The sequence below is a fragment of the Glycomyces sp. NRRL B-16210 genome, from assembly GCF_000719515.1.
Taxonomy (GTDB): Bacteria; Actinomycetota; Actinomycetes; order Mycobacteriales; family Micromonosporaceae; genus Glycomyces.
The window spans coordinates 1-113,289 of record NZ_JOGR01000007.1 but is presented as its reverse complement, the minus strand read 5'-3'; the positions used below and the strand labels follow the sequence as shown (position 1 = coordinate 113,289).

The window sequence follows — 113,289 nt, the reverse complement described above, 5'->3', positions numbered from 1 at the left end:
TCGAGACCTTCAGTCGGTTGTAGCGGACGATCAAGTCGGCGTGGTGGTTGCGGCGCTCGTTGAGGAGCCCGACGCCGGTGGCGGCGGCGAGGGCCGGGAGGTGGCCGTCGAAGGTCCACTCCCGCTCCAGGCGGTCGTCGGCGTGGGTCCAGCCGGGGAGTTCCGAGAGCGCGAGTTCGATCTCGGCGTCGGTCAAGGGTCGGTCGCTCATGGCTCGATTCTCGCAGCCGCCGGCGCGGGCGTCTCGGCCTTGGTCGGGGTCGGGGTTCGCCCTAGTGCTCGTCGACGAGGGTGACCTGGCCGGTGTCGAGGTCGTAGACTGCGCCGACGATGAGGACCCCGTCGAGCGAGGCGCGGCGGTCGAGGTCGGCGACGGTGCGGCGCACCTGGAGGCGCATCGCGCGCGAGGCGGCCGCGTCGGGCTCGGCGGTCTCGGCCAGCGCCTGGGAGGCGGGCTGCCACAACTGCTCGACCAGGTAGCCCGAGCGGGGGTCGTGGGTGTCGGCCCGGACGGCGTTGAGCGCCGCGTCGACCGCGCCGCACCGTTCGTGGCCGAGCACGACCACCAGGGAGACGCCCATCTCCGCCGCGGCGAACTCCAGGGAGCCGACGGCGGCGCGGTCGGGCACGTGCCCGGCGGTGCGCACGACCAGCAGTTGGCCGAAGTCGCAGTCGAACACGCTCTCGGCGGTGACGCGCGAGTCGATGCAGGTGAAGACGACGGCGCCGGGCATCTGCTCGGGTGCGGCCCCGCGGGCGGCGACGATGTCGCGCCTGTAGCGGGGCGCTCCGGCGACGAAGCGGCCGTTGCCTTCGAGCAGGCCGGCGAGCGTGGCGGCGGCTTGATGGTGGTCCATCAGCGAGGAGGCGGTCAATTCTGGCACGCACTGAATGGTGCCGCATGTTCGGCGCCGGTGCAAGGACGACGGGCGTAGCGTCATCCACGTTTTACAGAGCTTTCGTTACCGCTTCGCGATCTTGAGGTCATTAAAGAGGACTGGATGATCGCCTGCGGGGACCTTATGATGAAGACCGACAACCGCAACGGTACTCACCAGCGGATTCACCTTTCTCGATTTGGAGGACCGGTGCGAACCTACGGCGACGGCTGCCCGGCCGCTCACGCGCTCGACCTCGTCGGCGAGCGGTGGTCGCTGCTCATCGTCCGCGAGCTGCTCCTGGGCCCGAAGCGGTTCACCGACCTGCGCGGCGGGCTCCACGGGGCGAGCGCGAACGTGCTCTCGCAGCGGCTGCGGGAGCTGGAGGCGCACGGCGTGGTCTCCAAGCGCCGGCTCCCGCCGCCGGCCGCCTCGAAGGTGTACGAGCTGACCGAGTGGGGCCGCGAGCTCGAAGGCGCGATCGTGCTGCTGCTGCGCTGGGGCGCGCGTTCGGCGGCGATCCCGCTCGACGCGCCGATGGGCGCCGACGCGCTCATCCTGGCGATGCGCAGCCTGTTCATCCCGGCCACGGCCCGGGGTTTCGACGCGGCCTTCGAGCTGTGGGTCGGCGACCGGCCGTTCATCGCCGAGATCATCGACGCCCAGCTGATCCTGGCCCCGGGCCGGCCCGAGCACCCGCACGCGGTCATCCGCACCGACGCCGAGACGCTCAAGCGGCTCACCTTGGGCGGGCGCAGCCTCGACGTGTCGCTGCACGCCGGCCGCGTCACCGTCCAGGGCGACCAGGCGATGGCCGAGCGGTTCCTGGGCATGTTCCGCCTGCCCGAGCCGGCCGCGGCCTCCGCCGGAGCGGTCGGCGCCGGCTAGGAAGTGCTCGCGAGCCTCGCGGTTGGGCCTTCGCATACCGGTGCGGTCTGCGAAGGCCCGACGGCGAAGCGGGCGGACAACGGCCGTAAGGGGTTCCTTCGGAACCCCTTAGGGTGTGCTCGCGAGCCCGGGGCGGTAGACCGGGATCTCGCCGCTGCCGCGGACGCGGCGGTCGGTGATGAGCATGTGCCCGGGCGCGTGCGTGATCGCGAACGGCAGCCGCGCCTTCGCCACCGCCTCCACGATCGTCACCCCGCAGGCCCAGAACACCGGGACGTCGCCGGGGGCGAACACCACCGGGTCGCCGAAGTCGGGGCGGGCGAGGTCGCGCACGCCGATCTCGCGGGGGTCGCCCACGTGGACCGGTTCGCCGTGCGCGTACGGCAGGTCGGCGGTGACCCTCGCGGCGCGCTCGGCCGCCTCGGCGGGCATCGGCCGCATCGAGACCACCTGCGGGCCGCGGAACCGCCCGGTGCGCAGGCACTGGAGGCGGCTGCGGTACATCGGCACGTTGCGGTCCTGCTCCAGGTGGCGCAGCGGCACGCCGGCCCGCTCCAGCAGCGGCTCGAACGTGAAGCTGCACCCGATGAGCAGCGTGACCAGGTCGCGGCTCCACAGGTCGACGACCTCGGTGCGGCGCGCGATGACCTTCCCCTTGCGCCACACCAGGTACGAGGGCAGGTCGCGGCGCAGGTCCGCGCCGGGGGCCAGGTCGGTGGTGTGGCGCCCGGCCCCCACGGTCCCCAGCAGCGGGCAGGGCCTGGGGTTGCGGACGGTGAACCGGCGCAGGTCGTCGCCGTACTCGCGGGGCACCGTGACGAGGTTGGCCTGCACGAAACCGTGCGACCATCCGCTGGTGGTGGTGACCAGCCCCTCCCGGAATCGGGCTCGGGCCTCGCGGGGAAGGGCCGTCGCCTCGGGGCACTGTTTCGTGAACATCTCTCCTCCTCGGTTCGTCGCTCTTGCGACCGAGTTTGGTCACGAATGCGACAAGACCTTCACGAGTCCTTCACGAGCCGCGGGATCGCATTCACTCGATCACTGAGTGAAAGCCCTTGCAAGCGTTCCCAAATGAGCAGGAATTGCCCATAGACTGGAAACGTCCCCGCATACGTACGGCTGCACCTCAACCCCGGGAGGTGGCCCTTGGACTTCGGCATCCTCGGACCTCTGCAGTTGGCAAGGGAAGGCCTGCCCGTGCCGCTGCCCGGCCGCACCCTGCCCCGACTCTTCGCCGTCCTGCTCCTGGAGGCGGGCAACGTGGTCACGCTGCCGCGCCTGATCGACGCCATCTGGGAGGACGCCCCGCCCGCCACCGCCCGCCGCCAGATCCAGAACACCGTCGCGACCGCCCGCGGCCTCCTGCTGGAGGCCGGCACCTCCGAACTGGAGACCGTCGGCGACGGCTACCGGCTGCGGGTGCGCGCCGAGAAGCTCGACTCGCTGCGGTTCCAGCGCGCCGCCCGCATCGCCCGCGAGCAGGTCGACGCCTCCGAACCCGAAGCGGCCCTGGCGACCCTGCGCGAGGCCCTCGCGCTGTGGCGGGGCCCGGCGCTCGCCGGCCTCGGCGGGCGCTTCATCGAATCGGGGGCGCTGCGCTGGAACGAGGAGCGCGCCGCCGCCGAAGAGGACCGCGCCGCGCTCGAACTCGCGCTCGCCACCGGCGCCGCCGTCGTCGCCGACCTGCGCCGCGTCCTCGAACAGCACCCCTACCGCCAGCGGGCCGCCGAACTGCTCATGACCGCCCTCTACCGGGAGGAGCGCACCGCCGAGGCCCTCGACGTGTACGCCTCGATCCGCCGCCAGCTCGCCGACGAGCTCGGCATCGACCCCGGACGGCGCCTCAAGGACCACCACACCGCGATCCTCCGCGAGGACCCCGCGCTGCGCGCGGCCCCCGCGCCCGCGCCGTACACGCTGCCCGCGCCCGCGCAACTGCCCGCCGACTCGATCCACTTCACCGGCCGCGCCGGCGAGCTCGCCGAACTCGACACGCTCCTGGAACCGGGCCCGCGGACCGCGGTGCTCTCGGGGATCGGCGGCGCCGGCAAGACCACCCTCGCCCTGCACTGGGCCCACCGCGTGCGCGAGCGGTTCCCCGACGGGCAGCTGTACGTGAACCTCCGCGGCTTCGACCGCGCCGCCCCGCTCACCCCGCTCGACGCGATCGCCGGATTCCTGCGGGCCCTCGGCGTCGACACCGGCGCCATCCCGTCGGACCCCGACGAGGCCGCCGCACTGCTGCGCTCGCGCCTGGCCGACACCCGCACGCTCCTGATCCTCGACAACGCCCGCAACTCCGCGCAGGTCGTGCCGCTGCTGCCGGCCACCGCCGGGAGCGTCGCGGTCGTCACCAGCCGCTCGCGCCTGCCCGATCTGGCCGCGCTGCACGACATCCGCCAGATCACCGTCGGCGCGCTCGGCCCCGACGAAACCGTCCGAATGCTCGCGAGCCTCATCGGCGAAGCACGCGTCGGACGCGAACCCGAAGCGGCCGAGCACATCGCCGGACTGTGCGGCGGCCTGCCGCTGGCGCTGCGCATCGTCGGCACCAACCTCGGCGGGCAGCCCGGCACCACGCTCGCCGAGACCGCCGCGGCCCTCGCCGGGCACGACCGGCTCGCCCACCTCGCCGTCGAAGGCGACCCCACGACCACCGTGGCCGCCGCGTTCGACCTGTCGTTCCAGGCGCTCGAACCCGAAGAGGAACTGCTGTACCTCAACCTCGCGTACCTGCCGGGGGCCGACTTCTCCAAGGGCCTGGCGGTGGCGCTCGCCGCGTGGGCGCCCGAAGCGGCCGAACGGCTCCTCGCGAGACTCGTCGCGGCCCACCGCATCGACGAGTACCGGCCCGGCCGGTACCGGTTCCACGACCTCGTCCGCGAATACGCCAGGCGCAAAGCCGTGTCCGGGTTCGACGAGGCCGCGCTGCAACGGCTCCGGGAGCAGACCGTCGCCTGGTACGCGAAGGGCTCGACCAGGCTGCCGGTCGAGGAGTACCGCAACATCGTCGCCACGTTCCTCGAATGGAACGGCCGCCCCACGGTCTCGCGGCTGCTGGCGCGCCTCATCGCCTTCGCCGACGCCGGTTACCGCGACGAGACCGCCCTCGCCGACTCCCTCTACGAACTGCCCGAACTCGCCCACGTGGCCGAACGCGGCATCGAGACCGGCGTGCGCTCGGCGGAGCCGATGGACGCGGTGCGCGCCTACGCCCTCGCCGACGCGGTCGCCTACGCCTCCGGCGAGCTGCACCAGTCCAAGGCCTTCGCCGAGAAGACCCTCGAATACCTCAAACGCACCCCGCACGGCGACGCCACCGGCAAGGCCCGCAACGACCTCGGGACCACCCTCACGCAACTGGGCCGCTACCGCGAGGCCGTGTCGCTCCTGCGGGAGGCGGTGCTCGCCGCCGAGCGCTCGGGCAAACGGCACGTGCTCGTCGAAGTGCTCACCTCACTGGGGACCGTGCTGCGGCGCATGGGGATCTTCGCCGAGGCCGAGACGCTGCTGCTGCGCGCCCGCGACCTCGACGCGGCCGGAGCGGAAGGACCCACGACGGTCTACCCGCTGCTGTCGCTCTCGGAGCTGTACGTCGACCAGGGCCGCATCTCCGCGGCCGAGGAGCAGTGCCGCGAGATCGCCGAGATGCTCCGCGACCACCCGTCGAAGTACTACCGGGCCCGGCTGTACTTCCGGCAGTCGGCCGTGCACCGCGCCGACCAGGACTACCCGCGCGCCGAGGCCGCGCTCCTGCACGGACTCGACCTGGTCGAGCAGGTCCACGGATGGCGCCACCAGCTCGTCTACTCCTATTCGCTGGCGGAGCTGTACGTCGACACCGAGCAGATCGACCTCGCCGCCGACGCGGTCGAACGGGTCGCGGGGCTCGACCGCTACGAGACCTCCGAGACCCTCGCGGTCAAGGCGCGGGTGCTGTGCAAGCTCCATGCGGCCGGAGGCGACCTGCGGCGGGCGGTGCGGATGGGACGCCAGGCGTGCGACGTGTTCGCGGCGATGCCCGACCCGCTGCGGGAGGCGCGCAGCCTGGTCGCGCTGGCGCAGGCCCACGCGAAGGCCGGGCAGGCGAAGGAGGCGGCGCAGTGCCGGGCGAGGGCCCGGATCCTGTTCGCAAGACTGGGCCTCGACCCCGAGACCTGAGGAGCCCGTGTCGGTAGACGCTCAGTCGCCGCCGCTTCCGCTGTCCGAGCCGCCGTCGGTGCTTCCGCCGCTGTCGGAGTGGCCTCCATGGTCGTTGCCGTGGTCGCGGGCGTGGTCGCGGTCGTGCCAGTCGGCGCCGCCGTCATGGTGGTGGTGCGTCGGTCCGGGCGGCGGCGGGTACCACTGTCCGGCCGGCGGATAGGTCGGACCCTGCGCCCGGTTGCCGGGCCGCATCACCACCCAGACCACCAGGCTCACCACGGCGCTCACCGCCAGCAGGCAGCAGAGCAGGGCCAGAACGTGCCAAGGCTGCAACGCGCCCAACGCGGGTCTCCGTTCCATGGGGGACCGCAATGGTCGCACGGCCTCCGGTCGGGCGGGGTCCAGTCGGTCGACGGATGCGGTCCCAGTCGGCGGTTCCCTACCGTTGGGGCACACCCACCGACATTGGAAAGCAGGTCGACATGCACGCCATCCGACAGCACGAGTTCGGCGGCCCCGAAGTCCTCGTCTACGAGGAGGTCCCCGACCCGGTGCCCGGCCCCGGCCAGGTCCGCATCGAGGCCCGCGCCGCCGGGGTGCACCTCCTCGACGCCACCTTCCGCTCCGGCGACCCGAACGGGCCCTACCCGCTGCCGGACCTGCCGATGATCCCCGGCCGCGAGAGCGCCGGGATCGTCGACGCCGTCGGCGAGGGCGTCGACGAGTCGTGGATCGGCAAGCGCGTGGTCGCGCACCTCGGCTTCGCGTCCGGCGGCTACGCCGAGAAGACCGTCCGCGAGGTCGAGTCCGTGCACGAACTGCCCGACGGCGCGGACTTCGCCGAGGCGGTCGCGATGATCGGCACCGGCCGCACCGCGCTCATGGTCCTCGGGGTCGGCCCGGTGAGCGGTGAGGACGTCGTGATCGTCCCGGCCGCCGCCGGCGGCCTCGGCACGCTCCTGGTGCAGGCCGCCAAGAACGCCGGAGCCTACGTCGTCGGCCTCGCCGGCGGGCCCGCCAAGGTGGCGCAGGTGGCCGCCAACGGGGCCGACGCCGCCGTCGACTACAGGGCCGAGGGCTGGACGGCCGTCCTGGACGCGGCGCTCGAAGGCCGCGAGGCCACGCTGCTGTTCGACTCGGTGGGCGGCGAGGTCGGCCGGGCCGCCTTCGACCGGCTCGGCTTCGGCGCCCGGATGGTCGTCTTCGGCTGGTCCGCGGGCAAGGCGACCGAGGCCACGGTGGAGGACATCGTCGGGCGCGGCCTGACCGTCTCAGGCGCGCTCGGCCCGAAGCTCCTCGCGAAGCTCGGGGGCCTCAGGGCGCTCGAAGAGCGCTCGCTCGCCGAACTCGCCGCCGGGCGGCTGCGCCCGGCCGTGCACACCTTCGGGCTCGCCGAGGCCGCCGAAGCCCATCGCGCCCTGGAGCACCGGGGCACGACGGGCAAGGTGGTGCTGGTGCCTTAAGAAGCGGTGACCAGCTCGGCGGGCTCCACGTTCGGCACGGCCGACTCGGCGTGCGCGCGGGCCAGCGGGACCGACAGGGCCAGCCCCGCCAGCGCCAGGACCACGCCGACGAGGATCGGCGCGGTCAGGCTCATCCCGAGCGAGAGCGCGAGCCCGCCGAGCCAGGCGCCGTTGGCGTTCGCGAGGTTGAACGCGGCGTGGTGCAGCGAGGACGCCAGTGACGGCGCCGCGTGCGCCCCGTCGAGCAGCAGCCGCTGCATGATGGGGCCGACCAGCGAGGAGGAGGTCGCCATGAGGAAGACCCCGCCGATCGCCAGGACCGGGTTCGACATCGAGAAGAACATCATGAGCAGCACCGCCGCGATGAGGGTGAACGCGCCGAACAGGCCCTGGATCGGGGCGCGGTCGGCGATCTGGCCGCCGACGACGTTGCCGAGGGTCAGGCCGATGCCGAAGACCGCGAGGGTGATCGCGATGGCGAGCGCGTTCAGGCCGGTGACCTCTTCGAGGATCGGCGTCAGGTAGGTGTAGGCGGCGAACATGCCGCCGAAGCCGACCGCGCCGGTCACCAGCGGGAGCAGGACCTTCCTGGAGCGGATCGCGCGGATCTCGTCGGCGGCCCTGGTCGCGACGACGACGCCGCGGGTGTCGGGCACGGTGGCCCAGATCGCGGCGGCGGCCAGGACGGCCAGGGCCGCGACGGCGGCGAAGATCCAGCGCCAGGAGATGTGGCCGACGAGCAGGGTGCTCACCGGGACGCCGACGATGGTGGCGACGGTCAGGCCGGACATGATGCCAGCGATCGCGCGGGCGCGGCGCTCGAAGGGGACCAGGCTCGCGCCGACCACCGCGGCGGCGCCGAAGAACGCGCCGTGCGGCAGGCCCGCGATGAACCGGGTGGCGAGCAGGAAACCGAAGTCGGGGGCCAGTGCGGTGGCGAGGTTGGCGAGCGCGAACCAGCCCATCAGGCCGATGAGCAGGGGCTTGCGCGGGATGCGGGTGGTGGCGACGGTGAGCAGCGGGGCGCCGAGGACGACGCCGATGGCGTAGGCGGAGACGGCGAGGCCGGCCTGGGCGAGCGAGACGCCCTGCGCGGCGGCGAGCTGGGGCAGGATCCCCATGATGACGAACTCGGCGGCGCCGATGCCGAACGCGCCGATGGACATGGCGAACAGAGGCATGCGCATGGAAAGCAGCTCCGGTGGAAGAGGAGGGAGGGTGGGACGCTGAGGCTGTCACCGGCTGCGTCCTTGCCGTACCGGTCGCTGTTCAAGAAGGGCTTGGTGCCTTCCGGGCAATCATAAGAACACTCGCCGGGCGAGTAAAAGGCTTGAGGGCCGATTCCCGGCGTGATGTCCGTCGCCGGGCGCCCGCAGGCGGCGCACGGGGGCCGCGATCGTGACCGGCGTCGCCTCCCGGAGCGAGGCGAAGGCGGCCGCTGTGGGCGAGTCCGGTTGCGGCACATAGACGATCAAGCGCACCGCGCTGCCGGGCACGTCGAGGACCTGGCAGTCGAACTCCAGGGGCCCGAAGTCGTGGTGGTGCACGCGCTTGGTCTGGACCTTGCGAACGGCGACCCGGTGGTCGGCCCACATCTGCCCGAACTCGGGGCTGGCGCGCAGCAGCTCCTCGACCAGGCCGCGGAGTTTCGCGTCCCCAGGGCTGCGGGCCAGCGAGGCGCGCAGGTCGGCGACGCAGTCCTGGAGGAACGCGGAGGTGTGCGGATCGGCCAGGACCGCCGAGGCGTGCGGGCCGGTGAAGTTGGTGCGCAGGATGTTCCGCTGCTCGCGGGTCAGGCGGGAGAGGTAGCCCATGAAGCGGTCGGCGAGGCCGTTCCAGGCGAGGATGTCGTAGCAGGCGTCGATGGCGTACGCCGGGAAGTCGTCGAGGCCGGCCAGGAGGTTCCGGACCGTCGGCGAGACCTCGCGGCTCGACTCGGACTCGGGCAGCTCGTCGACGAGGTGGAACAGGTGGGCGCGCTGGTCGCGGTCGAGGACCAGGGCGCGGGCGAGCGCGCCGAGGACCTGCCGGGAGGGCTTGGGGCCGCGGGCCTGCTCGAGGCGGATGTAGTACTCCACGGAGATCCCGGCGAGCTGGGCGACCTCCTGGCGGCGCAGGCCGGGGGTGCGGCGGCGCGGTCCTTCGGGCAGGCCGACGTCGCCGGGGCGGATGGCGGCGCGGCGCACCCGGAGGAAGTCGGCGAGCTGTCTGCGGTCCATGCGCCAATCCTGCCCCTTCGCGGGGCCGCGAACCAGGTACCGGGTGTACCACCATAAAGAGGTCTCTTTCCGGCCGGCCGAATCGGGCGCAGTCTCGGTGGCATGACCAAGAAGATCGCACTAGTGACCGGCGCCAACAAAGGCATCGGCATCGAAATCGCCCGCGGACTCGGCGAGGAGGGCCTGACGGTCCTGGTCGGGGCCCGCTCGCAGGAGCGCGGCGAGGCCGCCGCCGCGACGCTCAGAGAGGAGGGCCTGGACGCGCGGTTCCTGCGGGTCGACGTGACCGACGAGGACACCGTAGCCGCCGCGGCCAAGAGCGTCGAGGCCGAGCACGGACGCCTCGACGTCCTGGTGAACAACGCGGGGATCGCGCTGATCGAAGGCGAGGACTGGAACACCAGCGCGCAGACGGTGGCCACCGCGAAGAAGAACTTCGACGTGAACGTCTTCGGCGTGATCGCGGTGACGAACGCGTTCCTGCCGCTGGTCCGCAAGGCCGAGGCGGGCCGGATCGTGAACGTCTCCAGCGAGGTCGGCTCGATCGGGACGATGACGCGCACCGACTTCCCGTTCGCGGGGTTGCAGCCGGGCTCCTACGGCGCCTCGAAGTCGGCGCTGAACATGCTCACCGTCTCCTGGGCGCTGGAGCTCAAGCCCACCCCGATCAAGGTCAACGCGATGACTCCGGGATACACGAAGACCGACCTCAACGCGAACCAGGGCACCCGCGACCCGAAGGACGCCGCCAAGGAAGCGGTGCGACTGGCCCTATTGGACGATGGCGGGCCGACGGGAGGCTTCTTCCAGGAGGGGATCGACTACTTCGAGACTCGGGAAGTTCCCTGGTAGTGAGAGGAAAAGGCCGCTTTCAGCGGCGGCCGTGAGCACCGCGTACACGTCGAAGGCCCCGCAGCGCGGGGCCTTCGCTGTAGGGCAGGCAGGACTTGAACCCGCGACCCAGGGATTATGAGTCCCCTGCTCTAACCAGCTGAGCTACTGCCCCGAGCGGGAAGTATCCTCTCACACCCCGTCGCCGGACGGTGGCCCCAGGGGACTCGCGGGCCGGGGCCGCCCCGCCGAGCCGTTTCGGTAAGTTCACAGGGGTCGCATGATCCGGAAACGGACGAGTGGAATGCCGGCTCGGCCCGCGAGGGCCCGCCGGTAACATCTGAGCCACATTTGCAACGGTTCTATAACGAGGACTGCTCTTGTAAGTCAGGTCTCCCTAAGATGCGACTCACTCCCGCCGTTTCGTGTTTCTCGAACATTGCACGAGGCGGGTTCCAATGCCCGAAACCTCCCGAGGGGGCCCATTGAGACGAACAGTGTTGTTGTTGTCGGCTGCATTCGCCGGCCTGTTGCTGTGTCTGGGGGTGAGCAGCAGCGCTGTCGCCCAAGAGGCGCTCGGCGTCCACGGCCTGTTGAAGGACCAGCAGGACCGCCCGATATCGGGGGTCACGATCACCGTGACCGACGACGCCGGCAACGAGGTCGGCACCGTCGAGAGCGGTGAGGACGGCACCTGGTCCGTCGAACTCGAGTCCGAGGGCGCCTACGTGGTCACCCTCGACGAGTCGACACTGCCCGACGGCCTGCTGGTCCGCAGCGGCAGACCGCAACTCGAAATCGATGTCAGCTCCGACCGGACCGTTCTGTTCCCGCTCGACACCCAGCTGGCCGACGGGGTCGAACCCCAGGCGCCCGGCGACGACCCCTCCGAGGGCGAGTCGGACGGCGACGACCCCGGCGACGAGGGCACCAGTGCCGACGTTGCGGAGGACGGCGAGCAACTGGGCGAGCTCGAGAACGAGGCCGGCGCCACCCGCGCCGTCAGCCTCCTGTTCTCCGGGCTCCACTTCGGCCTCATGATCGCCCTCGCGGCGGTCGGCCTGTCCATGGTGTTCGGCACGACCGGGCTCACCAACTTCTCCCACGGCGACCTCGTCACCTTCGGCGGGATGATGGCCCTGCTGTTCAACATCAGCTTCGGCGTCCCGGTGTGGGTCGCCGCGATCGCCGCGGTCCTGCTGGGCGCGGCCTTCGGCTGGGTCCAGGACTGGGGGCTGTGGTCGCGACTGCGCCGCCGCGGCACCGGCCTGGTCTCGATGATGATCATCTCGATCGGCGTGGCCCTGCTGCTGCGCTTCGCCACCCTCTTCTTCGTGGGCGGCGAGCGCCAGCGCTACAACGAGTACGTCGGCCAGAAGCCCTGGGACTTCGGCTGGCTCATCATCACCCCGAAGGAGGTCGTGACCGGCGTGGTCGCGCTGGTCGTGTGCATCGCGGTCGGTCTGGCCCTGGTCTACACCAGGCTCGGCAAGGCCACCCGCGCGGTGGCCGACAACCCCTCGCTGGCCGCGTCCACGGGCATCAACGTGAACCAGGTCGTGCGCCTGGTGTGGACGATCGGCGGCGGCCTCGCGGCCATGGCCGGGGTGTTCCTGTCGATCAACGACGGCGTCAAGTTCGACATGGGCCAGCACCTGCTGCTGCTCATCTTCGCCGCCGTGGTCCTCGGCGGGCTCGGCACCGCGTTCGGCGCGTTCCTCGGGTCCATGATCATCGGCGTGTTCGTGCAGATGTCGACCCTCGTGGTCGCGCCCGAGCTGAAGTACGTCGGCGCTCTGGCGGTCCTCATCATCATCATGCTCACCCGTCCCCAGGGCATCCTGGGCCGTCGCGAGCGAATCGGCTAGGAGACCGGAATGGATTGGCAATTCGTCTTCAGCCAGGCGCTCACACAGGCCATCGGGCCGACCATGCTCGTGTACGCGCTCGGCGCCATCGGCCTGAACCTCCAGTTCGGATACACGGGCCTGCTCAACTTCGGTCAGGCCGCGTTCGTCGCCATGGGCGCGTACGGCCTGGCGATGACCGTGGTCGTCTTCGGCCTGCCGTTCTGGTGGGGCATCGTCGTCGGTCTCCTCGCCGCGGTGGTCATGGCCCTGCTGCTGGGCATACCGACACTGCGGCTCAGAGCCGACTACCTGGCGATCGTCACGATCGCCGCGGCCGAGATCGTGCGGCGGCTCGCGCGGGCGACCGTGTGGTCGGAGCACACCGGCGGCTCTGACGGCATGAGGGGCTTCTCGGAGCCGTTCTTCGCGATGAACCCGTACCCGCCGGACGGCAACTGGTCGTTCCTGATCTTCTCGATGGAGAACGGGCGCCTGTTCGTCGACTTCGGCGTGGCGACCCTCCAGTACTCGAGCCGGGACCTGTGGATCATGACCGTGGGCTGGGGCCTCGTGGCCTTCTTCCTCGTGGTCCTGGGCCTGCTCGTCCACAGCCCGTGGGGCCGGGTCCTCAAGGGCATCCGCGAGGACGAGGAGGCCGTGCGGAGCCTGGGCAAGAACGTGTTCGCCTACAAGATGCAGGCGCTGGTCATCGGCGGTCTCATCGGTGCGGTGGCCGGGTTCATCTTCGCGCTCAGCCGCGCGAACGTCCAGCCCGACACGTTCACCACCGACCTCACGTTCTACCTGTACGTGGTGCTCATCCTCGGCGGCGCGGCCCGGCTGTTCGGGCCCGTGCTCGGGGCGGCGCTGTTCTGGTTCCTGTACAACATCTTCTCGCAGGGGCTCAGCCAGGCGATCCGCGCCGACGTGATCCCCTCCAGCGTGATGCACCACACGCAGGTGGGGCCGCTGGTGTTCTTCCTGCTGGGCCTCGGCATGGTCCTGCTGCTGATCTTCCGGCCGCAGGGCATCCTCGGCAACCGAAGGGAGCTGATGCTCGATGTCAGATAAGCCGACGCCCGAAGAAGCGCAGTCCGAGGAGTCGCCGCCTGAGGCGGTGTCGTCCGAGGCTGCGTCGTCTGACGAAGTGCTGTCTGAGGACGGCTTCCTCGACGACGAGGTCGCCGCCCGCGAAGCCGCGGAGTCCGAAGCAACAGGGTCCGAAGAGGCCGAGTCCGAAGCGGACCTTCCCGCGGACGCGGTGAAGGCCGGGATCGCCGCCGCGCGCGCGGCCCTGGCCGACGTGCCGCCCGAACCGGGCGCGCCGAAGCTCGACCCGATCCTCAAGGCGGTCGGCGTCAAACGCGCGTTCGGCGGCCTCGTGGCCGTGGACGTCGAGCACCTGGAGATCCAGCGGGGCGCCATCACCGCGCTCATCGGACCGAACGGCGCGGGCAAGACCACGTTCTTCAACCTGCTCACCGGTTTCGACCGGCCGAGCCGGGGCGAATGGGTCTTCGACGGTCGCAGGGCCGACCGGATGCGCTCCTACCAGGTGGCGCGGGCGGGCATGGTCCGCACGTTCCAGCTGACGAAGGCGCTCACCCGCATGACGGTCATGGACAACATGCTCATCGGCGCGGCGAACCAGGTCGGCGAGAACTTCTGGGCCGGCCTGATCCCGCCGCTGTGGAAGGCCCAGGAGGCGGCCAACCGCCGCAAGGCCCTGGAGCTTTTGGAGCGGTTCAAGCTCATCGACAAGCGCGAGGACTACGCCGGCGAGCTCTCGGGCGGCCAGCGCAAGCTCCTGGAGATGGCGCGGGCGCTCATGCTCAATCCGAAGATGGTCATGCTCGACGAGCCGATGGCCGGGGTGAACCCGGCGCTGAAGCAGTCGCTGCTGGAGCACATCAAGGGCCTCCGCGAGGAGGGCATGACGGTGCTGTTCGTCGAGCACGACATGGACATGGTCCACGAGATCGCCGACTGGGTCGCGGTGATGGCGGCCGGGAAGCTCATCACGGAGGGCACGCCGGACTCGATCTCGGCGGACCGGCGGGTCATCGACGCGTACCTGGGCGCGCACCACGACGCGGCCCAGCGTTAGGAGTCATCGTGTCTGACAACGAAACGAGTGCAGGGATCGGGCCCACGGGGGTGCCGATCGAGGAGACGCCGGACTCGGACACCGAGGTGTGCAGCCGCGAGGGGCACCTGGGGGCCTCCGGGAACGCGCTCCTGCGGGCCGACGAGGTCACCGCCGGGTACCTGCCGGGCGTGTCGATCCTCAACGGCACGGATCTGTACGCGAACGAGGGCGAGCTGGTCGGCATCATCGGTCCGAACGGGGCCGGGAAGTCGACGCTGCTCAAGGCCATGTTCGGGCTGGTCAAGATCACCTCGGGATCGGTGGTGCTGCGCGGGGAGGAGATCACGAACCGCAAGGCCCACGAGCTGGTGCCGCTGGGCGTGGGCTTCGTGCCGCAGACGAACAACGTGTTCGCCGCCCTGACCGTGGAGGAGAACCTCGAGATGGGGGTCTTCCTGCGGCCGCGCGCGTTCAAGGAGCGGTTCTCGTTCGTGACCGACCTGTTCCCGGTGCTGGGCGACCGGCGCGCGCAGCGGGCCGGGTCGCTCTCGGGCGGCGAGCGGCAGATGGTGGCGATGGGCCGGGCGCTCATGATGGAGCCGTCGGTGCTGCTGCTGGACGAGCCGTCGGCGGGGCTGTCCCCGGCGATGCAGGACGAGGTCTTCTTCAACACGAAGCAGATCAACCAGACCGGGGTGACGGTGGTGATGGTGGAGCAGAACGCCCGCCGCTGCCTCCAGATCTGCGACCGGGGCTACGTGCTCGACCAGGGCCGCAGCGCCTACACCGGTCCGGGTGCGGGCTTGATCGACGACCCGAAGGTCGTGGAGCTGTACCTCGGCACGCTCGGACGGGCAAGCCTCTAGCAGCGCAAAGCGACGCCCCCCAGGTCCTGTGGTCCTGGGGGGCGTCGCCTTTGACAGGTGTTTCCTACTCGAGGGACTGGAAGTTGTAGTCCACGTTCGTGTAGGTGTTGTCGCCGGCGTACTCGTAGATGCCGATGGTGGCGGCGGTGACGTCACCGACGTCGGAGAACTCGATCGGGCCGGAGTAGCCCTCGTAGTCGATGTCGGTCTCGCCGTCGGCGAGCAGTTCGGCGCACTCGGTGAAACCGGTGCACTTGGTGCCGCCGCGGCTGACGTCCACCAGGTTGTCCTTGATGGTCTCGGAGTCGAACGAGCCGCCGGCGATCGCCGCGAGGGCGATGAGCGCGGTGGCGTCGTAGGACTCGGGGCCGTAGGTGTAGTCCTTCAGGTTCGGGTCGACCTCGAGCATCCGCTCGCGGATCGGCTCGGGGTCGGCGCCGGGGAAGGTGCCTCGGGCGCCTTCCATGAAGCCCTCGGGCAGGTCCGCGCTGTAGTCGGAGAGGTTGCCGTCGACGAGGTACCAGCCGAGGTCCTGCGCGCTCAGGCCGCCTTCGGCGAGCGCCGGGCCGAGGTTGAGCAGCTCGTTGAAGGTGATGAGGACGACCGCGTCGGCGTCGGAGGACGCGACCTGGCTGACCTCGGCGTTGAACTCGGTGGCGTTGGGGTCGTAGATGGTCTTCAGGACCACTTCGCCGCCGAACGCGGTGAAGTTCTCCTCGACCGAGTCGGCCAGGCCGGTGCCGTAGGAGTCCTGGAGGGCCAGGATCGCGATCTTCTCGTAGCCGTCGGCGATGATCTGGTCGGCGAGCACGCGGCCCTGGAGGATGTCCGAGGGCGCGGTGCGGAAGTAGTAGTCGCCGCGCTCGTAGTCCGTGAAGTCCGGCGAGGTGTTCGCCGGGGAGACCTGGACGATGCCCTCTTCGTAGAGCTTGTCGATGAACTGGAAGGACACGCCGGAGGAGGCGGCGCCGACGATGGCGTGCACCCCCTGCGCGATGAGCGCGTCGGCGGCCTGGCTGGCGATGTCCGTGGTCGTGTCGCCGGAGTCCTCGTGGAGGACCTCGACGCAGGTGTCGAGCACGCCGCCGGCCTCGTTGATCTCTTCGATGGCGAGGTTGACGCCGGCGAACTCGGGCGGGCCGAGGAACGCGAGCGAGCCGGTCTCGGGAAGGATCGTGCCGATCTTCAGGCCGTCGCCTTCGGTGCAGTCACCGCCGGCGGACGATCCGGTGTCCTCATCGTCGCCGCACGCGACGAGTGCGAACGCGGTGACACCCGCTGTTGCGACAGCAAGCAGCGCTCGTGGAAAGCGAGCCATGGTTTCTCCTAGTTTCTGTTCGAGATGGATCCGCAGGTAACGGTGGAGGTTGACGTGATCCGAGTTACACCCTATGGCAGGGCGGGTACCGGCGCCAGACGCCGTGACCACACCCGATCCTGTTTGTGATGGGCCCGTGACCTTTTCGAGCGCGTATTGCAATTGCCTTTCATATCGGAGAAGCGTGCGTTTTCGAAGCGTTTCGCGGAGGCTTCGCAGGCCGCGGCGCCGCCGCCCGGAAGCGTCCGCTGAGGATCGAGTGCCGGAAGTGGCGTCAGGGGCATCCTAGGGCGCGGGGCGGCGCCGGGCCCGGATTGGCGGCGGACCGGCTCCCCCGGGGCCTTCCCCCGGCCGGGGGAGCCGCTTCGCCCGCTCGCGGGAGGGGCCGGAGCCGGCGATTCGCGAACCTGAAGGCATGACACAGCAACTCACCGGCGACCGCGCCCACGACGCCCGCCGCGGCCGGGTCGGGCGCTTCGCCGTCATCGCCGCGTTCCTCTGGTCGCTCACCGCGATCCCCATCGGACTCTGGCAGCTCCTCGACTCCGAGGGCGGCCCGTTCACCCACTACCTCTACGAGCCGCTCTTCACCCTCCCCGACCGCGTGCCCGCCGCCGTCGCGCCCGCCTCGCTCATCGGCGCGGGGGTCCTCGGGATGCTGATCGCCCGCGCCAGGCCCCGGCTGTGGCCGCTCACCGCGCTGTACGCGGTCGTCTTCGGGATGCTCATGAGCACCACGACGCCCATGTCGCTGGCCGGGTACCTGTGCGCGTTCCTCATCCCGGCCGTGATCGTGGCCGGACCGACCCTGCTGGCGCGGGGCCGGACCGGGAGGGCGGTCGCGGCGGGCGCCACGGCCGCGCTCCTCATCGGGCTCGGCGTCATCGGCGTCATCGATTACGGCGCCGTCGGCGAGTTCCTCGCCACGCTCGGGAGCGCCCTCGCCGAGATGCGCGGCTACGCGACCGTCCAGATCTGGATGGTCCTCGGCGGCGGCATCTGGGCCGCGCTCACCCTCCACCTGCTGCTGCTCGGCCGCGACGGCGAGCCGACGCCGAAGTGGCTGACCCGCGAGAGCGCCGCGAAGTGGGGCCGGGTCGCGAGCTGGACCGCGTTCGCCTGCGCGCTCCCCTACGGGCTCGTCAGGCTGACGTGGCTCACCCCGTGGACGGGCGTGACCGGCCCGGTCGGCGACGACTTCGAGCTGTCCGTCCGCGTGTGGGGCCTGATGCTCGGCTTCGCGGCGCTCGCCGGCGGCGTCCTGTGCCTGGGCATGACGCAGCGGTGGGGCACGCGCTGGCCGTTCTGGATGCCGGTGGTCAAGGGCCGCCCGGTGCCGCCGATGATCGCGATCATCCCCGCCTCGGTCATGTCGGTGATGTTCACCTTCATGGCGATCCCGTTCATAGCCCTGGCGATCCGCCAGGACGCGCTGGAGATGATCTGGTCCTTCCCGTTCTTCGTGTGGGGCCCCGCGCTCGGCGCGGCGACCCTCGCCTACGCGATCCGGCGCGGGGTGGTCACACCGCGAGCGCGGTGACGAAGACGCCCGCGCGGGCGGCGGTCGCGGTCGCGGCCGCCGCCCGCTTCGCCGCGGCCTCGTCGAGCGGGTCACCGCTGACGAGGAGCCGGTAGTACAGGGGCGCGGAGAGGAAGCGGATCGCCTCCGCCGGATCGGTCCCCTCGGGCGCCTCGCCGCGTTCGACCGCCAGGGCCACACAGGGGGCCCACTCGTCGATCCTGGTGCGGTAGAAGCGGTGCAGGGACGCGGCGGTGGCCGCATCGGTCGTGGCGGTGGCGATGACGGCCTTGAACAGCGGCCCCTGGCGCTCGTGGAGGAGCGTCTCGCGGATGAGCGAGGCGAGGGCCGCGAGGTCGCCTTCGAGGGAGCCGGTGTCGGCGCGCGGTTGCGAGGACTCGGCCATCTCGGCGAGCATGTCGGCCACGAGTCCGGGGACGGTGCCCCAGCGGCGGTAGACGGTGGTCTTGCCGACCTCGGCGCGCCGCGCGACCTCGGCGAGGTCCACGCCGCCGAATCCGCGTTCGATCAGGGCGTCCCCGGCGGCGCGGAGCACGGCCTCGCGGACTCGGGCGGTGCGCCCGCCGGGGCGGACGGTGCCGGGTTCGGCGCGGTCGCGGGGGGCATGGTCGTGGAGGGCACTGTCGTGGACCGCGCCGTCGTAGACGGCGTGGTGGTGGGCGACGCCGTCCTGAAAGGCACTGTCGTGGACGGCACTGTCCTGAAAGGCACTGTCGTGGACGGCGCCGCCTTGAACAGCACCGTCTTGAACTGCGCTGTCTTGACGAGCGCTGTCTTGACGAGCGCTGTCTTGACGAGCGCTGTCGGGTCGCGCGCCTTCGCGATCCGGTTCCGACCCGGAAGCGGCCTCGATCATAACGGGACTCCAGTTGCATTAACGGCTTCTCCGAGCTAGCTTAGACCTAGCCTTAACAGAACCGCAGTTCCCTTTAGAAAGGCGCAGTCATGGAGTTCAACCGCCTCGGCCGCTCCGGCCTCCACGTACCCGCCCTCGCCTTCGGCGCCGGGACCTTCGGCGGCTCCGGCCCGCTGTTCGGCGCCTGGGGCGACACCGGCGCCGATCAGGCCCGCCGCATGGTCGACATCGCCCTCGACGCCGGGGTGACCCTGTTCGACACCGCCGACGTCTACTCGGACGGCGCCTCGGAGGAGGTCCTCGGCGCGGCCCTCAAAGGCCGCCGCGACCGGGCGCTCGTCTCCACCAAGGCCGGGCTGCCTTCGGGCGAGGGCGCCAACGACGCCGGGGCCTCGCGATTCCATCTCGTCCGCGCCGTCGAAGCGGCCCTGCGCCGTCTCGGGACCGACTACCTCGACCTGTTCCAGCTGCACGCCTTCGACGCGCGGACACCGGTCGAGGAGACGCTGTCGGCCCTCGACGACCTGGTGCGCGACGGGAAGGTCCGCTACGTCGGCGCCTCGAACTTCGCCGGATGGCAGCTCCAGAAGACCCTCGACGCCGCCGACCGGGACGGCCGTCCGCGCTTCGTCGCCCACCAGGTCTACTACTCGCTCGTCGGCCGCGACTACGAGTGGGACCTCATGCCGCTGGGCCTGGACCAGGGCGTCGGCGCCCTCGTGTGGAGCCCGCTCGGATGGGGCCGCCTGACCGGGCGGATCAGGCGCGGGCAGCCGATCCCGGCGGGCAGCCGCCTGCACGAGACCGCGCGGTTCGGACCGCCGGTGGAGGACGAGGCGCTGTACGACGTGGTCGACGCGCTCGACGCGATCAGCGTCGAGACCGGCCGGACCGTGCCGCAGATCGCCATCAACTGGCTGCTGCGCCGCCCCACCGTCGCCTCGGTGATCATCGGCGCGAGGAATGAGGAGCAGTTGACGCAGAATCTCGGGGCGATCGGATGGGAACTCGAACCCGAACAGGTCGCACGGCTCGACGAGGCGAGCGCGCGGACGCCGCCGTATCCGCACTACCCGTATGTGCGACAGGAAGGTTTCCACCGGCTGAGCCCGCCAGTGGTGGCGGGCGCGGGATTCTGAGCGAGCGCGCGCCGTACCGGCACTACCGGTAGGTGCCGCAGGAAGGCTTCCACCGGCTGAGCCCACCGGCGGTGGCGGGCGCGGAGTTCTGAGAGGCGATCGAGGACCGGAGCTTTCGCTCCAGCCCTCGCTCGTTCCTCGAAAGCCGCTCAGCCGCCGCTGAGGCGTCCGGCGACCGCCACGACCCGCTTGGTCTGGATCGCCACCGCGACGCGGTTCTTCTCCCCCACCGGGCCCTTGCCGCCGATGTGGCTGGCGCCGTAGGGGTTGCCGATGTCGAGGTCGAACTGGAGGGGGTCGGTGTAGCCGGGGCTGACGATGATCGCGCCCCAGTGGTAGAAGGTGTTGTTCAGCGCCAGGATGGTCGACTCCTGGCCGCCGTGGCTCGTCTGCGTCGAGGTGAAGGTGGACATGACCTTGTCGATCAGCTTGCCCTGCTGCCACAGCGGTCCGGTGGTGTCGATGAACTGCTTGATCTGCGCGGTCGGCAGCCCGTACCGGGTCGGGGTCCCCCACAGCACCGCGTCGGCCCATTCGAGGTCGTCGAGCGTGGCCTCTTCGAGGTCGGCGCTGGCCTCGTGGTGGTTCGCCCAGGCCTCGTTCGAGGCGATCGCCTCCGGCGGCGCGAGTTCCTTGACCTTGCGCAGGCGCACCTCGGCTCCGGCGTCGCGGCCCTCCCGCTCGGCCGTCCGCGCCATCTCGTAGACGTTCCCCGTCTGCGAGTAGTGGATGATCGCCAGGTTCACCATGTCGGTCCCTCTCCCGTGGTTCAACGGTGGAAAGTGGTCGAGAATCGGTCTTGACCCTCGCACAGTCGCGGGCATAGTGTTGCCCGCGCAAGACATTCCAACCATCGGCAACACCTCGGCAAGGGGAGCAAGTTCATGCTCGACATCCTGGTGGTCGGCGGCGTCGGCGTCGACACGATCGTGCGCGTGCCCGAGATCGCGATCGGCGAGGGCGACTCGCTCGGCGTGGAGCCGATCCGCGACTACGTGGCGCACACCGGCAACGGCGTCGCGCTCGGCTGCCTCCACCTGGGGATGGCGACCCGCTTCATCGACTTCATCGGCGAGGACGAGCAGGGCGCGCTCATCAAGCGCCACTACGAGTCCCACGGGCTCGACTTCCGGTACCTCGTCTCGCCGGACGGCACGCCGCGGTCGGTGAACCTCGTCGACGCCGAGGGCCGCCGGTACTCCTTCTACGACGGTCGCCACCCCGCCGACCTGCGGCTGCCCGTCGAGTTCGCCGGCCCGCACCTGGCCGAGGCGAGGCGCGTGCACGTCTCGATCACCAACACCAACCGGGACCTGCTCGACGCGATCCCCGAGGGCGTCCCGGTCTCGACCGACCTGCACGCCTGGGACGGCGAGGCCGAGCACCACAAGGCGTACGCGACGCGGGCCGACATCGTGACGCTCTCGGCCGCCCGGCTCGGCGACCCCGAGAAGACGATGCGCTGGATCCTCGACCACGGCCGGGCCGAAGTGGTCGTCGCGACCGACGGCGAGCGCGGCGGCTACGTGATGGAGCGCGGCGGCGCCGTGGAGCGGTACGCGCCGGTCGACCCGGTGGCGCAGCTCGCCGAGGTCGCTCCGGCGTGGGCCGCGTGGCGGCCGGTGGACTCCAACGGCGCGGGCGACGCGTTCGTCGCGGGCTTCCTGTGGGCGCGGAGCAGGGGCGAGGGCCTCGACACCGCGATCGACGCGGGCCGCGTCTCGGGCGCTTATGCGTGCGCAGAGAAGGGCACCAGCACGGCCTTGATCACCGAGGCGCTGCTGGCCGCGAGCGTCGCCGCGCTGCGCGCCTGAGCTACTGCCCCTCGCCCTCCTGGCCGGCGGTCATGGCCTTCGCGCGGGCGATGACGTCGTCGAACGGGGAGGGCTCGGAGGGGATCGTGCGGATCTCGCGGCGCTGCTCGGGCTGGATCACCAGCATGAACAGGGCCCCGACGAGGCCTGCGACGACCGGCGTGCCGATGCCGATCTCGGTGGCGGGCCACTGCCCGGTGGAGGAGCCGGTGGTGATCAGGTAGGCGGCCCACACCGGGATCGACCAGGCGCCGGCGAGGATGATGAGGTCGCGGCGGCGGCGCAGTTCGGGGCGGATGAGCCAGACCAGGAAGTCGAGCCACGCGCCGGAGACCACGAAGATCCACACGTACTCGCCGTTGGCGAAGCCCGTCAGGGCGCCGGCCATGACGGCCGGGTAGGCGAAGGCGACGGTGAAGAAGCCCATGGGCAGCTTGAAGCGGCCGCTGGCCAGGACCACGACGGCGAGGACGAACACGGTCGTCGCGACCATGGCGGCGACCGGGGCGGCGTCGAAGTGGTGCGGGCCCGCGAGCGCGTCGGCCACGTCGGCGGGGATCTTCGTGAAGGGCACCAGGTAGTTGAGGAACAGCACGATCGCCGAGAGGGCGTAGCCGAGCGCGAGCGCCGGCGCGGCCATGCGGACTTCGAGCGGCACCGGCTCGGGGTCGACCGCGAGCGCCTCGCGCTTCCAGGCGGCGAGCCACGGCGCGGCGGCGATGAGGACCCCGCCGATGGCCAGGCCCAGGTGCGAGGGGCTGAAGAAGATCGCGAGGTCGACTTCGACGCCGTGCACCTGGTGCCAGATGAGGTCGGCGACGCCGGCGACGAGGAACAGCGGGGCGCCGACGATCGCGGGCCCGTAGCCGTACGGCACGGCGGACCTGCCGGTGCGCCCGTCGGCGCGGTGGGCGCGCACGAGGATCCAGGCGATCCAGGCGGCGGTGGCGGCGAACCCGGAGTAGAACACCAGGTGCCACCAGGTGAAGAAGGATTCGTTCCAGCCTCGCGCGTGGGCGTTGACGTCCAGGATAAGGCCGCCGAAGAACCAGGCCGAGAACGCGGCCGTGATCAGGTCCTGCCACCAGGTGGCGAAGATTCGGGGCTGCCGGGAGTCCGTCAAGAGGTGCATCTTGTACTCCAGCAATCGGTCCAGGGGGGTGATGGCCATGGACTCATCATGGCCCACCCGGACCAGCCGCGCAATTCCCGCTCCGTCACCGGACCGGCACGCTGAACAGCGGCGGCGTCCGCTCGACGGCGCTGCCGCGGGACTACGCCTGGGACGCTTCGGCTTCGGGGCGCTTGAGGGTGAGGACGCGGGTGACGGGCCCGTCCTCGTTGGGCTCATCGCGCACGTGGACGAAACCGAGCTTGGCGAGCAGGGCGAGCGAGACGGTGTTGGGCGCGGCCACGGTGGCGTGCACCTCGGTCAGGCCCAGTTCCCCGAAGCCGTAGTCGACGATCGCCTGCGCCAGTTCGGTGCCGAGCCCGCGACCCCAAGCGGAGACGGCCAGGGCGTAGATCAGCTCGTGGCCGCCGGAGACCTCGGTGGGCTTGATCTCGGCGTGGCCGATCAGGCGGCCCTGCTCCCGCACGGCCCACACGTCGAAGGCGTGCTTCTCGTAGACGTTGGGGAAGACCCGCCAGAACAGCGCCCGGTTCGCCTCCTCGGGCTCGGGGCCGTCGCCCATCCACTGCGCGACGCGCTCGTCGCCGAAGAGCGCGACGAAGTCCTCCTCGTCGGCGGGCACGTACGGTTCGAGCACCAGGCGCTCGGTGCGGATCACGGGAGTCACGCGAAGCGATGTTGCCACGGGCCGGAGCCCGTGGCAACGCGTTTTCAAAGCTCCGGGCTAGGGCACGAAGCGCACCAGGAACAGCTTCGGCCATTCCTTCCCGGTGATGTAGAACTCGCCTTCCTCTTCGGCGGCGGCGATGCCGTTGAGCACGTCGGCGCCCGCGGCCTCCTCGGGCGTGAGCAGCCCGGCCGCGTCCACGACCGCGCCGACCTCGCCGGTGGCCGGGTCGATGCGCACGATCCGGTCGGTGAGCCACAGGTTGGCCCAGACCTGGCCGTCGACGCATTCGAGCTCGTTGATCTGGAAGACCGGGACGTCGTCGAGGGTGACCTCCACCGAGCCGGTCTCCTCGAAGGTGACCGGGTCGCGGAAGGTGAGGGTCGCGGAGCCGTCGCTCATGACCAGGCGCTCGCCGTCATAGCAGATCCCCCAGCCCTCGCCTTCGTACTCGACGGTCTCCTTGACGTCGAGCGAGACCGGGTCGCGGCGGTGGGCGACGCCCTCCTTCCAGGTGATCTGCCACAGGTCGTCCTCGGTGAGGGTCAGGCCCTCGGCGAACTGGGTCGCGGGGAGGTCCTGGGAGAGGAGCACGTCGCCGGTGCCGGGGTCGGCGATGCGCACGTCCGAGGAGCCGTAGAGGCCGGCGCTCTCGTAGAGGACCGTGCCGAACTCGGGGTGCTCGGCCAGTTCGAGGCCCTGCGTGAACGAGGTCCCGTCGTGGTCGAAGGCCTCGATGACCTCGACGGTCAGCTCCTCCACGGCCTCGTCTTCGGGCGGGCTGGTGTGGCCGGCGGCCTCGGCGTCGGGCGTGGCGCAGCCTGCGAGCGCCAGGAGCCCGACCGCGCCCAACGCGGCGGCCCGGCGGGTCGTGTGCTTCTCATCGAACACTGAACTCATCTCCAGGTGGTACGGGGGTGATGCTTCGTACCGTACTGGTCAGGCCAAAAGAGGACAAGTGCTCGCAACAAGCCGATCGCGGCGCGGGGCGTTCAGGCCTTGGCGCGCCAGCGGGTCACGGTCGCCGAGACGGTGACGGTGACCGGTTCGGGCAGCGCGGCCACGGCCGCGGCCAGGGCGCCGGGGTCGAGGTGGCGGGCGCTGGGGCCCATGCCGACGAGCCGGTGGACGTCGGTGCGGGCCAGTTCGATCGGGTAACGGAGCTCGTCGGTCCGCTCGGCCTCGAAGGAGGCGCCGAGCTGGTCGGCGGTCCGCTGCGGTTTCGCGGGGTCGACGCTCAGCAAGTCCAAGGCGTCGACGAGTTCGCGCAGGTGGTCCTGACGGGGGGTCAGGACGACCAGCACGCCTCCGGGATGGAGGACGCGCGCGATCTCGTCGGCGTTGCGGGGGGCGAAGACGTTGAGGACCGCGGCGGCGGCGCCGTCGCGCATCGGCAGTCGCTGCCACGCGTCGGCGAGCACCGCGGCGAGTCGCCCCGGGGAACCGGGGTCTCGCCGCGGTGCGTCCGGGATCTCGCGGCGGGCGCAGCGGCGGAGCGCGTACTTGGAGGTGTCGAGGCCGACGCCGTACCGGTCGGGGTCGGCCGCGAGCGCGGCGGCGAGGTAGTGGCCGGTGCCGCAGCCGGGTTCGGCGAGGACGCCGGGAGCGTCGGTGCGCGCGGCGGCGGCCACGGCGGCCATGAGCGGGTCGTAGACGCCCGATTCGAGGAAGTCCTCGCGGGCGGCGACCTGGTCGGCGGTGTCGCCGGTGGTGGCGTTGGAGCCGGGGGCGAGCAGGGGCGCGTAGCCCTGCTTGGCGAGGTCGAAGGAGTGGCCTTCGGGGCACGAGAGGCGCCGGCCGTCCTGGGCGAGGGCGCCGCCGCAGTTGGGGCAGGCGAGCGCGTCGAGCGCGGGCAGTGGACCGTGGGTCAAGGTGCCGCTTTCGGATCGAGGAGGCGCACGAACGCGCGGAAGGCCGCGGGCATGTCGAACGTCTCGGGCTCGTGGAGCCACTGGAACTGGAGACCGTCCATGATCGCGATGACGAGCGGCGCGGCCTCCTCCGGGGTGAGCCCGGACGGGAGCCGGTCACCCCATTCCTGGCGCAGGGTCGCGGTGTGGGCGACGCGGATGCGGCGGTAGCGCAGCCGGAAGTACTCGGCGGCGGGGTGCTGCTCGGTGACCGACTCGCCGAGGAGCGCCGAGAAGGTGCGGACGATGGCCTCGCGGTGCGCGTTGGCGTCCACGACGCCCATGGTCGCGGCGATGGTCATCGGCTCGGCGATGGTGTCCCTCCCGCCGGTGTCGGTGCGCTCGCGGAACTGGAGGACGCCGATGAGGAGGTCCTCCTTGCTCGGGAAGTAGTGCAGGAGGCCCTGCTGGGTGAGGCCGACCTTCTCGGCCACGGCCGCGAGGCTCGCGCCCCGGTAGCCGCGTTCGGCTATGACCTCGATGGCGGCCCTTACGATCTCGTCGCGCCGGGCCTCGCCTCGGACGCTGTGTCGGGTGCCGCGCTGACTGGGCATGGGGGCCTCTCGTTCCGGACGGACGTCCTCGGTGCTCAAGCATAGAGTGTCACAATTCGGCAACGGAATCTACCTGTTGGTCGGTAACCGTGGCACACTCCAAGGCGTGACCCCCGCCGCGCCGGAGCGGAGCGGACCGCAAGCGGTGGATCGGCCGCCGCTCCGGCGCGGCGGGGGCTCCTGCGCGACACGGCGCCGCGAGGCGGCGCCCGAGCGCCGGAACCACCGACCCCCCAAGCGAAAGGAAGTGCCCGGCCATGAGCGATTGGACCGTCCCGGCCGACCGACCCGAGTACGCGAGCGCCGTCGAGGCGGCACTGGAGCGGCTCGACCTGGAGACGAAGGCCGAACTGCTCGCCGGCCGCGACATGTGGCGGACCGTCGCCGTCCCCGAGGCGGGCCTGCGCTCGATGACCGTCTCGGACGGCCCCATCGGCGTGCGCGGTCGCTTCTGGACCGTCGCCGACCCGTCGCTGGCGCTGCCGAGCCCGACCGCGCAGGCCGCGTCCTGGGACCCCGAGCTCGTGCGGCGCATCGGGCACCTGCTCGCGGCCGAGGCCCGCCGCAAGGACGTGGACGTGCTGCTCGCGCCCACCGTGAACCTCCACCGCTCGCCGCTGGGCGGGCGCCACTTCGAGACCTTCAGCGAGGACCCGTACCTGACCGGGCGCATCGGACAGGCCTATGTGGCCGGGCTCCAGGAGCGCGGCGTGGGCACGACCATGAAGCACTACGTGGCCAACGACGCCGAGACCGACCGGTTCACCGTCGACAACGTCATCGACGAGCGGACGCTGCGGGAGCTGTACCTGCTGCCGTTCGAGATGATCACCGAGGCCGTGCGCCCGTGGGGCGTCATGACCGCCTACAACTCCGTGAACGGCACGACGATGACCGCGCACAGCGCCCTCATGTCGGTCCTGCGCGACGAGTTCGGCTTCGACGGGTTCAACGTCTCCGACTGGGGCGCCGCGCGCCACACCGTCGAGGACGTCCGGGCCGGGCTCGACCTGGCGATGCCGGGGCCGTTCACGATCTACGGCGAGCACCTGGTCGAGGCGGTCTGGGACGGCCGCGCCAGTGAAGCGGACGTCGACGCCGCGGTGCGCCGGCTGCTCACGCTCGCCGCCCGCGTCGGCGCCCTCGAAGGCGTCAAACCCGCCGTCGAAGGCACCCCCGAGATGCCCGACCGGCCCGAGGAGCTGCTCCGCGAGATCGCCCGCCGGTCCTTCGTGCTCGCCAAGAACGACGCTCCCGCGGGCGGCGCCGCGGCGCTGCCGCTGCGCGCCGACGTCCGGTCCCTCGCGCTCATCGGCCCGGCCGCGCACGAGGCCCGCATCCTCGGCGGCGGCTCGGCGACGGTCTTCCCCGAGACCGTGGCCTCCCCGCTCGACGGGCTGCGCGGCGCGCTGGGCGACCGCGTCGTCTACGCCCAGGGCGTGGACCTGTTCGAGCAGATCACGGCCGCGAACCGCGGCTTCTCGTTGAAGGTCAGGCCCGTGAAGGAGGACGGGACCGAGCTGGAGGCCCAGCCGCTCGCGAACGGCGACGTCAAGTGGATGGGCTACGTGCCGGGCATGGAACCCGACGAGCTGCACCACGCGATCGTCGAGGGCGAGTACACCGTCCAGGTGACGGGCGAGCACGTCTTCGGCACCAGGGGCGCGGGCCGCCACAAACTGGTCCTCGACGGCGAGGTGCTCTTCGACGGCGCCCACGTCTTCGCCGGCGACGACCCGTTCGAGGCGTTCTTCGGACCCGGCGTCGAGCGGGCCGCGGTGCACCTCGAAGCGGGGCAGACAGTGACGGTGCGCCTGGAGTACACGCCGGACGCGTTCCCTCCCGGCTTCCCGCCGTCAGTCCTGTTCGGACTCATGCACGCCGAGCCGCGGCCCGACGAGGAGCGGCTCATCACCCAGGCCGTCGAAGCGGCCCGAGACGCCGAAGTGGCCGTGGTCGTGGTCTCCACGACCGCGCTGACCGAGTCCGAGGGCTCCGACCGGCGCGACCTGCGCCTGCCGGGACGCCAGGACGAACTCGTCGCGGCCGTCGCGCGGGCGAACCCGAACACGATCGTGGTCGTCAACACCGGCTCGCCGGTCGAGATGCCCTGGGCCGAGGACGTGGCGGCGATCCTGCTCACGTGGTTCCCGGGCCAGGAGGGCGGCAACGCGCTCGCCGAGGTCCTGCTCGGCGCCGAACCGGGCGGGCGACTGACGACGACCTGGCCGAAGACCCTCGCGGACGCGCCGGTCACGCAGGTCGCGCCGAACGAGGCGGGCGAGCTGCACTACGAGGAGGGCGTCTTCATCGGCTACCGCGCCTGGGAGCGGCGCGGCGGCGCGGCCCCGGCCTACTGGTTCGGGCACGGCCTGTCGTACACCGACTGGGCGTACGAGGAGCTCACCGTCGAGAACGACCGGGTCAAGGTCCGGGTGCGCAACACCGGGGACCGGGCCGGACGCGAAGTGGTGCAGGTCTACCTGGCGCCCGAGGAGGGCGTCGAGGTCGAGGGCGGCATCGAGGCCCACCGCCTGGCGGGCTTCGCGGCGATCAGCGCGGAGCCCGGTGAGGCGGTCGAGGTGACGGTGCCGCTGGAGGAGCGCTCGTTCCAGGTCTGGGACCACGGCTGGACCACGGTGCCCGGCGAGTGGACCGCGAAGGCGGGCCGCAGCGTCGCCGACCTGCGCCTCGAAGGCGTCGTCAAGCGCGCATGAGCAAAGGCGGGCGAGGACCGAAGTCCTCGCCCGCCTTCACGTCAAGGTATTCAGAAACCGGCGGAGTCCTCTCGGAGCGCGCGGTCGCTGCGGACCGGGGTGGCGACCCCGGCCGAGTCCCACGGCTCGGCCTTCGGAGGCTCATCGGCGCTGGCCGTGAACTTTTCGATGATGTCCCCGAACTTGGTGCCCTTGATCTTGTCCTGGGCCACGTTCGCGGCCTTCTCGCCCTGCGTGCGCACCGACGAGGCCACTTGCTGGACCCTGTCGTTGCCGGTCACGCGCCTGGCGTAGTCGGCGATCTGGTCGTAGCGTTCACGCCCGGCCTTCGCCCCCAGGACGTAGCCGATCGCGAGCCCGGCTACGAGATACCACTTCCGCATACTTGCCTCCCCCGGCCGACCCTTGGGCCGGACGCTGCCTCGGTTTACCTGTGCAGTTCACTGTGCGTTGCCGCATACAGCGGCCATTCTGCCCCATGAGGGGGTTCCCCCGGGGCCCATGCGTGAAACGCGTCGCGAGCCACCGAATCCCGGGGCGCGATCGGACCCGGACCACACCCACCCCGGTGGCGCGCGCCCGCGCCGGTCCTGTACTGTCGTATCCGGTTCGCAAGGCGGAAGCCGAGCTAGGACCCCTTCCCCAATAGCTCAATTGGCAGAGCAGCCGACTGTTAATCGGCAGGTTCTTGGTTCGAGTCCAAGTTGGGGAGCCACACCAGAGATATCCGAACCCCGGGCACGCGAAACCGCCCCGGGGTTCTTCTCGTCTCACCGGTCGGCGCGGAAGCGGGCGAGTTGGCGCGAGCGCCGGTAGCGGTCGATTGCAAGGGCTACGGCCGGTGGGCGGGGCGGGGTGTCCTTGCCGCTTCCCATCGATTGGAGCCTTCCGGTGATCGCGGCCTGCACTGCTGCGGCCCGGATCGGCTTGGAGCGGATCAGCGAGCGCGGCGGCCGGACCGGCGCGTCGTCACCGGCGAGCCACCGTTTCGGGGCCTCGGGTTGTTGTGCGAGGGCCGTCGCGGCGCCGGCGAGGGCGAAGCCGCGCTTGACGACGCGTTCGGCGGCCTCGCGGCGGCGGATGCCGCCGGTGAGCATGAGCGGCACGGGCGTCGCATCGACCAGTCGGCCGGCGAGGTCGATGAGGTAGGCCTCGCGGGCCAGCGTGCTGTGGTCGGGGGTCCGTTCTGAAGAGGTCAGCGACTCGATGTTGCCGCCGGAGAGCTCCACGAAGTCGACGGTGTCGCCGAGCCATTCGACGACGTGGCGCGCGTCGTCGATCGCGAAGCCGCCGCGCTGGAAGTCCGCGGAGTTGAGCTTGACCGCGATGCCGAAGCCGGGTGCGGTGCGGTCGCGGACGGCGTCGATGATCGCCAGCAGCAGGCGCGCCCGGTTCCGCAGCGACCCGCCCCATTCGTCGTCGCGGCGGTTGACGAGGGGCGAGAGGAACTGCGAGACGAGGTAGCCGTGGGCGGCGTGGATCTCGACGCCGGGGAATCCGGCCCGCTGGGCGAGTCGGGCGGTGGTCGCGAACCGGTCGATGACCGCATGGATGTCGCCGGTCGTCATCGGCGTCGGCGCGGGGTAGAGGCGCGAGAGCGAGCCGATGGCGACCGGCACGGCCGAGGGCGCCAGCGCGAGGGCGCCGGTGTCGCGCAGGACCAGGCGGCCGGGGTGGTTGATCTGCATCCACACCGGCGTGGTGCCCGCGGCCGCGGCCCATCGCCGGAACGGTTCGAGGTCGCTGGCCTCGTCGAGCACGACATCGCCTGGCTGGGCGACGGCCCGGCGGTCGACCATGACGTGTCCGGTGAGCAGGAGTCCTGCTCCTCCCCTGCCCCACCGCCGGTAGAGCCGCTCCAGGCGCTCATCGGGTTGCTGCCCGGGTCCCGCGAGCTGTTCTTCCATGGCGGCCTTGACGATGCGGTTTCGAATCGAGCTCCCGCTCCGCAGCGGCAGCGGGTTGTCGAGTGCGGACATGCAAACTCCTTCAAGCCTTGAACTACTTGAAAGAGTACTACAAGTCTTGAACTAAACCTGTGCCCGCCTGTCGAGCTCGGCGACCTCGTCGACCTTCGCCAGGACCTCGGAAAGAGCCCGCAGCTGCGCAGGCGCCAACGCGGCGAACGGCGTGATCGCCAGCGCGGCCTCGATGACCTCGCCGCGGACCCGCTCGCCTTCGGCGGTCAGCGCGAGCACGCTCGACCGGCCGTCCTGCGGGTCGCGCCGCCGCTCGACGTAGCCGCGGTCTTCGAGCTGCTTGGCGATGAACGTCAGGTTGGAGGCGTTGCAGTGCAGACGCTGCGCCATCACCCGCATGGGCGGCGCGGGCGATTCGGGATCGATGGCCCAGAGCGCCTGAGCGGTCTGGTACGTGAGCCGCAGCCGGCTGAGCACCGGCTCCAGTCGCGTGCTCGTGATCATCGAGATCTCATGAACGGCACGCACCACACCCAACAGATCATCCATGCCCCCATTGTGAACCAGGGCGATTTCAGGCGACCGGACTCAGCCCCATCCGCACCTTCGAACACGATTCGAACCTCAGCATACCTGGCTGTTCCTGCGAGGCTGCTCATGTTCCCCGACCTTCGACGGTCCTATCTCGGCGCTCACTCCTCGGGCTGTCGACGGGCTCGTTCCCAGGCCAGAGGCTCGGTTCCGAGGACCTCACGGGCGAGGCCCCGCGCGGTGTCGGTCTTCAGCGCGGCGAGACTGCTGTCGATCCAGCGCCCGACTGTGATGACGCCCTGATGGCCGTACTCCACCGCCTGGATCAGGCATTCCAGCTTGTCGGCGTCTTTGGCGCAGATCGCCTCTGGAGTCTTCCCCGACTCGAACTCGGCGATGGCGTCGCGAACCGTCGCGCTAAGGGACTCAAGGCATTCCGCGGTCTGATCGGCTACGACATCCAGCGCATCGGCGGCGGTGAGGTAGTCGCGCCCGATCTTCGGAATGTCGCCGATGCGGGTCTCGGGGGTGTCATGGAGGACGCACAGCATCGCGGTCCGGGCCGGATCTGCGCCTTCGAGACTGGCGATGACCATGCCGGTGACCGCGGCCCGCCAACTGTGCTCGGCGATGCTCTCGGGATCGCGGACGCCGGCGATCCACCACCCCGAACGCCGAGCCCGCTTCAGCATCCCCGCCTCGAACAAGTACCCGGCAACCCCGGCGAGCTCGGTCATGTCATGCCCCTTCGCTAGCGAATTCCGAGAGCGGAAAGCCCATCGGCGATCGAGCGTAGTTCCGACCGAGAGCGCTCGGAAACCCGCCCGCTGTCGGCCAACGCTTCGATACGCCCCGATAGAAGCGCCGAGGTCGCCGGATCATCGATGACGAGGCCGCGCTGCGATCGAAGCAGCAACCAGAGGTTGTGGATGTTGAGGTCGACGAGCGGATGCTCTGCCGCGAGACGCTCGACCAGATGCGGATACATCCGGGCCCCGCGCCACCGCAAGCCCCGACGGACCATGAAACCGTCATCGCCTTCCCTGTCGGCCAGGTCGCCGACCCAGTAAGCGGTGTAGTTGAGCGCGGCCGTCTCGCAGTCCTCGCTCGAATGAGTGTTGGCGATGAAAGTTCGAAGCGGCTCGGGGTCGCCTCGGTAGGCGCGGGAGACCGCGTAGGACCGGGCATCGGCCCATGAAGGGCTCCAGGATTCGCTGCGGACGAGATATCGAGAGGCCTGGGCCGAGAGTTTGGCGGGCGCGTCGAGCCCGGCGAGGCCCGCGGGAAAGCACGCCTGCCTGCGCAGCAGGACGCTCGCCTCCGTCCTGGGCCGGTATTCGCTCAACTCGAGCAGGTTCGATTGCAGGCGGCGGCGGTCGGCCGTGCCGAGTTCCGGCTTGTCGGGACTCGGTCCACGCCGCTTCGCCGGTTGCAACCGCTCAACGAAGCGAGGAGCGGTGCCGGTGAGCGCCCAAGCCACCAGCTCTGTGACCCGAAGATCAATGACAGTGCCGCTGAGCGGATGATGTTCGATCTTCGCTGCCAGCGGCGCTGACGCGCCGCTCACGATGAGATCGGCCTCGACGGCGACCGCGAGCAAAGCCACCAGTTCGGCGTCTGCGCCGAGTCGGAGCAGTGACCGACTGATGCGCCGAAATTGGGCCAGGGTCGCGACCGACAGTTGCCGACGGCCGATCACCCATCAGACCGACTTTCGGGTCCTCGGCGAGTGGGAGACCGTCAGCGGGAACCGGCTCATGCTCAAGACGCGCCTCAAGACCGGGTCCGCTTCGATCTGGCTGGACTACAACGGCAAACCGATCCGGATCGGCTATGCGCTTCATGCGGGCGGCGTCCTTCGCCAAGTCCGCTGGGAGGCGCCTTGGCGGGATCAAACCCGAGCATGGAAGACGCAGCAACGCAACCACATCGCCGCGCTCATCGCCGCCTGGCACGCCGAGAGCGCACAGCCGCCCCGTCCGGCCGTGCTGCCGCCCAGCGTCGTCGGCACCTTCGACCTCGACGGCTTTCGGTTCGCGGTCGAAGGCGCTTCGGCGCAAGAGCACTCGGTCCTCAGCGTGGTCAACGCCCAAGGATGCCTGACCCCGATCGCGGACCTCCTCCATGACAACGGCCGAGTCTGCGCCATGGTCACCCGGCCCGGCTGGTCTAGGGCGTGTTTGGGATTCCCCGGTGAGTCGGTATCCGAGTCCATTTGTTCGCTCGCAGTGCACATTTACGGCTCGCAAGCGTCGCCGAGTCCGCGGAAGGCCTTCCCGATACCGGTGTTGTATCGGGAAGGCCGACAACGAAGCGAGCGGGCAAATGGGCCGGATAACGGCCGCCTGGGATTCCCAAACACGCCCTAGCACCCCCGGCGAGCGCAAACGGCACTGGCGCCTCCAAGCCGAGGCGATTCTCGCTCGAGCGGCCGATGAAGGCCGTCTCTGAACCTTCCCCTTCAGCGGGGCCGCCGAGGTGGGCGGCGGCCCCGCCCCCACAACCGGGCTCCCGGCGCTGCGGACACGCGCCTCCGAGCCGCTACTTGTCGGGCGGCTAGGTGGGGGTTTAGGGTTCGGGGCACCGCTTTCGGAAGGGAACTCATGGGCGATCCTCAGTTGGCTGCGTTGGCGCAGCGGTATTTCGATCTTCACCTGGCCGACAATCCGGTCTCGGCGACCTTTTATGGGATTCCCGGGTACGACCACCTGCTGCCCGATCCCAGTCGGGACGGGGATGCGGTGCGGCTCGGGCACCTCTCGGAGGTTCGGGACGGGCTTGACGGCATCGATGTCTCTGCGCTCGTCGGGCAGGATCGGATCACGTTCTCGATGCTCGGGCGGCTTGTGGAGGACCAGTCCGCGAGCATCACGGCGGCGCTCGGGGAGGTCGGGCTCTCCAACACCATCAGCGGGCCGGTCTCCTCGATGCTCTCCGCGCTGCCTCGGGTCACGCTCGACTCCGAGCAGCGCAGCCGGGACTACCTCGTGCGGCTCGGTTCGCTCGGAGGCTATTTCGAGACGGTCCTGGAGCGGTACCGGCAGGCCGGTGCCGAAGGGCGCCACCAGACCCGGCACGGGGTCCTCGCCGTCATCGAGCAGATCGACGACTACCTGGCGACCGAGGTCGACTCCGACCCGCTCGTCGCGCTCGAGCCGACCGGCGTCGACGCCGCGGACTGGAAGGCCCAGGCGACTGCGTTCGTCGCCGAGCGGGTCCGGCCCGCGCTCGCGCTCTGGCGGGCCGCTCTGGAGACCGAGTTCCTGCCCGTGGCCCGCGATGACGAGCACGTCGGGGTGTGCCACGTGCCCGGCGGCGTTGAGGGTTATGCGGCCCTCTCTCGGCAGTTCACCACCACGGACCTGAGTCCTGAAGCGGTGCATCGGATCGGGCTCGACGCGGTCGAGCGGCTTCGCGGGGAGTTCTCCTCGATCGGGTTGCGGGCCTTGGGGACTTCTGAGGTTTCGGAGGTCATCGATCGGCTTCGCAACGACCTTTCGCTTCGGTACGAGAGCGCGGACGAGATCCTCGCCGATGTCACCTCGGCGCTCAAGCGGGCCGAGGCCGCTCTGCCTTCGGCGTTCCTCCCCTACGACATCGCCCCCTGCGACGTCCAGGTCATCCCCGAGGCCGCGGCCAAGGGTTCCACGCTCGCGTATTACACCGTCCCCGCCTCCGACGGGTCGCGGCCCGGCACGCACTGGGTCAACACGTACGAGCCCGAGACTCGGGCCCGGTACGAGTACGAGGCGCTCGCCTTCCACGAGAGCGTTCCCGGGCACCACCTCCAGTTCGCCCTCGGCCAGACCCTCGAAGACCTGCCGCAGTTCCGGCGGTTCGGCTACGTCACCGCGTTCGGCGAGGGCTGGGGCCTGTACACCGAGCGGCTCTGCGACGAGATCGGGCTCTACAGCGGCGATCTGGCGCGGCTCGGCATGGTCTCCTTCGACGCCTGGCGGGCCTGCCGCCTCGTGGTCGACACCGGGATGCACGCCTTCGGCTGGTCGCGGCAGCGCGCCATCGACTACATGCGCGACAACACCGCTCTGTCGGAAGTGAACATCGCCAACGAGGTCGACCGGTACATCGCGTGGCCGGGCCAGGCCTTGGCGTACATGATCGGGCGCAGGCACATCGGGGAGCTGCGCACGCGCGCCGAGCGGGAGCTCGGGGACGCGTTCGACCTGCGGCACTTCCACGACCGCATCCTCTCGAGCGGCTCGATTCCGCTGGCGACCATGACCGAGATCGTGGAGGCGTGGATAGCCGAGGCCTCGTTACCCGATCGGGGAGCGAAACCGCACCGGCGCCGGATTCCAGATCCGGCGCCGGTCTTTTTGCGCTGCAAGGTGATCGCATTGATCGCGGCGGCTTGAGCCGGCGTGACCACCGTGCGTTGTCAGATTGGCGACAGACAGTGCCGCAACAGTCCTGCACGATATGAACGCGGCGGTGGCTCCCCCCGGGCGCCGCCGCAACCTTCTTCCCGGCCGCCGGTCACGGCAGCGCCGGATGCGCCGACTGCCTGCGGCGCGGCGTCCCCTGAGGACTCGGTGACGCCGACAATCCATGGCAAATGCCGATTCAGTGCCTTCAGCGCAAGTATTCGTGGAGAACATCACCATTTGGGACGAGCCCTATTGCCTTCGGGTCACTTAGGTTAGGCTAACCTACACGTTCCCCGGCCCTCACGACAGTCCCTCCGCGAAAGGACCCCCCGTGCTGACCAGCGCCGATCTTCGTCCGACTCCCGTGCCTCCCAACCGGTCAGAGCCCTCCGCTCTACTGGGGCGCGACTCGGCGGCCGCGTACCGCGGCCTCATCGCCGACGTCGCCGGACGACTCGCCGAACGGTTCGCCGCCGTCGAACGACCCTGGACCGGCGCCGCCCCGGCGGACCTGGGACCGGCCGTCGCCGCCGTGGACCTCGACCGGCCCCTGGAGTCCTTCGAGGACGCGTTCGACGAGGTCGGCGAGCTGTACCTCAACGACGCCGTCTGGTTCCACCACCCGCGCTACCTCGCGCACCTCAACTGCCCCGTCGCGCTCCCGGCCGTCGCCGCCGAGACGGTGCTCGCCGCCGTCAACACCTCGGTCGACACCTGGGACCAGAGCGCCGGCGGCACCTTCATCGAGCAGCACCTCATCGAGTGGACGGCCGCGCGCATCGGGCTCGGCGCCGACGCCGACGGGGTGTTCACCTCCGGTGGGACGCAGTCGAACCTGCACGCGCTCCTGCTGGCGAGGGAGGAGGCGGTCGAAGGCGTCCTGCTCAAGCACCGCGTCGAGACCGGCACGCCGCTGCGCGGGGTCGAAGTGCTGCCGCGGCTGCGGATCTTCGCTTCCCCGCACTCGCACTTCTCGGTCGTCAAGGCCGCCAGGCTCCTCGGCCTCGGCGAGGACGCCGTGGTCACCGTGCCCTCCGACGACTGGTTCCGGATGAACCCGGCCGCGTTGGACGCCGCGATCGAGTCCTGCCGCGAGCAGGGCCTCGTGGCCGCCGCGGTGGTCGCCACCGCCGGGACCACCGACTTCGGATCGATCGACCCGCTCGGCCCGATCGCCGAAGTCGCCGCCGCGCACGGGGTCTGGCTCCACGTCGACGCCGCCTACGGCTGCGGCCTGCTCGTCTCGCCCGAGAACCGGGGCCTGCTCAACGGGATCGAGGCGGCGAACTCGGTCACCGTGGACTACCACAAGTCCTTCTTCCAGCCCGTCAGCTCCTCGGCGCTCCTCGTGCGCGACCGCGCCTCGCTGCGGCACGTCACCCACCACGCCGACTACCTCAACCCGGCCGAGGCCGCCACGCCGAACCAGGTCGACAAGAGCCTCCAGACCACACGGCGCTTCGACGCGCTGAAACTCTGGATGACCTTGCGCACCTTGGGACCCGAAGCGGTCGGCGCCATGTTCGACCGCGTCTGCGACCTCGCCGACCGCACCTGGGACTGGATCGCCTCCGACCCGCGCTTCGAGGTCGCCGCACCGCCCTCGCAACTGTCCACAGTGCTGTTCCGCCTCGCCGGAGCCGACGACGACACCCACCGCCGCGCCCGCGAGGCCCTCGCGGCCTCCGGCGAGGGCATGGTCGCCGCGACCCGCGTCGAAGGGCGCATCGCGCTCAAACTGACGCTGCTCAACCCCGAGACGGGGCTCTCGGACATCGTGCCGGTGCTCGAAGCGCTGGCCCGCCACGGCAAGAGCGTCCAGGAGGCCGCGTGAGCGTGCACGACTTCATCGGGATCGGCCTGGGGCCGTTCAACCTCGGCCTCGCCGCGCTCACCGCCCCGATCGAGGACCTCGACGGGATCTTCCTGGAGCGCAAGGCGGACGTCGACTGGCACCCGGGGATGCTCATCGAGGGCACCACCATGCAGGTGCCGTTCATGGCCGACCTCGCGACCCTCGCCGACCCGACCTCCGAGTTCTCGTTCCTCAACTACCTCAAGGCGAACGGCCGGATCTACCCGTTCTACATCCGCGAGTCGTTCTTCCAGCTCCGCGCCGAGTTCCAGGACTACCTCCGGTGGGCCGCCGGACGCATGACGAACCTGCGCTTCGAACGCGAGGTCACCGCCGTCGAATGGGAGGACGGCGCCTACGCCGTGCGCTCGGAGGGACCGGGCGGCGAACGCGTCGACCGCGCCCGCCGGATCGTCCTGGGCACCGGCACGCCCCCGTGGATCCCCCCGGCCTGCCGCGACCTCGAATCCGACACCGTCTGCCACGCCTCCTCGTACCTGGAGCACCGCGACCGCCTGAAGGCCTGCGGGTCGATCACCGTGGTCGGCAGCGGCCAGAGCGCCGCCGAGATCTACCGGGACCTCCTCGGCGACATCGACGCCGGCGGGTACGAGCTCAACTGGGTCACCCGCTCCCCCAGGTTCTTCCCGCTGGAGTACACCAAGCTCACCCTGGAGATGACCAGCCCGGAGTACGTGGACTACTTCCACGGCCTGCCGCGCGAGCGCCGCGACGAGCTCAACGCGGCGCACAAGGGCCTGTACAAGGGCATCAACGCCGAGCTCATCAACGAGATCTACGACGTGCTCTACGAGAAGCGGTTCCGCCTCGGCACCGTCCCGACCAGGCTGTTCACCAACAGCACGGTCGAGAAGGCCGCCGGATGCGGCAGCGTGCGCCTCGGGATCAGGCAGCACGAGCAGGACCGCAGCTTCGACCTGCTCACCGAGGGACTGGTGCTGGCGACCGGCTACAGTTACCGTGTCCCCCGCTTCCTCGATCCCGTGCGCGACCGCCTCCGCTTCGACCCGACCGGCCGCCTGGAGGCCCGCCGCGACTACAGTGTGGACGCCGCCGGCGCCGGCGAGGTCTTCGTCCAGAACGCCGAACTCGCCACCCACGGCTTCACCGCCCCCGACCTCGGCATGGCCGCCCACCGCAACTCCTGGATCATCCGGTCGATGACCGGCCGGGAGGTCTACCCGGTCGAGGAGCGTATCGGTTTCCAGGAGTTCGGAGCACCACCGTCGTGAGAAGGGCACAGGCATGACCGCCGCCATGAAGGCACCCGCCACGTTCTACCACCTGCACGACCGGCTCGGCGATTTCGGCCTGCGCCTGGTCGACCCGCCCACCGACTCGCCGCTGCTGCACGAGTGGGTGACGCACCCGAAGGCCAAGTACTGGATGATGCAGGACGCCTCGGTCGCCGACGTGCTCGCCGAGCACGAGGCCATCGAGATGAACCCCGGCCACTTCGCCTATATGGGCCTGTACCACTACCGCGCCCGGTTCCTCGTGGAGATCTACGACCCGGCCGGCTCCGAGCTCGCCGAGGTCTACAGCCCCGCCGAGGGCGACGTGGGTATGCACGTGCTCACCGCCCCCAGCGACCAGCCGATCCCCGGGTTCACCAAGGGCGTCATGGAGACGGTCATGCGGCTGCTGTTCGACGGCTTCGGCGCCAACCGCGTCGTGGTCGAACCCGATATCGGCAACGAGGCCATCCACCGCCTCAACGAGTTCGTCGGCTTCCGCCCCGAGCGGGCCGTGCGCCTCAAGGACAAGCAGGCGCTCCTGAGCTTCTGCACCCGAATCGATTTCGAGCGGTCCGCCGCGAGAGGAGTCCCCGCGTGAGCGCCATCGACCACCTGACCCCCGAACGGTGGCACCAGGCCACCAGGGCCCTGCTGGCCAAGGCGATCGGTGAATTCGCGCACGAGCGGCTGCTGGTGCCCGTCAAGGACGGCGAAGCCTACGCGCTCACCGCGCGAGGGGAGCGGTACCGCTTCGCGGCGGTGCGGCTCAAGCTCGACCACTGGGCCGTCGACCCCGCCTCGATCGTCCGCGAGGACGCGGACGGCGCCGAGCGCGAACTCGACGCGGCCGCGTTCTTCCTGGCGTTCAAGGGCGAACTGGGTCTGAGCGACGCGGTGCTGCCGGTGTACCTCGAAGAGGTCGCCGCCACCGTCAACCGCGGCGCCTACCAGGCCGGGGACGACCAGCCGAGCGCCGCCGAACTCGTCGACGCCGGCTTCCAGGCGATCGAGGCGGCCATGACCGGGGGGCACCCGTGCTTCGTCGCCGGATCGGGGCGGCTCGGCTTCACCGCCGAGGACTACCGGGCCTACGCGCCCGAGACCGGCTCGGGCGTGCGCCTGATGTGGCTGGCGGCCAAGCGCGAGCACGCGATGTTCGCCGCCTCGCCCGAACTCGACTTCACCTGGCTCCTGGAGACCCAGCTCGACGCCGACTCGCGCGAGTACTTCGCCTCCATGCTCACCGACCAGGGACTCTCCTATGAGGATGTCTACCTGATCCCGGTGCACCCGTGGCAGTGGCGCAACAAGATCGCGGTGACCTTCGCGCCCGAGATCGCCGCCGGAAGGCTCGTGCCCCTCGGCGAGGGCGACCACGAATTCCAAGCGCAGCAGTCGATCCGGACCTTCTTCAACCGCAGCGACCCGGCCGCCGACTACGTCAAGACCTCCCTGTCGGTGCTCAACATGGGCTTCATGCGGGGCCTGTCCACCGAGTACATGGAGGTCACCCCCGCCATCAGCGACTACGTGGCCGACCTCGTCCACGGCGACCCGACCCTCAAGCGCCACGGCGTCACCGTGCTGCGCGAGCGGGCCGCCGTCGGCTACCGCCACCCCGCCTACACCACCGGCGCGCCGAAGGGCTCCCCGTACAAGAAGATGCTCGCGGCCCTGTGGCGCGAGAGCCCCGTCCCGCGCCTGGCGAAGGGCGAGCACGCCGCGACCATGGCCTCGCTCCTGCACGTCGACGCCGACGGGACGCCGTTCGCCTCGGCGCTCATCCGCCGCTCCGGCATGCCCGCCGAGGACTGGCTCCGGCGCTACCTCGACGCCTACCTGGTGCCGCTCGCGCACTGCCTGTACCGCTACGGGCTCGCGTTCATGCCGCACGGCGAGAACGTGATCCTCGTCCTCAAGGACGGCGCGGTGGAACGGGTCTTCCTCAAGGACATCGGCGAGGAGTGCGCCATCATGGACACGGCCGTGCAGCTCCCCGAGGCGGTCAAGCGCATCCAGGGCCCGGTGCCCGACGAGGTGCGGGCGCTGGCGATCCTCGTGGACGTCGTGGACTGCTTCCTGCGGTTCCTCGCAGCGAACCTGCACCTCGACGGGATGCTCGACGAGGACGAGTTCTGGCGCGTGACCGCCGAGTCCCTGAAGGACTATCAGGCGGCGCACCCGGAGCTGGCCGAGGAGTTCGCGCGCTTCCCGATGTTCGAGGACGGCTTCAAACTCTCGTGTCTGAACCGCTTGCAGCTCAAGAACAACCAGCAGATGGTGGACATCGAGAACCAGGAGGAGAGCCTCATCTACGCCGGTGAGCTGGACAATCCGCTCGCGCCCTGGCGCTGAGCCGACCGGAGCCCGCGGGGCCGGTCGGCACGGGCCGGCCCCGCGACCGGACCCGGGTACGACTGCGGCGCAAGGGCTCTCGTACCGCCGCGTCTTCCGATCGCCTTCGCGTCGCTCGCCTTCGGGCCCGACGGGCCTGGCGGGGCGAGACGCGACAGGCCATCATGAAGCATGCCTTTGAACAGCCCTGTCCTCATCACCGGTGCCAGCCACGGCCTGGGTATGGCCACCGCCGCCGTCCTCGCCGCCGAGGGCGTCCCCTTGGCGCTGTGCGCCCGCGGCGCCGCGCCCTTGAACGAGTTCGCCGAGAAGCTCCGCGCCGAATATGAGGTCGCCGTCGTCACCCGGGTCCTGGATGTCAACGACGCCGAGGTGCTCGTCGAGTTCGTGCACGAGGCCGGGCGGCGCCTGGGCGACCTCGGGGGCCTGGTCGCCAACGTCGGCGGCGCCCGCGGCCGGAGCCTGGCCGACACCGAGGCCGACGACTGGGTCTACACGCTGGGCGTCAACGTGACCAGCGCGATGACCGCCCTGAAGTCGGCGCTGCCGCAACTGCGGCGCACCGGCGGCGCGGCGGTCCTGGTCTCCTCGATCTCGGGCACCAAGCCCTCCCCCGGGCTCGCGTACGGCTCGACGAAGGCCGCGCTCAACCACGCCGCGACGATCCTCGGGCGCGAGCTGGGCCCCAGCGGCGTGCGCGTCAACGCCGTCGCTCCCGGTTCGATGCTCATCCCCGACCGCAACTGGGACCGGCTGCGCGTGGCCGACCCGGGGCGCTACGAGACGTTCCTGGAGGAGTTCCCGAACCGGGCGCTGCTCGACCCGAAGGACGTGGCAGAGGTGATCGCCTTCCTCTTGTCGGACAAGGCGAAGGCGATCAACGGCGCGGTAGTCCCGGTCGACGGCGGCCAGAACGCCCCGAGCGCCTACGGGTACTAGGAAGCCTTGCGGCCCATGAGGGACGGGAAGACCAGGAGCGCCACGACCGCGCAGCACACGCACAGCATCCCGTAGCTCGCGTACTCGACGATGGGGCCCGAGGCGATCCCCGCGCCCATGGCGGACAGGCCCATCACGAGGTCGGAGAAGCCCTGCGTGGACGGCCGGTTCGCCGGGGTGACCGCGCCGGTGACGAGCGCGGCCGAGCCGACGGTCATCGCCGACCAGCCGAGGCCGAGCAGGACCAGGCCCAGGGAGACCCGCACGTGGTCGTCGGCCGGGGCCGACCCCGAGACGACGCAGGCGGCGACGAGGGTCGCGGTGCCCGCCATGAGGACCGGGCGGGCGCCGTATCGGTCGATGAGGCGCCCGAAGACCGGCGCGAAGGCGTACATCGCGCCGATGTGGAGCCCGAGGATGAGGCCGACGACGGTGAGCGCCCGCTCCGGATCGGCCATGCCGTGTCTGATGTGGAGGGCCGTCATCGCCATGACGCCGACCATGACGAAGTGGCCGAGCGCGGCGGCGATGACGCCGGTGCGCACGGCCGCGTTGGTCTTGGCGGTGCGGTAGCCGTCGGCGATCGAGCGGCGGGGCGCGTCGGTCTCGCCGCTGATCTCGCGGGCGGTCAGGAGCGGGTCGGGGCGCAGCACGAGCCCGATGATCGCGGCGGTGAGCAGGCACAGCAGTCCGATGGCGGCCATGGACCCGACGTAGGCCGGACCGCCGAACCAGCCGGTCCAGGCCCGCTCGGCGAGCGCGGCCGTCGACGGGCCCACGACCGAGCCGATCGTGGTGGCCCACACGACGATCGCCAGGTGCGAGCCGCGCCGCGCCGCCGGCGCGAGGTCGGCCGCGGCGTAGCGGGACTGGAGCCCGGCGAAGGAGGCCGAGCCGAGCAGGAAGTAGCCGACGACGGCGACCAGGGGGTTGTCGAGGTGGACCGCGGCGATGACGACGAGCGTGCCGAGGACGGCGCAGCCGTAGCCGAACGCGAGGCCGCCGCGGCGCCCGTAGCGCTCGGTGATGCGCACGGCGGGCACGACGACGAGCGCCGAGCCGCCGACGAAGAGGCTCTGCGCGAGCCCGGCGTAGGTGCTGGAGCCGGTCATGTCCTCGATGAGGAGGGCGCCCACGGCGATCCCGATGCCGACGGCGAGGCCGCCGAGGATCTGGGTGCAGAACAGGGTCCGCAGCACGCGCCGCTGGAGGGCGGTCGTGTCGAGCGGCAGCGTCGGCGGTGTGCGCGGTTCGGCGCCAGGGGGTTCGGTCTCGGTCACGGGGGTCCTTTCTGGAGTTGTCGGCCGGATCGGGTGCGGTCCGGCCGTGCGAGCGCCCCGGGGTGCGGGGGCGCCGCGGCGTCAGACCGGCGGTGCGGCCGGTCCTGAAGCGCGGGCGACGGCCTCGGCGACCGCGGGGGCGTGCGCGGGGTCGAGCCGGGCGGTGCTGATCCGGATGCCCTGGTCGCCGTGGAAGGAGAACGCGCGGCCGGGGGCGACGGCGTAGCCGGCGTCGCGCAGCGACACGACCGCGGCGGTCTCGTCGGCGACCGGGATCCACAGGTTCAGGCCCGAGCGCCCCCACACGTCGACCCCGCGCTCGGCCAGGGCTTCGCGAAGGGCCCCTTGGCGTTCGGCGTAGACGCGTCCGGCGTGCCCGATGCGCGCGGCGACGGTCTCGTCGGTCCAGGCGGCGATCACGAAGTGCTGGAGGATGCACGAGACCCAGCCGTGCCCCATGGCCATGCGGCCCTGGACGCGGGCCTTCGTGTCCGCGTCGGCGGCCACGAGCGCGCAGCGCAGGATCGGCCCGTAGGGCTTGGAGACCGAGCGGACGAACATCCAGTGCTCGGCCGCGTCGGCGACCGGGTGCAGCGGGATCTGCGACAGCTCGCCCCAGTGGTCGTCCTCGATGACGAGCACGCCCGGGTGCTTCGCCACGACCGCGCGGAGGGCGGCCGCGCGCTCGGCCGACACCGCCGCGCCCGTGGGGTTCTGGCCGCGCGAGGTGAGGATGAACGCGCGGGCCCCGGCGGCCAGGGCGGCGTCCAGTTCGGACGGCAGCGGGCCCTCGCCGTCGATGGCGACCGGGGTGACCTGGTAGCCCGCCGAGAGCAGCAGGTCGCGCCCGTTCGACCAGGTGGGCTCCTCGACCGCGACGGTGTCGCCGGGTTCGATCCGGGCGGCGAGGCCGCGCTCGAAGGCGTCGAGCGCGCCGGAGGTGACGGTGAGCTCGCCGCGCACGCCGTCGGCGGCGAAGCGGTCGCGGGCGAGGTCGAGCAGGTGCGGGCAGGGGCCGCCGTCGCGGTAGTTGCCGTGGGAGGTGTCGACGCGGGGCTTGAGGGCGTCGAGGTCGGGCAGGAGCGCGACGTCGGGCTCGCCCGAGACGAGGTCGACCATGCCGTCGGGCACGGTGAGCTCCCCGGCGGGCGTGAAGGCCGAGCGCTGGCGCACGAAGGTCCCGGCGCGGCCGCCGGTCTCGACGACGCCGCGTTCGCGCAGGCGGCGGTAGGCGGCGGCGACGGTGCCCGGGGCGACGCCGAGATCGGCGGCGAGCCTGCGGACGGGGGGCAGGGTGCGGCCGGGGGCGAGGTGTCCGGCGCGCACGCCGGACTCGACGCTGGCGGCGATCTCGTTTGCCGCCGAACCGGTGATCTGATACTGTACCGACATAACGAGCCGATTGTACCAGTACAAAATCAGGCGATGGGAGCCCCCCGATGACGACCCTCGACAGCCCCTCCGGCGGCCGGTTCGCCCCGACCGAGCGCACCACCCCCAACCGCTCCCGCGAGCGCGTCACCTACGAGAAGGCCGACGCGTACCGGATCCTCGACGAGGCGCTGCACTGCGACGTGGCCTTCGTCGGCCCCGACGGCGCGCCGCGGGTCCTGCCGACGTTCCATGTGCGCGTGGGCGACACGCTCTTCCTGCACGGCTCAACCGGGTCGAGCATGGGCCTGGGCGGGCGCGAGGGCTTCCCGGTGAGCGTCACGGCGACCATCGTGGACGGACTCGTGTTCTCGAAGTCGTGGTTCCACCACTCGATGAACTACCGCAGCGTCGTGGTCCACGCGAACGCGACGCTGGTGGAGGACACCGACGAGCGCTGGTCGGTGTTCAAGGCGCTCATCGACCGCATGGCCGAGGGCCGCTCCGACCGGTCGAGGGCCGCCAACCCCAAGGAGAACGCCATGTCGGCGCTGCTGGCGATCCCGCTCGAGGAGGTCTCGGTCAAGCAGCGCCAGGGGCCGCCGGTGGAGGAGCCCGAGGACGAGGACCTGCCGTACGTCAACGGCGTCGCCGAGGTGGCCACCTCGATCACCGGGCGGCTGTAGACCGCGGTCCGTCCCTCGCCCCGCGCCGCCGCGACAGGACCGCGGCGAGCGGGACGCGAGCGTCCCACGGGGCGGCACAAGTCCAAGGGGCGGAACGTGAAAGGACCGGGCGGGCCATACGGCCCGCCCGGTCTTCGCTCGCTCTGGTTCAGGCCGGGGCGTTCGCGGCCTTGGCGGCCTCGGCCCGGTCCAAGCGCCACACCGCGATCGAGCCGCCGCCGGCGACCGCGACGACGAACAGCACGAACGTCAGCGTGTAGGGCCACGACGGGGCCGCGTCCTCGGTGTTCTGGACCAGCGCGCCCCGCTCCCCCGCGGCCCACCAGATGCCCTGGCGCATGAGCTGGAGGAAGTCCCGGTCGCCCCAGGTGTCGCCCTCGCCGCCCGGCGAGGCGTAGAAGACCGCGTGCTCGTCGCTGCTCCAGGCGACCGGGTCCTCCGATTCGAGCCGCGCGAGGACGGTGAAGCCCTCCTCGTCGGGCTCGGGGTCGAAGTAGTACCAGCGCTCGGTCACTTCGAGGTCGTCGAGGCCGTCGGTGATCGGCGAGCCGGATTCGAAACCCACCGTCTGCTCGGTGCGCGGCTCGCTCGGCGGCGTGACCACGGTGGCGCCGAGCATCTCCTGGTAGAAGTCCCAGTCCGGTTCGCTCGCGGCCGCGGCGTTGGTGGCGACGAAACCGCCGCCGCCTTCGACGAACGCCCGCAGCGAGGCGCGCTGGGCCTCGTCGAGCAGGCCCTCGCCGGTGTTGAGGAAGACCACCGCGTCGTAGCCGGCGAGGTCGGCCAGGTCCTCGGGGTCGCCTTCGACGAGGGTGAAGTTCCAGCGGCGCGCCTCCATCTGGAGGCGCTCCACCGCGAAGTCCGCCACGTCCTGGCGCTCGTTCCCGGTCGTGAGGACCAGGACCTGAGGCCCCCCGGCGGCCAGGGCCGCCGAGGGGGCGAAGGCGGGCGCGCAGGCCAGCGCGACGATCATGCACAGTCGCAGCACGGTTCTCACGCGCCCAGCCTAACGGTTGGGCGATTCGGATCGGCTAGCCGCAGTGGCTCCAGCCGCTCGTCCAGGAGGTCGATCCGACCTTGCCGCCCCATTTGACGCATTGGCCGGCGGCGGCCTTCTTGACCGGCCCGGCGTAGTAGGAGAAGTTGCCCGAGTCGGTGGTGACCGCGCCGCCTTCGACCTGGAGGGTCGAGGCGACCGCGCTGGGCGTGCCGACGCTCGTGTGCTTCAGCGTGACGACGCAGTTCTGGCCGTTGGAGCTGTTGTACATCAGGACGATCGTGCCCGCCGTGCCGAGCGCGTGCTGGTTGATCTGGGTGAAGCCCGAGCCGCAGACCTGCCCGGCGGTGTAGGGGTTACCTCCGCCGCCGCCGCACCCGTTGGAGGAGGTGATGGCCTTCTTGGTGCCCAAGGGGACCGCGGTGCCCTCGACGGTGGGGCTGACGACGGTGCCGGAGGCGTTGCGCTGCTCGTAGTGCAGGTGCGGGCCGGTGGAGCCGCCAGTGGAGCCGACGGTGCCGATGACGGTCCCCTGGGAGACGGTCCGGGAGGAGCCGACGGCGCCGACCATGCTCGCCAAGTGGGCGTAGCGGGTGCGGGTGCCGTCGGAGTGGACGATCTGGACCCACTTGCCGTAGCTGGTGCTGCCTTCGTCGTAGAAGGTGGCGGTGCCGGCGGCGGTGGCGCGCACGTTCTCGCCGTTGATGGCGTCCGAGCCGTAGGTCTGCCAGTCGATGGAGTTGCTGGGGTTGTGGCCGCCGGTCCAGTTGTTGGCGTAGAAGGTCTTGTTGCAGTTGAAGGGGCTCTTGTGGTTCAGGGCCTGAATGGAGGCGTCCTCGGCGTTGGCGATCACGGTGGGGACCGCCGCGCCGGTGAGGGCGAGTGCGAGGGCGCTGATGAGGATGACGAGTCGGCGCGTGCGCCGGGAGATCGCGGGCCGGTGGGCCCGTCCTGTGTTCCGCATGAGGAACCTCCTTATAGCGAGTCGGGGTCGCGCTGGGGTGCGGAGCGCTGGCCTTCATGCGTAAACAGGACGATATCGGAGTTTTTCTTCATTAGATAGGTCAAGTTTGAAGAATTTCTTCTTACGGGGAGAAGACGGCCGCGCCGCCGGATCGGCTGGTGTTCAACCGGATCGGCGGCGCGGCCCGCTGCTTGACCTTCCTATTACTTGTACAAGGCCTTCGCCAGTCGGCGCTGGGCGATCCACATGCCGGCGACCGCGAGGGCGAGGAGGTAGGCGATGTTGAGGAGCATCATCGGGCCCGGCTGGCCGAGGCTGAGGCCGCGCACGAGCTCGATGCCGTGGTAGAGCGGCATGGCGTAGACGATCGGCTGCGCGAAGGCCGGGTAGGCCTCGACGGGCGTGAAAGTGCCGCCGAACAGGAACATGACGAAGACGACGGCCATCATCCAGTCGAAGTCGGGCCAGTCGCGAAAGAGCGTGGCGAGGGTCAGGCCGATCCCGGCGAAGGCGAGCGAGATGAACACGCACGCGGGGACGGCCAGGAGCGACCACCAGGAGTCGAGGAGTCCGAACAGGCCCATGACGACGACGAACGCGCCGATGTAGGTGCCGCCGCGGATGAGGGCCCACCAGACCTCGCCGAGGGCCACGTCCCAGGGCCGCAAGGGGGTGTTGAGGATGCCGTCGTAGACCTTCATCCACTTGAACTTGGCGAAGACGTTGATGGAGGTCTCCGAGAGCACGCCCATCATGGCGGCGTTGGCGAGGATCGCGGGGGCGACGTAGGCGGTGTAGCCGACGGTGGTGCCGTCGGGGAGCGTGATGTCGCCGACGAGGGCGCCGACGCCGAACCCGAAGGCGAACAGGAAGAGCAGGGATTCGACGGCGCCGGAGGCGACGAGGATCCAGGCGCGGCGCATGGCGACCCAGTTGCGGTTGAGCATGGCGCCGGAGGAGCGGAGATTCGCGCGGGCGGCGCTGTAGGCGATGACGGACACGCGGTCTCCTAGAAGTTCAGGCGGCGCTGGATGACGCGGCGGGCGGCGAACCACCCGGCGACGGCCAGCAGCACCAGGTAGGCGATGTGGGCGAGGGGAGGCAGCGCGGGCGCGACGTCGGCGGTGGCGGCGCGGGCGAGTTCGGTGCCGTGCCACAGCGGCGAGATCCACACCAGCGGTTGCAGGAAGCCGGGCATCTGGTCGGCGGGGAAGAACACCCCGGAGAACAGCGAGATGGGCATGACGGCGAACCGGAAGATCATGTTGAGGTTCGCGTCGTTCTTGATGCTGGAGGCCCAGAAGTGGAGCCAGGGCGCGAGAGCGGCGGAGGTGAGCACGGCGGCGACGATCGCCAGGGCGGCCCACGCAGAGCTGTAGACGCCGAAGAAGGCCAGGACGATGACGACGATGGTGCAGTTGGTGAGGGGCCGGAAGAGCACCGCGTAGGCGAGGTGTCCGTTGAGGATGTCGAGCGGGCGCAGCGGGGTGGCCCGCTGGGCGAGGTAGGCCCCGCCCCAGTCCTGGTAGCCGCCGAAGACGGGGAAGACCATGTCGTTGCCGAGCATCATGACCGCGACCGAGCAGATGAGGCCGGGGGCGATGAACGCGGCGTATTCGAGGCCGCCGAGGGAGGCGGGGTCGATGTAGGAGCCGACGCCGATGCCGACCGAGACCATGTAGAGGATCGGCAGGAGCATGGAGGTGAAGGCGGTGCCGTGCCAGACGTGCCGGTAGAGGGCGAGCTGGAGGTTGAAGGCCCGCCAGGCGCCGACGGTCGCGCTCGGGGCGGTGCGGTCGACGGTTGTGGTCGCGGTGACGGTCACGCTTCGTCCTCCACGAGGGCGCGGCCGGTCAGGCGCAGGAAGACGTCTTCGAGGGAGGCGCGGCGCGCGAGGGTGGAGGTGGGGCGGATCTCGCGGGCTTCGAGGGCGGCGGCGGTGTCGTCGGCGTCGTCGGTGTAGACGAGGATCTTGTCGGGCAGCGGCTCGATCTGGGCGCCGACGCCTTTGAGGGTGAGGGCGAGTTCGGCGAGCTCGGCGGTGTGGGCGGTGCCGAAGCGCAGTTCGACGACCTCTTTGGTGACGTGGGTGTCGATGAGTTCGCGCGGGGAGCCCGCGGCGATGACGCGGCCCTCGTCCATGACCACGAGCCGGTCGCAGAGCTGCTCGGCCTCGTCCATGTAGTGGGTGGTGAGCAGGATCGACACGCCGCGGTGCTTGAGCTGGAACAGCCGCTCCCACACCAGGTGCCGGGCCTGGGGGTCGAGTCCGGTGGTGGGTTCGTCGAGGATGACCAGGTCGGGGTCGTTGATGAGGGACCTGGCGATGGCCAGTCGCCGCTGCATCCCGCCGGAGAGCTCGTTGACCTGGTCTTTGGCGCGGGCGGTGAGCTGCACGAAGTCGAGGAGCTCGGCGGCCTTGGCGCGGGCCTCGCGCTTCCTGATGCCGAAGTAGCCGGCGTAGACGACGAGGTTCTCGAAGACGGTGAGCATCCCGTCGAGGGTGTTGTCCTGGGGGACGACGCCCAGGCGCGCGCGGATCGCGGCGCCTTCGGTGCGGGGGTCGCGTCCGAAGACCTCCAGGGTGCCTTCGGTGGGTTGTGAGACGCAGCCGATCATCCGCATGGTGGTGGATTTTCCCGCCCCGTTCGCGCCGAGGAAGCCGAAGGCCTCGCCGCGCAGGATCTCGAAGTCGACGCCGCGGACGGCCTCGTGCTCGCCGTAGCTCTTCCGCAGGTCACTGGCGCGAACCAGCATCTCGTTGTCATGTGGCATGGGTTCACCCTAGGCCGGGCGTCCGACATCCGACCAGTGATTTTTGAAAGGTTCGTTTCACACTATTGCCGAAAAGGTAGGGCAAGCACTACCCCCATTGAGGGGCCAGCAGTAGCGACAGCGGCCCCGAAAGGCGGGAGGCTAGAGGTGATCCAGATGAACGTCTAAAGATCGGAACAGCAGATGACGCTCCTCGCCGAGACACCCGCGACACCCCAGCCCAAGGAACGGGCGGGGAGCGACTTCGCGCAGTTGAGCCGACGGATCAACGACGCCGGGCTCATGAACCGCCGCCCGGCGTACTACGTGATCCGCTTCGCCCTCGTGACCGCGGTGTTCATCGGCGGCTGGGTGGCGTTCGCCTTCATCGGCAACTCCTGGTTCCAGATGATCACGGCCGTGTTCATGGCCCTGCTCAGCACCCAGGTCGCGTTCCTCGGCCACGACCTCGCGCACCGCCAGGTCATCCGCAGCCGCTCGACCTCCGAGAAGCTCGGCTGGTTCACCGGCAACCTCGCCAACGGCATGGGCTACGGCTGGTGGAACGACAAGCACAACCGCCACCACGCCAACCCCAACCACGAGGAGCACGACCCCGACGTCTCCCCGGGCCTGTTCGTGTGGTCCAAGCGCCAGGCGGGCTTCGCGCAGGGCATCTCGACCTGGTTCGGCAAGTACCAGGCGCAGTTGTTCTTCCCGATCCTCACCCTCGAGGGCCTCAACCTCAACGTCTCGGGCATCAAGTCGGTCGCCAAGCCCGGCCTGAAGCACCGCGGCTGGGAGGCCCTGTTCCTGGCCGTCCACTGGGCCGCCTACCTCGGCGCGCTGTTCATCGTCCTCTCCCCGGGCAAGGCCGTCGTGTTCCTCCTGGTGCACAAGGCCGTGTGGGGCGTGTACATGGGCTCGGTCTTCGCGCCCAACCACAAGGGCATGCCGACCCTCGTCGGCGAGACCGAACTGGACTTCCTGCGCAAGCAGGTGCTGACCTCCCGCAACGTCAAGGGCGGCTGGTTCACCAACTTCGCCCTCGGCGGCCTGAACTACCAGATCGAGCACCACCTCTTCCCGGCCATGCCCTCGGTGAACCTGAACCGGGCGCAGCCGATCGTGGAGCAGTTCTGCAAGGAGAAGGGCATCGACTACCACGCGACGGGCCTGATCCAGTCCTGGCGCGAGGTGCTCGCCGGACTCCACGCCCACGGCGAGCCGCTGCGCAACCCCGAGCCCGCCAAGGCCTGACACCCGCAAGCTCTGAAGCCGCCCGCGCCAGCGCGGGCGGCTTTCGCGCGCCCGAGGGATAGAGTCGGTCCATGCCCCGAACCGGACGCGGCCGCTCCCCCGCCGAGTCGCCCTGCCGCGCAAGCGCAATGGACACCCCATGACGCGGCTGCTGGACGTCGACCGCCGCGCGGTGGCGGCCCTGGTCGCCCTCTCGATCGCCGCGTTCTGCTACGTGACCGTCGAGACGCTGCCGATCGGACTGCTCGCCGAGATCGCCGAGGACCTCGGCGTCTCGCAGTCGCGGGTCGGCCTCCTCGTCACCGGGTACAGCGTCATCGTCGTGGTGACCACGCTGCCGCTGGTGCGCGTGGTCGCGCGGATGCCGCGCCGGCCGCTGCTGCTCGCGCTCCTGGCGGTCATGGTGGTCGCGACCGCGCTCTCGGCCGCGGCGACGAGCTACGGCCTGCTGCTGGCCGCCCGCGCCGCGATCGCGCTGAGCCAGGCGGTCTTCTGGGCGATCGTCGCGCCGCTGGCGGCCGGGATGTTCCCGATCGAGGTGCGCGGACGGGCGATGGCGGTGGTCTTCACCGGCGGGTCCATCGGCCCGATGCTCGGCGTCCCCGCCGGGACCTGGCTCGGGCAGCAGGCCGGCTGGCACGTCGCGTTCCTGGCCGTCGCGGGCCTCGGGCTGCTCGCGTTCCTCACGCTGGCCGCGGCGCTGCCGTCGGAGCCGACGCGCAACGCGCACGCCGGGCAGGGCACCTCGCCGGACGTGCGCCGGTACGTGCTGCTGCTCGCCACCTCCGTGTTCGCCGTCGGCGGGTTCTTCGCCGTGTTCACCTACACCGCGAGCTTCGTGACCATGGTCGCCGGGATGTCCGCGGCGCTGCTGGGGCCGCTGCTGCTGGCCCGCGGCGTGGCCGACTTCGGCGGGATCGCGGCGGGCGGGGTCCTGTCCGACCGGAACCAGCGCCTCTCGGTCATCCTGCCGATCGGGCTGCTCACGGCCGTCCTCGTCGTCATGTTCGCCCTCGGCACAAACCCGTGGGCGGCCTCGGCGGCCATCGTGGTCACCGGATTCGCCATGGGGGCGCTGATCCCGGCGTTGCAGAACCGCGTCATGGAGTTCGCTCCGGGAAGCACCGACACCGCCTCGGCGGGGAACTCGATCGCCTTCAACGTCGGCATCGCCCTGGGCTCCTCGCTGGGGAGCCTCACGCTGAGCCAAATCGGGCCCCGCTCGGTCGCGCTGACCGGTGCCGCACTGGCGGCGGTGGCCCTCGTGGTCGCGCTGGCGACCACGGCGACGGCCGGGGAGAAGGCCGGGAAGACGCTGTTACGGTGGGGCCGATCGCATCCGAGGTGAGACGAATGAGCGCGAAGGATCGCAGCACGTACCCGCTGGCAGTGCACCTGCTGCTCTACCGGGGCGGCGAACTCCTGTTCCTGCAACGGGCGAACACCGGGTACGCCGACGGCCAGTGGAGCGTCCCGGCGGGCCATGTGGAGTCGGGCGAGAGCGCGGTGGCGGCCGCGGTCCGCGAAGGCGCCGAGGAGGTGGGGGTCGCGGTCGAACCGGAGGATCTCGCCTTGGCCCTGGTCCAGCACAAGAGGGACCCGATCGACGGCGACGAACGAGTGGACCTGTTCTTCCGGACGGCGAAGTTCACCGGCGAGCCGAAGAACCGCGAACCGCACAAATGCGCGCAGCTCCAATGGGCGGCCCCAGGCGAGCTGACGCAGGTGATCGGCTACGTGGCGAACGCCCTGGAACGAATCGAAAAAGGTGCGGTGTACGCCGAATACGGCTGGTAACAACGCCACCGCACCGGCGGCCGACCCGGATCAGTCCTTGCGGGCCTCGAAGACGTCGGCGGCGGTCGTGGCGTAGGACGCCCGGTGAAGCCAGGTGCTGAGCAGCAGCTCGTCCTGGCACGCCTCGATCCGCGTACGCTCCTCAGAGGAGAGCGCCACGTTGTGATCGGTGAGGACCATCAGCAACGCCTGGGCAAGCCCCTCTGCACGGCCTTCGACACGGCCCTTCTGCATGAGCTCTTCACGAAGTTTCGAGGCGAACGGGTAGGTCATGGTCATGATTATGCCTTTCCAGTGGTCATACGCGCCACCTTCGCCGAGGCCGACTACGACGTACTCGGCGAAGAACTTGGCGGATTCGATGTCGATGGAGTGGAGCGCGCCCGCAAGTGCGTCGAGCGCGGTGTTGATGGCGGGGTTCAGCCGATGCGCGAGCGCCGCCAGGACCGCCAGCATCACGTCTTCCCCCGCGACGATCGAGTCGGTGATGAACGGTGCGTTGTCCGGGCCGATGATCAACGGGTGCACCGTGGCCGAGGGCCGACGTTCGGGGCCGAGCGTGATGGGCCTGCGGCAGGCCGCGGCGGCGGCCCGGTCCGCGGTAAGGATGATCAGCGTCGCGGGAGCCTTGTAGTACGCCTCCAGATAGGACAGGTACCAGTGCCACGCGCGCTTCTTATCCTGCGTGGGCGGCTTCGACTGCGGCTCGATGACGAGTATCTCGGGACCGAGATCGGTTTCGACCAGGAGCGCGGTATCCACCTCGCGGGTGATCGTCTTGATCTCGGTCAGGTCGGAGTCGATGACGACGACGCTGTTGAACTGCGGGAAGTCCTCGTCGAGGCAGACCTTGAGCGCACGGCGGACAAGGTCGGGGTCGTCGCGGAACAGATGATGCATGGCCTCATGGGGCGTTTTCGGCATAAAATGAGGCTATGCGCTGATTCGTACGAGTCCTCGGATTTCGGGTGCGTGTCGGATATGGCCGAGGCCACTCGGCTGCGTGTTACTCGACTGCGTTGGCGGCCTGGTCTCGTAGGGACCTGACGTGTTGTTCCAGGCCCATGAGTTGGCCGAAGAGGGTCATGTACTCGTCTTTGTCGGTGCTCGGGTTCACCCGCTGCAACCGGCGTTTGAGGTCGGCGACCTCGGTCTCGACCACGGGTCTTTGGATGCGCGCCAGGATCGTCCGCACATAGAGCGCGTCCGGTTCGCCCGCGATGCGCAGCTCCTCCACGGCCAGTTCGTTCACCAGGGCCCCCGCGGCGAGTTCGGTGCAGGCGCCTTGGACGGCGGCGATCCAGTTCGGGCCCGCCGCGGCCTTCGCGGCCCCTCCGGCGGCCTCGATGGCCTCGCGGACGGCGCGGTAGTTCGGGTCGGTGTACGGGGTGGCGTCCACCGCGTCGAAGTAGGGGCCGGCGACCTGGGGCTGCTGGAGCGCGACCTTGAGGACCTCCCGCTGGGCCCGCGACTGGGTCGAGTCGGCCCTGGCCTCGCGCTTGGGCCCCGCGGGGGCCTCGGGCGCCTGCCCGGTGGCCGCGCCCTGGACGGCGCGGCGCAGTTCGGCCTTGTCCTTGCCGAGGCGCCCGGCGTAGACGCCGAGGTACTCCTCGACCAGCCCGCGGTCCTTGACGCGGGCCAGCAGCGGCGCGATCGCGCGCGTGGCGTGCAGGCGGCCCTCGGCGGTGTCCAAGTCGTGCTTGGCGATCGCGCGTTCGAGCGCGAACTGGACCAGCGGCGTGTGCCGCTCGATGAGCTCGCGCACCGCCGTGTCCCCCTCGCTCTGGCGCAGCTCGCACGGGTCCTGGCCGCCGGGGGTGACGGCGATGTACGTCTGGGAGACGAAGCGCTGCTCCTCGTCGAAGGCCTTGAGCGCGGCCCGCTGGCCCGCCTCGTCGCCGTCGAAGGTGAAGATGATGCGCCCGTCCGCGGACTCGGAGTCGAACAGGAACCGCCGCAGGATGCGGATGTGCTCGGGCCCGAACGCGGTGCCGCAGGTCGCGACCGCCATCGGCACGCCGGCGAGGTGGCAGGCCATGACGTCGGTGTAGCCCTCGACGATCACGACCCGGCCGCTGCGCGCGATGTCCTTGCGGGCCAGGTCGATCCCGTAGAGCACCTGCGACTTCTTGTACAGGGGAGTCTCGGGGGTGTTCAGGTACTTGGGGCCCTGGTCGTCCTCGAAGAGCTTGCGGGCGCCGAAGCCGATCACCGAACCGGAGGAGTCGCGGATGGGCCAGACCAGGCGGCGGCGGAACCGGTCGATGAGGTTCCCGGTGCGCGAGGGCTTCGCGAGCCCGGCCTGGGTCAGCTCCTCGGCGGTGAAACCCTTGGCGCGCAGGTGCTTCGCGAGGGCGTCCCACGAGTCGGGGGCGTAGCCGCAGCCGAAGGTAGCGGCCGCGTCACGGTCGAAGCCGCGGGTGGTGAGGAACTGGCGGGCCGTCGCCGCATCGGGCGACAGGAGCTTGCCGGTGTAGAACTCGGCGGCGGCGGTGTGGGCGTCGAGCAGGCGCTGCTTGAGGCCCGGCTGGCCGGAGGGCCCGCGCTGGACGCGGCCGTCGACGTCCTCGTAGGTGAGCTTGAGACCGGCGCGGACGGCGAGGCGCTCGACCGCCTCCACGAAGGTGAGGCCGTCGAGTTCGGTGATGAAGGTGATGGCGTCGCCGCCGACGCCGCAGCCGAAGCAGTGGTAGACCCCGCGCGCGGGGGTGACGTTGAAGCTCGGGGAGCGCTCGTCGTGGAACGGGCACAGGCCCTTGAGGTTGCCGCCGCCGGCGTTGCGCAGGGTGACGCGCTCGCCGATGACATCGGCGATGTCCACGCGCTCGCGCACCAGCTGGATATCGGCGTCCCGGATTCGCCCTGCCACTGTTCACCTCTTCTCACTGCCGCACCCATTCTGCCCGGTGGGTCCGACGGCCCGGGACCGGACGCCGCCGGGTGTGAGCGGAGGAGTGGGCGGCGGCACGCCGAAGGCGGTCGCCGACTCGCCCCGGGCCCTATTACCATCCCTAACCCCCACCCTCCCTGGGGAAAGGTAGGTCCCACTCTCCCGCGCGGGTACGACAAGAACCGGGCCCGGCGGCCGTCGTGTCACCCGAAAGAGTGCGAGACGTGTGCGGCGTTCGCAGCACTCCAACTCGCCGAAGCCCTCCACGAGGAGCAGCGTCCGTGGCGGCACCGCGGCCGCGGCACTCCGACTCGCCGAAGCCCTCCACGTGGAGCGGCGCCGCGGCCGCACGGTCGGTGCGCGGGCTCCGCGACCGGCTCGGGGTAAGTCGGACATCGTGGACGGGTCGGCGCCGTCACGTCCGAAAATCGCTCACCGAACGTGTTGGCGCCGAAGAAGGTCCAGCGTGCGGGCGCGCTGTACCATGATCCTCGACGCCACCTTTCCCGACCACGCCTCATGGTTGCGCGGTCCGATCCGCTAGAGTCGCCTATCATGCCGGACCCAACGCCCGAGCAGCCGCCCTCCTGGCCTCCCACCAGCGAACCCGCGGCCACACCCACCAATCCGCCCCGCATCACAGCGCGCGGGGTGGGTCACATGCCTTCCGCGGTGCCGGAGGACGATTCGGCGTCCGACCAGCTCCCGCCCCCGCCGGCCCCCGCCGGTCCCTCCCTGTACGGCGAGACCGCGCAGGCCCCCGGACCGTACACGGAGCTCGACCCCGAGGCGCGCCGCGACGAGTGGGCCGCCGACCTCGGCGGGCCCTCCCCCGAGGTCCCGCGCCAGCAGGCCGGATCCCAAGAACCCCCGGGCCCGCAGGACCAAGGCCCGCAAGGCGAATGGGGCGAGTCCCCCGACTGGCCGCCGAAGTCGAGCCAGGACTGGATGAGCCAGCAGTCCCAGACCGGCTGGGGCCTGGCGAACGGCGGCGCCACCTGGCCCGTCCCGAGCCCGATGCCGACCCAGCCCGGCCCCGAAGCGAGCCCCGCGGCGGCCCCCGCCCCGCAACCCAACGTCGAACCCTCACCCGCCGAGGGCGGCCCCTTCGCCGCTCCCCCCGAGGGCGGCGCCCCCAACCGGCCGGCCCCGGAGCAGCAGGGCGGCCTGGAGTTCCCCGAACTACGAGCCGACCCGTACGAGGCCGACCTCTACGGGCAGGCCCAGTACCGCGGCGACTCCGGCGGCCAGGACCTCTACCAGTCCGACCCCTACCAGGCCGAACGGCTCCAAGCCGAGACGCAGCAGGCCGCCCAGGCGCCCCAGGCCCCGCCGTTCCCCCCGGCGCCCCAGCCGGGCTCCTATGGGGAGCAGCCCTCCGGGCAGTTCGACGCCGACCCCTTCGGCGGCGCGCTCCAAGAGGCACCGCCGCAGGCCCGCCCGCCCCAGCCCGAACCCCGAGTCCAGGACCAGCAGTCCTATGGGGACCAGCCGTTCGACGGGCGCCCCGGAGGCATCGAGACGCCCGCGACCGAAGCCGTCCCGGCGCAGCGCCGCCCCGAAGAGGCCCCCGCGCCCGAGGCCCCGGCCGAAACCTCCCCGCGCGAGACCCGCGTCTCCCCCCCGACCCACCGCGGCGTCCGCTACGCCTTCTACGGCATCGGCGGCCTCATCACCCTCGGCCTGATCATCGGCATCGTCCTCATGCTCGGCGCCTCGCCCCCGAGCGAACCGAGCCAGCAGGGCGGCGACACCGACAACGACGGACCGAACGAGGACCCCGCCGTCGATGGCGCCCTCACCGCCGAGCAGTACAGCGAACTGGCCGCGGCCGCCGGCTCCGACGCGTGGTTCGCGTGGCGCTACGGCGACGCGAGCGGCGGCAGCGACGCCGGCGAACTCCCGCAGGTCGAAGGCGACGCCCTCGCGACCGCACCGCTCCTCGGCGAGGCCGACCGGAGCATCCAGGGCCAGGTCGGCTACCTCACCGAGGAGTCGGGCCTGTCCGGGATCGACCACGTCACCGTCGTCGAGAGCACCGACGACCGCATCGGCCTCGACCCGCGCGCGGGCGGCCGGTTCTCCGAGCAGGGCGCGCCCGAACTCGAACTCGAAGAGGGCGCGACCGCCGACTGCGTCGCGGGCCTCGGCGGCGACCTCGGGCGGCCGGTGGCGCTGGCCCGGCCCGAGCAGAGCGCCGAGATCGACGCCCACTCGGTGATTGCCTTCTCCTCGGGGATCGTCGCGACCACCGGCATCAGCGGCGCCCAGGGCGGCACCTGCCTGCAACTGCCCGACGGCCAGGTCCCGACCGACGTGGCCCTCACCGACGGCAACGAGCTGGCGCTGGTGACCACCTGGAGCCCCGACACGCAGACCGGTTCGCTGGTCGTCATCGCCTTGGCCGACACGAGCGGCTCGTACCAGTCGAGCTGGTCGGAGTCCTACCCCGGCCTGCCGAACCCCGGCCACTTCGCGACCGCGTTGATCGTCGGGACGGTCGAGCTGCCGTTCGGCTCGCCGACCTCGGTCGACGCGTGGTCGAACTCCGGCGGCTCGCTCGGCCTGGGCCGCGGCGTCATCGAGGGCGACGCGCACCGCGACACCGTCGCGACCGCCGCCTACGCGATCGTCGGCGACCTGAGCTCGAGCCAGGTCGCGGTCGTGGACCTCGCCTCGACGCTGGCCGGCCTGGCCGAGCAGCACTACGACGGCGTGCAGTTCACCTTCGACGCGACCGCGGGCGAGGCGATGGTCCTCCCCGGCGGCGTCGCCGACGTGGCCGCCACCGAGGGCTCCTCGGCCGTGGCGACCCGCGACGGCGTGGTGCACGAACTCGACGGCGACCTGAACGAGACCGCCGCGACCGACGTCGGCGCGAACCCGACCTGCCTCGTGGTGGGCGCCCAGAGCGGCGCGTACATCGCCACGAGCCGGTCCGAGGCGACCATCAGCTGGGTATCGGGCGGGACGGTCGCCAAGGAGCTGGCCGACGCCCGCTTGAGCGACCCGCTGTGCGCCTCCGAGGCGCCCGCGCTGGACGTGAAGGGCTACTCGGGGACCGCCGCGGTGGTCCTGGTCTCGGACTTCGAGGGCGGGAAGCTGCACGCCTACCTGGACGGGCAGGCCACGATCCCCGGCGGCGCGACCGTCGGCGGCGAGGGCTTCTCCTACGGCGGCGCGTACGAGGTGGCCGGGAAGCCTTGGGACGCTTCGGTGACCGTGGACCTCGACTGAACGAACGACCTTCAAGCGGCGCGGGCCCTGCGGCCCGCGCCGCTTCGTCTTCCAGCGGTCCCCTGTGGATGAGAAGCCTTCGGGGCCAGACGGGTCGGCGGCCGTGCAAGTGACCGAGGCACCGGCCGGGCCGATAGGTTGTGCGGAACCGATCACGATGCCGGAGGCACTCGCAACATGGATGGTTACGGTCTCAATCTCGCACTCGTCGGCGTGCTGGTGCTGATGAACGCCCTGTTCGCGGGCAGCGAGATGGCGCTGGTGTCGCTGCGCGAGGGCCAGTTGCGGGCGCTGGAGCGCGAACCGGGCAAGGGCGCGCGGACGCTGGTGCGGCTCGCGCGGGACCCGAACCGGTTCCTCGCCACGATCCAGATCGGCATCACCCTCGCCGGGTTCCTGGCCTCGGCCACGGCCGCGGTCTCGCTCGCGGCGCCGCTGGTGCCGGCGCTGGAGTTCCTCGGCGGCGCGGCCGATGCGGTGGCGGTCGGGCTGGTCACCGTCGTGCTGACGTTCTTCACGCTCGTGCTCGGCGAGCTCGCGCCGAAGCGGATCGCGATGCAGAACGCGCTGCGGTGGGCGCTCATCGCCGCGAAACCGCTGAACTTCCTGTCGACGGTCTCGCGGCCGGTGGTGCTGGCGCTGAGCGCCTCGACGAACGTGGTGGTGCGGATCTTCGGCGGGAGCACCGAGCCCGACTCGGACCAGATGGACCCCGCCGAGCTGCGGGAACTGGTCTCGGGGCAGCGGACGCTGAACCCCGAGCAGCGCCAGATCATCGTGGGCGCCTTGGAGATCCACGCGCGCCGCCTGCGGGAGGTGCTGGTGCCGCGCCGCTCGGTGTTCACGCTCCCGGCGGACACGGACGTGCGCGAGGCGCGAATGCTGCTGGCGGCCTCGGGCCACTCGCGGGCGCCGGTGACGGGCCCGACGGGCCTGGACGACGTGCTCGGCGTGGTGAACCTGCGCAACCTCCTCGACGACGCGAGCGGCCTCACCGAGGCGATGCGCCAGCCGGTGGTCTTCCCCGAGTCGCTGCGGGTCACCGACGCGCTGCGCCGGTTCAAGACCGACCACGAGCAGTTCGCGGTGGTGGTGGACGAGCACGGCGGCATCGGCGGGATCGTGACGATCGAGGACCTGCTGGAGGAGTTCGTCGGGGAGATCTACGACGAGACCGACCGGGACGTCATGGGCGTGACGCACCTTGCCGACGGCACGATGTCGGTGCCGGGGGTGTTCCCGGTCCACGACCTGGAGGACCTCGGGGTCGAGCTGACCGACCCGCCCGAGGGCGGCTACACGACCGTCGCGGGCCTGGTCCTGGCGAAGCTGGGCCGCCTGCCGGAGACGCCGGGCGACCGGGCGCGGGTGTCGGGATGGGTGTTCGAGGTGGCCGCGATCGAGCAGCACGCGATCACGACGGTGCGGATCAAGCGTGCGACGGGCGGCGCGGAGGGCTGAGCGGCGAATCGCCGCCCGCCGGCGCGCGTCGCGGCCGAGTTCGCCCTTTCCTACCAGGTGGCGCACGCCCCGCCGCTGAAACGACCCGGCGGCCCCGGGGCTGAGGGCGGTGCGGCGCGTCACCGGGAAGGGCGGTCGCGCCGGTCCGCTGGAATACTGGAGCGGTGACACGACAGCTCTCGCTCGCAGGTCGGCCGGTCGTCCCGCCGGTGGTGCTGGCGCCCATGGCCGGGATCACGAACCTGCCCTTCCGCAAGCTCTGCCGCGAACTGAGCCGATTTACGGCTCGCAAGCAGCGCCGAGAGGGCGCGGGCATCTACGTGTGCGAGATGATCACGACGGTGGCGCTGACCGAGCGCAACCCCAAGACGATGCGCCTCATCGAGTTCGACCCCGAGGAGGAGGTCCGCAGCCTCCAGCTCTACGGCGTGGACCCGGCCGGGATGCGCGAAGCGGTGCGGATGGTCGTGGACGAGGACCTCGCCGACCACGTCGACCTCAACTTCGGGTGCCCGGTGCCGAAGGTCACCCGGCGCGGCGGCGGCTCGGCGCTGCCGTGGAAGCGCCGGCTGTTCCGCGAGATCGTGACGGCCGCGGTGGACGCCGCCGGGGACCTGCCGGTCACGGTCAAGATGCGCAAGGGGATCGACGACGACCACCTGACGTACCGCGAGGCGGGCCTGATCGCCCAGGACGCAGGGGTCGCGTGGGTGGCGCTGCACGGGCGCACCGCGGCCGAGCGGTACTCGGGGGTCGCCGACTGGGAGGCGATCGCGGACCTCAAGGGGCGCTTGGACGTGCCGGTGCTCGGCAACGGGGACGTGTGGGAGGCCGACGACGCGCTGCGCATGGTCGCCGAGACCGGCTGCGACGGGGTCGTGGTCGGGCGCGGGTGCCTGGGGCGCCCGTGGCTGTTCGGGGACTTGGAAGCGGGTTTCAACGGCCGGACCGAGCGGCGGATGCCGGCGCTCGGCGAGGTCGCGAAGGTCATGGGCCGCCACGCGGCGCTGCTGGTGGAGTGGCTCGCCGGGGCCGAGTCGTACGAGTCGCGCCGGAACATCTCGGCGGAGGAGCACGGCTGCAAGGAGTTCCGCAAGCACGTGGCCTGGTACCTCAAGGGTTTCCCGGTCGGCGGCGAGCTGCGGCGGGCGCTGTCGATGGTGTCCTCGCTGAACGAGCTGGAGGACCTGCTCGGGAAGCTCGACGCGGCGGCGCCGTTCCCGGAGTCGACGATCGGCAAGCCGCGCGGGCGCACGAACAGCCCCGGGAAGGTGACCCTCCCGGAGGGCTGGCTGGAGGACCGCGACGACCGCACGGTGCCCGTCGGCGCCGAGATCGACTCCTCGGGCGGCTGACGGCGGTCCGACGCGGAGGCGCGGCACGGTTTCGGCCGAGGTCCCGCCTCGGGAGCGGTTTCGGCGGTGCGGCCGGCACCGCGAACGGATTTTCGTCGCCGGGTCGCCGGGTCGCCGGGTCACCGAGTCACCGAGTCACCGAGTCACCGAGTCACCGAGTCGCCGGGTCACCGAGTCACCGAGTCACCGAGTCACCGAGTCACCGAGTCACCGAGTCACCGAGTCACCGAGTCACCGAACGATCATCATGGACGCGAAAAAGGGGCCTCCGGTGCCGGGAGGCCCCCTCCGCATATGCGGTCTTCTCGACTCAGGTCCCTACTGCGATGCCTTCGGTTCCTTGCCGTACTTCTTGTAGAACTTGGCGACCCGGCCCTCGTCGTCGAGGACGCGGCTCTTGCCGGTCCAGAACGGGTGGGACGCCGAGGAGATCTGGACGTCGATCACCGGGTAGGTGCGGCCGTCCTCCCACTCGACGGTCTCGGCCGAACCGGCCGTGGACCGGGTGAGGAAGGAGAAGTCCGCCCCGCGGTCCCGGAAGACCACGTAGTCGTACTTCGGGTGTATGCCCTGCTTCATGCTCAGTTCCTTTCCTTGCTCTCGAAACAACCGTCGAAGGGGTCGAGGTATTCCCGCCACGCGGCCCGGCCCTCGGCCCGTTCGGCGTCGGTGAGCAGGCAGCCGTCGAGGAGTTCGGCGATCTCGGCCGCGTCGAAGTGCAGGCCGACGAAGGCGAGCTGGATGCCGCGGTCGCCGTACTCCTCGTCCCAGTGCAGGTCGGCGTTGACCCGCCGCTCGGGGCTGGAGTCGGCCCACGCCTCGTCGGGGGTGGCCGCGAGCCAGGGCCCCATGTCCCCCATCGAGACCCCGCCGCCGCCGGACTCCCAGGCGACGATCCGGTCGGGCTGGGACGCGAGCCACAGGTGCCCGCGCCCGCGGAGGGTGCGCCCGGCCAGCGCCGAGAGGGCGCGGTGGAAGCGGTCGGGGTGGAAGGGTCCGCGGGCGCGGTAGACGGCGGCGACGACGCCGCAGTCGGGTTCGGGCTCGTGGCAGCCGATGGCGTATCCCTCGATGCCGCGGCCGAGGGTCTCGGGTGCGTCGGGGTCGTAGCGGGCGCTGCGGCGGATGCGGGCGGCGAAGGCGGCGGGGTCGGCGTCGAGGTGGCGGGCCCAGGGGTTGAGGCGCCGGAGGAGGACGTCGAGGCGGGTGCGTTCGAAGCCGTCGACGCCGGTGGGTTCGGGGTTCCAGAGGACGACGGTGTCGGCGTATTCGATCTGGCGGGCGGTGACGTCGGCGACGGTGCGGTCGTCGTCTTCGGCGGCTTGGAGGCGGCGATCGGCGAGGTCCTGGTCGGATTCGAGGTCGGTGAGGAGGGTGGTGGGGTCGCAGACGGCGACGACGGAGTCGATGCGGAGCGCTTCGGTGACGGGTGCGCCGTCGATGCGGCACCAGGAGCAGGCTGCGGCGACGGTCTCGGGTTCGATGGCGGGCGGTAGGACGAGGGCGAGGTCGCCGCCGGGTCTGGTGCGGGCGAGGCGGACGAGGGCGGGGAGGAGGTCTTCGCGGACGGTGCAGGCGATGCAGCCGTGTTCGAGGGTGAGGTGTTCGTCTTCGAGGAGGCCGCGGCCGTCGCGGACGGTGCGGCGGACGGTGCCGGTGGCGAGCAGTTCGGTGAGGTCGTGGGCGATGACGAGCAGGTCCGGGTCGGCGGCGAGGAGCAGGTCGGCGGCTTCTCGGGTGGCGTGCGGCGCGAACCCGGTCAGGATCGTCAGTGCGGGCCGTGTGTCGTCGGGCGGTCCGGGGGCCCGGGTCTGGGCGGCGGGGCCCGTGCGGTGCCTGCGGGCCGGTGGTCGGGGCGGTTGTGCGGGCGAGGACATGCGGACCTCCAGTCTAATCGAAAACGATTGTCATTATACTAAGACGATCGAGAGGAGGACGCCCGTGTCCAGAATTTGCGACGTGACCGGCGCCGGACCCGGCTTCGGCAACAACGTGCCGTGGTCGAAGCGCAAGACCCGGCGCCGATGGAACGTGAACTTGCAGCACAAGCGCTATTACCTGCCCAGTGAGGGGCGGCACGTGCGGCTGCGCGTGTCGGCCAAGGGCATCAAGATCATCGACCGCGACGGCATCGAAGCGGTCGTGCGGCGTATCAGGGCGAGAGGAGTGAAGGTCTGAGATGGCGGCGAAGAGCACCGACGTCCGGCCCGTGGTCAGGCTGCGTTCGACGGCGGGGACCGGCTACACGTACGTGACCCGCAAGAACCGGCGCAACGACCCCGACCGGTTGGTCCTGCGCAAGTACGACCCGATCGTGCGCAGGCATGTGGCGTTCAAGGAGGATCGGTAAATGGCGAAGAAGAGCGCCATCGCGAAGCAGCGGCGCCGGGCGGTCCTGGTGGACCGGTACCGGGAGCGCCGGGAGGCGCTCAAACGCGCCGTCTCGCACCCGGACACGGCCCCCGAGGCCCGCGCGGCGGCGGTGCGGGACTTGCAGCGCCTGCCGCGGGACTCCTCCCCCGCCCGGCTGCGCAACCGCGACGCCGTGGACGGGCGCCCGCGCGGGTTCAACCGCAAGTTCGGACTGTCGCGCATCCGACTCAGGGCCATGGCCCACCGCGGCGAATTGCCCGGTGTGACCAAATCGTCCTTGTAGGAGGATCACCTGAAAGGGGCATAGATCCTACCTGACCTGCGCCCCTTGCGACGTGTCGCCACAAAAGCGTTACACCCGCGTCGCAAGGGAGCGCTACCCTGGGCCTTGCGACAACGTTGTGAGGCTGCTCTCAAGTCCGGAACCATGTGAGGGCCTCCTGCGTTTCACATAGTGAACGAAGGAGCTATGTCAGCAATGGTCCAGCAATTGGAGACCGTCCAGGCCGAGGCGGGCGAACCCACGCCCTCGGCGACGCTCGCGAGCCGCGAATACGCGGTGCCGGCCGAGGCCCGGCCCACCGACGCCACCCCCGTCGACGCCGTCCCCGCCGAAGCCGAGACCGCCGTTCCCGCCAGCCCCGCGTCCCTTTGGGCGTCCGAGAGCCGGGTCCTCTACTCGATCACCCACACCGAACCGCGCGACGCCCGCGCCTGGATCGACTGCGAGTGCGTCATCCGCAACGACTGAGTCGTTCCAACGGGCCGCCTGGTTCAGGAGACCTCGGCCAAGGTGCGGCAGGACTCCTGCGTCGGGATCGGCCCCGGGCCGATCGTCGCGCCGCCTTCGAAGTCGAGCATCGCGTAGAGGCCGTCCGCCCAGAACAGGCAGCTCACCGTCGTCTCGCGCTCGCGGCCGCCCTCGGTGACCACCACCCGCGCCCGGGCCTCCCCGTACGTCGACGTGGCGAGTTCGAAGCCGCGCTCCTGCTCGTACCAGACCTCGCCGGCGTCGATGTCGGGGTAGGACTCGACCTGCCAGGACGCGCCGGGCGCGAACGCGAGTTCGCGCTCGGGGTCCTCGGGGAAATCGAACGGGCAGCGCTCGATCGCCGGATCCGCCGCGCAGGCGTCGTAGTAGTCGCGCATCGCCGCGTCCACGAGCGCCTCGCCCTCCTCAGAGAGGCGCGGCCAGGGCACCGGGAACCACACGTCGGAGCGCTCGGCGCCGAGCAGCTTGAACTGGTTGCCGAGCGCCAGCGCCGTCGCGGGCTCGGTGAACTCCATCGTGGACGGCAGGTCCGGGTAGAAGATGTACAGGCCCGGCAGCAGCGTCACCGTGGTCGTGCCCAGCTCGGGGTCCACGGGCACGCTGACCCGGTTGACGTCGATCCTGCCGAAGGCCGGATACGCGGCCGACCTGAAGAACCCGTTCTCGATCCGCGCGCGCCCGTCCTCGATCCCCACCTGGTACCGGTGGCCGAGCCGCGTGCCCTCGTACGCCTGGATCTCGGCGTACACCTGCGCGACGAACCGCCCCGGCGCCCCTTTGCTCTCCTTGTACTCGACCTGCGCGACCGTCACGACGCTCCAGCGCGGGTCCAGGGCCTCCCGGACGAGGAAGTCACCGGTGAGGTCGGGGTCCTCGGTGAAGGACAGGGCCAGGTCGACGTCGCCCGCGCGGACCGCTTCGAGGAAGGAGGTCACGGTCGTCTCGGCGAGCGTGCGGTGCAGCGGATCCCACTTCGCGACGGCCACGACCGCCGCCGCGAGGGCGATGAGGACCGCGGCATAGGCCAAGGGGGCGTTGGGCAGACGCGGGGCGCGGCGAGACGGCGGCGGATCCGGCGGGGTCGAGGGCAGATCGGCGCGGCCGAGGTCGATGGCGTGCTCGCCTCGCCCATCGGGCGCCTGCGCTGCGGACACTGTGGCTCCCGACGCTCGACTGCTACCGTTGACCGGCAAAGTCTAGCGTTCGCAGCGAGGACCCCTATGCCCACGACCTGGCGGAACAACCGAAGCGCGCAGGCGTTGCGGGAGAGCGCGGCACGGGCGCACCGCAGAGCGAACTCGCTGCCGCGGATGCCGTTCGCCATCGCGCTCGCGGTGGCGGCCGTCCTGCTCGCGGCGGCGATCGAGTCCGACCCGAACCCGGACGCGCGGATCACCGAGGTCGCGGAGCTGCCTTCGCCCTCCGACGTCTACGACTTCGGTTTCACGCCCGAACCGGCCGAGCCGGAGATCCTCGAATACGGCTTCAGCGAGATCACCGTCGACGGCCGGAAGTGGATCCTCGTGGGCGCGGTGGTGCGCAACCCGCACGAGCAGTCCCTGGAGTCGGCGTCATTCGCGGTCACGGCCGCCGAGGGCGGCGTCACGACGCAGCTGAGCTCCTTCTACGGCGGCGGCGTCCCGGCCGGGAGCACGGTGATGGTCGGTCACGTCGTGGACGGCGAGATGACCGAGGTTCCCTTCGAGGGACTGCGGATCGAGCCGATGGGGACCGCCTACCTGTGGCCCGACGCCGACGAGTTCGACCAGCAGGAGGCCGAGTACTGGTCCTCGCCCCCGCGGCTGCCCGAGATGGAACTGGCGGGAGTCGAGGCGCTGACGAGCCCCGACGGGCTGCGGTTCACCCTCCGAGTGGTCAAGGCCGAGGACCATGTCGTGGAAGGCTGGACGGTGCTGTTCCGCGACGGCGACGGGAACCTCGTCGGCGGACTGCCCGGCGTCGCCGACCCCTTCGCGATCAACGACCTGGGCAGAGTCGTGCGACTGCCGGAGGGCGAATCACTCCAGCACGTCGACGTGCTGGAGGCGTGGATACCCGAAGGCGCGGACCGCGATCGGATCGAGATCGGCCCCTCCGGCGCAGCGCTCGGCTAGAACGGAGCATTCGAGCGGTCCTTGAGTTCCGGCGAAAGTCGGTCCCGCCGTGCTGAAGCCGGCGTGAGAAAGACAGGGATTCTCGGCCTATGCTCATGTCGTGCAACGGTCTCAGGTTCGTTCAGACGCTCCTCACGTACTGCTGGCGGCGTTCCCAACGCGGCTCGCCTCAGACGTGCAGAGTGTTCTGGCGGTCGTACCTCGCACTCGGCCAGTATCGGCGGAGCGCTTCGAGGTCGAGGTTGAAGGCGCACTTGTGGCCATCCCCTACCGCATCGCCGGCGCCGAGCCCGACCCCGCCGCGGTACGAACGCTGACGGGTGTCGAGCAGGTGGTGCTGCATTGTCTGTACTCCCGGAACTGCGACGGTCGTGTCCGCGAACGTCATCTCGCTTCCCTGGTGGACCGGCTCGAGCCGTGGGTGATCCCGTTCGTGCTGCAATTGGCCGGCGAGTACGTGCTCGAAATCCTCGAAGCCCTTCGGCGGGGCCTCGGCGACCTCACCGTCCGCGGCTCGGCGCAGCGCCGACGATACGGGGAGTTCATCACGCGGAATCCCGCCTTCTTCGCCCGCACGGAACGGCGGGTGGTGAGCTACTGGTCCTGCTACTACCGCTTGGGTCACCCCGAGTTCGGGACGTATCCGGGCTGCGACCTGCTGGAGGTGTTCCGGGCGGCCGCCTTCGAATTCGGCGGCAGGAGGCCGCCGCGCAACACGCCGCCTCCGCTCCCGAGCGCTGCCGATTGACGGAGCTGTTCTGTTGCGGTGCGCCCGTTCGGTTCAGGCGACTTCGACCAGGGATCGGCACTGGTCTTCCAGGGCGCCGGCGTCCTGCGTGAGCCAGACGCGGCCTTCGAGGTCGAACTCTGCGTAGAGGCCTTCGGTCCAGATCGAGCAGCTCACGGTCGCCTCGCGCTCGCGTCCGTCTTCGGTGACGACCACCGGCGCGCGGGCCTCTCCTGGCACGGTCGTCAGGAGTTGGCTCCCGTCGATCTCCCCGTACCAGTTCCACTGCATCTCGACCTGCGGGTGGGACACGACCTCCCAGGTCGCGCCCGGTGCCAGCGCGAGGTCGCGGGCGGGGTCCTCGGGGAAGGCGAACGGGCACAGTTCGATGGACGGGTCCGCGGCGCACGCGTCGTAGTGGTCGGCGATGAGCTCGTCCACGAGCGCCCGTCCCTCATCGGAGGCGACCGGGTAGGAGATCGGCAGGCTGGTCTGCGACCAGTCGCTGCCGAGCTGGCGGAACTGGTCCCCGAGCGCGAGCGACAGGTTCGACTCCTCGAACTCCATCGTGGACGGCAGGTCGCGGTAGAGCTCGTAGAGCCCCGGCAGCAGGGCGAAGTTGGCCTCGGTCCCGTCGGGTGCCGCCGGCGCGCTGACGCCGTTGAGGCCGAGGTCGTCGAAGATCGAGTAGTTCGAGGTGAGGGTGAGCCCGTTGTCGATGACGGCTTCGCCGCCTTCGACGACGACCCGGTACCGGGCGCCGATCCTGGTGCCGTCGAAGGCCTCGATCTCGGCGTAGACCTGGGCGACGGCCTTGTCCGTGCCGCCCACTCGGTCCTTGAAGTCGACCTGCGCGACGGTGACGATGCTCCAGCGGTCGTCGAGGGCCTCGGGGACCAGGAAGTCCTCGGAGGGGGCGGTCTCGTCGGTGAGCGCGAGGGCCGCTTCGACGTCGCCTTCTTGGGCGGCTTCGAGGAAGGCGAGCACGGCGGCCTCGGCGGGCGGGCGTTGGAACGGGGCCCATCGCACGGCCGTCGCCACTGCGGCGGCGATCACCAGCGCGACGGCCGCGATCGCCATGGCCGTGTTGGCATGGCGGCGCAGGAAGGGGAACCGGCGGCGCTCGGGCGGCCGCGGCGCTTCGGGCGCCGGGACGCCGTCGGACTCGACGGCGCCGAGGTCGATGTGCCGACCGGTTCCTCGGTCCTCGGGCGGGGTCGCTTCGGCCACCATGGCTCCCGACACTCGACTGCTACCGTTGACCCGCAAAGTGTAGCGTTCGCAGCAAGGACCCCCATGCCCTCGATCACGTGGTTCGACCGCGGCGTAAAAACGTTGCGGGCCTTGGCATCACGCGCCGATCATCTGCCTCGGACGCCGTTCGCGATCGCGCTGGTCGCGGCCGCGGTGGTCCTCGCGTGGGCCCTCGACATGGACTTCGGGGCCGAGGAGCGGGTCAGGGAGGTCGAGGAGGTCCCGGCCGCGACGACCGACGGCGTGACCCTCGAGTACACGCTGGACACGGCGGATCTGGAGATCCTGGAGTACGGCTTCGGGCGGGTCGTCGTCGACGGCGGGGACTGGACCCTCCTCGGCCTGGTGGTCCGCAACCCGTACGCGCAGACGATGCACGCGGGAACGCTGTGGGTCACCGCGACGGCCGGGGAGGGCCCTGCGACCCGGGTCCACGACTTCTACATCGACGCGATCCCTCCGGAGTCGACCGTGCGGGTCGGCTACGTGCTGCCGCAAGGGGCGACCGACGCGCCGTTGGAGGAGCTGCGGGTGGAGTCGCTCGATCCGTCGTATCTGCTCCCGGCGCGCGAGGACGCCCCCGATGTGGCGATCGAGTACTTCGAGCCGCTGACGGCCCCGGCGGCGGTGACGGTGGCGGGCGTCGAGCCGCTGGCCAGTCCCGACGGGTTCCGGCTGCACTACGAGCTCTCGGCCGAGTCCGAGCGGCTGCGGCTGTCGGTGCTGTTCCGGGACGGCGAGGGGCGGCTGCTCGGTGGCCTGCCGGCGGGGCCCGACCCGTTCAGCGCGACCGGTTCGCAGGGGTGGCGCTCGTTCCCGATCGGGGAGTCGGCGCAGTACACGGACCTGCTGGACGCGTGGATACCCGAAGGGGCCGACCTCGATGCGATCGAGATCAGCCCCGCGGGCGCCACCGGTTGATCAGAGCCGTTCGAGGAGGAACCGCTCGACCTGGTCGATGGCGACGCGCTCCTGCTTCATGGAGTCGCGGTCGCGAATGGTCACCGCCTGGTCTTCGAGGGTGTCGAAGTCGACGGTGATGCAGTACGGCGTGCCGATCTCGTCGGCGCGGCGGTAGCGGCGCCCGATCGCGCCCGCGTCGTCGAAGTCCACGTTCCAGCGCTTGCGCAGCTTCGCGGCCAGGTCCTTCGCCTTCGGCGAGAGGTCCTCGTTGCGGCTCAGCGGCAGGACCGCGGCCTTGACGGGGGCCAGGCGCGGGTCGAAGCGGAGCACGGTGCGCTTGTCGACCCCGCCCTTGGTGTTGGGGGCCTCGTCCACGTCGTAGGCCTCCAGGAGGAAGGCCAGGACCGAGCGGGTCAGGCCCGCGGCGGGCTCGATGACGTACGGGGTCCACCGCTCGCCCTTGGCCTGGTCGAAGAACGACAGGTCGGCGCCCGAGTGCTTCGAGTGGGTCGAGAGGTCGAAGTCGGTGCGGTTGGCGACGCCTTCGAGCTCGCCGAACTCGCCGCCGGCGAAGTTGAACCGGTACTCGATGTCGACGGTGCGCTTGGAGTAGTGGGAGAGCTTCTCCTTCGGGTGCTCGTAGCGGCGCAGGTTCGCCTCCTTGAGCCCGAGGTCGACGTACCAGTCCCAGCGGGTCTGGAGCCAGTACTCGTGCCATTCCTCGTCGGTGCCCGGCTCGACGAAGAACTCCATCTCCATCTGCTCGAACTCGCGGGTGCGGAAGATGAAGTTCCCCGGCGTGATCTCGTTGCGGAAGGACTTGCCGGTCTGCGCGATGCCGAACGGGGGCTTGCGCCGCGAGGCGGTCATGACGTTGGTGAAGTTGGTGAAGATGCCCTGCGCGGTCTCGGGGCGCAGGTAGTGCACGTTCTCGGTGTCCTCGGTGGCGCCGAGGAAGGTCTTCATGAGGCCGTTGAACATGCGCGGCTCGGTGAAGGAGCCGCGGGCGCCGCAGTGCGGGCAGGCGAGGTCGGCCAGGCCGTGCTCGGGCTCGGCGCCGTGCTTCTCCTCGTAGGCCTCGACGAGGTGGTCGGCGCGGAAGCGCTTGTGGCAGGACTGGCACTCGGTGAGCGGGTCGGTGAACTCCTCGATGTGGCCGCTGGCGACCCACACCTGCGGGTTGAGGACCACCGCGGAGTCGAGGCCGACCACGTCGTCCCTCTCGCGGACCATCGCGTTCCACCACTCGCGGCGGATGTTCTCCTTCAGCTCCACACCGAGCGGACCGTAGTCCCAGGCGGAACGCGTGCCTCCGTAGATCTCCGAGCTGGGGAAGACGAAGCCGCGGCGTTTGCACAGGCTGATGAGCGCTTCGGTACGGTCCTGGGACACGATGATTCCTCTCGATCCGGCTGGCGGTCGGTGAGACTGCGGACGGGCTCGCACTGGTCGCGAGCCTCTTGTGCGATTCTCTGAACAGATTGTTCAGCCGGCGGAGATCCCGGTCAAACCGGTTCGCGCACCGGTCGATCCTCGGGATCGCGCGCGGGGCGCGGTCCGCCAGTGAGCAAGGGTACCCCGCACGGGCGGCCGCGCCGCTGCCGCCCCGTTCAGCGAGTCGCGCGCCTCAAGCGGCCCGGCCGGGCCGCTCAGGCCTGGCGCAGATCCGCCAGATGCTGCTCGAAACCCTCCCGGGCCTCGGTGTACTCCGGGCCCGCGAGCCAGGTCAGGGCCTCCTCCCCCACCTCGATCGCGCCCTTCCGGTCGCCGAGTTCGGACAGGAGCCACATGGTCTGGTGCGCGGTCAGGCTCGCCCGCTCCAGGATCAGAGGGCCCTCCCGGAACACCGTCAGCGCCCGCCGCTGGAGGTCGAGCACCGGCTCGGCCTCGTCGCGGCGCAGCCCCGGCTCCCCGGCCTGGCTCTCCAGGAACTGGAACGTCAACTGCGCGTGCTGGCGGTAGGTCTCGCCCAACTCGAACCGGGCGGCCTCGCGGGAGGCCACGCCCGCCTCCGGGTCGGCGCGGACCGCGTGCAGGCGCGCGGCGATCTGCGCCATCGTCTGAAGGCCCTCGCCGAACGCCGCGTCGCCCATGATCGTGCGCAGCAGCCAGGCGCGGGCGCGGCTCACCCGCGTCCACGCGGTGAGGTCGCCGACCTCGTCGGCCGCCTGCACCGCCCGCGTGTAGACCTCCAGGGCGTGGTCGTGCTCGCCGAGCTTCTCCAGCAGCTCCCCGGTGAGGAACAGTGTGTCGGCGTAGAGGCTCACGAGGTAGTCCTCCTGCGTGGACTCCATCAGGGCCAGGGCCGCGAGGCCGTGCTCGACGCCCTGACGGGTGTCGCCCTGCTTGTCGTAGGACTCCGCCAGGTTGAACCGCACATTGCACACCCGCCACAGCTCCTGGTCCGGCAGGTCCGCCAGCGCGGCCTCCAGCAGCGGCACGGCCTCGTCGCGGCGGTCCTGCTCGACCAGGGCCACCCCCATGAGGTGCCGGGCGACCGCGGCGGGGACGGTCAGTCCCCCGGCGTCGCAGTGGATCGAGGCGGCGAGGGCGTGCTCGTAGGTGGAGGGGTGGTCGCCGGCGCGCATGGTGAACTCGGCGGCCTGGAGGTGGAGCTTCGCGGCGATGGTGTGGGCGGGCTCGTCCCCGAGGGCCACGATCCCCTCCCGGGCGATGGCCAGGGCCCGCTGGTAGTCGCCGGTGAGGCCGACCTGGTCGGCGAGGTCGGCGCTGGCGCGGGCGACGGCCCATCCGGCGTCGGCGTCGCGGGCGACGTCGAGTCCGGCGGTGAGCAGGGCGGTCTTGGCGTTCGCGTCGGGTTCGAGGCGGGCGCGCAGGTCGAGGAGGTCGCAGCGGCGGATGAGGGCGTAGCGGCGCTCAGGGTGGGCGGCGAGTTCGGCTTCGAGGACGCGGGCGCGGTCGGCGAGGTCGGGGACGAGGGCGGTGGGGCCGCCGGTGGCGGTGGCGGCGAGGTATTCGGCTCTCATGGCGAGGACCTGGCTGGTGTGGAAGCTGCGGTCGTCGATGCGCTGCTCGCCGCGGAGGGTGCGGGCGGTGGCGGCGACGTGGGCGGCGCCGGCGAGGGCGGCGGCGGGGTCGGCGTCGGCGGTGTGGATGAGCGCGAACGCCTCGGCGACGAGGGCGCGGCCGGGCTGGCCGGCGAGGCCGAAGAGCTCGACGGCGCGGCGGAGCCCGTCGAGGATGGCGTCGGGGTCGTCGGCCTGGGCGGATTCGGCGTGGGCGATCTCGGCGCGGTGCTCGGCGATGAGTTCGACGCCGAGCGCTTCGGCGATGGCGGCGACTTTGAGCCAGGCCTTCCAGGTGTCGGGCGAGCAGTCGTCATAGGCGGCGTAGGCGGCGTCGATCGCGGCGTCGAGGGCGGGGCCGCCGTGTTCGGGGCCGGCCGCGAGGTCGGCGGTGAGGTCGGCGGCGCGCACGTCGAGCCGGGCTTTGGGCCGCAGTTCTTTGAGGCCGAGGTGGACCGGCTGGTCGTAGGGGGTGGATTCGGTGACGGCGCGGGACATGGCCGAGTGGTGGTCGTTGCCGTTGCGGGCGTCGAAGCGGGCGCAGATCGCGGCGCGTTCGGTCTCGGCCCAGTCGTGGAGTTCGGCGGCGGTCCAGTCGCGTCCGCCGGGGCCGGGCATGGCGGTGTCGGCGAAGCCGAGGGCTTTGAGGCGCCGACAGGTGAGGACGGTGACTTCGAGCAGGCGCTGGCGGTCCCTGACGCCGAGGTCGAGGTCGAAGAAGCGGGCGTGGTCGGCGAGGATCTCGAGGGCGCGGTGCTCGTTGCCGGTGAGGGCGCAGAACTCGGCGTGGAGGGTCCACATGTGGACCATGTCCTCTTTGCCCTTGCACATCTGGTAGCCGCGGAGGTGGTTGGCGCGGGCCTGTTCGCCGCGGCCGAGTTCGACCAGGGGCAGCAGGGAGAGGGCGAGGGCGTAGTGGGGTTCGTGGGCGCAGGTGTGCTCGCCGCCGAGGACGGGTTCGAGCATCTCCATGGCGGCGTCGGCGGAGTCGTCCTCGGCGTAGAAGACGACGGTGGCGAGGGAGGTGTATTGGCAGGCGGTGCAGTCGGACATGTCGTCCTCCTCGGCTTCGCCGAGGGCTTCGATGGCGGCGGCGACGCGGTCGTAGTCGCCGACGTGGAAGGCCAGTTGCATCTCGTAGGCGGAGGGGGCGTGCATGGAGTAGCCGGCCTCGGCGTAGCGGCGGCGCATCTCCTCGAGCCAGTGCTCGATGGATTCGAGGGGGACGTCGGGCTGCTCGATCATCTTGTCGACGATCCATTTGAAGGTCCAGTACAGCGACCGGGTCAGGTAGGCGTCGAAGTGCTGGGGCTGGGAGTCGAAGCTGCGCAGGAGCCTTGCGAAGGGGATGAGGAGGCGGGTGGAGTCGCGGGAGAACTCGTAGGCGTCGACGAGGCCGCTGAGGGCGTAGTTGAGCAGTTCGGGGTCGCCGACGGCGTCGGCGGCCTCGACCGCCCGCTCCAGGGCCGCGACCTTCGCCTCGCTGGCCTCTTCGAAGCGGGCCTCGTTGAGCAGTCGCCAGATCTCGTCGGGGTCGGGAGTGGCCATACCAGTCCTTAACAGTCCTGAAGGGTGAGCCGGATGGGACATGGGCGGCTCATTCCTTCGTGATGTGTTCCAGCAGGTTCATGAAGGAACGGTTGAGGAGCGCGGTGTCGGCGCTGCGCAGCGGCCGTCGGCTCATGAGCAGGGCCTGCCCGTAGAGGGACTCGACGGCGGTGCCGGCGAGTTCGGGGTCGCCGATGGCCCCGACGCGGCGGACGGTGGGGTTGCGGTGGTTGAGGACGAGCTGGGCGCGGGGCGCGTGCTGCTTGATGGAGGCGAGGATGCCGCCCCACAGGTCGTCGGCGTCCGCTTCGGCTTCGGCCCTCTGGCGTTCGCGGCGGGCCTCGCGGTCGTCGAGGAGGAGCGCGGGGACCGAGACGGGGCTGAAGGCGCGCACGACCACGTCGACGTCGACGGCGTCGAGTCGGGCGCGGGCGGCGCTCAGGAAGCGCTGGAGGGCGAGTTCGTCGGCGGTGTCGACCGCATCGAGGCTCGCGGAGATGACGCCGGGCTGGAGGGCCTCGACTTTGACCTGCGGGTCCAGTCGCGGGAGGGCTTGGACGAGTTCGGCGTCGTAGGTGTAGCCGCCGTTGACGACGCCGATGCCCTGGGCGGCGGCGATCTGGGCGACCTGGCGGTACTCGTCAACGCTGTCGGCGAGGTAGATCGGCTGGTAGGCGCGGGCGAAGTCGGGGAGGCTGGTGTGACCGGCGGTGGTCTCGAACCGCAGCCACGGGAGCATGGAGGCGAGGAGGTCGAGGTCGTGGCGGGCGAGGGCCTTGACGCCGAGTTCGTGGACGGCGAGGAAGGCCTCCAGGCGGGTCGGGTCCTCGGCGGCGAGGCGGGAGATCCACTCGCGGATCTGCGCGCCGACGGCGTCGCGGGCGACGGCGAGGGCCTCGTCGTCGTAGAGGGACTCGCGGGAGGCGGTGGGGCGCAGGGAGTCGGTGTCGACCACGCAGCGCACGAAGAACGCCCATTCGGGGACGAGGTTGTCGGCGGTGTCGGTCAGGAGCATCCGCTTGAGGTGGACGCGGTGGGCCGGGCGCGCGGAGGGCGAGGTGGCGTGCGGGAGGACGAACGCGAGGCCTTTGAGCCCGGAGAGGGGCACGTCGAGGTCGATGACGTCGAGCGGCGGGAAGCCGAGGACCTGCTCGCAGTAGGCGTTGAGCGCGAGGCGGCGCGCGGTGGGGCTCGGGTGCTCCCGCTCCCAGGGCGGGGGCGTGTCGGTGACGGCGATCGGTGCGGCGCCGTCGGAGACGGTGACGTCCACCGGCAGGAGGGAGCCGTACTCGCGGGCGAGTTCGACCACTTTCTCGGCGCGGAGCCAGCCCTCGCCGGGGCGGGCGGCGAGTTCGACGGTAGTGCCGGGCTCGGGGTGCTCGGCGACCGGGACCTCGGTGACGGTGTAGGAGCCGTCGTCGCGGGCGGTCCAGCGCACGACCGGCGCGTCGGGGGTCTTGGCGGAACGGGAGGTCACGGTGATGACGGAGGCGACGGTGAAGCAGGCGAGGAGGCCGATCCCGAACTGGCCGAGGAAGTCCCGGCGGGCGCCTTCGATCTCTTCGTCCCGTTTGGAGGATCCGCCGATGGTCGCGAGGAGCTTGTGGACTTCCTGCAAGGTCAGTCCCACACCGGGATCGGTGATGCGCAGGCGCGAACCGTCGGTGACGATGCGGACCGGCGCGGGCGCATCCGCAAGGGCCACATCGAATTCAGGATCGAGGGAGCGGCGGGCGGTGACGGCGTCCACCGCGTTCTGGAGCAGCTCGCGGACGTAGACCTTGGGCGAGGAGTACAGGTGGTGGGACAAGAGGTCCACCAGGCCGCGCAGGTCCACTTGGAACGTATGGGAAGTGGGCTCGGTATCAGACACGGCGCGTCCTGCTTAGTTCGAAGGTCGATCAGCGTCAGTCAGACTAGCAAACCGCCGCACCCGCGGAACGCGTGAAAAGACCCGGCGGCGCGCCCCGCGCGGAGCCCTCGCGTCCGGAATGCGTCCCGGTCGGGCGGGGTGCGGGCGGTGACGGAAATGCGCTGGGTTCGGGGCGGGCCGCGGCGGGGCCGGAGGGGAGACGGCGGTGCCGTTGCGGTCGGCCCCACGGCGATGGGAGCGCCGCGGCTTCGGCGCGGTCGCGCTCGCGCGGACGGGCATCGCGTCGGCCGGAACGAAAGCGGCGCGCACCGACGCGTTGGGCGAGGTCCGGTAATGTGGCCGCTACCGATCTTCCGATGTGCGAGGTATGCGACCCCCATGACTTTCCCGCCCCCGCCCCCGGACCGGACGCACCTCCAGTACCAGCCCGCCCCCGTGCCGCAGCAGCAGCCGCCGCAGATGGGGCCGGGAGGCGCTTACGGGCCGATGCAGCAGTCCTCCGACCAGCCGATCCCCGGGCAGCTCCCGTCCGCGGGGATGATGATGACGAAACCCGGCACCGTCACCGGCATCCAGGTGATCCTGTGGATCTTCGTGGCCCTCGGCGCGATCGCGAACCTGTTCTCGATCATCAGCATGGTCGACTTCTTCCACCCGCTCCAACTGCTCGTGCTCGCCTACGCCGTCTACTCCACGATCCAGTCGCTCGTCAGCCCCGTGCAGATCGCCCGAGGCAAGCGCTGGGCGTGGATCTGGTCGCTCGTCAACGCGATCCTCGGCCTCCTCACCGCGATCGCCGCGCTCGTCTTCGGCATCCTCTACTTCGACAACGGCGGCGAGATCTCACTGCTCATCGGCGTCGCGCTCACCGGCCTCTACGGCACCCTCCTCGGGCTCCTCTGCTCGAAGTCGGCCCGGCAGTGGATCATCATGCACCGCATCCAAAGAGGCGAAGTGGCGATGCCCGGCGCGGCCGGCGGATTCGCCGGGCAACCCGGCATGGCGCCGGGCGGCCCCGGGGGCTTCGGCGCCGGCGCGGCCCCGCAGCGCCCGGAGACGCGGCCGACCTCGGTCGCCGTCACCGCCGTGGCGCTCGGCGCGTTCGCCGCACTCGCGATCTGGCAGATCATCGCGGGAGTGACGGCCCTGCAAGAGATGCTGAACTGGTTCAAAGAGCGGGACTTCCCAAGCTGGGAGGACCGCACCCTGGTCGACGAGATGTTCTCAGGGCAGTTCCCGCAACTGGGCCACCAGGTGGTCGCCTTGGCGGTGCTCGTGATCGGCGCCGCGATCATCGTCCCGCTGCTGCTCAAGGGCAGCCTCGGCGGCCGCGTCCTCGGCATCATCTGGTCGATCCCGGCGGTGCTCATCACCGGCTTCATCGCGTACGTCGTGATCAACGACTACAACCGGTACTACTCCGATCTGCCGCTGTTCGGCGGGCCCGCGCCGATGGGCCCCGGCATCCTTCGCACCACCGCGGTCGCGGTGGCGGCGCTGCTCGTGTTCATCCTCATGATGACCCCCGGCGTCCGCGCCTGGACGCCCGGGAACCCGTCCACCGCCGCGATCGTGATGGTCCCCATGGGACAGCCGCAGCAGACCGGGCCCTACGGACAGGCGCCGCAGGCGGGACCGTACGGCCAAACGCAGCAGACCGGGCCTTACGGCCAGCAGCAGTCCGGGCCCTACGGCTCGCAGTCCCCGCAACAGCAGTCGCCGTACCCGCCCCAGTACTGACACCGAAGGCAGCGATGTCCTACAACCAGCTTCCTCCGCCGCCGCCCGACCGGATGCACCTCCAGCACCAGCCCGCACCGCAGCTCGCGGGGCCCGGCGGCGCGTACGGGCCCATCGAGGTCCCCTCCGGCCAACCGATCCCCGGGCAGCTCCCGCCGCCCGAGATGACGATGGCCAAACCGGGCACCATCACCGGCATCCAGGTCATCCTGTGGATCTTCGCGGTCCTCGCCGCGCTGGCCGACCTCGGCTCGGTCGTGAGCATGGTGGAGTTCTTCAACCCGCTGAGCCTCATCGGCCTGGCCTTCGCGGTGTACTCCACGATCCAGTCGGTCATCACGCCCGTCCAGATCACGCGGGGCAAGCGCTGGGCGTGGATCTGGGCGGTGGTCAACGCGATCCTCGGCCTGGTGATCGCCTTGGGCGCCATCGTGCTCGGGGTGAGCGTCATCGACGCCACGCCGTTGCCGCTGCTCGTCGGCGTGGTGCTCGGCGGTCTCTACGGGACGCTGCTGGGCCTGCTGTGCTCGAAGTCGGCGCGCTCGTGGATCCTCATGCACCAGTTGCGGCGCGGCGAGTTCAGCTCGATCGGCACGCCCGGGCCGGGGGCCGTCGGGGTCCTGGTCGAACTCGACGCGGACCGCCCGGAGTTCAAGCCGGGGCGGGTCACCGCGGTGCAGGTGCTGCTGTGGCTGGCGGCGCTCTCGCCGCTGGTGATGGTGTACGTGTTCCTGACGTGGGCCTCGGACGAGTACCGCTACTACGAACGCAACCAGCGGGACCACGGTTCGAGCCTCGACTACTTCTTCAGCTCCGAGTGGGCGATCGGGGCGATGTGGCTCGTCATCGGCACATTGCTGCTGGCGGTGCTGGCGATCATCTCGGCGGTCGGCCTCCAGCGCGGCCGGTTCTGGGCGCGGGTGTACACGCCGATCTGGGCGGGGCTCTGCCTCATCGCGGCGGGGGTCTGGACGCTCATGGCCCTGGTGCTGTACCTCGACGCGGTCTTCAGTCCGAGTCGCAACACGTACGAGGACCCCGGGAACCTGCCGATGCTGATCGGCTCGGCTTTGGCGTTCCTGGCGCTCCTGATCGCGTTCATCATGGTGTTCACGCGGCCGGTGCGCGAATGGGCGCCCGGGAAGCAGTTGGCGATCTCGTACGAACCCGGTGCGCAGGGAATGCCGCTGCCGGGCCAGCCGGTCGCGGCATCGGGCCCGTACGCGCAGCAGGGATATGCGGGCCAACAGGGTCATCCTGGGCAACAGGGCCACTCGGGGCAGCAGAACTACGGAGGACCGCAGGGCAACGCGGGCGGGCAGGGCTACCCGGGGCCGCAAGGGAGCCAGGGGCCGCAGGGCGGGTACCCGGGCCAAGGGCCTTCAGGGCCGCAGGGTTACGGACCGCCACAGCAGCCGTATCAGCCCCCGCAGCAGTACCCGCCGCAGCCGCCGTACGGGCGCTGACCGGGGCCGGGACTCTAGAGCGAGCGCCAGCCGCAGACGTTCATTTCGAGGGTCTCGCTGCCCTCGTCGACTTCGATGATGAGCGCGATCCCGGTGCCGTCGGCGAATTCGACCTCGACCGCGGTGCCGTCGGAGCTGATCGGCCCCACGTCGGCGCCTTCGGCGTCCCAAGTCTCCCACTCGGGGATGTAGGTGCCGACCGGTTCGTTCCGGAGCTCGTCGCAGAGCATCGCGTGGGCCCCCGACCAGTCCTCGTCGGCGACCTCGGCGATGAAGTCCGCGGCGGTGGCCTCGACCTTGTCGGTGACCGAGTTCATGAAGACGAAGAACGCAACGACGATGGCGATGATGACGCCGCCGACGAGGAGGATGCCGCCGACCAGGCTGATCACGAGTTTCGCGGTGAAGCGGCCGGAGTTGCGCTCGGTGGGCGGGGCCGCGAACGGGACCGGGACGCCCGAGGGCGGCGGCGGGGCCGAGGGCACTGAGGGCGGCCCGACCTCCTTGGTAGTGGGCGGGAGCGCGAGGGTCTCCTCGGTGCCGGGTTCGAGTGCGACGGGGGCCGAGGCGGGGTCGGAGGCGGCAGAGTCAGCGGCGGCGGGGTCGGAAGTAGCGGGGTTGGAAGCAGCAGAGTCGGTCGTGGCGGGCGCGTCTGAGTCGATCGCGGGCGCGACGGCGGGCGGGGCCGCGCCGGGCTCGGGGGCGATCTGGGCGGGGGCGTGCGGTTCGGCGACGACTTCGACGGTCGTGCGCGGCTCGGCAACGACGGCTTCTTGCGGGGAGGATTCGGCCTCGGGAGCGGGTTCGGCAGGCGAGGAGGGATCGGCGGCGATCGGTGTGGGGGCGATCTGGGCGGGGGCCTCGGGCTGGGGAGGAGGGCCGGAGTACGGATCGTGAGCCCACCGGTCGGAGGCGGGAGCCCAGCTCGCCGGGGATTCGGGGGCGGCGGGCTCATGTGGGCTCTGCGCGGCTTCCGAGACCGGGCGGCCGGGAGCCTCGGGTTGTGCACCGGAGGGCGGCTCGTTCGCCGGAGGCTCGGGAGCGGCAGGACCCTGTGCGCCCTGCTCAGGTCCCGAGGCCCCGCTCGCGGGGGCCTCGGATTCGGGTTCTTCACCGATGGGCGGCTCGTTCTCCGGCGGTTCGGCGGCGGGGTTCGGCCGGTCGCTCATCGGGCGGCCTCCCGGCGGGCCTCGTCGGGGTCGTCAGTGCGGTCCGAACCTGCGCGGGTCGGGCGCTCGCCCGGCTCGCACTCGGCGAGGACCTCGAAACCGGAGGCCTCCGGCAGCGCGCGCGACAGCAGCGGAGTGGACATCTTCACCTGGAAGTTCGACAGCGCCCGGCGGTAGACGCCCACGCCGCTCCACTCGGTCCAGAGCATCCACACGCTGTCGTCCGCGTCGAAGTCGTCGAGGGCGCGGCCCAGCCCGCCCCGCAGGTAGCCCTCGCAGGAGGCGAGCGCGGCCAAGGCGTCCTCGGCGTCGCGCGAGAAGCTCTCCGTCTCGCCTTCGGTTACGGCGAAACGATATACAACCAGCACGGTCCCAACCCTACTGTGCGCAGCCGGCGCACAGGCCGTGGAGTTCGAGCGTGTGCCCGACCTCGGTGAATCCGTGCTCGGCCGCGACCTTGTTGGCCCAGCGCTCGACGGTGGGCCCGGCGACCTCGACGGTCTTGCCGCAGCTGCGGCACACGAGGTGGTGGTGGTGCTCCTCGGCGTTGCAGCGGCGATAGAGGTGGTCGCCGCCGGGCAGGCGCATGACGTCGACGATGTCGGCCTCGGCGAAGGCCTGGAGGGTGCGGTAGACGGTGGTCAGGCCGATCTTGGAGCCGGCCTCGCGGAGGATCGCGTGGAGGTCCTGGGCGCTCCGGAAGGCCTCGTCCTGTTCGAGCAGTTCGAGGATCGCGGTCCGCTGCTTGGTGGACCTGGCCATGTTCTCGGCCGGAGGCTTGGAGGCCACTAGCGTTCCTCTCGGGCGTGGTGGACGGCGTCGGTGACGATGTGCGCGATGTGGTCGTCGATGAGCGAGTAGGAGATCTCGCGGCCCGACCTGGTGCCGCGCACGATACCCGCTCCGCGCAGGACCCGCAAATGCTGCGAGACCAGGGGCTGGGTGACGGCGAGGGTCTCCACGATCTGGTGGACGTACTTGGGTCCCTCGGCCAGCTCCATCACGATGGCGATCCGCAGCGGAGCGGCCAGCGCGCGCAGCAGCTCCCCCGCCGCCTCGTAGTCGGCGGGCGGGGCATCGGATGGTTCGGTCTCGGTCCGCACCTTGCAAAAATATCGCGTCGCCGGTCCGTCGGGGGGTTCAGGTGCCTCGCGGCCGGTCGCGGTCATGCGCTGGAGGCGGGCAGTTCGACTTCGAGCGGCTCGCCTTCGGGGGGCAGGTGGCCTCGGCGGGTGCGGCGCACGCGGCCGACGACGGCGGCGACCGCGGCGGTGGCGACGAAGGCGGCGACGCCGAGGAGCACGATCGTGGAGCCGGGCGGGACGTCCTTGGCGGCGGAGGCGATGACGCCGGCGCCGGCGATGAGGAAGCCGGCGCCCATGGCGCTGAACATGGTGGCCTTGAAGGACCGGGTGAACTGCTGGACGGTGACGACCGGGATGACCAGGAGGGCGCTGACCAGGAGCAGGCCGACCGCGCGCATGGAGACCGAGACGGTGACGGCGGTGGTGATGAGCAGCAGGAGGTTGAGGGAGGCGACGGGGAGTCCGGAGACGCGGGCGTACTGCTCGTCGGCGCAGATGGCGGTGAGCCAGGGCCGGAGGACGAGCATGAGGGCGGCGACGACGGCGCCGCCGGCGACGATGGTCCAGACCTCGTTCCAGGAGGCGGTCAGGAGCGAGCCGAAGAGGTACTGCTGGAGGTTGGCGACGCCTTTGTCGGAGGCGATGCCGGTGAGGTAGACGCCGCCGGCGATGCCGCCGTAGAACATCATGGCGAGGGCGACGTCGCCGGAGGTCTTGGAGTGGCTGCGGAGCAGTTCCATGACGATGGAGGCGGCGACGGTGACCGCGAGGGTGGTCCACAGCGGCGCGGTGCCGGTGAGGAAGCCGATGGCGACGCCGGTGAGGGCGATGTGGCCGAGGCCGTCGCCGATGAGCGCGAGGCGCTTCTGGACGAGGAAGACGCCGACGGCGGGGGCGCAGAGTCCGACGACGAGGGCGCTGATGAGGGCGCGTTGGACGAATTCGAACTCGAAGTACTGGAGGAGGGTCGGGTCGTTCATTTGCCGCTCCAGAATTCGTCGGCGCCGTGGCCGCCTTTGTTGGTGCCGAAGGTGATGCGGGGTGCGGCGCCGTCGGGTCCGGGGTGCGGGTCGGGCGAGGGGTGGGGGTGGGCGTGCTGGTGGTCGGGGTCGGCGTGTTCGCCGACGGGGCGCGGGGGTTCGCCGTCGTGGACGACTCTGCCGTCGGCGAGGACGACGGCGCGGTCGAGGCGGTCGGTGAGGGGGCCGAGTTCGTGGGTGACGAGGAGGACGGCGCATCCGGCGTCGACGCGGGCGGCGACGACGGCGGCGAGGGCGGCCTGGGTCTCGGCGTCGACGCCGACGGTGGGTTCGTCCATGATGAGCAGTTCGGGGTCGGTGGCGAGGGCGCGGGCGATGAGGACGCGCTGCTGCTGGCCGCCGGAGAGGGTGTCGACGGCGCAGTGGGCGTGGTGCTGGAGGCCGACTTCGGCGAGGCTGCGGGTCACGGCGGTGCGGTCGGCGCGGCGGGCGGGCATGCCGAGGAGGCGGTGGGCGAGGCGGCCTTGGGAGACGACTTCGGCGGCGGTGGAGGGCACGCCGGAGGCGGCGCCGGTGCGTTGGGGGACGTAGCCGATGCGGCGCCATTGGCGGAAGCGCTTCTGCGGGGTGTCGAACAGTTCGATGGCGCCGCTGGCGAGGGGGACGAGGCCGGCGACGGCCTTGATGAGGGTGGATTTCCCGGAGCCGTTGGCGCCCATGAGGGCCACGGCTTCGCCGGGCGCGACGGCGAGGTCGACGCCGCGGACGACGGCGCGACCGCCGTAGGAGACGGTCGCGCCGTGGACGTTGAGTACGGGCATGGAGGCAATGCTGCCTTACGCCGCGCCGAGAGCGGTCTGCAACGCGGCGAGGTTCTCGCGCATCACACTGAAATAGTCGGCTCCGGCTTCGATGTCGGCGTCGGTGAGCCCTTCGAGGGGGTTGAGGACGGCGGTGCTCGCGCCGGTCTCGGCGGCGAGGGTCTCGGCGATGTCGGGCGAGACGAGGGTTTCGAAGAAGATGGTGGTGACGGCGTTGTCCTCGACGTAGTGGGCGACTTCGGCCATGCGCTGGGTGTCGGGTTCCTGGTCGGGGCTCAGGCCGGAGATGGCGACCTGGGTGAGGTCGTAGCGGTCGGCGAGGTAGCCGAAGGCGGCGTGGGAGGTGACGACGGCGCTGGAGGTGCGGGAGGCGAGGCCTTCGGTGAACTCGGTGTCGAGGGCGGTGAGTTCGGCGGTGAAGGCTTCGGCGGCGGCGGTGTAGTCGTCGGCGTTGGCTTCGTCGATGGAGGCCAGGGCGTCGGCGATGGCGTCGCCGATCTGGGCGTAGCGGGTGGGGTCGAGCCAGATGTGGGGGTCGGTGCCTTCGAGGGAGTCGTCGTGGGTGTGGCCGCCTTCGTCGGCGTGGTCTTCTTCGGTGGTGTCGTCGGCGTGGTCTTCTTCGGCGTGCTCGTCGTCGGCATGGTCGTCGTCGGCGTGGTCGTGGGAGTCCTCGCCGTGCTCGTCCTCGCCGTGCTCGTCGGTGTGGTCGTCTTCGAAGACCTCGGTGGAGTCGTAGCCGAGGGTGGTGACGGCGGTGGCGACGTCGAGGGACTTGTCGGCGGCGTACTGGTCGATCGCGGCGTCGAGTTCGGGGATGAAGTCGGCGAGGTAGACGACGTAGTCGGCCTGCTCGATGGCGGCGAGGTCGGAGGGGGAGAGTTCGAGGTCGTGGGGCTCCTGGCCGGCGGGGGTCAGGTTGGTGACGGTGATGTCCTCGCCGCCGACCTGCTCGGCGGCGTAGGCGAGGGGGTAGAAGGCCGCGACGATGTTGATCTCGCCGTCGTCGGCGGGGTCGGAACCGCAGGCGGCGAGGGCGCCGGCGGCGACGAGGCCGGCGATGGGCAGGAGGCTGAGGCTGGAACGACGCATGTGAGAACCTTGCCCAATCATGACAATCATTGTCAACAGCTAATATGAGCGTCCGGCGGCGGTGCGGGCCGAGGACCAGCGAGAATGCCCGGCGCAGGTGCGAGCGAACATGAAACTCATGATCGTCATCACGCTAAAGGATGAATTCGGGGCCGCGCGGGCCAGAATCCCCCGGACTTGTCACACCCCGGGAGCACAGTTGCAGACCGGGGGCCCAACCCGCCGGCTTCCGGAGCGCTGCGGTGTGCCCTCGGCACTCTCCCGGCGCCCCGCTACTGGTACTCGTTGTCGGGGGTCGCGATGCCCGTGATCGACTCGACCTCGATGTACGGCACCAGCGCGCCGTTGATCTCGTCGCGGCCCTGCCTCGGCGAGTACACGCCGATGATCTCCACCCACTGGTCCGGCTCCAGCCCCGCCGGAAGCGCGCCTTCGAGGCCGATCTTCACCGGCCGCGCGTCGGCCGCGCAGCACGAGACCACCATCCGCGCCAGCTGCGGCTCGTCCCCGCTGTAGAGGATGAACCCGCGCAGCTCGATGCGGTGCCCCTCAAGGCTGCGGCCCTCGTCGAAGATCGCCCGCGCCGCGTAGTCGAGCAGCGGCAGCGGCACCGGGTCCTCGCCGTCCGGCAGCTCCGGATACGACGAGCGGCCCTCCTCCGCGCCGATCGCCGAGCCGGTCCGCTCGGCCTCGTACGACCCGAGCGCGTCCGGCGCGACCAGCAGCATCCCGACGACCGGCACCAGCAGCAGCCACGCCACCTTCGGCTCGCCGTGGCCATGCCCGTCGTCGTGTTCGTCGGCGCCTTCCTTCGCGCGCCAGACGCTCCAGGCGGTGATCGCGGCGACCGCCACCAGGATCACGCCTGCCGGGAGGATCAGCCAGAGCGCGTACGGCTTCACATAGTTCAGGTAGTCCCCGGTCCAGGCCAGGCGGATCAGGCCGCCGCCCACCAGGAGCAGGACGATCGCCTGCGCGTCGCGCCTCACAGCAGCAGCACCCCCATCAGGACGCTCGCGACGACCGCGACCACGAACGCGGTGGGCGCGAAGCGGATCGCGAACCGGCGGCCGAAGGTCCCGGCCTGCATCGCCGCGAGCTTCACGTCGACGAACGGTCCCACCACCATGAACGCGAGCTTCGCGGTCGGCGAGAACTGGGTCAGGGAGGCGGCCACGAACGCGTCCGACTCCGAGCAGATCGACACGAGCACCGCGAGCACCGCCAGCGCGAGCACGCCGAGCACCGGGTCCTCGGCGATGGGCGCGAGCCAGGTCTCGGGCACGAGCGTGTTCAGGCTCGCGGCGATCGCGGCGCCGATGACGAGGTAGCCGCCGGCGTGGAGGAAGTCGTGGCGCAGCGCGGCCCAGAACGCGGCCCATCTGCCGTCCTCGTGGTGGCGGTGCTCGGGGAGCCTGAGCCATTCGGTCTTGCCGAGCCGGGCCCAGAGCCAGCCGATGGAGACGGCGGCGGCGAGCGAGGCGGCGACTCGGGCGACGACCATGCGGGGGTCGCCGGGGAAGGCGACGATCGTGGAGACCACGACGATCGGGTTGATCGCGGGCGAGGCGAGCATGAAGGTGAAGGCGGCGGCGGGGGCGACGCCGCGGCGGACCAGGGCTCCAGCGACGGGCACTGAGGCGCATTCGCAGCCGGGCAGGACGGCTCCGGCGACGCCGGCGACGGGGACGGCGAGCGCGGTGCGTTTGGGGACGGCTTTGTGGAAGAAGTCGGCGGGGACGAACGCGGCGATGGCGGCGGAGAGGGCGACGCCGAGGACGAGGAAGGGGAAGGCCTGGACGCAGACGGCGACGAAGCGGGCGGCCCAGGCCTGGGCGAGGGGTGCGGCGAAGAGTTCGGTGAGGCCGGGGCGGGCGGTGAGGCCGAAGACGAGCAGGAGGGCGAGGGCTTCGATGGAGGTGAGGCCGCGGCGGGGCGGCCGCGGAGGCGGTGTCGGGGAGGGCGGTGGGGCGGGGGTGTCGGTGCTGGCGAGGTCGGCGCTCACGGTCCCATTGTGCGCCATCGGTGCGGCCGGTGCGGACACGGCGCGCGGGGTGGAGCGGGCCGCCGCCGGGGTGTTCGTCCATGGTGGATCGATCGGGTGCGTCGGGGCCGGTTCCCGGATGGCGGGCCGAGTGTTACATGGTGATTTGTGACTGATCGTGTTCTCTTGGGGGCCTTCGGGTTCGCGGGTGCGCTGGGCCTGCGGGTACGGAGTGACTACGCTGTCTGGGTGCAAGCTCCACCCACTGCCGCCCCTGCCACCGCTCCGCCCGAAACGCCTCCGCCCGTGCGCCGCCGCGGCCTCGGCGCGGCCGAGGCGTGCCGTGCGCTGCTGGACCACCGGCGCTTCCAGATCCTGTCGATGGCCGTGATCCTCGTCAACGGGGCGATCCTCGGCGCGATGACGTTCCCGTCCGTCTCGGGTTCGGCGGGCGCCTTCCTGAGTTGGGCCGACCGGGTGTGCCTGGCGTTCTTCACGTTCGAGGTCGTCATCGGCCTCGTGTCGTTCGGGCGGCGGCCGTGGCGGTACTTCAAGTCGGGTTGGAACGTCTTCGACTTCGCGATCGTGGTGGGCTCGTTCGTGCCGGGCGTGCGCGAGAACGTGACGATCCTGCGGCTGCTGCGCCTGGCGCGGGTGGTGCGGATCTTCAAGTCGATGCCGTCGCTGCGGATCATCCTGGTCGCGGCCGGGAAGGCCCTGCCGAAGTCGGCGGGGGTGATGGCGCTGACGGGCGTGATCATGTACCTGTGGGCGATGATCGGCTGGATCGCGTTCAGCGAGTCCGACGAGGAGCACTTCAAGACCATCGGCCGGGCGCTGCTGAACCTGTTCCAACTGGTGGCCTTCGACGACATGGGGAACGTGCTGCGCGAGAGCGCGGCGAACGATCCCTGGACGATGCCGTACTACATTCTGTTCATCCTGTTCGGCGCGTTCATCCTGGTGAACATCATGATCGGCGTCGTGATCGCCTCGATGGAGGAGGCGCAGAAGCTCGACGACGAGGACGGGCAGGTCTCGGCGGACACGGCGCTGATCCTGGAGCGGATCGCGGCGCTCCAGGCGACGGTCGACCAGCTCGCGGCCGAGCGGGCGCCGGGGCAGCGGTTCACGCCGTTCCGTTGAGGCACAGGGCGTTAGGCGGCGGCCCCGGGTTCGGGAACCTGGTTGGGCACGGCGCCGCCGAAGCGGCGGTCGCGGCGGGCGTAGATCTCGCAGGCCTGCCACAGGTGGCGGCGGTCGAAGTCGGGCCAGAGCACGTCGAGGTACACCATCTCGGCGTAGGCCGACTGCCACGGCAGGAAGTTCGAGGTCCGCTGCTCCCCCGAGGGCCGCAGGAACAGGTCGACGTCCGGCAGGTCGGGGTTGTAGAGGTAGCGGGCGAAGGTTTTCTCGGTGACGCGGTCGGGGTTGACCCGCCCGGCCTTGACGTCGCGGGCGAGGGCCGCCGCGGCGTCGGCGATCTCGGCGCGGCCGCCGTAGTTCACGCAGAACTGGAGCGTGATCTTGTCGTTCTGCTTCGACATCTCCTCGGCCACTTCGAGCTCGGAGATGACGCTCTTCCACAGCCGCGGGCGGCGCCCGGCCCAGCGAATGCGCACGCCCATGGCGTGCAGCTCGTCGCGGCGGCGGTGGATGACGTCGCGGTTGAAGCCCATGAGCCAGCGGACCTCGTCGGGGCTGCGACGCCAGTTCTCGGTGGAGAACGCGTAGGCCGAGAGGGTGCCCACGCCCATCTCGATGGCGCCTTCGATGGTGTCGAACAGGGAGGCCTCGCCCATCGAGTGGCCTTCGGTGCGTTTGAGGCCGCGTTCCTTGGCCCAGCGGCCGTTGCCGTCCATGACGAGCGCAACGTGCCGCGGGACCAGCTCGCGGGGCAGCTCGGGCGGGGTGGCGCCCGAGGGGTGCGGTTTCGGCGGCTCGTACTTGCGGCTCACTGGACCTCCAAAGGCGACCGGTCGGCGGGGCCTCGATCGTAGTCGGTGCAGGGCCGGGGGCGCTGTCGGCGGCGGGGCCGGGGCTCGCGGTGCGGGGTTCGGGGCGGGACCGGCCCGGGCGTCATTGGTGGGGGACGTATTTGAGGGTGCGCAGGGGGCGTTCGGAGTGCCATTGGAAGTGGGCGGCGATGAGGCCGGCCGCTTCGGTGCGCTGGCGGCCGTCGGCGGCGGTCGCGTTCGTCCAGTCGCCGGCTTCGAGGGCGCGCATGAGCGCGAGCGAGGCCGGGGCGGGGACGGTGGCGCCGCCGGGACGGCAGTCGCCGCAGACGGCGCCGCCGGCGGCGACGGCGAAGGCGCGGTGCTCGCCGTCGCGGCCGCAGCTGGCGCATTCGCCGAGGGAGGGGGCCCACCCGGCGGTCTTCATGCCGCGCAGGAGGTAGGAGTCCATGATCAAAACCGGCGGCAGGTCGGTCTCGGCGAGGGCCCGGAAGGCGCCGAGCGTGAGCTGGAAGACGTCGAGGTCGGGCTGGTGGTCCTCGGGGACGAGCCGCTCGGCGGCCTCGGCGATGACGCAAGCGGCGGTGTAGGCGGCCCAGTCGGCGCTGATCGCGCCGCCGGAGAGGTGCAGGCCGACCGCCTGGGTGACGGTGTGCAGTTCGCTGCGGCCCTCGATGAGCTGGAGGTCGACGTGGCTGAAGGGGGCGAGGCGCGCGCCGAACTTGGAGGAGGTGCGGCGCAGGCCCTTGGCCATGGCCCGGTAGCGGCCCCTCTGGCGGCCCAGGAGCGAGACGATCGCGTCGGCCTCGCCGAGTTTGAAGGTGCGCAGGACCACCGCGTCGTCGCGGAACAGTTTTCGAGTGCCGACCCCCACTGCGCAAGCCTAACCTGCGGGTACGACGAGGCCACCGGTCCGGGATCGGTTCGGAGACGGGCGGAGGTGTCCGGTTGTCGCGGCGGCGCCGGCGACGGGCGTTGGGAGGCGCCCCGGCCCTCCTGCGGCCGGGGCGCCTCGGTCTCAGGCGGGCACGGGCGCGGGGCGCTTGGCGAAGTAGCGGTTGGCGGACTTGGAGAACATGAGGCCCGTCGCGAGCAGGACCGCAGCGAGATGCGCGAGCCGGGTGACGAAGAAGGCCAGCGCGAACTCGCCGTCGCCGCCGACAGCGGCGATGAGCGCTTCGCCGCCGGCCAGTTCCGCGGCGGACGGGACGACCATGGAGGCGAGGCCGATCACCGAGAGCAGGACGGCGAGGCTCGTGCGGGCCCAGCGGCGCCCGCCGGCGAAGGCGAAGACGAGCGCCATCGCTCCGGCGTAGACGAGGGCGCGGACGCCGATGTTGAGGTAGACGCCGTTGTCGAGGCCGGATTCGAGGGCGGCCTCGCTGACGGCGAGGACGGTCTCGATGATGCCGGCGGCGACGGCGACGGTCCACAACAGCGCGGATTGTCTGACAGAGTCCGGGGTTTCCATGGCTCAGACGTTAGTTTCGCCGCGGGCCGGGGACCATCCTGCGAGCGCCCCGTCCGGGGGTGGGGTTCGCCTTACCGCGGGGCGGTGCCGGCGTTCACGCGCAGGCGGCGAGTCGCTTGCGTCCCAACTGGTCGGCGGCCCGGATCGGTTCGGGCAGGCGGTACCGCGGGGCGAGTTCGAGCACGAGGCCGCGCGCGGTCTCGAGGGTGCTGCGGTGGCCGACGGAGACGTAGACGGGTTTGACGCCGTCCTGTGTGCGCAGTGCGCAGCCCACGGTCTCCTCCCCCGCGGTGATCGGGGACCACGCGCCGCGCAGCGGGCCGGGCGCGTCGACCGGGAGGTGCGGGGGGCTCTTGGCGACGCCGATCGCGGGCGCGTCGAGGACCACGCCGAGGTGGCAGGCGAGGCCGAGGCGACGCGGGTGGGTGAGCCCGTAGCCGTCGCAGACGTAGAGGTCGGGGGTGACCTGGAGTTCCTCGATCGCCTTGAGCAGCAGCGGGAGTTCGCGGAACGCGAGAAGGCCGGGGACGTACGGGAAGTCGGAGGTGCCGTGCACGACGGCCCGGTCGAGGACGGCGAGGTCGCCGCGGCGCAGTACGACCGCGGTGGCCACGGCGGCGTCGCCGTGCTTGTCGTAGGCGATGTCGAGTCCGGCGACGGTGGCGACGGGGCGCTCGTCGTCGGCGACGACGACGCATCCGGCGAGCTCGGTCTGCAACGCCACCGCTTCGGCCTCGTCGCTCGGCTGGCGGGCGTAGGCGGCGCGGGTCGGGCTCGCTGCGGAGTCGTCGCTCACGCAAGCAGCCTAACGAAAAAGCGGCGGCGGCAAGGCACCGGTTCTCGCTGGGCGGGACCGCCCGGATCGCCGGAGGCGGCCGGGTGCTCCGCTCTGGGTGAACGCGACTTGCCCGAACGCCTTCGACACACCATGCTCAGGGGATGACCTACGCATCGGCAGCAGCGCCCAAGCGCGTCCTCGTCCTCGGCGGGACCGTCTACCTGTCCCGGGCCCTCGCGCGGCTGGCGGTCGAGCGCGGCCACGACGTGACCGTCGCCGCTCGCGGCGCCAGCGGCGAGCCGCCCGAGGACGTCGAGTTCGTGCGCATCGACCGCGACACGCCGGAAGGGGTGGAGGCGTTGCGCGGCAGGGAGTTCGACGCGGTCTTCGACGTCGCGCGGATTCCCGCGCACGTCGGGCCGGTCCTGGACCTGCTGGCCGACCGGGTCGGGCACTGGTCGTTCGTGTCGACGATCTCGGTGTACGCCAGGCACGACGTGGTGGCGCCGGATCTGGAGGAGCCGACCGCCGCGGACTCGGCCGACCGGGCGGTCGAGCGGTACGGGGCGAGCAAGGTCGCGTGCGAGAACCTGGTGCGCGAGCGGCTCGGCGCGAAGGCGTTCATCACGCGGCCGGGGCTCATCGTGGGCGCCGGGGACGGCAACGACCGGCTCGGCTACTGGCCGCTGCGCCTCGCCGAGGGCGGCGAGGTGCTCGCGCCGGGCGAACCGGACCGGCCCGTGCAGTGGATCGACGTGGAGGACTACGCGGCCTGGCTGCTCGACGCCGCCGAGGCGGGCCTGACCGGGACGCTCGACGCGATCGGGGAGCCGATCGGCATGGGCGCGTTCCTGTACGGGATCGCCGAGGCGCTGCTGGAGGCGGGGATCATCGGCGAGCCGCCGCTGCTGACGTGGCTGCCGCAGGACTTCCTCGCCGAGCAGGGGGTCAACCCGTGGGCCGGGCCGGACTCGCTCGGCATGTGGCTGCCGTCGCCGGAGTACGACGGGCACCAGGGGCGGTCGGCGGGCCCGGCGGTCGCGGCGGGGCTGCGGCTGTCGCCGCTGGGCGACACGGTCAAGCGGTGGTGGCGGGCGAACGCCGAGGCGCCGCGGTTGAAGGCGGGGCTGTCGCGCGAGAAGGAGGGCGCGGTCCTGGGCGCCTGGCACGACCGGCGGCGCCGGTTCGACGTGCCGGGGCCGGAGGCCGAGGCGTGACGGCGGTGGCGTGAACGCGATGGGCTGAAGGCGGTACGCAGGCCGTGAGACGAGGACCGGCCCCGCCGGAAGTGGCGGGGCCGGTTCGTCGTGTGCGGCTTCGCGTCAGGCCTGGGGCGGGCCGGGCGGCGGAGGCGGCTGCTGCCCGTACGGGGGCTGCTGGCCGTGGGGAGGCTGGCCGGGCTGCTGCCCGTACGGCGACTGGCCGGGGTAGGGGCCGGCGGGCTCGCCCTTGCGGAAGAACTCGTTCGAGGCCGGGACGGCCAGCAGGATGATGATCACCAGCGAGCCGGCGATGAACGCGATGATGGTGATCCAGTCGAGCGCGCTGACCCAGGACGGGGTCGCGTCCTCGATCGCCTTCGTCATCTCGTCCTGGTACTGGGTGTCGTCGATGGTGGCGGTCATCGTGGAGCCGGCCTGGCCGATGAGGCCGCCGATCCCGCAGCAGGCCAGGGCGATGCCCGACAGGATCCAGCTGAGGATGCGCGCGGGCCGCGCGCCGCGGTTGTTGAGCAGGGCCAAGACGATGTAGAACACCGCGAAGACGAGGTAGACCCCCGCGATCAGCGCGAACGTGGCGGTGATGAACGTTTCGATCGTGTTCGCGGTGATCCCCGAGTTCTGGAGTTCGGGGTCGCTGAGGATCTCGTCGACCGCGACGTCCTTCACCGCCGACTGCACCGCGAACATGGCGATGCCGGTGACGATGAGCAGTACGGCGGTCAGGAGCTGCGTCACCACCACGGCGGTGACCGAGCCCGGCCTGACCTTCGGTTCGGACGGCTGCGGTTGCGGGTACTGCGGCGCCGGCGGGTAGGCCATGGCTGCCTCCGATTCGGGATCTGCGGGTTCGTCGTCTGCGGTCTCGGGCTCCCTCATCGTACGGAGTCGCCGCTGGGACTGCCACTGCTTCCTCAATGGAGCCGCCTCGTGCGGCGCGCGGACCGCTTCAGGGCGCAGCGCCGGTAGCCGCTTGAAGGGCGGCTTCAGGCAACCCCGCGGCCGACTACCGCTCGACCGAACGGTGGCCGCCTCGCGCGGACCGGCTTCGGGACGCCGGGGCGGAGCGCCGGCCGCGTCGGGCGCTGCGCCCCAGGACGACAGGCCCGAAGGTCCGTCGACTGTCGATCAGACCTCCAGGTTGAGCCGGTAGCCGCGCTTGATCACCGTCTCCACACAGGACCGCAGGTGGACCGCGTCCCGCAGGCGCGTCACGGCCATCTCCACCGCGTGCCCGTCCGCGCCGCGCGGCAGGTGGCCCAGCAGCTCGGCGCGGGAGAGGACCTTCCCGTCGGCGCTCGCGAGCGCCCGGATGACGGCCATCGGCGCCGGCGGCAGCTGGAACGGCTCGTCGTCGAGCAGGACCATGTGGCCGCGCAGCTCGATGCGGTGCCCGGTGGCGAGCTGGAGCTTGCGCGAGCGCTTCGGCAGCGCCGAGGCCACGGTCCGCACCAGCGAGCCCAGGCGCGCGCGCTGCGGCTGGACCGTCGCGACGCCGAGGCGCTCCAGCGGCGAGGCGGTGACCGGGCCGACCGCGACCGGGAGGACCCCGTTGTCCTCCGCGGAGGCCCGGAAGGCCTCCAGCAGGTCGGCGGCCTGGTCGCCGGCGATGCGCAGCAGCGCGTTCGCGGCGGGCGCCGACGTGAAGGTGACCGCGTCGATGCGCCTGGCGCAGATGGCGTCCACGAGGCGCTGCACCGGCGTGATGTCGGTCGGCAGCGTCCAGCGGTAGACCGGGACGGGCACGGCCGCGCCGCCCCCGTCGCGGACGGTGCGGATGAAGTCCTCGGCCGGGTCGCCGTGGAGCTGGATCGCGACGCGCTGGCCCGAGACGCCGCGCACGCGCAGGTACTCCACGACCTCGTCGCCGGTCTCGCTCGGCGCCGTCCACTCCTCGGTGAGCCCGGCGGCGCGCACCGCGCCGAGGGCCTTGGGGCCGCGGCAGAGGATGCGGGCCTGCTCGCACACGCGCAGCAGGTCGTCGCCCATGCCCCAGCCCTCGGCCGCTTCGAGCCAGCCGCGGAAGCCGATGCCGGTGGTCGCGACCACGAGGTCGGGGGCCTCACGGATGAGTTCGACGGTGGCCGCGCGCAGCGCCTCGTCGTCGGGCAGCGGCACGATCCGCAGGGTCGGGGCGACGACGGTGCGCGCGCCCCTGCGTTCGAGCAGAGTCGCCAGCTCGTCCGCCCGGCGCTGGGCGGTGACGGCGACGGTGTAACCGGTCAGCGGCGCCAGCGCCGACCGGGCCTCGGGCTCGCGGGGCGGTGCCCCGGCCCCGACCATTAGGCGGCCGCCCCGACGGCGACCTTCGCGCCCACGCGGACCTCGCCGTCGGCCACTTCGACGGCGTAGACCTCGAGGGACGCGGCCGGGTCGTCGAGGCACTCGCCGGTCTTGAGGGCGAAGGCCTGCTTGAGCAGGGGGCTGGTGACGACCGGCTCGCCGCCGCGGTCGCCGACGAGGCCGCGGCTCATGACGTTGGCGCCCATGAACGGGTCGCGGTTGGACAGGGCGTGGAGGCTGTCGTCGGCCAGGCGGAAGACGGCGACCTGGGCGCCGTCGGCCAGGAGGGCGGCGACGCCGCGGCCGGGGATGAGGCGGTCGAACGCGCAGACGGCCTCGAAACGTGCATCGGTCATGGTGATTACTTCCTTTCAGGAGTGCCGAGCAGGACCGGCCCGGAGTGGGAGCGGGCGGTGGTCCCCGCCGGGAACTTCTGGCCGCGGACGGTCTCGAACTCGATCGACGGGTCGGGGGTCTCGGGCGAGTTGACGAAGGAGACGAACCGCTGGAGCTTCTCGGGGTCGTCGATGACGCCCTTCCACTCGTCGGCGTAGTTCGCGACGTGCTCGGCCATGGCGGCGTCGAGTTCGGCGCAGATGCCGAGCCGGTCGTCGACGATCACCTCGCGGAGGTAGTCGATGCCGCCTTCGAGGGCCTCGACCCATTTGGAGGTGCGCTGGAGGCGGTCGGCGGTGGCGACGTAGAACATGAGGAACCGGTCGATGGTGCGCACGAGCGTCTCGGAGTCCACGTCGGAGACGAGGAGGTCGGCGTGGCGGGGCGTGAAGCCGCCGTTGCCGCCGACGTAGAGGTTCCAGCCGTCCTCGGTGGCGATGATCCCGAAGTCCTTGCCGCGGGCCTCGGCGCATTCCCGCGCGCACCCGGAGACGGCGGACTTGAGCTTGTGGGGGCTGCGCAGGCCCCGGTAGCGCAGTTCGAGGTCGATGGCCATCTTCACCGAGTCCTGGACGCCGTAGCGGCACCAGTCGGTGCCGACGCAGGACTTGACGGTGCGCAGGGCCTTGCCGTAGGCGTGGCCGGACTCGAAGCCGGCGTCGACGAGCTTGCGCCAGATCTTCGGGAGGTCCTCGACGCGGGCGCCGAACATGTCGATGCGCTGGCCGCCGGTGATCTTGGTGTAGAGGTCGAACTCCTTGGCGACCTCGCCGATGACGATGAGCTTGTCGGGGGTGATCTCGCCGCCGGGGATGCGCGGGACGACCGAGTAGGTGCCGTTGCGCTGCATGTTGGCGAGGAAGTGGTCGTTGGTGTCCTGGAGGGCGGCCTGCTCGCCGTCGAGGATGTGGCCGCCGCCGAGGCTCGCGAGGATCGAGGCGACGGTGGGCTTGCACAGGTCGCAGCCGGCGCCGGTGCCGTGGCGGGCGATGAGCTCGGAGAAGGTGGTGATGCCGGTGACCTTGACGATGTCGAACAGTTCGGCGCGCGACTGGGTGAAGTGCTCGCACACGGCCTTGGAGACCTCGACGCCGCCTTCGGCGAGGAGCTGCTTGAGCATCGGGACGCACGAACCGCAGGAGGTGCCGGCCTTGGTGCAGGCCTTGATCTCGGCGACGTCGCAGCAGCCTTCGCTGATGGCGCCCATGATCTGGCCCTTGGTGACCGCGTTGCAGGAGCACACTTGGGCGGCGTCGGGGAGGGTGCCCTCGACTTCGCCGGAGGAGAGGAGGTCGGCGAGGTTGCCGGGGACCTTGCCGCCGACGGAGGCGCGCAGGAGCGGGTAGGGCTCGGCGTTGCCGACGAGCATGCCGCCCAGAAGGGTCTGGGCGTCGTCGGAGAGGACGAGCTTGGCGTAGGTGCCGTTCGCGGGGTCGAGGTAGGTGGTCGCGAGGGGGCCGTCGAAGGCGCCGAACTGGGCGACGTCGACGCCGAGGAGCTTGAGCTTGGTGGAGAGGTCGGCGCCGGGGAAGGTGGCCTCGCCGCCGGCGAGGCGGTCGGCGACCACTTCGGCCATCGAGTAGCCGGGGGCGACGAGCCCGTAGCAGACCCCTTCCATGGCGGCGACCTCGCCGATGGCGTACACGTCGGGGTCGGAGGTGGCGCAGGACAGGTCGGTGGTGATGCCGCCCCGTTCGCCGACGGCGATGCCGCAGTCGCGGGCGAGCTGGTCGCGGGGGCGCACGCCGGCGGCGAAGACGATGAGGTCGGTGTCGAAGGCGAGGCCGTCGCGGTTGGTCGTCATGTGCAGGCGCCCGTCGCGGGCCTCGATGGCGGTGCCGCCGGTGCCGCAGTCGACCTTGATGCCGAGCTTCTCGATGTGCTGCTTGAGGACGCCGCCGCCGGCCTCGTCGAGTTGGCGGGCCATGAGCCAGGGGGCGAACTCGACGATCTGGGTCTCCAGGCCCAAAAGGGTGAGCGCGTTGGCCGCTTCGAGGCCGAGGAGGCCGCCGCCGATGACGACCCCGTGGCGGCGGCCGGCGGCGCGGGCCTTGATCGCCTCGAGGTCCTCGATGGTGCGGTAGACGAACACGCCGTCGAGGTCCGCGCCTTCCATGGGGGGCACGAAGGCGTAGGAGCCGGTGGCGAAGACGAGCTTGTCGTAGGGGTACTCGGCGGAGGCGGAGCGGACGACCTTGGCGTCGCGGTCGACGGCGACGGCCGCTTCGCCGAGCCGGACGGTGACGCCGTCGAGGTCCGAGGCGAGCGAGAGCTCCTCGGCGCTGACGCCGTCGAAGAAGGCCGACAGGCGCACCCGGTCGTAGGCGGGGCGGGGCTCCTCGCAGAGGACCGTGACGTCCCAGGACGGATCGCGCTGGGTGACCGCCTCCAGGAACCGGCGGCCGACCATGCCGTCGCCGATGACTACCAGACGCTTGCTCATGCTGCTGACACCTCATTCAATCGCGCCGCGTGCCCTGGGCTCGGCGGCCCGGACCGACCACAGTGCCGTCGGCCTCCGACAGGCCTCTAGATTTGCCCGGACCTGTTTCGCGATCGAGCGGTCAATGTTTCACGTGTGCTAAGTAGTCCGCACGCTCCCGGAGCCGTCGATGGACAGCTCGTGTGCGACACCCGACGGGGGGTAGCGGTCCGGTCGCGGAGGCCTTACAGTGAAACGCGCTGCAATCCGCCGGTTTGACCGCTAAGGAGCGCTATGTCAGAAAATCACCCGTTCGAGTTGCCGGTGTTCTATCTTCCGCATCCGGCCCGCCTCAATCCGCACGTCGAGACCGCGCGCGAGCACGCGCGGGTGTGGGCCAAGGAGATGGGGATGCTCGACGCCCCCTCCGAAGGCGGCGGCGTCATCTGGGACGAGGCCGAACTCGACCGCCACGACTACGGCCTGCTGTGCGCCTACACGCACCCCGACTGCGACGCCCCCGCGCTCGACCTCATCACCGACTGGTACGTGTGGGTGTTCTTCTTCGACGACCACTTCCTCGACGCGTTCAAGCGCACCCGCGATTCGAAGGGCGCCAAGGCCTACCTCGACCGCATCCCGCTGTTCATGCCGCTGGACTTGGGCCACGGCGACGCTCGCGGAGCTGTAAATGAGCACCTGACGCCCGAGCCGGAGAACCCGGTCGAGCTCGGGCTGGCCGACCTGTGGCGGCGCACCGCGCCGTCGATGTCGATGGAGTGGCGCGAGCGGTTCCTCGTGTCCACCGTGAACCTGCTGTTCGAGTCCCTGTGGGAGCTGACGAACATCACCACCGACCGGGTCGCCAACCCGATCGAGTACATCGCCATGCGCCGCAAGGTCGGCGGGGCCCCGTGGTCGGCGGGCCTGGTCGAATACGCCGTCGGCGCCGAAGTTCCGGCCTCGGTCGCGCACGAGCGGCCCCTGAAGGTCCTGCGCGACACCTTCTCCGACGCCGTGCATCTGCGCAACGACCTGTTCTCGTACGAAAGGGAGGTCACCGACGAAGGCGAGAACGCCAACGCGGTCCTCGTCTTCGAGCGGTTCCTCGGCTACGACACGCAGCGGTGCGCGAACCTCGTCAACGACCTGCTGACCTCCCGGCTCCACCAGTTCGAGAACAGCGCGCTCACCGAACTGCCGATCCTGTACGCCGACCGGGGCCTGGACCCGGCCGAGCAGCAGTCGGTCGCCCTGTACGCCAAGGGACTCCAGGACTGGCAGGCCGGCGGGCACGAATGGCACATGCGCTCCAGCCGGTACATGAACGACGCGGCCGACCGGGTCCTGCGCCGTCCCAACGGGATCGGGACCTCCGCCGGGCGCATCGCCGCCTCGGGCCTGCGCCAGCACGTGCGCACCCCGTACCGGCAGGTCGGCCCGACCGCGCTGCCGGACATCCACATGCCCTACGAGCTGCGGCTCAACCCGCACCTCGACGCGGCCCGGAAGCACTGCCTCGACTGGGGCGACCAGATGGGCTTCACGAGCGTCGACCCGATGCAGCCCGGAACGGGCGTGTGGACCGCGCGCCAGCTCGACGGCTTCGACTTCCCGCTGTGCGCGGCCGGCATCGACCCCGACGGGTCGCTGGAGGAGCTGTACGAGGCCTCCGACTGGCTCGCCTGGGGCACCTACGGCGACGACTACTACCCGGCGGCCTTCGGCGGCGGCCGCGACCTCGGCGCGGCCGTCGTCCAGCACCGGCGCCTGGAGCAGTGCATGCCGCTCGACCTCCAACCGGTCCTCGCCCCCGCCAACCCGTTCGAGCGCGGCCTCACCGACCTGTGGGCGCGGACCGGATCGAAGCTGGGCGAGACCGCCCGCGGCGAGTTCCGCGAGGCGGTCATGAAGATGCTCGAAGCGTGGCTGTGGGAGCTGCACCAGGCCGCGCAGAACCGCGTGCCCGACCCGGTCGACTACGTCGAGATGGTCCGGGGCACCTTCGGCTCGGACATGACGATGAGCCTGGCGCGCCTGCGCACCGGGCGGGTCGTGCCCGACGCGGTGTACGCCTCCAGGCCCGTGCGCGAGCTCGAGGACAGCGCCGTCGACTACGCGTGCCTGCTCAACGACCTCTTCTCCTACCAGAAGGAGATCGAGTACGAAGGCGAGCTCATCAACGGCATCGTCGTCGCCGAGGAGTTCCTGGGCTGCACCAAGGAGGAGGGCGTCGAAGTGGTCAACGACCTCATGACGACCCGGCTGGAGCAGTTCGAGTTCATCGCCGCGACCGAGCTGCCGGCCCTCGCCGATGACCTCGAACTCGACACCGGCGCCCGCGAGGGACTCGAGGCGTACGTGCAGGACCTGCGCAACTGGATGTGCGCGATCCTCCACTGGCACAGGGAGACCGACCGGTACGGCGAGGACGAGCTGCGACTGGCCCGGACCGAGCGCGCCGCGGGCCTGTTCGAGCCGGACGCCGCGCAGGCCCGGCCGCCGGCGGCGGCCGAGGTCCCGGCGCAGAGCCGGTACCTGCGGCCGCCGTCGTGGCGCGACTACCTGCCGCCGCGGCCCGAGAGCGCGGCCCCGGCGGAAGTCGCCATCCCGAACGCGAACACCGCGGCCATCATCCGCCGCTTAGTCGGCCCCGAGTCCTGATCGTTCCCGTCGCCGGCCGGGGCCGGTTCCTCGACCGCGAGGAACACCGGCAGCGGCCCCGGATCCGGCGGCGGCACGACGGAGGCGTCGGGAGACGGTTCCGCTGAGGGCGTTGCGGGAGCGGCCGGAGCGGTCGCGGGAGCGGGCGACGGTGCTGGCGGCTCAGGGGCCGGCGGTTCGGGAGCCGGGGGCGCGGGCGGTTCGGGAGCCGGAGGTGCGGGAGGCGCCGGCGGTGCCGGCGGTTCCGGGGCGGGAGGCGTCGGCGGTTCAGGAGCCGGAGGGGTGGGCGGCGCGGGAGGCGACGGCGGCGCAGGTGGGGACGGTGGCGCAGGTGGGGACGGTGGCGCCGGCGGGGAGGGCGGCGTCGGAGGTTCGGGCGGGTGCGGCGGCGTCGGGGGCTTCGGCGGATGCGGAGGGTGGGGCGGCTCCGGAGGCTGCGGCGGGTGCGGCGGTTCGGGCGGGGTCGGCACGCCGGGCGCAGGCGGCTCGGGAGGACCCGGATAGGTCGGATAGCCCGGGTAAGTCGGATAGCCCGGGTAGGTCGGGTAGGCGGTGCGGTGCTCGGCGGTCATGGACTCGTCGGGCCCGGCGTCGAAGGCGAGCGCCAGCGCCGGCAGCGCGGTGAGCGTCACGGCGGCGATGACCAAGGCGATCAGGCGGCGCATCGCGCCTCGTTCCCTGGGTGCGTTCCGGGAGTCATCGGGCGGTCCCGACTGTTTTAAGTCGTTCATTAGGATTCACGGTGATTATTCTGCTTCACGAAGTTTGGTGAAATCAATGGCCATTTGGTGGCAAGGGTTGCTTTTCTCCTTGATCGTCGTCGCCGCCGCCTGCGCGGTCGTGGCGCTGCTCCAGAAGTTCGCGCCGCCGACCGAGCGCGAGCACAACAACGAGATCGGCACGACGCTGTTCGAGCTGATCACGGTCCTGTACGCGATCGTGCTCGCGTTCGTGCTCATCACGGCGTGGGAGAACAAGCACGAGGCGGGGCAGGTGACCTTCAAGGAGGCGAACGAGCTGGTCGACGTGTACTGGGCGGCGTCGAGCCTGGAGCCGGAGGCGCGCGACGAGGTGCGCCGGGCGGTGCGCGACTACACCGAAGAGGTGATCGAGCGGGAGTGGATCGCGATGCGGGACCTGGAGCCGCCCTCGTCGCAGGGGCTGCTGTACATCGACGCGATGCAGGCGCCGGTCGCGGCGGCGGACGCGGGCGACAGCGAGGTGGTCCAGGCGCGGCTGGACACAGCGCGGGAGAGCATCGGGATGGTGACCGAGCTGCGGACCGAGCGGCTGTTCCAGGCCCAGCGGGGCCTGACGGGGGCGATGTGGACCGTGCTGGTGCCGGGGGCGCTGCTGGTGTTCGCGGTGATGCTCACGCTGGGGACGCCGACGCGGCGGTACCAGTTCGTGCTGGTGGGGCTGATCTCGGGAATGGTCGCGCTGATGCTGTTCGCGACGTACCAGTTGGAGTACCCGTTCAGCAGGGGCGGGGAGGCCGACCCGGTGGCTTACGAGACCGCCGTGGAGCGTTACGACGTCATCGATGCGCAGTATACACACGAATAAGTTTTCTGTAGGGCATTATGGAATTTCATCATTGATGTCCGATATGATGAGCAACGAGCCGTAACCGCCTCAACGTGAGGAAGTGTGAGCATGACCGATTCCGTCCTCGACAGCACGTCTGCCGTACCGCAGCAGACCGCGAACGGACAGCACCCCCAGACCAGCTTGAGCACCGCCGCGGCGCGCAACCTGGCCACGACCACCAAGTCCGTTCCGCAGATGCAGGAGATCACCTCCCGCTGGCTGCTGAAGGTCCTGCCGTGGGTCCAGACTCAGGGCGGCGCGTACCGGGTCAACCGGCGCCTGACGCACACCGTCGGCGACGGCCGGGTCGAGTTCACCAGCGAAGGCGACACCGTCCGCGTCATCCCCACCGAGCTCGGCGAGATCGCCCAGCTGCGCGGGGTCGAGGACGAGGGCGTGCTGGCCACGATCGCCGACCGCTTCGAGCAGCGCGAGATCGGCGCCGGCGAGCGCCTCGCGCAGGAGGGCGCCCCGGTCGACGGGATCCACCTGATCGCGCACGGGCGCGCCGAGCAGTTCGGCAACGGCCCGTACGGCGACCAGGCCTCGCTCGGGCGCCTGGTCGACGGCGACCACTTCGGCGAGGAGCTCCTCACCGAGGACGAGCCGACCTGGGACCACGACGTCATCGCCGCGACCCCGATCACGGCGCTCACGCTCCCGGCCGCCGCCGCGGCCGAGCTGATCGAGCGCATCCCGGCCCTCGCCGACCACCTGGAGCGCTTCAAGGCGGGCCGCTCGGCGAAGTCCAACAAGCACGGCGAGGCGGCCATCGACATCGCCTCGGGCCACACCGGCGAGCCGGACCTGCCGAACACGTTCGTGGACTACGACCTGGCCCCGCGCGAGTACGAGCTGTCGGTGGCGCAGACGGTGCTGCGCGTCCACACGCGCGTCGCCGACCTCTACAACAAGCCGATGAACCAGATGGAGCAGCAGCTGCGGCTCACCGTCGAGGCGCTCAAGGAGCAGCAGGAGGACCAGCTGCTCAACAACCGCGAGTTCGGGCTGCTGCACAACGCGGCGCTGAGCCAGCGCATCCCGACCCGCTCGGGCGCGCCGACGCCCGACGACCTCGACGAGCTGCTGAGCCGCCGCCGCGACACGCGGTACATGCTCGCGCACCCCAAGGCGATCGCCGCGTTCGGCCGGGAGTTGAACAAGCGGGGCCTGTACCCGACCCCGGCGATCGTGGACGGTCGCGAGGTCCCGGCGTGGCGGGGCGTCCCGCTCCTGCCGTGCAACAAGATCCCGATCAGCGCCGCGCGCACGACCTCGATCGTGGCGATGCGCGTCGGCGAGGACAACCAGGGCGTGGTGGGCTTGCGCCAGACCGGCCTGCCCGACGAGTACGAGCCGGGCCTGTCGGTGCGGTTCATGGGGATCGACGAGAAGGCCGTCATGTCCTACCTCGTCAGCGCCTACTTCTCGGTCGCGGTCCTGGTCCCGGACGCGCTCGGCGTGCTCGAGCACGTCGAGATCGGACGCTAGGAGGGCCGGGCGGCCGCGGATACCGCGGCCGCCCGCGCCTCCCCCCGTCGCATGCACCCGCAGACCCCGATGAACCCGCAGCCCCGCCCCGCGCGGCGTTCGCGCCGCCCCGACCGCCGTGCCGCCCAGGGAGGCCCCGCATGACCGTCCTGACCGACCGCTACACCGCCGAACGCGAGGCCATCGACGCCGGACTGCGCGCGGCGGCCGAGCGCCTGCCCGCCCCCGCCGCGAAGATCGCCGCCTACCACTTCGGATGGACCGACGCCGCGGGCGAGCCCACCGAGGCCAGCTCCGGCAAGGCCCTGCGGCCGCTGCTGACGCTGCTGGCCGCGAAGACCGTGGACGGGGACTGGCGCCAGGCCGTCCCGGCCGCGGTCGCGGTGGAGATGATCCACAACTTCTCCCTCATCCACGACGACATCATCGACCGCGACGGGCTGCGGCGACACCGCCCGACCGCGTGGAAGGTGTACGGGGTCAACGACGCGATCCTCGTGGGCGACGCGCTGCACGCGCTCGCGTTCGAGATCATCGCCGAGGCCGGCGGCGACCGGGCCTCGGCCGGCGCGGGGCTGCTCGCGCAGACCGTGCGGGCCCTCATCGAAGGCCAGCTCGCCGACACGCGTTTCGAGGAGCGCGACCGGGTCGAGCTCGCCGAGTGCGTGGCGATGTCCGAGGCCAAGACCGCCTCGCTCATGGGCTGCGCCACCGCGCTCGGGGCGCTGTTCGGCGGCGGCACGCGCGAGCAGGTGGAGGCGCTGGAGGCCTTCGGGTGCCGCCTGGGGCTCGCGTTCCAGCACGTGGACGACCTGCTCGGCATCTGGGGCGACCCGTCGGTGACGGGCAAGGCCGTGTTCTCGGACCTGCGCAACCGCAAGAAGTCCCTGCCGGTGACCGCCGCGCTCGGATCGGGGCACCGCGAGGCGGCCGAACTCGCGCGCCTCTACGGCGGCACCGCGCCGCTGACCGAGACCGAGCTGCACCGCGCCGCGGATCTGGTCGAGGCGTGCGGCGGCAGGCGGGCGAGCCAGCGCGCGGCCGAGTCGCTCACCGAGGCGGCGGCCGAGGGGCTCAGCGCGCCGCGGCTGCGCGAGGGCGCGGCCCGGCCGCTGCGCGGCGATGCGGTCGAGGAGCTGACGATCCTGGCCGCGAGCACGGTCGCCAGGACGAATTTATGGCTCGCGAGGTTCGCCGAGAAGGCCCGGCGCCCGCGGTGCGCCGGGTCCTGCTGCCCGCCCCCAGATCCTTCTGCGCGGGCGTGGAGCGGGCGATCGAGATCGTCGAGCGGCTGCTGGAGCAGCACGGTCCGCCGGTGTACGTGCGCAACCAGATCGTCCACAACACCCATGTGGTGGCCGATCTGGAGTCGCGCGGGGCGGTGTTCATCTCTGAGTTGGACGAGGTTCCCGAGCAGGCGCTGGTGGTCTTCAGCGCCCACGGGGTCGCGCCGGCGGTCGAGCGGGAGGCGGCCAGGCGGGGCCTGGACGCGGTGGACGCGACGTGCCCGCTGGTGGCGAAGGTCCACGCGGAGGCCAAGCGGGCGGCCGAGTCGGGCGACACGGTGATCCTCATCGGGCACGAGGGGCACGAGGAGGTCGTCGGCACGATGGGCGTCGCTCCGGAGCGGACGGTGCTCGTCGAGAGCGCCGAGGCCGTGGCGCGCCTGGAGGTCGCCGACCCCGGGAAGGTCACGTACCTGAGCCAGACGACGCTGTCGGTGACGGAGGTCGAGCAGATCGCGGCGGCGCTGAAGGAGCGTTTCCCGGGGATCAAGGGCCAAGGGGCCGAGGACATCTGCTACGCCACGAGCAACCGGCAGGCGGCCGTGGCCGCCGTGGTCGGCGAGGCGGACCTGGTGCTGGTCGTCGGATCGGCGAACTCGTCGAACTCGAACCGCCTGGTCGAGCTCTCGCGCGCGGCGGGGGTGGCCGCGCACCTCATCGAGGACGCCGGGCAGCTCGACCGGGCGTGGCTGGAGGACGCCGCGACGGTGGCGGTGACGGCGGGCGCTTCGGCGCCGCCACGTTTGGTGGACGACGTGGTCGCGGCCCTCGCGGCGGCGGGCCCGATCGAGATCGTCGAGCGGGCGGTGGCCGAGGAGACCCAGGAGTTCCTGCTGCCGCAGCGGCTCCGGGCCGGCGCGCGCCGGCCCTAGGACGCCCGAGGGCGCGCTCCGGTCGTCGGAGCGGCGCGCGACCGCGACCTGAAGGCGCATTTCGGAGGTCCGGAAATCTGCTGCGAAAGGACTGTCGCAGCGCTCCCATTCCTCGCTACGATCCGGGGATGACCGTGAACCTCTCCTCCCTGCCATTCGCGCTCGACTGGGACGGCGGCGTCGAGCCGCCCGTCTGGAGCGCCGCCGAGAACGGCCTCGAAGCGACCGCCGCGCCCCGCACCGACTGGTACGCCTACGCGGGCCTGCCGGCCCATGCGCCTTCGGACGCCGTCAAGCTCCTCGGGACGCCGCCCGACGGGGACTGGCGGTTCAGCGCCCGTTTCAAGGTCGGATTCAAGAGCACGTACGACGCCGGGGCGCTGCTGCTGGTGATCGACGACGACCACTGGGCGAAATTCGCGTTCGAGTACTCGCCCGAGGGCACGGGGATGATCGTCTCGGTGGTGACCCGGGGCGTCTCCGACGACGCGAACGGCTGGACCGTCGAGGGCGAGCACGTGTGGCTGCGGGCCAGCAGGATCGGCCCGGCCTTCGCGCTCCACGCCTCGGACGACGGCGAGCGGTGGGAGTTCGTGCGCTGCTTCGGGTTCGGCGTCGAAGGACCGGTGCGCGCGGGCTTGAGCGTGCAGTCGCCGATCGGCGAGGGCTGCGAGGCCGTCATCGACGAAGTGGCCTTCACGACCGAGACGCTCCGGGACCTGCGCGACGGGTCCTGAAAGGCACGGGCCTTTCGGTCTCCATTGCGATGGAAACCGAAAGGCCCGCGATCGTGGTGAACGATCGCGGGCCTGCGAGCGACACTGCTCGTGCGGCGGGTCGGCCTGTTCCGGGGCTCCTGTCGTCAGACCTTGGCGTAGGCGAGGCTGGGGGCCTTGGCGACCAGGACGGTGCGCTGGTAGCACCACCAGTTGATCGCGAGGAAGACCGCGTAGGCGCCGATGAAGACCCACATGGCCGGGACGACCGAGCCGGTCTGCTCGTTGGCGATGCGGAAGCCCTGGTTGATGAGGAAGCCGCCGAAGGCGCCGATCGCCGAGATCCAGCCGAGGGCCGCGGCGGTGACCTTCTTCGCCTTGAGGACCTGCGCCTCACTCGGCCGCCCGCCGGCCTCGGCGGCGGCCTCGGCCTGGAAGATCGCCGGGATCGACCGGTAAGTCGAGCCGTTGGCGACGCCGCTCATGGTGAACAGCAGCATGAACGAGACGAAGAACAGCGGGAACGAGGCGGCGTTGATGCCCCAGATCGCGCCCATCGCACCGACGCCCATGAGGACGAACGCGAGGCTGGTGATCGGCGCTCCGGCGAGGCGGTCGGCGAACCAGCCGCCGAGCGGACGGGCGAGCGAGCCGACCAGGGGCCCGAGCGCGGCGATCCACAAGGCGCTGAACTCCGGGAAGGACAACTTGATGACCAGCGGGAACGCGAACGAGTAGCCGATGAAGGACCCGAACGTGCCGATGTAGAGCACGCTCATGATCCAGGTGTGCTTGCGCGCCAGCGCGGGCGCCTGCTCGCGCAGCGGGGTGCGGGCGACCGAGAGGTTGTCCATGGCCCGCCAGGCCATGAACGCGGCGAACACCGACAGCACCAGCCACAGCAGCGGCACGTTGTGGAGGAAGAAGGCCTCGCCGGAGTCGGTCGTGCCCTGGGCGGAGCCCAGGACCGCGAGGCCGATGACGAGCGGGCCGACGAACTGCACGGCCGAGACGCCGATGTTGCCGCCGGCGGCGTTGATGCCGAGGGCCGCGCCGCGGTGGCGCTCGGGATAGAAGTAGGAGATGTTCGCCATCGAGGAGGCGAAGTTCCCGCCGCCGAACCCGGCGGCGACGCCCGCGACCACGAACAGCCAGTACGGGGTGCCGGGCGTCATGACGCAGTAGGCCAGGAGCGCGGTGGGCACGACCAGGAGGACCGCGGAGATGATCGTCCAGTTGCGGCCGCCGAACAGGGCCACGGCCGCGGTGTAGGGGATGCGCAGGAACGCGCCGACGAGGTTGGGGACGGCGGTGAGCCAGAACAGCTGGCTGGTCGTGAAGTCGTAGCCGGCGGCCGCGAGGTAGGGGGTGATGATGCTGAACATCGTCCACACCGAGAAGCCGAGGTGCTCGGCGAGGACGGACCAGACCAGGTTCCGGCGGGCGACCTTGCGGCCCTTGGACCGCCAGAAGGCTTCGTCGTCGGGTCGCCAGTCGGTGATCCAGCCCTTGCGGGTCGGGGGCGGCTTCGGGGCCGTCTGCGTCAGTGTCGCTGTCATGGGGCCACCTTCGGGCAGCGGCGTTGCCTGCAAGTGCGGCACCTGTGCCGGGGGGATGAAGTTCGCCTCACCGTCCTGTTACGCGGGGTGTGAAAGCCGAGCGTCAGCGCCCGCGGGCGGGCTCCAGTAGGGGCCCGGAGGCCGCCGCGCTGGCCGAGAACCCGGTCACATCACGCGATGGCCTAGCGTTAGCTGTTATGGACGCCGCCATCGAGGTCGCCGACCTCCGCAAGACCTACCGCGGCCGCAGGACCGGTGAGATCCGGGCAGTCGACGGCGTGAGCTTCCGCGTCGAGCGCGGCGAGTTCTTCGGCATCCTCGGCCCCAACGGGGCCGGGAAGACCACGACCCTGGAGATCGTCGAGGGCCTGCGCAAGCCCGACTCGGGCACCGTGCGCCTCCTCGGGCGCTCGCCGTGGCCGCACTCCCCCGAGCTGACCGGCCGGGTCGGCGTGCAGTTGCAGGCCTCGGCGTTCTTCGAGTTCCTCACCGCCCGGGAGCAGATCGAGACGTTCGCCGAGCTGTACGGGGCCGCGAAGGGCCGCGCCGCCGAGATGCTCGACCTCGTGGGCCTCGCCGAGCACGCGAACGTCCGCTGCGAGAAGCTCTCGGGCGGCCAGCAGCAGCGCCTGTCGATCGCGTGCACGCTCGTCGGCGACCCCGAGCTGGTGTTCCTCGACGAGCCGACCGCCGCGTTGGACCCGCAGGCGCGGCGCAACCTGTGGGACCTCATGCGCGCGATCAACGCCGAGGGCCGCACCGTGGTGCTCACGACGCATTACATGGAGGAGGCCGAGGCGCTGTGCGACCGGGTCGCCATCATGGACTCCGGCAAGATCAGGGCCGTCGACTCCCCCGCCGGGTTCGTCCGCGGGCTCGACGCGCCCACGCGGGTGACCGTCGCGGCCGGGCAGCTCACCGACGAGCGCGTCAAGGAGCTCGCGGCCGGCGAGCACGTCGCCGAGGGCCCGAACGCGATCGTGTTCGAGACCCGCGACCCGCGCAAGCTGCTGACGGCCCTGGCCTCCGACGGGGCGCTGGAGGGCCTCGCGGTGCGCACGGCGAATCTGGAGGATGTGTTCTTGCACGTGACCGGACGGGAGTGGCGCGAATGAGCCTCGGAGCGGTGCGCGAGCCGCGGCAGGCGCGGTCCAAGGCGTACGTGAGCCTGGTCAAGGCGCTCGGCCGCGGCTGGCTGCGCGACCGCAGCCAGGTGTTCTTCACGGTGCTGCTGCCGCTGATGTTCATGGTGCTGCTGGCGAGCGTGTTCGGTTCGACCGGAGACTCGGCCTCGCGGGTCCTCGCCGTCGGCGAGGTGCCGGTGCTCGACGACGCCGACCCGGAGGACTTCACCGTCACGGCGGTGGCGGACCTCGACGAGGCCATGCTGATGCTGCGCGAGGGCGACGCGGACGCCGCGGTGGTCCAGGAGGGCGACACGGTGCGGATCTACCCGTCGCCGACGAGCCAGACCTCGGGGTCGATCGCCGCGGGGAACCTCTCGGCGCTGGTCGACAACGTGAACGTCGAGGTGCTCTCGGCGGCGGCGCCGGGCGCGCCGGTGCTGGAGGCCGAGGTCGAGGAGGCCGACGGCGGCGGACTGCGTGCGATCCAGTACCTCGCGCCGGGAATCCTGGCGTGGGGCGTCGCGATCTCGGGCGTGTTCGGCGCGGCCGGGACGATCGTGGACTGGAAGCGCGACAAGCTGCTGCGGCGCCTGCGGTTGACGCCGGCTTCGGTGAAGACGTTCCTGGGCGCGAAGGTGTCGGTGAACCTGCTGGTCGCGGTGGGTCAGACGGTGGTGTTCCTGGCGGTCGCGGCGCTCGGGTTCGGCCTGGAGCTGTCGGGGTGGTCGTGGTTCGCGGTGCCGCTGGTGCTGCTGGGGACGCTCGCGTTCCTGGCGATCGGCGTGGTCATCGGCGGGATCGCGCAGACGAGTCCGGGCGCGGCGGGGCTGAGCAACCTGGTGACGATGCCGATGGCGTTCGTCTCGGGCGCGTTCTGGCCGCTGGCGCTGTCGCCGACGTGGGTGCAGTGGATCTCGTACCTGTCGCCGATGCGATACCTGAACGAGGCGCTGCAATCGGTGGTGGTCTACGGCAGCCCGCCGGTCACGGTCCTCCCGCAACTGGGCTTCCTCGCGGCATTCGCCGCGATCGTGGCCGTAGTCGCCTGGAAGACCTTCAAGTTCGACGAACTCTGAGGATTGCTCGTTTTCTTGGCTGGCAACGGATGTCGTACCCCAGGAGTACTTTTAAGCCAGGGGTCCCTTAGGGGGTATTTATCCGTTATTTCGGGAATATCCGCCTTTGGCGTTCGGGTGGTGTCGCTCAGTCCGATTTGAGGACTGCTTCGTAGACGTCTCTTCGGCTGACGCCGTATTTCACGGCTACTTCTTTCATCGCGGCCTTGCGGTCGGCGCCGGTCGCTTCCAGGGCCGCCACGGCCGCGGCCATCGCCTCCGGGGTCGCCTCGCTCGCGTCCGGGCCCGTCCAGCCCGAGACCACCAGGGTGATCTCACCGCGCGGCGGGTCGGCCTCCGCGCCTTCGGCGAGTTCGGCGAGGGTGCCGCGGCGGACCTCCTCGTGGGTCTTCGTCAGCTCCCGGCACAGGGCCGCGGGCCGGTCCGGGCCCAGCGCCGATGCCATGGCGCGCAACGTTTCCGAGACACGGCGGGGTGATTCGAAGAACACCATCGTGCGCCGCTCCTCGGCGAGGGAGCCGAACAGGCGCCGGCGCTCGCCGTCCTTGCGCGGCGCGAAGCCCTCGAAGCAGAACCGGTCGCAGGGCATCCCCGAGAGCGCCAGCGCGGTCGTCACCGCGCTCGCCCCCGGCGCGCACGTGACCGTGATCCCCGCGTCAATGGCGGCCTTGACCAGGCGAAACCCCGGGTCCGAGACCGAGGGCATACCGCCGTCGGTGATGACGGCGACCCGTTTTCCGTCGTACAATTGTTCGAGAAGCATCGGTGTCCTGCCGACCTCGTTCGCCTCGAAATACGAGGTGATCGCGGCGGTCGGGACGAGGTCCAGCTCGCTCAGGAGCCGGCGGAGCCGCCGGGTATCCTCTGCGGCGATGACATCGGCCCGGGCCAGCTCGGACCGCAGCCGAGACGAGGCGTCCTCTGGATTTCCCAGCGGCGCACCGAGAAGCACCAAAACGCCTGTTGAAGTAGTCGACACCCGGCCAGTATCCCCCACCGCTCGCGGCGGAGGCGGGGCCCGGTGAACGCGTCGCGACGGGCCGCACATGCAAGCTGCCGATCCATGCTGTCGGGTACCGGACATAGGCCTTACGCGTGAGCGAACGGTAACGGATACTCCTAGTCATGGCGAAGCTTGCGAGCCATAAATGTGTACAGCCGTGGCGAAGCTTGCGAGCCATAAGTGTGCACAGGCGTGGCGAAGCTTGCGAGCCATAAATGAACACCGCCATGGCGACGCTTGCGAGCCATGAACCTGCACTTCGACACTACAAGGCGACATACGCCAGCCGCACGCCCTCTGAACCCACTGGAGGCCGCCATGTCCGTGATCTTCAAGGTAGGAGCGGGAATCGCCGCTCTCGTCCTCGGCTACTTCATCATCGGATTCATAGCGGACCACTGGGCCTGGTTCCTGTCGGCGGCGATCCTGTTGGGCGGCACGGCACTCGCCGGCTGGATCCTGTTCCGCAGCCGCGGGCGCGAGCACCGCGACCGGGCCGTCTCCGCCGAGCGGCAGATCCTCATGCGCGGGGTCGACAAGATGAACCTGCCGGCCTTCGACCACCTGATCGGCCGCCTCCTGGTGGGCCTGGACGCCAAGCGCGTCAAGAAGTTCGGGCACCGCAAGAACGACCTGGGCTGCAACTTCGTGGTGACCTTCAACAACGGCAAGCGCATCATCGTGCGCGCCAAGAAGGACGACCGCGCCATGCGCAGCCGCAACGGCAACCGCCACGTCCAGATCCTCGGCGGCGAGATCAAGGCCCGCTGGGACTGCGACGCAGGCGTGCTCATCACGAACGCGAACCTGCACTGGATGCACCACGCCTCCCGCAACGAGGCCGTGGCCGCGCAACTGGGGGTGCTCATCGTCGACCGCGACCGCCTCGCGGAGTGGCTGGAGACCGGCGAGGCCCCCGTGGAGCTGCGGCCGGTCCGCGCCGCGCTGGAGGCGAGCGGGACGACCGCGCCGTTACAAGAGCGTTGACGGCGGCCCCGGGGAATCCGGGGCCGCCGTGCTGTCGTGAGCGGGACTCAGGTGCCGGCGAGGGTCGCCGTGGTCTCGGCCTCCTCCTCGTCCCTGGTGTAGGTGATGACCACTTCGGTGCCCGAGGCCTGGCCCTGCACGGCCGCGACCACTTCGGAGGCGCCGGTGATCGGCGCGCCGTCGATCCCGGTGATGATGTCGCCTTCCTGGAGCCCGGCCTCCTCAGCCGGGGAGCCGGGTTCGACGCCGAGGACCATGGCCCCGTTGCCGTCGGTGTCGGCCACCGAGACGCCGAGGTAGCCCTGCTCGACCGAGCCGTTCTCGATGAGCTGCTCGACGACGCTCTGCACAGTGTTCGAGGGGATCGCGAAGCCCAGGCCGATCGAGCCGGAGTCGGTGGTGGCGATCGCGGTGTTGATGCCGATGAGGTCGCCGTTGCCGTCGACGAGCGCGCCGCCGGAGTTGCCGGAGTTGATGGCCGCGTCGGTCTGGAGCAGGCCGGTGAGGGTCTGGCTGGAGGACTGGCCGAAGCCCTGTCCCTCCTCGCCGGCGACGGTCATCGAGCGGTCGAGGGCCGAGACGATCCCGGTGGTCACGGTCCCTTCGAGGCCGAGCGGGGAGCCGATCGCGACCGCCGCGTCGCCGACCTGGATCTTGTCGGAGTCGCCGAAGGTGATCGGCTGGAGGTCCTCCCCGTCCGAGACCTGGATGACCGCGAGGTCCTGGGTCGCGTCGGTGGCGACGATCGCGGCGTCGGCGGTGGAGCCGTTGGAGAAGCGGACCTGCACGGCCTGCGCGCCGTCCACGACGTGGTTGTTGGTGACGATGTAGCCGTCCTCGGAGTAGACCACGCCGGAGCCTTCGGCCGAATCGGTCACGATGGTGACGACCGAGGGCCGGGTCTTGTCGACGATCTCGGTGTAGGTCATGCCGGTGCCGGCGTCCATCGAGACGGATTCGACCACGGTGGTGCCGCTGCTGCCGTCGTTGAGGAACCAGCCCGCGACGCCGCCGGCGCCGCCGGCGATGAGGGCCAGCGCGAGCGCGCCGGCGACGAGCTTGCCGCGCCCGCGCGAGGGCGGGGGCGCGCCGGGGTGGCGGTACATCGGCGGGACGGGCGGTCCGGGCTGCCAGGCGGGGGCCTGGCCCGGGGCGGCCATCTGCGGTGCGCCGGTCGGGGCGGGGTGGAGGACGCGGGTCTGCTCGGTGGGCGGGACGTGCCCGGCCACCGGGTTCGCGGCGGTGTAGGCGGAGGCCGGGGGCGGCGGTGCGGCGCTGGGTCCGGCGGGGGGCAGGC

Annotated in this window: 100 protein-coding genes, 2 tRNA genes and 1 pseudogene (1 of these 103 only partly in view); 47 read left to right on the top strand and 56 right to left on the bottom strand. The window is 71.1% G+C overall.

Going from position 1 to position 113,289, the window contains the following annotated elements; translation table 11 throughout:
• Both IF12_RS0111080 and IF12_RS0111075 read right to left on the bottom strand, forming a co-directional pair.
• Window positions 1-211, bottom strand: the 5' portion of a protein-coding gene (locus tag IF12_RS0111080; protein WP_030158019.1) for a 4a-hydroxytetrahydrobiopterin dehydratase. It extends 80 nt beyond the left edge of the window; the window shows 211 of its 291 coding nt (coding positions 1-211); it begins with the start codon at window positions 209-211; the stop codon falls past the left edge of the window.
• Window positions 212-272: 61 nt separating this feature from the next.
• Window positions 273-884: a carbonic anhydrase gene (locus IF12_RS0111075; RefSeq protein ID WP_133884376.1), complete on the bottom strand. Its 612-nt coding sequence runs from the start codon at window positions 882-884 to the stop codon at window positions 273-275.
• 204 nt (window positions 885-1,088) lie between these two features.
• Here IF12_RS0111075 and IF12_RS0111070 point away from each other — a divergent pair, with 204 nt between their 5' ends.
• Window positions 1,089-1,766, top strand: coding sequence for a helix-turn-helix domain-containing protein (locus IF12_RS0111070; RefSeq protein WP_030158015.1), 678 nt, complete (start codon window positions 1,089-1,091; stop codon window positions 1,764-1,766).
• Window positions 1,767-1,874: 108 nt separating this feature from the next.
• Here the strand turns inward: IF12_RS0111070 and IF12_RS0111060 are convergent, their stop codons facing one another.
• Window positions 1,875-2,705, bottom strand: coding sequence for a putative hydro-lyase (locus IF12_RS0111060; protein ID WP_051704259.1), 831 nt, complete (start codon window positions 2,703-2,705; stop codon window positions 1,875-1,877).
• Window positions 2,706-2,942: 237 nt separating this feature from the next.
• Between IF12_RS0111060 and IF12_RS24065 the strand changes: the two genes are divergently transcribed.
• A complete protein-coding gene (locus IF12_RS24065) occupies window positions 2,943-5,927 on the top strand; it encodes a BTAD domain-containing putative transcriptional regulator (RefSeq protein ID WP_133884377.1) in 2,985 nt (994 codons plus the stop codon).
• Window positions 5,928-5,948: 21 nt separating this feature from the next.
• Here the strand turns inward: IF12_RS24065 and IF12_RS24060 are convergent, their stop codons facing one another.
• A complete protein-coding gene (locus IF12_RS24060) occupies window positions 5,949-6,269 on the bottom strand; it encodes a hypothetical protein (RefSeq protein ID WP_156036828.1) in 321 nt (106 codons plus the stop codon).
• A gap of 122 nt (window positions 6,270-6,391) precedes the next feature.
• Between IF12_RS24060 and IF12_RS0111045 the strand changes: the two genes are divergently transcribed.
• On the top strand, window positions 6,392-7,372 hold the full coding sequence (locus tag IF12_RS0111045) for a zinc-binding dehydrogenase (protein ID WP_030158008.1): 981 nt from the start codon (window positions 6,392-6,394) through the stop codon (window positions 7,370-7,372).
• On the opposite strand, the gene IF12_RS0111040 is transcribed toward IF12_RS0111045, so the two are convergent.
• Window positions 7,369-8,559, bottom strand: coding sequence for an MFS transporter (locus IF12_RS0111040; protein WP_051704257.1), 1,191 nt, complete (start codon window positions 8,557-8,559; stop codon window positions 7,369-7,371). The two genes, IF12_RS0111045 and IF12_RS0111040, sit on opposite strands and share 4 nt — an antisense overlap.
• A gap of 111 nt (window positions 8,560-8,670) precedes the next feature.
• Window positions 8,671-9,591 (bottom strand): helix-turn-helix transcriptional regulator, encoded by a 921-nt coding sequence (locus tag IF12_RS0111035; protein WP_081913492.1) that lies wholly within the window; start codon window positions 9,589-9,591, stop codon window positions 8,671-8,673.
• 102 nt (window positions 9,592-9,693) lie between these two features.
• Between IF12_RS0111035 and IF12_RS0111030 the strand changes: the two genes are divergently transcribed.
• Window positions 9,694-10,443: an SDR family oxidoreductase gene (locus IF12_RS0111030; protein ID WP_030157999.1), complete on the top strand. Its 750-nt coding sequence runs from the start codon at window positions 9,694-9,696 to the stop codon at window positions 10,441-10,443.
• Between the two features lie 80 nt (window positions 10,444-10,523).
• Here the strand turns inward: IF12_RS0111030 and IF12_RS0111025 are convergent.
• Window positions 10,524-10,597: transfer RNA gene (locus IF12_RS0111025), tRNA-Ile, on the bottom strand.
• 370 nt (window positions 10,598-10,967) lie between these two features.
• On the opposite strand from IF12_RS0111025, the gene IF12_RS0111020 reads away from it, so the two are divergent.
• Genes IF12_RS0111020 through IF12_RS25600 form a run of 4 tightly spaced genes read left to right on the top strand, consistent with a single transcriptional unit; the run spans window position 10,968 to window position 15,227 of the window.
• Entirely contained in the window at window positions 10,968-12,290 is a 1,323-nt protein-coding gene (locus IF12_RS0111020) for a branched-chain amino acid ABC transporter permease (protein WP_051704256.1), read from the top strand.
• Between the two features lie 9 nt (window positions 12,291-12,299).
• Window positions 12,300-13,343 carry a branched-chain amino acid ABC transporter permease gene (locus IF12_RS0111015; RefSeq protein WP_030157997.1) on the top strand — a complete coding sequence of 348 codons (1,044 nt, stop codon included), beginning with the start codon at window positions 12,300-12,302 and terminating at the stop codon, window positions 13,341-13,343.
• Entirely contained in the window at window positions 13,333-14,379 is a 1,047-nt protein-coding gene (locus tag IF12_RS25605) for an ABC transporter ATP-binding protein (RefSeq protein WP_133884378.1), read from the top strand. The genes IF12_RS0111015 and IF12_RS25605 overlap by 11 nt, the downstream gene beginning before the upstream one ends.
• An 8-nt stretch (window positions 14,380-14,387) precedes the next feature.
• On the top strand, window positions 14,388-15,227 hold the full coding sequence (locus tag IF12_RS25600) for an ABC transporter ATP-binding protein (RefSeq protein ID WP_166659619.1): 840 nt from the start codon (window positions 14,388-14,390) through the stop codon (window positions 15,225-15,227).
• Between the two features lie 64 nt (window positions 15,228-15,291).
• On the opposite strand, the gene IF12_RS0111000 is transcribed toward IF12_RS25600, so the two are convergent.
• On the bottom strand, window positions 15,292-16,545 hold the full coding sequence (locus IF12_RS0111000; RefSeq protein ID WP_030157991.1) for an ABC transporter substrate-binding protein: 1,254 nt from the start codon (window positions 16,543-16,545) through the stop codon (window positions 15,292-15,294).
• A 415-nt stretch (window positions 16,546-16,960) separates the two neighbouring features.
• Here IF12_RS0111000 and IF12_RS0110995 point away from each other — a divergent pair, with 415 nt between their 5' ends.
• Window positions 16,961-18,085, top strand: coding sequence for a hypothetical protein (locus IF12_RS0110995; protein ID WP_030157989.1), 1,125 nt, complete (start codon window positions 16,961-16,963; stop codon window positions 18,083-18,085).
• On the opposite strand, the gene IF12_RS27195 is transcribed toward IF12_RS0110995, so the two are convergent.
• Window positions 18,066-18,620 (bottom strand): TetR/AcrR family transcriptional regulator, encoded by a 555-nt coding sequence (locus tag IF12_RS27195; protein ID WP_051704255.1) that lies wholly within the window; start codon window positions 18,618-18,620, stop codon window positions 18,066-18,068. The two genes, IF12_RS0110995 and IF12_RS27195, sit on opposite strands and share 20 nt — an antisense overlap.
• Before the next feature lie 410 nt (window positions 18,621-19,030).
• Between IF12_RS27195 and IF12_RS0110985 the strand changes: the two genes are divergently transcribed.
• The gene (locus IF12_RS0110985) at window positions 19,031-20,080 is read left to right on the top strand and encodes an aldo/keto reductase (protein WP_030157985.1); all 1,050 of its coding nucleotides are present in this window, start codon (window positions 19,031-19,033) and stop codon (window positions 20,078-20,080) included.
• Window positions 20,081-20,229: 149 nt separating this feature from the next.
• Here IF12_RS0110985 and wrbA read toward each other — a convergent pair whose 3' ends face one another.
• A complete protein-coding gene (wrbA, locus tag IF12_RS0110980; RefSeq protein WP_030157983.1) occupies window positions 20,230-20,829 on the bottom strand; it encodes an NAD(P)H:quinone oxidoreductase in 600 nt (199 codons plus the stop codon).
• 135 nt (window positions 20,830-20,964) lie between these two features.
• Between wrbA and IF12_RS0110975 the strand changes: the two genes are divergently transcribed.
• On the top strand, window positions 20,965-21,894 hold the full coding sequence (locus tag IF12_RS0110975) for a carbohydrate kinase family protein (protein WP_030157979.1): 930 nt from the start codon (window positions 20,965-20,967) through the stop codon (window positions 21,892-21,894).
• 1 nt (window position 21,895) lies between these two features.
• On the opposite strand, the gene IF12_RS24050 is transcribed toward IF12_RS0110975, so the two are convergent.
• The 5 genes from IF12_RS24050 to IF12_RS0110950 form a co-directional block, all read right to left on the bottom strand.
• Window positions 21,896-23,065, bottom strand: coding sequence for a hypothetical protein (locus IF12_RS24050; RefSeq protein WP_030157977.1), 1,170 nt, complete (start codon window positions 23,063-23,065; stop codon window positions 21,896-21,898).
• A gap of 103 nt (window positions 23,066-23,168) precedes the next feature.
• The gene (locus tag IF12_RS0110965) at window positions 23,169-23,693 is read right to left on the bottom strand and encodes a GNAT family N-acetyltransferase (RefSeq protein WP_030157975.1); all 525 of its coding nucleotides are present in this window, start codon (window positions 23,691-23,693) and stop codon (window positions 23,169-23,171) included.
• 57 nt (window positions 23,694-23,750) lie between these two features.
• A complete protein-coding gene (locus IF12_RS0110960) occupies window positions 23,751-24,593 on the bottom strand; it encodes a glutaminyl-peptide cyclotransferase (protein WP_081913489.1) in 843 nt (280 codons plus the stop codon).
• A gap of 92 nt (window positions 24,594-24,685) precedes the next feature.
• Window positions 24,686-25,564 carry a putative RNA methyltransferase gene (locus IF12_RS0110955; RefSeq protein WP_030157971.1) on the bottom strand — a complete coding sequence of 293 codons (879 nt, stop codon included), beginning with the start codon at window positions 25,562-25,564 and terminating at the stop codon, window positions 24,686-24,688.
• The gene (locus IF12_RS0110950) at window positions 25,561-26,157 is read right to left on the bottom strand and encodes a TetR/AcrR family transcriptional regulator (protein WP_030157968.1); all 597 of its coding nucleotides are present in this window, start codon (window positions 26,155-26,157) and stop codon (window positions 25,561-25,563) included. The genes IF12_RS0110955 and IF12_RS0110950 overlap by 4 nt, the downstream gene beginning before the upstream one ends.
• 257 nt (window positions 26,158-26,414) lie before the next feature.
• Here IF12_RS0110950 and IF12_RS0110945 point away from each other — a divergent pair, with 257 nt between their 5' ends.
• Window positions 26,415-28,874 (top strand): glycoside hydrolase family 3 protein, encoded by a 2,460-nt coding sequence (locus tag IF12_RS0110945; RefSeq protein ID WP_035748825.1) that lies wholly within the window; start codon window positions 26,415-26,417, stop codon window positions 28,872-28,874.
• A 50-nt stretch (window positions 28,875-28,924) separates the two neighbouring features.
• Here the strand turns inward: IF12_RS0110945 and IF12_RS22945 are convergent, their stop codons facing one another.
• Window positions 28,925-29,257 (bottom strand): hypothetical protein, encoded by a 333-nt coding sequence (locus IF12_RS22945; RefSeq protein WP_035748823.1) that lies wholly within the window; start codon window positions 29,255-29,257, stop codon window positions 28,925-28,927.
• Between the two features lie 256 nt (window positions 29,258-29,513).
• On the opposite strand from IF12_RS22945, the gene IF12_RS0110935 reads away from it, so the two are divergent.
• Window positions 29,514-29,589 (top strand) — tRNA-Asn (locus tag IF12_RS0110935).
• A gap of 55 nt (window positions 29,590-29,644) precedes the next feature.
• Here the strand turns inward: IF12_RS0110935 and IF12_RS0110930 are convergent.
• The 4 genes from IF12_RS0110930 to IF12_RS0110915 form a co-directional block, all read right to left on the bottom strand.
• A complete protein-coding gene (locus tag IF12_RS0110930; RefSeq protein WP_030157962.1) occupies window positions 29,645-30,853 on the bottom strand; it encodes a 2,4-dienoyl-CoA reductase in 1,209 nt (402 codons plus the stop codon).
• 51 nt (window positions 30,854-30,904) lie between these two features.
• A complete protein-coding gene (locus tag IF12_RS0110925) occupies window positions 30,905-31,342 on the bottom strand; it encodes a MarR family winged helix-turn-helix transcriptional regulator (protein WP_030157960.1) in 438 nt (145 codons plus the stop codon).
• 143 nt (window positions 31,343-31,485) lie between these two features.
• Window positions 31,486-32,061 carry an HD family hydrolase gene (locus tag IF12_RS0110920; RefSeq protein WP_030157957.1) on the bottom strand — a complete coding sequence of 192 codons (576 nt, stop codon included), beginning with the start codon at window positions 32,059-32,061 and terminating at the stop codon, window positions 31,486-31,488.
• 14 nt (window positions 32,062-32,075) lie between these two features.
• Window positions 32,076-32,930, bottom strand: a complete 855-nt coding sequence (locus IF12_RS0110915; protein ID WP_051704253.1) for a hypothetical protein — start codon at window positions 32,928-32,930, stop codon at window positions 32,076-32,078.
• Window positions 32,931-33,081: 151 nt separating this feature from the next.
• Between IF12_RS0110915 and IF12_RS24045 the strand changes: the two genes are divergently transcribed.
• From IF12_RS24045 to IF12_RS0110885, 7 genes are all read left to right on the top strand, one after another.
• Window positions 33,082-33,693: a hypothetical protein gene (locus IF12_RS24045; RefSeq protein WP_133884379.1), complete on the top strand. Its 612-nt coding sequence runs from the start codon at window positions 33,082-33,084 to the stop codon at window positions 33,691-33,693.
• Between the two features lie 234 nt (window positions 33,694-33,927).
• On the top strand, window positions 33,928-35,700 hold the full coding sequence (locus tag IF12_RS0110910) for a DUF885 family protein (RefSeq protein ID WP_051704251.1): 1,773 nt from the start codon (window positions 33,928-33,930) through the stop codon (window positions 35,698-35,700).
• 346 nt (window positions 35,701-36,046) lie between these two features.
• On the top strand, window positions 36,047-37,546 hold the full coding sequence (locus IF12_RS0110905) for an aspartate aminotransferase family protein (RefSeq protein WP_369807680.1): 1,500 nt from the start codon (window positions 36,047-36,049) through the stop codon (window positions 37,544-37,546).
• A complete protein-coding gene (locus IF12_RS0110900) occupies window positions 37,543-38,820 on the top strand; it encodes a lysine N(6)-hydroxylase/L-ornithine N(5)-oxygenase family protein (protein WP_030157948.1) in 1,278 nt (425 codons plus the stop codon). The genes IF12_RS0110905 and IF12_RS0110900 overlap by 4 nt, the downstream gene beginning before the upstream one ends.
• Before the next feature lie 13 nt (window positions 38,821-38,833).
• Window positions 38,834-39,424, top strand: a complete 591-nt coding sequence (locus tag IF12_RS0110895; RefSeq protein ID WP_035748821.1) for a GNAT family N-acetyltransferase — start codon at window positions 38,834-38,836, stop codon at window positions 39,422-39,424.
• Entirely contained in the window at window positions 39,421-41,181 is a 1,761-nt protein-coding gene (locus tag IF12_RS0110890) for an IucA/IucC family siderophore biosynthesis protein (RefSeq protein ID WP_030157944.1), read from the top strand. Before IF12_RS0110895 ends, IF12_RS0110890 begins: the two co-directional genes overlap by 4 nt.
• A 171-nt stretch (window positions 41,182-41,352) precedes the next feature.
• A complete protein-coding gene (locus tag IF12_RS0110885; RefSeq protein ID WP_030157942.1) occupies window positions 41,353-42,120 on the top strand; it encodes an SDR family oxidoreductase in 768 nt (255 codons plus the stop codon).
• Here the strand turns inward: IF12_RS0110885 and IF12_RS0110880 are convergent.
• Window positions 42,117-43,400 (bottom strand): MFS transporter, encoded by a 1,284-nt coding sequence (locus tag IF12_RS0110880; protein ID WP_051704249.1) that lies wholly within the window; start codon window positions 43,398-43,400, stop codon window positions 42,117-42,119. The two genes, IF12_RS0110885 and IF12_RS0110880, sit on opposite strands and share 4 nt — an antisense overlap.
• Window positions 43,401-43,481: 81 nt before the next feature.
• Window positions 43,482-44,792, bottom strand: a complete 1,311-nt coding sequence (locus IF12_RS0110875) for an aminotransferase class I/II-fold pyridoxal phosphate-dependent enzyme (RefSeq protein ID WP_030157938.1) — start codon at window positions 44,790-44,792, stop codon at window positions 43,482-43,484.
• A gap of 47 nt (window positions 44,793-44,839) precedes the next feature.
• Between IF12_RS0110875 and IF12_RS0110870 the strand changes: the two genes are divergently transcribed.
• Window positions 44,840-45,457: a pyridoxamine 5'-phosphate oxidase family protein gene (locus IF12_RS0110870; protein WP_051704248.1), complete on the top strand. Its 618-nt coding sequence runs from the start codon at window positions 44,840-44,842 to the stop codon at window positions 45,455-45,457.
• 148 nt (window positions 45,458-45,605) lie between these two features.
• Here IF12_RS0110870 and IF12_RS0110865 read toward each other — a convergent pair whose 3' ends face one another.
• The 5 genes from IF12_RS0110865 to IF12_RS0110845 form a co-directional block, all read right to left on the bottom strand.
• A complete protein-coding gene (locus IF12_RS0110865; protein WP_133884380.1) occupies window positions 45,606-46,454 on the bottom strand; it encodes a ThuA domain-containing protein in 849 nt (282 codons plus the stop codon).
• A gap of 34 nt (window positions 46,455-46,488) precedes the next feature.
• On the bottom strand, window positions 46,489-47,418 hold the full coding sequence (locus IF12_RS0110860; RefSeq protein WP_051704247.1) for a M23 family metallopeptidase: 930 nt from the start codon (window positions 47,416-47,418) through the stop codon (window positions 46,489-46,491).
• A 203-nt stretch (window positions 47,419-47,621) separates the two neighbouring features.
• Window positions 47,622-48,419, bottom strand: a complete 798-nt coding sequence (locus IF12_RS0110855) for an ABC transporter permease (protein ID WP_051704246.1) — start codon at window positions 48,417-48,419, stop codon at window positions 47,622-47,624.
• Window positions 48,420-48,427: 8 nt separating this feature from the next.
• The gene (locus IF12_RS0110850; RefSeq protein ID WP_051704245.1) at window positions 48,428-49,243 is read right to left on the bottom strand and encodes an ABC transporter permease; all 816 of its coding nucleotides are present in this window, start codon (window positions 49,241-49,243) and stop codon (window positions 48,428-48,430) included.
• Window positions 49,240-50,193 (bottom strand): ABC transporter ATP-binding protein, encoded by a 954-nt coding sequence (locus IF12_RS0110845; RefSeq protein ID WP_030157924.1) that lies wholly within the window; start codon window positions 50,191-50,193, stop codon window positions 49,240-49,242. Before IF12_RS0110845 ends, IF12_RS0110850 begins: the two co-directional genes overlap by 4 nt.
• A 183-nt stretch (window positions 50,194-50,376) precedes the next feature.
• Between IF12_RS0110845 and IF12_RS0110840 the strand changes: the two genes are divergently transcribed.
• From IF12_RS0110840 to IF12_RS0110830, 3 genes are all read left to right on the top strand, one after another.
• On the top strand, window positions 50,377-51,432 hold the full coding sequence (locus IF12_RS0110840; RefSeq protein ID WP_030157921.1) for an acyl-CoA desaturase: 1,056 nt from the start codon (window positions 50,377-50,379) through the stop codon (window positions 51,430-51,432).
• A gap of 139 nt (window positions 51,433-51,571) precedes the next feature.
• Window positions 51,572-52,780: an MFS transporter gene (locus IF12_RS0110835; RefSeq protein ID WP_030157919.1), complete on the top strand. Its 1,209-nt coding sequence runs from the start codon at window positions 51,572-51,574 to the stop codon at window positions 52,778-52,780.
• A 5-nt stretch (window positions 52,781-52,785) separates the two neighbouring features.
• Window positions 52,786-53,229, top strand: a complete 444-nt coding sequence (locus IF12_RS0110830) for an NUDIX domain-containing protein (RefSeq protein ID WP_030157917.1) — start codon at window positions 52,786-52,788, stop codon at window positions 53,227-53,229.
• A gap of 30 nt (window positions 53,230-53,259) precedes the next feature.
• On the opposite strand, the gene IF12_RS0110825 is transcribed toward IF12_RS0110830, so the two are convergent.
• The gene (locus tag IF12_RS0110825) at window positions 53,260-54,153 is read right to left on the bottom strand and encodes a hypothetical protein (RefSeq protein ID WP_133884381.1); all 894 of its coding nucleotides are present in this window, start codon (window positions 54,151-54,153) and stop codon (window positions 53,260-53,262) included.
• An 82-nt stretch (window positions 54,154-54,235) separates the two neighbouring features.
• Window positions 54,236-56,098: a DNA primase gene (gene dnaG, locus IF12_RS0110820; RefSeq protein ID WP_030157913.1), complete on the bottom strand. Its 1,863-nt coding sequence runs from the start codon at window positions 56,096-56,098 to the stop codon at window positions 54,236-54,238.
• 681 nt (window positions 56,099-56,779) lie between these two features.
• Between dnaG and IF12_RS0110815 the strand changes: the two genes are divergently transcribed.
• The 3 genes from IF12_RS0110815 (at window position 56,780) to dusB (ending at window position 62,172) form a co-directional block, all read left to right on the top strand.
• Complete coding sequence (locus IF12_RS0110815; protein ID WP_030157911.1) at window positions 56,780-59,356, top strand: hypothetical protein; 2,577 nt, start codon at window positions 56,780-56,782, stop codon at window positions 59,354-59,356.
• A gap of 177 nt (window positions 59,357-59,533) precedes the next feature.
• Complete coding sequence (locus IF12_RS0110810; RefSeq protein ID WP_030157909.1) at window positions 59,534-60,817, top strand: hemolysin family protein; 1,284 nt, start codon at window positions 59,534-59,536, stop codon at window positions 60,815-60,817.
• A gap of 164 nt (window positions 60,818-60,981) precedes the next feature.
• Window positions 60,982-62,172: a tRNA dihydrouridine synthase DusB gene (gene dusB, locus IF12_RS0110805; RefSeq protein ID WP_030157907.1), complete on the top strand. Its 1,191-nt coding sequence runs from the start codon at window positions 60,982-60,984 to the stop codon at window positions 62,170-62,172.
• A 318-nt stretch (window positions 62,173-62,490) separates the two neighbouring features.
• Here the strand turns inward: dusB and IF12_RS0110800 are convergent, their stop codons facing one another.
• Together IF12_RS0110800 and IF12_RS0110795 are read right to left on the bottom strand one after the other, a co-directional pair.
• Window positions 62,491-62,751 carry a type B 50S ribosomal protein L31 gene (locus IF12_RS0110800; protein WP_030157899.1) on the bottom strand — a complete coding sequence of 87 codons (261 nt, stop codon included), beginning with the start codon at window positions 62,749-62,751 and terminating at the stop codon, window positions 62,491-62,493.
• Between the two features lie 2 nt (window positions 62,752-62,753).
• Window positions 62,754-64,049, bottom strand: a complete 1,296-nt coding sequence (locus IF12_RS0110795; protein ID WP_081913485.1) for a GTP-binding protein — start codon at window positions 64,047-64,049, stop codon at window positions 62,754-62,756.
• Between the two features lie 64 nt (window positions 64,050-64,113).
• On the opposite strand from IF12_RS0110795, the gene rpmB reads away from it, so the two are divergent.
• From rpmB to IF12_RS26155, 4 genes are all read left to right on the top strand, one after another.
• Window positions 64,114-64,350, top strand: coding sequence for a 50S ribosomal protein L28 (gene rpmB / locus IF12_RS0110790; RefSeq protein WP_030157895.1), 237 nt, complete (start codon window positions 64,114-64,116; stop codon window positions 64,348-64,350).
• 1 nt (window position 64,351) lies between these two features.
• Window positions 64,352-64,522 (top strand): 50S ribosomal protein L33, encoded by a 171-nt coding sequence (gene rpmG / locus IF12_RS0110785; RefSeq protein WP_030157893.1) that lies wholly within the window; start codon window positions 64,352-64,354, stop codon window positions 64,520-64,522.
• Window positions 64,523-64,828, top strand: coding sequence for a 30S ribosomal protein S14 (gene rpsN, locus IF12_RS0110780; RefSeq protein ID WP_030157891.1), 306 nt, complete (start codon window positions 64,523-64,525; stop codon window positions 64,826-64,828).
• A 186-nt stretch (window positions 64,829-65,014) separates the two neighbouring features.
• Window positions 65,015-65,296: a hypothetical protein gene (locus tag IF12_RS26155; RefSeq protein ID WP_166659540.1), complete on the top strand. Its 282-nt coding sequence runs from the start codon at window positions 65,015-65,017 to the stop codon at window positions 65,294-65,296.
• A gap of 23 nt (window positions 65,297-65,319) precedes the next feature.
• Here IF12_RS26155 and IF12_RS0110770 read toward each other — a convergent pair whose 3' ends face one another.
• Window positions 65,320-66,471: a hypothetical protein gene (locus tag IF12_RS0110770; RefSeq protein ID WP_133884383.1), complete on the bottom strand. Its 1,152-nt coding sequence runs from the start codon at window positions 66,469-66,471 to the stop codon at window positions 65,320-65,322.
• A 66-nt stretch (window positions 66,472-66,537) separates the two neighbouring features.
• Between IF12_RS0110770 and IF12_RS0110765 the strand changes: the two genes are divergently transcribed.
• Both IF12_RS0110765 and IF12_RS0110760 read left to right on the top strand, forming a co-directional pair.
• Window positions 66,538-67,431, top strand: coding sequence for a hypothetical protein (locus IF12_RS0110765; protein WP_133884384.1), 894 nt, complete (start codon window positions 66,538-66,540; stop codon window positions 67,429-67,431).
• A 256-nt stretch (window positions 67,432-67,687) separates the two neighbouring features.
• Window positions 67,688-68,179, top strand: a complete 492-nt coding sequence (locus IF12_RS0110760) for a hypothetical protein (protein WP_197034683.1) — start codon at window positions 67,688-67,690, stop codon at window positions 68,177-68,179.
• Window positions 68,180-68,212: 33 nt separating this feature from the next.
• Here the strand turns inward: IF12_RS0110760 and IF12_RS0110755 are convergent, their stop codons facing one another.
• The gene (locus IF12_RS0110755) at window positions 68,213-69,388 is read right to left on the bottom strand and encodes a hypothetical protein (RefSeq protein WP_133884385.1); all 1,176 of its coding nucleotides are present in this window, start codon (window positions 69,386-69,388) and stop codon (window positions 68,213-68,215) included.
• Window positions 69,389-69,454: 66 nt separating this feature from the next.
• On the opposite strand from IF12_RS0110755, the gene IF12_RS0110750 reads away from it, so the two are divergent.
• On the top strand, window positions 69,455-70,333 hold the full coding sequence (locus tag IF12_RS0110750) for a hypothetical protein (RefSeq protein WP_030157879.1): 879 nt from the start codon (window positions 69,455-69,457) through the stop codon (window positions 70,331-70,333).
• Here the strand turns inward: IF12_RS0110750 and IF12_RS0110745 are convergent, their stop codons facing one another.
• The 3 genes from IF12_RS0110745 to IF12_RS0110735 form a co-directional block, all read right to left on the bottom strand.
• A complete protein-coding gene (locus IF12_RS0110745) occupies window positions 70,334-71,707 on the bottom strand; it encodes a glycine--tRNA ligase (RefSeq protein ID WP_030157877.1) in 1,374 nt (457 codons plus the stop codon).
• Between the two features lie 257 nt (window positions 71,708-71,964).
• A complete protein-coding gene (locus tag IF12_RS0110740) occupies window positions 71,965-74,889 on the bottom strand; it encodes a hypothetical protein (RefSeq protein WP_030157875.1) in 2,925 nt (974 codons plus the stop codon).
• 49 nt (window positions 74,890-74,938) lie between these two features.
• A complete protein-coding gene (locus tag IF12_RS0110735; RefSeq protein WP_081913484.1) occupies window positions 74,939-76,762 on the bottom strand; it encodes an HSP90 family protein in 1,824 nt (607 codons plus the stop codon).
• Between the two features lie 378 nt (window positions 76,763-77,140).
• On the opposite strand from IF12_RS0110735, the gene IF12_RS0110730 reads away from it, so the two are divergent.
• Window positions 77,141-78,502 carry a hypothetical protein gene (locus IF12_RS0110730; RefSeq protein WP_133884386.1) on the top strand — a complete coding sequence of 454 codons (1,362 nt, stop codon included), beginning with the start codon at window positions 77,141-77,143 and terminating at the stop codon, window positions 78,500-78,502.
• A 14-nt stretch (window positions 78,503-78,516) separates the two neighbouring features.
• Window positions 78,517-79,968, top strand: a complete 1,452-nt coding sequence (locus IF12_RS0110725) for a hypothetical protein (protein WP_030157869.1) — start codon at window positions 78,517-78,519, stop codon at window positions 79,966-79,968.
• A 14-nt stretch (window positions 79,969-79,982) separates the two neighbouring features.
• Here the strand turns inward: IF12_RS0110725 and IF12_RS0110720 are convergent, their stop codons facing one another.
• From IF12_RS0110720 to IF12_RS0110680, 9 genes are all read right to left on the bottom strand, one after another.
• Entirely contained in the window at window positions 79,983-81,137 is a 1,155-nt protein-coding gene (locus IF12_RS0110720) for a hypothetical protein (RefSeq protein WP_030157867.1), read from the bottom strand.
• A complete protein-coding gene (locus IF12_RS0110715; protein WP_030157865.1) occupies window positions 81,134-81,505 on the bottom strand; it encodes a hypothetical protein in 372 nt (123 codons plus the stop codon). The genes IF12_RS0110720 and IF12_RS0110715 overlap by 4 nt, the downstream gene beginning before the upstream one ends.
• A 10-nt stretch (window positions 81,506-81,515) precedes the next feature.
• The gene (locus IF12_RS0110710) at window positions 81,516-81,899 is read right to left on the bottom strand and encodes a transcriptional repressor (RefSeq protein ID WP_030157863.1); all 384 of its coding nucleotides are present in this window, start codon (window positions 81,897-81,899) and stop codon (window positions 81,516-81,518) included.
• Window positions 81,900-81,925: 26 nt separating this feature from the next.
• Window positions 81,926-82,240, bottom strand: a complete 315-nt coding sequence (locus IF12_RS0110705; RefSeq protein ID WP_030157861.1) for a helix-turn-helix transcriptional regulator — start codon at window positions 82,238-82,240, stop codon at window positions 81,926-81,928.
• Window positions 82,241-82,302: 62 nt separating this feature from the next.
• Window positions 82,303-83,202, bottom strand: a complete 900-nt coding sequence (locus tag IF12_RS0110700) for a metal ABC transporter permease (RefSeq protein ID WP_030157859.1) — start codon at window positions 83,200-83,202, stop codon at window positions 82,303-82,305.
• Window positions 83,199-84,023: a metal ABC transporter ATP-binding protein gene (locus tag IF12_RS0110695; protein WP_081913482.1), complete on the bottom strand. Its 825-nt coding sequence runs from the start codon at window positions 84,021-84,023 to the stop codon at window positions 83,199-83,201. Before IF12_RS0110695 ends, IF12_RS0110700 begins: the two co-directional genes overlap by 4 nt.
• Window positions 84,024-84,038: 15 nt before the next feature.
• On the bottom strand, window positions 84,039-85,112 hold the full coding sequence (locus IF12_RS0110690; RefSeq protein WP_030157854.1) for a metal ABC transporter solute-binding protein, Zn/Mn family: 1,074 nt from the start codon (window positions 85,110-85,112) through the stop codon (window positions 84,039-84,041).
• 272 nt (window positions 85,113-85,384) lie between these two features.
• Complete coding sequence (locus IF12_RS0110685; RefSeq protein WP_030157852.1) at window positions 85,385-86,101, bottom strand: TIGR03943 family protein; 717 nt, start codon at window positions 86,099-86,101, stop codon at window positions 85,385-85,387.
• Window positions 86,098-87,135 (bottom strand): permease, encoded by a 1,038-nt coding sequence (locus IF12_RS0110680; RefSeq protein WP_030157849.1) that lies wholly within the window; start codon window positions 87,133-87,135, stop codon window positions 86,098-86,100. Before IF12_RS0110680 ends, IF12_RS0110685 begins: the two co-directional genes overlap by 4 nt.
• A gap of 210 nt (window positions 87,136-87,345) precedes the next feature.
• On the opposite strand from IF12_RS0110680, the gene IF12_RS0110675 reads away from it, so the two are divergent.
• Window positions 87,346-88,242: an ion transporter gene (locus IF12_RS0110675; protein ID WP_133884387.1), complete on the top strand. Its 897-nt coding sequence runs from the start codon at window positions 87,346-87,348 to the stop codon at window positions 88,240-88,242.
• 11 nt (window positions 88,243-88,253) lie between these two features.
• Here the strand turns inward: IF12_RS0110675 and IF12_RS0110670 are convergent, their stop codons facing one another.
• The 4 genes from IF12_RS0110670 to IF12_RS0110655 form a co-directional block, all read right to left on the bottom strand.
• On the bottom strand, window positions 88,254-89,054 hold the full coding sequence (locus IF12_RS0110670) for an isoprenyl transferase (protein WP_030157845.1): 801 nt from the start codon (window positions 89,052-89,054) through the stop codon (window positions 88,254-88,256).
• Between the two features lie 121 nt (window positions 89,055-89,175).
• Entirely contained in the window at window positions 89,176-89,925 is a 750-nt protein-coding gene (gene recO, locus IF12_RS0110665; protein ID WP_030157842.1) for a DNA repair protein RecO, read from the bottom strand.
• A gap of 144 nt (window positions 89,926-90,069) precedes the next feature.
• A complete protein-coding gene (locus tag IF12_RS0110660; protein WP_133884388.1) occupies window positions 90,070-90,522 on the bottom strand; it encodes a hypothetical protein in 453 nt (150 codons plus the stop codon).
• Window positions 90,523-90,616: 94 nt separating this feature from the next.
• Window positions 90,617-91,318, bottom strand: a complete 702-nt coding sequence (locus IF12_RS0110655) for an endonuclease V (RefSeq protein ID WP_030157837.1) — start codon at window positions 91,316-91,318, stop codon at window positions 90,617-90,619.
• Window positions 91,319-91,461: 143 nt separating this feature from the next.
• Here IF12_RS0110655 and IF12_RS0110650 point away from each other — a divergent pair, with 143 nt between their 5' ends.
• On the top strand, window positions 91,462-92,517 hold the full coding sequence (locus tag IF12_RS0110650; RefSeq protein WP_030157835.1) for an NAD-dependent epimerase/dehydratase family protein: 1,056 nt from the start codon (window positions 91,462-91,464) through the stop codon (window positions 92,515-92,517).
• Window positions 92,518-92,622: 105 nt separating this feature from the next.
• Here IF12_RS0110650 and IF12_RS24040 read toward each other — a convergent pair whose 3' ends face one another.
• From IF12_RS24040 to nirB, 4 genes are all read right to left on the bottom strand, one after another.
• Window positions 92,623-93,342, bottom strand: coding sequence for a hypothetical protein (locus IF12_RS24040; RefSeq protein WP_051704242.1), 720 nt, complete (start codon window positions 93,340-93,342; stop codon window positions 92,623-92,625).
• Window positions 93,343-93,648: 306 nt separating this feature from the next.
• Complete coding sequence (locus tag IF12_RS0110640) at window positions 93,649-94,803, bottom strand: uroporphyrinogen-III synthase (protein WP_051704241.1); 1,155 nt, start codon at window positions 94,801-94,803, stop codon at window positions 93,649-93,651.
• A complete protein-coding gene (gene nirD, locus IF12_RS0110635; protein ID WP_030157827.1) occupies window positions 94,803-95,159 on the bottom strand; it encodes a nitrite reductase small subunit NirD in 357 nt (118 codons plus the stop codon). The genes IF12_RS0110640 and nirD overlap by 1 nt, the downstream gene beginning before the upstream one ends.
• A gap of 5 nt (window positions 95,160-95,164) precedes the next feature.
• Window positions 95,165-97,642, bottom strand: a complete 2,478-nt coding sequence (gene nirB, locus IF12_RS0110630) for a nitrite reductase large subunit NirB (RefSeq protein ID WP_030157825.1) — start codon at window positions 97,640-97,642, stop codon at window positions 95,165-95,167.
• 273 nt (window positions 97,643-97,915) lie between these two features.
• On the opposite strand from nirB, the gene IF12_RS0110625 reads away from it, so the two are divergent.
• The 6 genes and pseudogenes from IF12_RS0110625 (at window position 97,916) to IF12_RS0110600 (ending at window position 106,261) form a co-directional block, all read left to right on the top strand.
• A complete protein-coding gene (locus IF12_RS0110625; RefSeq protein WP_081913480.1) occupies window positions 97,916-100,285 on the top strand; it encodes a Geosmin synthase in 2,370 nt (789 codons plus the stop codon).
• Window positions 100,286-101,095: 810 nt separating this feature from the next.
• Window positions 101,096-101,851, top strand: coding sequence for a DUF4239 domain-containing protein (locus IF12_RS0110620; RefSeq protein ID WP_166659620.1), 756 nt, complete (start codon window positions 101,096-101,098; stop codon window positions 101,849-101,851).
• Between the two features lie 90 nt (window positions 101,852-101,941).
• The gene (locus IF12_RS0110615) at window positions 101,942-103,366 is read left to right on the top strand and encodes a family 2B encapsulin nanocompartment shell protein (RefSeq protein WP_030157819.1); all 1,425 of its coding nucleotides are present in this window, start codon (window positions 101,942-101,944) and stop codon (window positions 103,364-103,366) included.
• A 140-nt stretch (window positions 103,367-103,506) separates the two neighbouring features.
• Window positions 103,507-104,298 (top strand): annotated as a pseudogene (locus IF12_RS26600) (polyprenyl synthetase family protein); the annotation flags it as partial.
• A gap of 245 nt (window positions 104,299-104,543) precedes the next feature.
• On the top strand, window positions 104,544-105,524 hold the full coding sequence (gene ispH, locus IF12_RS26150; protein WP_051704240.1) for a 4-hydroxy-3-methylbut-2-enyl diphosphate reductase: 981 nt from the start codon (window positions 104,544-104,546) through the stop codon (window positions 105,522-105,524).
• 128 nt (window positions 105,525-105,652) lie between these two features.
• Complete coding sequence (locus tag IF12_RS0110600; protein WP_030157806.1) at window positions 105,653-106,261, top strand: DUF1349 domain-containing protein; 609 nt, start codon at window positions 105,653-105,655, stop codon at window positions 106,259-106,261.
• A 125-nt stretch (window positions 106,262-106,386) separates the two neighbouring features.
• On the opposite strand, the gene IF12_RS0110595 is transcribed toward IF12_RS0110600, so the two are convergent.
• Window positions 106,387-107,799 (bottom strand): MFS transporter, encoded by a 1,413-nt coding sequence (locus tag IF12_RS0110595; protein ID WP_030157803.1) that lies wholly within the window; start codon window positions 107,797-107,799, stop codon window positions 106,387-106,389.
• Window positions 107,800-107,996: 197 nt separating this feature from the next.
• Here IF12_RS0110595 and IF12_RS0110590 point away from each other — a divergent pair, with 197 nt between their 5' ends.
• Both IF12_RS0110590 and IF12_RS0110585 read left to right on the top strand, forming a co-directional pair.
• Entirely contained in the window at window positions 107,997-108,914 is a 918-nt protein-coding gene (locus IF12_RS0110590) for an ABC transporter ATP-binding protein (RefSeq protein ID WP_030157801.1), read from the top strand.
• Window positions 108,911-110,002 (top strand): ABC transporter permease, encoded by a 1,092-nt coding sequence (locus IF12_RS0110585; protein ID WP_081913478.1) that lies wholly within the window; start codon window positions 108,911-108,913, stop codon window positions 110,000-110,002. Before IF12_RS0110590 ends, IF12_RS0110585 begins: the two co-directional genes overlap by 4 nt.
• Window positions 110,003-110,129: 127 nt before the next feature.
• On the opposite strand, the gene rsmI is transcribed toward IF12_RS0110585, so the two are convergent.
• A complete protein-coding gene (rsmI, locus tag IF12_RS0110580) occupies window positions 110,130-110,981 on the bottom strand; it encodes a 16S rRNA (cytidine(1402)-2'-O)-methyltransferase (RefSeq protein ID WP_030157796.1) in 852 nt (283 codons plus the stop codon).
• A gap of 342 nt (window positions 110,982-111,323) precedes the next feature.
• Between rsmI and IF12_RS0110575 the strand changes: the two genes are divergently transcribed.
• Window positions 111,324-111,992 (top strand): restriction endonuclease, encoded by a 669-nt coding sequence (locus IF12_RS0110575; protein WP_030157795.1) that lies wholly within the window; start codon window positions 111,324-111,326, stop codon window positions 111,990-111,992.
• A gap of 47 nt (window positions 111,993-112,039) precedes the next feature.
• Here the strand turns inward: IF12_RS0110575 and IF12_RS22930 are convergent.
• The coding region (locus tag IF12_RS22930) for a S1C family serine protease (RefSeq protein ID WP_030157793.1) at window positions 112,040-113,289 on the bottom strand (1,250 nt) is incomplete at its 5' end.

Excerpts from the sequence above, each read along its gene's own strand:
- wrbA (WP_030157983.1), bottom strand. The coding sequence starts at position 20,829 with ATGGTGAACCTGGCGATCATCCACTACTCGCAGACGGGGAACGTCTAC.
- IF12_RS0110795 (WP_081913485.1), bottom strand. The coding sequence starts at position 64,049 with ATGTCCTCGCCCGCACAACCGCCCCGACCACCGGCCCGCAGGCACCGC.
- IF12_RS0110590 (WP_030157801.1), top strand. The coding sequence starts at position 107,997 with ATGGACGCCGCCATCGAGGTCGCCGACCTCCGCAAGACCTACCGCGGC.
- IF12_RS0110845 (WP_030157924.1), bottom strand. The coding sequence starts at position 50,193 with ATGCCACATGACAACGAGATGCTGGTTCGCGCCAGTGACCTGCGGAAG.
- IF12_RS0110925 (WP_030157960.1), bottom strand. The coding sequence starts at position 31,342 with ATGGATGATCTGTTGGGTGTGGTGCGTGCCGTTCATGAGATCTCGATG.
- IF12_RS0110710 (WP_030157863.1), bottom strand. The coding sequence starts at position 81,899 with ATGGCCAGGTCCACCAAGCAGCGGACCGCGATCCTCGAACTGCTCGAA.
- IF12_RS0110720 (WP_030157867.1), bottom strand. The coding sequence starts at position 81,137 with ATGAGCGACCGGCCGAACCCCGCCGCCGAACCGCCGGAGAACGAGCCG.
- IF12_RS0110835 (WP_030157919.1), top strand. The coding sequence starts at position 51,572 with ATGACGCGGCTGCTGGACGTCGACCGCCGCGCGGTGGCGGCCCTGGTC.
- nirB (WP_030157825.1), bottom strand. The coding sequence starts at position 97,642 with ATGAGCAAGCGTCTGGTAGTCATCGGCGACGGCATGGTCGGCCGCCGG.
- IF12_RS0110975 (WP_030157979.1), top strand. The coding sequence starts at position 20,965 with ATGCTCGACATCCTGGTGGTCGGCGGCGTCGGCGTCGACACGATCGTG.
- IF12_RS0110930 (WP_030157962.1), bottom strand. The coding sequence starts at position 30,853 with ATGTCCGCACTCGACAACCCGCTGCCGCTGCGGAGCGGGAGCTCGATT.
- IF12_RS0110875 (WP_030157938.1), bottom strand. The coding sequence starts at position 44,792 with ATGTCGGTACAGTATCAGATCACCGGTTCGGCGGCAAACGAGATCGCC.
- IF12_RS0110765 (WP_133884384.1), top strand. The coding sequence starts at position 66,538 with ATGCCCACGACCTGGCGGAACAACCGAAGCGCGCAGGCGTTGCGGGAG.
- IF12_RS0110575 (WP_030157795.1), top strand. The coding sequence starts at position 111,324 with ATGTCCGTGATCTTCAAGGTAGGAGCGGGAATCGCCGCTCTCGTCCTC.
- IF12_RS0110945 (WP_035748825.1), top strand. The coding sequence starts at position 26,415 with ATGAGCGATTGGACCGTCCCGGCCGACCGACCCGAGTACGCGAGCGCC.
- IF12_RS0110950 (WP_030157968.1), bottom strand. The coding sequence starts at position 26,157 with ATGCCCAGTCAGCGCGGCACCCGACACAGCGTCCGAGGCGAGGCCCGG.
- IF12_RS0110740 (WP_030157875.1), bottom strand. The coding sequence starts at position 74,889 with ATGGCCACTCCCGACCCCGACGAGATCTGGCGACTGCTCAACGAGGCC.
- IF12_RS0110595 (WP_030157803.1), bottom strand. The coding sequence starts at position 107,799 with ATGACAGCGACACTGACGCAGACGGCCCCGAAGCCGCCCCCGACCCGC.
- IF12_RS24040 (WP_051704242.1), bottom strand. The coding sequence starts at position 93,342 with ATGGCCTACCCGCCGGCGCCGCAGTACCCGCAACCGCAGCCGTCCGAA.
- IF12_RS0110680 (WP_030157849.1), bottom strand. The coding sequence starts at position 87,135 with ATGGCGCACAATGGGACCGTGAGCGCCGACCTCGCCAGCACCGACACC.
- IF12_RS0110750 (WP_030157879.1), top strand. The coding sequence starts at position 69,455 with ATGCCCTCGATCACGTGGTTCGACCGCGGCGTAAAAACGTTGCGGGCC.
- IF12_RS0110870 (WP_051704248.1), top strand. The coding sequence starts at position 44,840 with ATGACGACCCTCGACAGCCCCTCCGGCGGCCGGTTCGCCCCGACCGAG.
- IF12_RS25605 (WP_133884378.1), top strand. The coding sequence starts at position 13,333 with ATGTCAGATAAGCCGACGCCCGAAGAAGCGCAGTCCGAGGAGTCGCCG.
- IF12_RS0110815 (WP_030157911.1), top strand. The coding sequence starts at position 56,780 with ATGCCTTCCGCGGTGCCGGAGGACGATTCGGCGTCCGACCAGCTCCCG.
- IF12_RS0110960 (WP_081913489.1), bottom strand. The coding sequence starts at position 24,593 with ATGAGTTCAGTGTTCGATGAGAAGCACACGACCCGCCGGGCCGCCGCG.
- ispH (WP_051704240.1), top strand. The coding sequence starts at position 104,544 with ATGGCTCGCGAGGTTCGCCGAGAAGGCCCGGCGCCCGCGGTGCGCCGG.
- IF12_RS0110725 (WP_030157869.1), top strand. The coding sequence starts at position 78,517 with ATGTCCTACAACCAGCTTCCTCCGCCGCCGCCCGACCGGATGCACCTC.
- IF12_RS0110860 (WP_051704247.1), bottom strand. The coding sequence starts at position 47,418 with ATGCGGAACACAGGACGGGCCCACCGGCCCGCGATCTCCCGGCGCACG.
- IF12_RS24045 (WP_133884379.1), top strand. The coding sequence starts at position 33,082 with ATGCTCAAGACGCGCCTCAAGACCGGGTCCGCTTCGATCTGGCTGGAC.
- rpsN (WP_030157891.1), top strand. The coding sequence starts at position 64,523 with ATGGCGAAGAAGAGCGCCATCGCGAAGCAGCGGCGCCGGGCGGTCCTG.
- IF12_RS0110825 (WP_133884381.1), bottom strand. The coding sequence starts at position 54,153 with ATGCCGAAAACGCCCCATGAGGCCATGCATCATCTGTTCCGCGACGAC.
- IF12_RS0110600 (WP_030157806.1), top strand. The coding sequence starts at position 105,653 with ATGACCGTGAACCTCTCCTCCCTGCCATTCGCGCTCGACTGGGACGGC.
- nirD (WP_030157827.1), bottom strand. The coding sequence starts at position 95,159 with ATGACCGATGCACGTTTCGAGGCCGTCTGCGCGTTCGACCGCCTCATC.
- IF12_RS0110840 (WP_030157921.1), top strand. The coding sequence starts at position 50,377 with ATGACGCTCCTCGCCGAGACACCCGCGACACCCCAGCCCAAGGAACGG.
- IF12_RS0110700 (WP_030157859.1), bottom strand. The coding sequence starts at position 83,202 with ATGAACGACCCGACCCTCCTCCAGTACTTCGAGTTCGAATTCGTCCAA.
- IF12_RS0110690 (WP_030157854.1), bottom strand. The coding sequence starts at position 85,112 with ATGCGTCGTTCCAGCCTCAGCCTCCTGCCCATCGCCGGCCTCGTCGCC.
- IF12_RS24050 (WP_030157977.1), bottom strand. The coding sequence starts at position 23,065 with ATGGCCATCACCCCCCTGGACCGATTGCTGGAGTACAAGATGCACCTC.
- IF12_RS0110920 (WP_030157957.1), bottom strand. The coding sequence starts at position 32,061 with ATGACCGAGCTCGCCGGGGTTGCCGGGTACTTGTTCGAGGCGGGGATG.
- IF12_RS0110640 (WP_051704241.1), bottom strand. The coding sequence starts at position 94,803 with ATGGTCGGGGCCGGGGCACCGCCCCGCGAGCCCGAGGCCCGGTCGGCG.
- IF12_RS0111015 (WP_030157997.1), top strand. The coding sequence starts at position 12,300 with ATGGATTGGCAATTCGTCTTCAGCCAGGCGCTCACACAGGCCATCGGG.
- IF12_RS0110730 (WP_133884386.1), top strand. The coding sequence starts at position 77,141 with ATGACTTTCCCGCCCCCGCCCCCGGACCGGACGCACCTCCAGTACCAG.
- IF12_RS0110830 (WP_030157917.1), top strand. The coding sequence starts at position 52,786 with ATGAGCGCGAAGGATCGCAGCACGTACCCGCTGGCAGTGCACCTGCTG.
- IF12_RS22945 (WP_035748823.1), bottom strand. The coding sequence starts at position 29,257 with ATGCGGAAGTGGTATCTCGTAGCCGGGCTCGCGATCGGCTACGTCCTG.
- IF12_RS0110615 (WP_030157819.1), top strand. The coding sequence starts at position 101,942 with ATGACCGATTCCGTCCTCGACAGCACGTCTGCCGTACCGCAGCAGACC.
- IF12_RS0110985 (WP_030157985.1), top strand. The coding sequence starts at position 19,031 with ATGGAGTTCAACCGCCTCGGCCGCTCCGGCCTCCACGTACCCGCCCTC.
- IF12_RS0110910 (WP_051704251.1), top strand. The coding sequence starts at position 33,928 with ATGGGCGATCCTCAGTTGGCTGCGTTGGCGCAGCGGTATTTCGATCTT.
- IF12_RS0111045 (WP_030158008.1), top strand. The coding sequence starts at position 6,392 with ATGCACGCCATCCGACAGCACGAGTTCGGCGGCCCCGAAGTCCTCGTC.
- IF12_RS0110650 (WP_030157835.1), top strand. The coding sequence starts at position 91,462 with ATGACCTACGCATCGGCAGCAGCGCCCAAGCGCGTCCTCGTCCTCGGC.
- IF12_RS0110810 (WP_030157909.1), top strand. The coding sequence starts at position 59,534 with ATGGATGGTTACGGTCTCAATCTCGCACTCGTCGGCGTGCTGGTGCTG.
- IF12_RS0111030 (WP_030157999.1), top strand. The coding sequence starts at position 9,694 with ATGACCAAGAAGATCGCACTAGTGACCGGCGCCAACAAAGGCATCGGC.
- IF12_RS0110695 (WP_081913482.1), bottom strand. The coding sequence starts at position 84,023 with ATGCCCGTACTCAACGTCCACGGCGCGACCGTCTCCTACGGCGGTCGC.
- IF12_RS0111035 (WP_081913492.1), bottom strand. The coding sequence starts at position 9,591 with ATGGACCGCAGACAGCTCGCCGACTTCCTCCGGGTGCGCCGCGCCGCC.
- IF12_RS0111000 (WP_030157991.1), bottom strand. The coding sequence starts at position 16,545 with ATGGCTCGCTTTCCACGAGCGCTGCTTGCTGTCGCAACAGCGGGTGTC.
- IF12_RS0110885 (WP_030157942.1), top strand. The coding sequence starts at position 41,353 with ATGCCTTTGAACAGCCCTGTCCTCATCACCGGTGCCAGCCACGGCCTG.
- IF12_RS0110800 (WP_030157899.1), bottom strand. The coding sequence starts at position 62,751 with ATGAAGCAGGGCATACACCCGAAGTACGACTACGTGGTCTTCCGGGAC.
- rpmG (WP_030157893.1), top strand. The coding sequence starts at position 64,352 with ATGGCGGCGAAGAGCACCGACGTCCGGCCCGTGGTCAGGCTGCGTTCG.
- IF12_RS0110625 (WP_081913480.1), top strand. The coding sequence starts at position 97,916 with ATGTCAGAAAATCACCCGTTCGAGTTGCCGGTGTTCTATCTTCCGCAT.
- IF12_RS0111040 (WP_051704257.1), bottom strand. The coding sequence starts at position 8,559 with ATGCGCATGCCTCTGTTCGCCATGTCCATCGGCGCGTTCGGCATCGGC.
- IF12_RS0110585 (WP_081913478.1), top strand. The coding sequence starts at position 108,911 with ATGAGCCTCGGAGCGGTGCGCGAGCCGCGGCAGGCGCGGTCCAAGGCG.
- IF12_RS26155 (WP_166659540.1), top strand. The coding sequence starts at position 65,015 with ATGTCAGCAATGGTCCAGCAATTGGAGACCGTCCAGGCCGAGGCGGGC.
- IF12_RS24060 (WP_156036828.1), bottom strand. The coding sequence starts at position 6,269 with ATGGAACGGAGACCCGCGTTGGGCGCGTTGCAGCCTTGGCACGTTCTG.
- IF12_RS0110895 (WP_035748821.1), top strand. The coding sequence starts at position 38,834 with ATGACCGCCGCCATGAAGGCACCCGCCACGTTCTACCACCTGCACGAC.
- IF12_RS0111060 (WP_051704259.1), bottom strand. The coding sequence starts at position 2,705 with ATGTTCACGAAACAGTGCCCCGAGGCGACGGCCCTTCCCCGCGAGGCC.
- IF12_RS0110995 (WP_030157989.1), top strand. The coding sequence starts at position 16,961 with ATGACACAGCAACTCACCGGCGACCGCGCCCACGACGCCCGCCGCGGC.
- IF12_RS0110660 (WP_133884388.1), bottom strand. The coding sequence starts at position 90,522 with ATGGAAACCCCGGACTCTGTCAGACAATCCGCGCTGTTGTGGACCGTC.